Source organism: Pseudomonas sp. R3-41, assembly GCF_054161485.1.
In genome coordinates, this window is the sequence record NZ_CP096421.1 from 1,378,286 (window position 1) to 1,493,628 (window position 115,343).

At 61.4% G+C, this 115,343-nt stretch carries 95 protein-coding genes and 2 pseudogenes (2 of these 97 running past the window's edge); 51 read left to right on the plus strand and 46 right to left on the minus strand.

What is annotated here, in order from left to right; all coding sequences use genetic code 11:
- The 4 genes from M1D99_RS06225 to M1D99_RS06240 all read right to left on the minus strand — a co-directional run.
- Positions 1 to 156 carry the 5' end (the start) of an NAD(P)/FAD-dependent oxidoreductase gene (locus M1D99_RS06225; protein WP_458131521.1) on the minus strand. 972 nt of this gene lie to the left of the window's left edge, so 156 of the gene's 1,128 nt are visible here — the first part of the coding sequence; its start codon is at positions 154 to 156; its stop codon lies off the left edge, out of view.
- 146 nt (positions 157 to 302) lie between these two features.
- On the minus strand, positions 303 to 1,253 hold the full coding sequence (locus M1D99_RS06230; protein ID WP_458131522.1) for an ornithine cyclodeaminase family protein: 951 nt from the start codon (positions 1,251 to 1,253) through the stop codon (positions 303 to 305).
- Positions 1,254 to 1,377: 124 nt separating this feature from the next.
- Positions 1,378 to 2,841, minus strand: a complete 1,464-nt coding sequence (rhlB, locus tag M1D99_RS06235) for an ATP-dependent RNA helicase RhlB (RefSeq protein WP_186705156.1) — start codon at positions 2,839 to 2,841, stop codon at positions 1,378 to 1,380.
- Between the two features lie 98 nt (positions 2,842 to 2,939).
- The gene (locus M1D99_RS06240) at positions 2,940 to 3,596 is read right to left on the minus strand and encodes an alpha/beta hydrolase (RefSeq protein ID WP_186705157.1); all 657 of its coding nucleotides are present in this window, start codon (positions 3,594 to 3,596) and stop codon (positions 2,940 to 2,942) included.
- Between the two features lie 473 nt (positions 3,597 to 4,069).
- On the opposite strand from M1D99_RS06240, the gene M1D99_RS06245 reads away from it, so the two are divergent.
- From M1D99_RS06245 to M1D99_RS06260, 4 genes are all read left to right on the plus strand, one after another.
- Entirely contained in the window at positions 4,070 to 5,101 is a 1,032-nt protein-coding gene (locus M1D99_RS06245; protein ID WP_186705158.1) for an amino acid ABC transporter substrate-binding protein, read from the plus strand.
- A gap of 65 nt (positions 5,102 to 5,166) precedes the next feature.
- Positions 5,167 to 6,348, plus strand: coding sequence for an amino acid ABC transporter permease (locus M1D99_RS06250; protein ID WP_434574443.1), 1,182 nt, complete (start codon positions 5,167 to 5,169; stop codon positions 6,346 to 6,348).
- 10 nt (positions 6,349 to 6,358) lie between these two features.
- Entirely contained in the window at positions 6,359 to 7,456 is a 1,098-nt protein-coding gene (locus tag M1D99_RS06255; protein ID WP_434574444.1) for an amino acid ABC transporter permease, read from the plus strand.
- A gap of 10 nt (positions 7,457 to 7,466) precedes the next feature.
- Positions 7,467 to 8,231, plus strand: coding sequence for an amino acid ABC transporter ATP-binding protein (locus M1D99_RS06260; RefSeq protein WP_003178331.1), 765 nt, complete (start codon positions 7,467 to 7,469; stop codon positions 8,229 to 8,231).
- Between the two features lie 224 nt (positions 8,232 to 8,455).
- On the opposite strand, the gene M1D99_RS06265 is transcribed toward M1D99_RS06260, so the two are convergent.
- Both M1D99_RS06265 and M1D99_RS06270 read right to left on the minus strand, forming a co-directional pair.
- Positions 8,456 to 8,938, minus strand: coding sequence for a type II toxin-antitoxin system MqsA family antitoxin (locus tag M1D99_RS06265; RefSeq protein WP_186705161.1), 483 nt, complete (start codon positions 8,936 to 8,938; stop codon positions 8,456 to 8,458).
- A complete protein-coding gene (locus tag M1D99_RS06270; protein ID WP_458131523.1) occupies positions 8,935 to 9,246 on the minus strand; it encodes a type II toxin-antitoxin system MqsR family toxin in 312 nt (103 codons plus the stop codon). Before M1D99_RS06270 ends, M1D99_RS06265 begins: the two co-directional genes overlap by 4 nt.
- A 165-nt stretch (positions 9,247 to 9,411) precedes the next feature.
- On the opposite strand from M1D99_RS06270, the gene M1D99_RS06275 reads away from it, so the two are divergent.
- The 5 genes and pseudogenes from M1D99_RS06275 (at position 9,412) to M1D99_RS06295 (ending at position 13,325) form a co-directional block, all read left to right on the plus strand.
- Positions 9,412 to 10,071 carry a FadR/GntR family transcriptional regulator gene (locus M1D99_RS06275; protein ID WP_434574445.1) on the plus strand — a complete coding sequence of 220 codons (660 nt, stop codon included), beginning with the start codon at positions 9,412 to 9,414 and terminating at the stop codon, positions 10,069 to 10,071.
- Positions 10,061 to 11,378: pseudogene (locus tag M1D99_RS06280) on the plus strand (CynX/NimT family MFS transporter). Before M1D99_RS06275 ends, M1D99_RS06280 begins: the two are co-directional and overlap by 11 nt.
- Positions 11,379 to 11,475: 97 nt before the next feature.
- Entirely contained in the window at positions 11,476 to 11,946 is a 471-nt protein-coding gene (locus tag M1D99_RS06285) for a nuclear transport factor 2 family protein (protein ID WP_458131524.1), read from the plus strand.
- Between the two features lie 40 nt (positions 11,947 to 11,986).
- Positions 11,987 to 12,310 (plus strand): GIY-YIG nuclease family protein, encoded by a 324-nt coding sequence (locus tag M1D99_RS06290; RefSeq protein WP_186705165.1) that lies wholly within the window; start codon positions 11,987 to 11,989, stop codon positions 12,308 to 12,310.
- Between the two features lie 79 nt (positions 12,311 to 12,389).
- A complete protein-coding gene (locus tag M1D99_RS06295) occupies positions 12,390 to 13,325 on the plus strand; it encodes a glutathione S-transferase family protein (RefSeq protein ID WP_458131525.1) in 936 nt (311 codons plus the stop codon).
- Positions 13,326 to 13,509: 184 nt separating this feature from the next.
- On the opposite strand, the gene yejK is transcribed toward M1D99_RS06295, so the two are convergent.
- Positions 13,510 to 14,514, minus strand: coding sequence for a nucleoid-associated protein YejK (gene yejK, locus M1D99_RS06300; protein ID WP_030139623.1), 1,005 nt, complete (start codon positions 14,512 to 14,514; stop codon positions 13,510 to 13,512).
- 396 nt (positions 14,515 to 14,910) lie between these two features.
- Between yejK and M1D99_RS06305 the strand changes: the two genes are divergently transcribed.
- On the plus strand, positions 14,911 to 15,192 hold the full coding sequence (locus M1D99_RS06305) for an HU family DNA-binding protein (RefSeq protein ID WP_058544106.1): 282 nt from the start codon (positions 14,911 to 14,913) through the stop codon (positions 15,190 to 15,192).
- Positions 15,193 to 15,320: 128 nt separating this feature from the next.
- On the opposite strand, the gene rlmF is transcribed toward M1D99_RS06305, so the two are convergent.
- The 5 genes from rlmF to M1D99_RS06330 all read right to left on the minus strand — a co-directional run bounded on the left by rlmF (position 15,321) and on the right by M1D99_RS06330 (position 22,049).
- Complete coding sequence (rlmF, locus tag M1D99_RS06310) at positions 15,321 to 16,340, minus strand: 23S rRNA (adenine(1618)-N(6))-methyltransferase RlmF (RefSeq protein WP_458131526.1); 1,020 nt, start codon at positions 16,338 to 16,340, stop codon at positions 15,321 to 15,323.
- 254 nt (positions 16,341 to 16,594) lie between these two features.
- Complete coding sequence (locus M1D99_RS06315; RefSeq protein WP_434574448.1) at positions 16,595 to 19,441, minus strand: valine--tRNA ligase; 2,847 nt, start codon at positions 19,439 to 19,441, stop codon at positions 16,595 to 16,597.
- Between the two features lie 242 nt (positions 19,442 to 19,683).
- Positions 19,684 to 20,061 (minus strand): DNA polymerase III subunit chi, encoded by a 378-nt coding sequence (locus M1D99_RS06320; RefSeq protein ID WP_186705169.1) that lies wholly within the window; start codon positions 20,059 to 20,061, stop codon positions 19,684 to 19,686.
- An 8-nt stretch (positions 20,062 to 20,069) separates the two neighbouring features.
- Entirely contained in the window at positions 20,070 to 20,498 is a 429-nt protein-coding gene (locus M1D99_RS06325; protein WP_186705170.1) for a DNA polymerase III subunit chi, read from the minus strand.
- 60 nt (positions 20,499 to 20,558) lie between these two features.
- A complete protein-coding gene (locus tag M1D99_RS06330) occupies positions 20,559 to 22,049 on the minus strand; it encodes a leucyl aminopeptidase (protein WP_458131527.1) in 1,491 nt (496 codons plus the stop codon).
- Positions 22,050 to 22,357: 308 nt separating this feature from the next.
- On the opposite strand from M1D99_RS06330, the gene lptF reads away from it, so the two are divergent.
- The 8 genes from lptF to pdxJ all read left to right on the plus strand — a co-directional run bounded on the left by lptF (position 22,358) and on the right by pdxJ (position 30,845).
- Entirely contained in the window at positions 22,358 to 23,479 is a 1,122-nt protein-coding gene (lptF, locus tag M1D99_RS06335) for an LPS export ABC transporter permease LptF (protein ID WP_186705172.1), read from the plus strand.
- Positions 23,472 to 24,533 carry an LPS export ABC transporter permease LptG gene (lptG, locus tag M1D99_RS06340; protein ID WP_186705173.1) on the plus strand — a complete coding sequence of 354 codons (1,062 nt, stop codon included), beginning with the start codon at positions 23,472 to 23,474 and terminating at the stop codon, positions 24,531 to 24,533. Before lptF ends, lptG begins: the two co-directional genes overlap by 8 nt.
- A 236-nt stretch (positions 24,534 to 24,769) precedes the next feature.
- Positions 24,770 to 26,569 (plus strand): translation elongation factor 4, encoded by a 1,800-nt coding sequence (lepA, locus tag M1D99_RS06345; RefSeq protein ID WP_135847028.1) that lies wholly within the window; start codon positions 24,770 to 24,772, stop codon positions 26,567 to 26,569.
- Positions 26,570 to 26,574: 5 nt separating this feature from the next.
- Entirely contained in the window at positions 26,575 to 27,429 is an 855-nt protein-coding gene (lepB, locus tag M1D99_RS06350; RefSeq protein WP_186705174.1) for a signal peptidase I, read from the plus strand.
- 185 nt (positions 27,430 to 27,614) lie between these two features.
- Positions 27,615 to 28,304, plus strand: a complete 690-nt coding sequence (rnc, locus tag M1D99_RS06355; protein WP_186705175.1) for a ribonuclease III — start codon at positions 27,615 to 27,617, stop codon at positions 28,302 to 28,304.
- Positions 28,297 to 29,199, plus strand: a complete 903-nt coding sequence (gene era / locus M1D99_RS06360; RefSeq protein WP_003205264.1) for a GTPase Era — start codon at positions 28,297 to 28,299, stop codon at positions 29,197 to 29,199. The genes rnc and era overlap by 8 nt, the downstream gene beginning before the upstream one ends.
- 169 nt (positions 29,200 to 29,368) lie before the next feature.
- The gene (gene recO / locus M1D99_RS06365; protein ID WP_186705176.1) at positions 29,369 to 30,052 is read left to right on the plus strand and encodes a DNA repair protein RecO; all 684 of its coding nucleotides are present in this window, start codon (positions 29,369 to 29,371) and stop codon (positions 30,050 to 30,052) included.
- A gap of 49 nt (positions 30,053 to 30,101) precedes the next feature.
- The gene (pdxJ, locus tag M1D99_RS06370) at positions 30,102 to 30,845 is read left to right on the plus strand and encodes a pyridoxine 5'-phosphate synthase (RefSeq protein ID WP_434574450.1); all 744 of its coding nucleotides are present in this window, start codon (positions 30,102 to 30,104) and stop codon (positions 30,843 to 30,845) included.
- Positions 30,846 to 31,031: 186 nt separating this feature from the next.
- On the opposite strand, the gene mltF is transcribed toward pdxJ, so the two are convergent.
- Entirely contained in the window at positions 31,032 to 32,492 is a 1,461-nt protein-coding gene (gene mltF / locus M1D99_RS06375; protein WP_186705178.1) for a membrane-bound lytic murein transglycosylase MltF, read from the minus strand.
- Positions 32,493 to 32,780: 288 nt separating this feature from the next.
- On the opposite strand from mltF, the gene purL reads away from it, so the two are divergent.
- Positions 32,781 to 36,677 carry a phosphoribosylformylglycinamidine synthase gene (gene purL / locus M1D99_RS06380; RefSeq protein ID WP_186705179.1) on the plus strand — a complete coding sequence of 1,299 codons (3,897 nt, stop codon included), beginning with the start codon at positions 32,781 to 32,783 and terminating at the stop codon, positions 36,675 to 36,677.
- A gap of 4 nt (positions 36,678 to 36,681) precedes the next feature.
- Positions 36,682 to 36,993, plus strand: coding sequence for a YqfO family protein (locus tag M1D99_RS06385; RefSeq protein WP_186705180.1), 312 nt, complete (start codon positions 36,682 to 36,684; stop codon positions 36,991 to 36,993).
- Between the two features lie 349 nt (positions 36,994 to 37,342).
- On the opposite strand, the gene nagE is transcribed toward M1D99_RS06385, so the two are convergent.
- From nagE to M1D99_RS06410, 5 genes are read right to left on the minus strand one after another with little or no spacing between them, the layout of a single operon-like run.
- Positions 37,343 to 39,058, minus strand: coding sequence for an N-acetylglucosamine-specific PTS transporter subunit IIBC (gene nagE, locus M1D99_RS06390; RefSeq protein WP_458131528.1), 1,716 nt, complete (start codon positions 39,056 to 39,058; stop codon positions 37,343 to 37,345).
- Between the two features lie 33 nt (positions 39,059 to 39,091).
- Positions 39,092 to 41,605, minus strand: a complete 2,514-nt coding sequence (ptsP, locus tag M1D99_RS06395; RefSeq protein WP_458131529.1) for a phosphoenolpyruvate--protein phosphotransferase — start codon at positions 41,603 to 41,605, stop codon at positions 39,092 to 39,094.
- 51 nt (positions 41,606 to 41,656) lie between these two features.
- Entirely contained in the window at positions 41,657 to 42,679 is a 1,023-nt protein-coding gene (locus M1D99_RS06400) for an SIS domain-containing protein (protein ID WP_458131530.1), read from the minus strand.
- Positions 42,660 to 43,766 carry an N-acetylglucosamine-6-phosphate deacetylase gene (nagA, locus tag M1D99_RS06405; protein ID WP_458131531.1) on the minus strand — a complete coding sequence of 369 codons (1,107 nt, stop codon included), beginning with the start codon at positions 43,764 to 43,766 and terminating at the stop codon, positions 42,660 to 42,662. The genes M1D99_RS06400 and nagA overlap by 20 nt, the downstream gene beginning before the upstream one ends.
- Positions 43,767 to 43,783: 17 nt before the next feature.
- Positions 43,784 to 44,515 carry a GntR family transcriptional regulator gene (locus M1D99_RS06410; protein WP_181286541.1) on the minus strand — a complete coding sequence of 244 codons (732 nt, stop codon included), beginning with the start codon at positions 44,513 to 44,515 and terminating at the stop codon, positions 43,784 to 43,786.
- A 1,260-nt stretch (positions 44,516 to 45,775) separates the two neighbouring features.
- Between M1D99_RS06410 and M1D99_RS06415 the strand changes: the two genes are divergently transcribed.
- Complete coding sequence (locus M1D99_RS06415; RefSeq protein ID WP_458131532.1) at positions 45,776 to 46,228, plus strand: hypothetical protein; 453 nt, start codon at positions 45,776 to 45,778, stop codon at positions 46,226 to 46,228.
- Between the two features lie 244 nt (positions 46,229 to 46,472).
- The gene (locus M1D99_RS06420; RefSeq protein WP_458131533.1) at positions 46,473 to 46,829 is read left to right on the plus strand and encodes a DUF6124 family protein; all 357 of its coding nucleotides are present in this window, start codon (positions 46,473 to 46,475) and stop codon (positions 46,827 to 46,829) included.
- 297 nt (positions 46,830 to 47,126) lie between these two features.
- Here M1D99_RS06420 and M1D99_RS06425 read toward each other — a convergent pair whose 3' ends face one another.
- The 4 genes from M1D99_RS06425 to M1D99_RS06440 form a co-directional block, all read right to left on the minus strand.
- Entirely contained in the window at positions 47,127 to 47,606 is a 480-nt protein-coding gene (locus M1D99_RS06425) for a hypothetical protein (protein ID WP_458131534.1), read from the minus strand.
- 58 nt (positions 47,607 to 47,664) lie between these two features.
- Positions 47,665 to 48,201, minus strand: coding sequence for a hypothetical protein (locus M1D99_RS06430; protein WP_458131535.1), 537 nt, complete (start codon positions 48,199 to 48,201; stop codon positions 47,665 to 47,667).
- Positions 48,202 to 48,588: 387 nt separating this feature from the next.
- Positions 48,589 to 49,095, minus strand: coding sequence for a L,D-transpeptidase family protein (locus tag M1D99_RS06435; protein WP_039591469.1), 507 nt, complete (start codon positions 49,093 to 49,095; stop codon positions 48,589 to 48,591).
- A gap of 41 nt (positions 49,096 to 49,136) precedes the next feature.
- Positions 49,137 to 49,688, minus strand: coding sequence for an NUDIX hydrolase (locus M1D99_RS06440; protein ID WP_186705189.1), 552 nt, complete (start codon positions 49,686 to 49,688; stop codon positions 49,137 to 49,139).
- A gap of 146 nt (positions 49,689 to 49,834) precedes the next feature.
- Between M1D99_RS06440 and M1D99_RS06445 the strand changes: the two genes are divergently transcribed.
- The 3 genes from M1D99_RS06445 to M1D99_RS06455 are packed head-to-tail and all read left to right on the plus strand — an operon-like array spanning position 49,835 to position 51,181.
- Positions 49,835 to 50,434: a CoA pyrophosphatase gene (locus M1D99_RS06445; protein WP_186705190.1), complete on the plus strand. Its 600-nt coding sequence runs from the start codon at positions 49,835 to 49,837 to the stop codon at positions 50,432 to 50,434.
- A gap of 16 nt (positions 50,435 to 50,450) precedes the next feature.
- Entirely contained in the window at positions 50,451 to 50,975 is a 525-nt protein-coding gene (locus M1D99_RS06450) for a gamma carbonic anhydrase family protein (protein WP_186705191.1), read from the plus strand.
- Positions 50,972 to 51,181, plus strand: a complete 210-nt coding sequence (locus M1D99_RS06455; RefSeq protein ID WP_458131536.1) for a DUF1289 domain-containing protein — start codon at positions 50,972 to 50,974, stop codon at positions 51,179 to 51,181. Before M1D99_RS06450 ends, M1D99_RS06455 begins: the two co-directional genes overlap by 4 nt.
- 159 nt (positions 51,182 to 51,340) lie before the next feature.
- Here the strand turns inward: M1D99_RS06455 and M1D99_RS06460 are convergent, their stop codons facing one another.
- Positions 51,341 to 52,003, minus strand: a complete 663-nt coding sequence (locus tag M1D99_RS06460; RefSeq protein ID WP_458131537.1) for a Pr6Pr family membrane protein — start codon at positions 52,001 to 52,003, stop codon at positions 51,341 to 51,343.
- 12 nt (positions 52,004 to 52,015) lie between these two features.
- Positions 52,016 to 52,246 (minus strand): VF530 family protein, encoded by a 231-nt coding sequence (locus M1D99_RS06465; RefSeq protein WP_458131538.1) that lies wholly within the window; start codon positions 52,244 to 52,246, stop codon positions 52,016 to 52,018.
- Between the two features lie 496 nt (positions 52,247 to 52,742).
- Between M1D99_RS06465 and M1D99_RS06470 the strand changes: the two genes are divergently transcribed.
- Positions 52,743 to 55,157, plus strand: coding sequence for a glucose/quinate/shikimate family membrane-bound PQQ-dependent dehydrogenase (locus tag M1D99_RS06470; RefSeq protein ID WP_434574459.1), 2,415 nt, complete (start codon positions 52,743 to 52,745; stop codon positions 55,155 to 55,157).
- Positions 55,158 to 55,465: 308 nt separating this feature from the next.
- Here the strand turns inward: M1D99_RS06470 and purT are convergent, their stop codons facing one another.
- The 4 genes from purT to M1D99_RS06490 all read right to left on the minus strand — a co-directional run bounded on the left by purT (position 55,466) and on the right by M1D99_RS06490 (position 58,824).
- Positions 55,466 to 56,647, minus strand: a complete 1,182-nt coding sequence (gene purT / locus M1D99_RS06475) for a formate-dependent phosphoribosylglycinamide formyltransferase (protein WP_207966776.1) — start codon at positions 56,645 to 56,647, stop codon at positions 55,466 to 55,468.
- A gap of 90 nt (positions 56,648 to 56,737) precedes the next feature.
- Positions 56,738 to 57,205, minus strand: a complete 468-nt coding sequence (locus M1D99_RS06480; RefSeq protein ID WP_458131539.1) for a preQ0 transporter — start codon at positions 57,203 to 57,205, stop codon at positions 56,738 to 56,740.
- Between the two features lie 246 nt (positions 57,206 to 57,451).
- Positions 57,452 to 58,249 carry a siderophore-interacting protein gene (locus M1D99_RS06485; RefSeq protein ID WP_458131540.1) on the minus strand — a complete coding sequence of 266 codons (798 nt, stop codon included), beginning with the start codon at positions 58,247 to 58,249 and terminating at the stop codon, positions 57,452 to 57,454.
- Entirely contained in the window at positions 58,246 to 58,824 is a 579-nt protein-coding gene (locus tag M1D99_RS06490; protein ID WP_434574462.1) for a PadR family transcriptional regulator, read from the minus strand. The genes M1D99_RS06485 and M1D99_RS06490 overlap by 4 nt, the downstream gene beginning before the upstream one ends.
- 427 nt (positions 58,825 to 59,251) lie before the next feature.
- Here M1D99_RS06490 and M1D99_RS06495 point away from each other — a divergent pair, with 427 nt between their 5' ends.
- From M1D99_RS06495 to M1D99_RS06530, 8 genes are all read left to right on the plus strand, one after another.
- Positions 59,252 to 59,737, plus strand: a complete 486-nt coding sequence (locus tag M1D99_RS06495) for a CS1 type fimbrial major subunit (protein WP_434574463.1) — start codon at positions 59,252 to 59,254, stop codon at positions 59,735 to 59,737.
- A 127-nt stretch (positions 59,738 to 59,864) separates the two neighbouring features.
- Positions 59,865 to 62,399, plus strand: coding sequence for a TcfC E-set like domain-containing protein (locus M1D99_RS06500; protein WP_434574464.1), 2,535 nt, complete (start codon positions 59,865 to 59,867; stop codon positions 62,397 to 62,399).
- Positions 62,400 to 62,563: 164 nt separating this feature from the next.
- Complete coding sequence (locus tag M1D99_RS06505) at positions 62,564 to 63,805, plus strand: hypothetical protein (RefSeq protein ID WP_458131541.1); 1,242 nt, start codon at positions 62,564 to 62,566, stop codon at positions 63,803 to 63,805.
- Positions 63,806 to 63,846: 41 nt separating this feature from the next.
- A complete protein-coding gene (locus M1D99_RS06510) occupies positions 63,847 to 65,091 on the plus strand; it encodes a hypothetical protein (RefSeq protein ID WP_434574466.1) in 1,245 nt (414 codons plus the stop codon).
- A 60-nt stretch (positions 65,092 to 65,151) separates the two neighbouring features.
- Positions 65,152 to 65,895 (plus strand): molecular chaperone, encoded by a 744-nt coding sequence (locus M1D99_RS06515; protein ID WP_458131542.1) that lies wholly within the window; start codon positions 65,152 to 65,154, stop codon positions 65,893 to 65,895.
- Positions 65,896 to 65,938: 43 nt separating this feature from the next.
- A complete protein-coding gene (locus M1D99_RS06520; RefSeq protein WP_434574468.1) occupies positions 65,939 to 66,421 on the plus strand; it encodes a CS1 type fimbrial major subunit in 483 nt (160 codons plus the stop codon).
- Positions 66,422 to 66,511: 90 nt separating this feature from the next.
- A complete protein-coding gene (locus M1D99_RS06525) occupies positions 66,512 to 67,006 on the plus strand; it encodes a CS1 type fimbrial major subunit (protein WP_458131543.1) in 495 nt (164 codons plus the stop codon).
- Positions 67,007 to 67,079: 73 nt separating this feature from the next.
- Positions 67,080 to 67,574 carry a CS1 type fimbrial major subunit gene (locus M1D99_RS06530; RefSeq protein WP_434574470.1) on the plus strand — a complete coding sequence of 165 codons (495 nt, stop codon included), beginning with the start codon at positions 67,080 to 67,082 and terminating at the stop codon, positions 67,572 to 67,574.
- Between the two features lie 19 nt (positions 67,575 to 67,593).
- Here the strand turns inward: M1D99_RS06530 and M1D99_RS06535 are convergent, their stop codons facing one another.
- Positions 67,594 to 70,701 carry a transglycosylase domain-containing protein gene (locus tag M1D99_RS06535; RefSeq protein ID WP_458131544.1) on the minus strand — a complete coding sequence of 1,036 codons (3,108 nt, stop codon included), beginning with the start codon at positions 70,699 to 70,701 and terminating at the stop codon, positions 67,594 to 67,596.
- Between the two features lie 568 nt (positions 70,702 to 71,269).
- Here M1D99_RS06535 and M1D99_RS06540 point away from each other — a divergent pair.
- From M1D99_RS06540 to M1D99_RS06555, 4 genes are all read left to right on the plus strand, one after another.
- Positions 71,270 to 71,731, plus strand: a complete 462-nt coding sequence (locus M1D99_RS06540; RefSeq protein WP_458131545.1) for an REP-associated tyrosine transposase — start codon at positions 71,270 to 71,272, stop codon at positions 71,729 to 71,731.
- A gap of 468 nt (positions 71,732 to 72,199) precedes the next feature.
- Positions 72,200 to 73,621, plus strand: a complete 1,422-nt coding sequence (locus M1D99_RS06545) for an amino acid permease (protein WP_434574473.1) — start codon at positions 72,200 to 72,202, stop codon at positions 73,619 to 73,621.
- 176 nt (positions 73,622 to 73,797) lie between these two features.
- A complete protein-coding gene (locus M1D99_RS06550; RefSeq protein ID WP_434574474.1) occupies positions 73,798 to 74,172 on the plus strand; it encodes a GtrA family protein in 375 nt (124 codons plus the stop codon).
- Complete coding sequence (locus tag M1D99_RS06555; RefSeq protein ID WP_434574475.1) at positions 74,169 to 75,725, plus strand: glycosyltransferase family 39 protein; 1,557 nt, start codon at positions 74,169 to 74,171, stop codon at positions 75,723 to 75,725. The genes M1D99_RS06550 and M1D99_RS06555 overlap by 4 nt, the downstream gene beginning before the upstream one ends.
- A 153-nt stretch (positions 75,726 to 75,878) precedes the next feature.
- On the opposite strand, the gene M1D99_RS06560 is transcribed toward M1D99_RS06555, so the two are convergent.
- The 7 genes and pseudogenes from M1D99_RS06560 to M1D99_RS06590 form a co-directional block, all read right to left on the minus strand.
- Positions 75,879 to 78,191 (minus strand): glycoside hydrolase family 3 N-terminal domain-containing protein, encoded by a 2,313-nt coding sequence (locus M1D99_RS06560; RefSeq protein WP_434574476.1) that lies wholly within the window; start codon positions 78,189 to 78,191, stop codon positions 75,879 to 75,881.
- 453 nt (positions 78,192 to 78,644) lie between these two features.
- Positions 78,645 to 80,264, minus strand: a complete 1,620-nt coding sequence (locus M1D99_RS06565; protein ID WP_434574477.1) for an FMN-binding glutamate synthase family protein — start codon at positions 80,262 to 80,264, stop codon at positions 78,645 to 78,647.
- A gap of 395 nt (positions 80,265 to 80,659) precedes the next feature.
- Positions 80,660 to 82,065, minus strand: a pseudogene (locus M1D99_RS06570) (ATP-binding protein).
- Entirely contained in the window at positions 82,062 to 83,864 is a 1,803-nt protein-coding gene (locus M1D99_RS06575) for a DAHL domain-containing protein (RefSeq protein WP_458131546.1), read from the minus strand. The pseudogene M1D99_RS06570 and the gene M1D99_RS06575 overlap by 4 nt, the downstream one beginning before the upstream one ends.
- Positions 83,861 to 84,820: a cytochrome-c peroxidase gene (locus M1D99_RS06580; protein WP_458131547.1), complete on the minus strand. Its 960-nt coding sequence runs from the start codon at positions 84,818 to 84,820 to the stop codon at positions 83,861 to 83,863. The genes M1D99_RS06575 and M1D99_RS06580 overlap by 4 nt, the downstream gene beginning before the upstream one ends.
- Positions 84,821 to 84,862: 42 nt before the next feature.
- Positions 84,863 to 86,737 (minus strand): putative bifunctional diguanylate cyclase/phosphodiesterase, encoded by a 1,875-nt coding sequence (locus tag M1D99_RS06585; RefSeq protein WP_434574480.1) that lies wholly within the window; start codon positions 86,735 to 86,737, stop codon positions 84,863 to 84,865.
- Positions 86,734 to 89,025 (minus strand): GGDEF/EAL domain-containing response regulator, encoded by a 2,292-nt coding sequence (locus tag M1D99_RS06590; RefSeq protein ID WP_458131548.1) that lies wholly within the window; start codon positions 89,023 to 89,025, stop codon positions 86,734 to 86,736. Before M1D99_RS06590 ends, M1D99_RS06585 begins: the two co-directional genes overlap by 4 nt.
- A gap of 228 nt (positions 89,026 to 89,253) precedes the next feature.
- Between M1D99_RS06590 and M1D99_RS06595 the strand changes: the two genes are divergently transcribed.
- The 4 genes from M1D99_RS06595 (at position 89,254) to M1D99_RS06610 (ending at position 92,411) form a co-directional block, all read left to right on the plus strand.
- On the plus strand, positions 89,254 to 90,621 hold the full coding sequence (locus tag M1D99_RS06595; protein ID WP_186729443.1) for an HD domain-containing phosphohydrolase: 1,368 nt from the start codon (positions 89,254 to 89,256) through the stop codon (positions 90,619 to 90,621).
- 216 nt (positions 90,622 to 90,837) lie between these two features.
- The gene (locus tag M1D99_RS06600) at positions 90,838 to 91,254 is read left to right on the plus strand and encodes an NUDIX hydrolase (protein ID WP_458131549.1); all 417 of its coding nucleotides are present in this window, start codon (positions 90,838 to 90,840) and stop codon (positions 91,252 to 91,254) included.
- 24 nt (positions 91,255 to 91,278) lie between these two features.
- Positions 91,279 to 91,917: a LysE family translocator gene (locus M1D99_RS06605; protein ID WP_186709917.1), complete on the plus strand. Its 639-nt coding sequence runs from the start codon at positions 91,279 to 91,281 to the stop codon at positions 91,915 to 91,917.
- On the plus strand, positions 91,914 to 92,411 hold the full coding sequence (locus M1D99_RS06610) for an N-acetyltransferase family protein (RefSeq protein WP_458131550.1): 498 nt from the start codon (positions 91,914 to 91,916) through the stop codon (positions 92,409 to 92,411). Before M1D99_RS06605 ends, M1D99_RS06610 begins: the two co-directional genes overlap by 4 nt.
- A 128-nt stretch (positions 92,412 to 92,539) precedes the next feature.
- On the opposite strand, the gene metR is transcribed toward M1D99_RS06610, so the two are convergent.
- On the minus strand, positions 92,540 to 93,457 hold the full coding sequence (gene metR, locus M1D99_RS06615) for a transcriptional regulator MetR (protein ID WP_053124730.1): 918 nt from the start codon (positions 93,455 to 93,457) through the stop codon (positions 92,540 to 92,542).
- 109 nt (positions 93,458 to 93,566) lie between these two features.
- On the opposite strand from metR, the gene metE reads away from it, so the two are divergent.
- A complete protein-coding gene (gene metE / locus M1D99_RS06620) occupies positions 93,567 to 95,879 on the plus strand; it encodes a 5-methyltetrahydropteroyltriglutamate--homocysteine S-methyltransferase (RefSeq protein WP_434574485.1) in 2,313 nt (770 codons plus the stop codon).
- Between the two features lie 307 nt (positions 95,880 to 96,186).
- Positions 96,187 to 97,206: an alpha/beta fold hydrolase gene (locus M1D99_RS06625; RefSeq protein ID WP_434574486.1), complete on the plus strand. Its 1,020-nt coding sequence runs from the start codon at positions 96,187 to 96,189 to the stop codon at positions 97,204 to 97,206.
- A gap of 193 nt (positions 97,207 to 97,399) precedes the next feature.
- Here M1D99_RS06625 and M1D99_RS06630 read toward each other — a convergent pair whose 3' ends face one another.
- Entirely contained in the window at positions 97,400 to 98,281 is an 882-nt protein-coding gene (locus M1D99_RS06630) for a LysR substrate-binding domain-containing protein (RefSeq protein WP_458131551.1), read from the minus strand.
- Positions 98,282 to 98,439: 158 nt separating this feature from the next.
- Between M1D99_RS06630 and M1D99_RS06635 the strand changes: the two genes are divergently transcribed.
- A complete protein-coding gene (locus M1D99_RS06635) occupies positions 98,440 to 100,071 on the plus strand; it encodes a 5-guanidino-2-oxopentanoate decarboxylase (RefSeq protein ID WP_434576370.1) in 1,632 nt (543 codons plus the stop codon).
- A gap of 141 nt (positions 100,072 to 100,212) precedes the next feature.
- Here the strand turns inward: M1D99_RS06635 and M1D99_RS06640 are convergent, their stop codons facing one another.
- Positions 100,213 to 101,142 carry an AraC family transcriptional regulator gene (locus M1D99_RS06640; RefSeq protein ID WP_186706400.1) on the minus strand — a complete coding sequence of 310 codons (930 nt, stop codon included), beginning with the start codon at positions 101,140 to 101,142 and terminating at the stop codon, positions 100,213 to 100,215.
- Positions 101,143 to 101,254: 112 nt separating this feature from the next.
- On the opposite strand from M1D99_RS06640, the gene M1D99_RS06645 reads away from it, so the two are divergent.
- From M1D99_RS06645 to M1D99_RS06655, 3 genes are read left to right on the plus strand one after another with little or no spacing between them, the layout of a single operon-like run.
- Positions 101,255 to 101,416: a hypothetical protein gene (locus tag M1D99_RS06645; RefSeq protein ID WP_458131552.1), complete on the plus strand. Its 162-nt coding sequence runs from the start codon at positions 101,255 to 101,257 to the stop codon at positions 101,414 to 101,416.
- 53 nt (positions 101,417 to 101,469) lie between these two features.
- Positions 101,470 to 101,823 carry a putative quinol monooxygenase gene (locus M1D99_RS06650; RefSeq protein WP_458131553.1) on the plus strand — a complete coding sequence of 118 codons (354 nt, stop codon included), beginning with the start codon at positions 101,470 to 101,472 and terminating at the stop codon, positions 101,821 to 101,823.
- Positions 101,824 to 101,866: 43 nt separating this feature from the next.
- Positions 101,867 to 102,100, plus strand: a complete 234-nt coding sequence (locus tag M1D99_RS06655; protein ID WP_186706398.1) for a hypothetical protein — start codon at positions 101,867 to 101,869, stop codon at positions 102,098 to 102,100.
- A 163-nt stretch (positions 102,101 to 102,263) separates the two neighbouring features.
- Here the strand turns inward: M1D99_RS06655 and M1D99_RS06660 are convergent, their stop codons facing one another.
- From M1D99_RS06660 to M1D99_RS06685, 6 genes are all read right to left on the minus strand, one after another.
- On the minus strand, positions 102,264 to 102,884 hold the full coding sequence (locus M1D99_RS06660; protein ID WP_458131554.1) for a flavin reductase family protein: 621 nt from the start codon (positions 102,882 to 102,884) through the stop codon (positions 102,264 to 102,266).
- A 299-nt stretch (positions 102,885 to 103,183) separates the two neighbouring features.
- Complete coding sequence (locus M1D99_RS06665) at positions 103,184 to 103,612, minus strand: heme utilization protein (RefSeq protein WP_458131555.1); 429 nt, start codon at positions 103,610 to 103,612, stop codon at positions 103,184 to 103,186.
- A gap of 299 nt (positions 103,613 to 103,911) precedes the next feature.
- Entirely contained in the window at positions 103,912 to 105,231 is a 1,320-nt protein-coding gene (locus tag M1D99_RS06670) for an MFS transporter (protein ID WP_458131556.1), read from the minus strand.
- Positions 105,232 to 105,656: 425 nt separating this feature from the next.
- Positions 105,657 to 106,982 carry a sigma-54-dependent transcriptional regulator gene (locus M1D99_RS06675; RefSeq protein WP_458131557.1) on the minus strand — a complete coding sequence of 442 codons (1,326 nt, stop codon included), beginning with the start codon at positions 106,980 to 106,982 and terminating at the stop codon, positions 105,657 to 105,659.
- Positions 106,975 to 108,741: a sensor histidine kinase gene (locus tag M1D99_RS06680; protein WP_458131558.1), complete on the minus strand. Its 1,767-nt coding sequence runs from the start codon at positions 108,739 to 108,741 to the stop codon at positions 106,975 to 106,977. Before M1D99_RS06680 ends, M1D99_RS06675 begins: the two co-directional genes overlap by 8 nt.
- Before the next feature lie 430 nt (positions 108,742 to 109,171).
- Complete coding sequence (locus M1D99_RS06685; RefSeq protein WP_003178511.1) at positions 109,172 to 110,695, minus strand: fumarate hydratase; 1,524 nt, start codon at positions 110,693 to 110,695, stop codon at positions 109,172 to 109,174.
- Positions 110,696 to 111,159: 464 nt separating this feature from the next.
- Here M1D99_RS06685 and M1D99_RS06690 point away from each other — a divergent pair, with 464 nt between their 5' ends.
- From M1D99_RS06690 to M1D99_RS06700, 3 genes are read left to right on the plus strand one after another with little or no spacing between them, the layout of a single operon-like run.
- Complete coding sequence (locus M1D99_RS06690) at positions 111,160 to 112,266, plus strand: GGDEF domain-containing protein (RefSeq protein WP_186706392.1); 1,107 nt, start codon at positions 111,160 to 111,162, stop codon at positions 112,264 to 112,266.
- Entirely contained in the window at positions 112,259 to 113,194 is a 936-nt protein-coding gene (locus M1D99_RS06695) for an iron-sulfur-binding ferredoxin reductase (RefSeq protein WP_434574491.1), read from the plus strand. Before M1D99_RS06690 ends, M1D99_RS06695 begins: the two co-directional genes overlap by 8 nt.
- A 28-nt stretch (positions 113,195 to 113,222) precedes the next feature.
- Entirely contained in the window at positions 113,223 to 113,972 is a 750-nt protein-coding gene (locus tag M1D99_RS06700; RefSeq protein ID WP_458131559.1) for an enoyl-CoA hydratase-related protein, read from the plus strand.
- Positions 113,973 to 114,301: 329 nt separating this feature from the next.
- Here the strand turns inward: M1D99_RS06700 and pyk are convergent, their stop codons facing one another.
- Positions 114,302 to 115,343: the 3' portion of a pyruvate kinase gene (gene pyk, locus M1D99_RS06705; protein WP_053124684.1), read on the minus strand. The gene runs 410 nt beyond the window's last position; 1,042 of the gene's 1,452 nt are visible here — the last part of the coding sequence; its start codon lies beyond the right edge, outside the window — the gene reads right to left on this strand; the stop codon is at positions 114,302 to 114,304.

Genomic DNA, 115,343 nt, shown 5'->3' on the forward strand with positions numbered 1-115,343 from the left:
GGCCGCGGTGTACAGCGCCGCCGAGCGTCCGGTGGAATGGTAGGCCGGGTGCGATTCGCGTTCGAGTACAACGACCCGGCCGTGGGGTGCCAGCCAGTAACCGGTGGAAGCACCGGCAATGCCGCCGCCGATGATGATGAAGTCTGCTGAGGTCATGAAGCTCTCCTGTCGAGCACATTGCCGGGAGTTCGCGGAACCTGTGGGAGCGGGCTTGCTCGCGAAAGCGGCGTGTCTGCCACATCAATGTTGAATGTGCTGCCGCCTTCGCGAGCAAGCCCGCTCCCACAGGGAATCGAGTTGTGTCAGTGGTGGTGCAACCGATACAGCGCATGCGCCAACGCAACATCCTCCAGCCCCAGGCCGATGGAGCGGAAGAATACGTGGCGGTGGTAGTCAGGACGCTCCACGTGTTCGCTGAGCAATTCAGGTAAGTCACCGATGATGCTCGACGCTTGCCAGCCGTGCTGTTCGCTGGCGATCAACATTTCACCGGCCGAACCCGGGGTGGTCTGACGATAGTCGCAGAATACGTCCATGTCATTGAGGCGCTGGGGCGGTATTTCGTGGGCGCGTGGGGCGTTGGTGCTGATCGATGTAATCAACGCCGGCTTGCCCAGAGCCTGGGGGTCGAACACCGCTTTGGCGGACGAGGTGCAGAGCATCACCACATCGGCATCGTGCAGCGCCGCTTCGAGGGTGTCGGCGATTTGCAGGCGCGGGTCCAGGCCGGTGAGCGAGGCAAGTTCCTGCGCCGACTTGGTTTTCAGGCCGGGCGAAAACAGGCTGATGCCTTGCCAGTCCCGCAGGTCCTTGACGTAATGCACATGCGCCCGCGCCACCGCGCCGCTGCCAATGACCACCAAGCGCCGGGCGGTATGCGGGGCGAGGGCATCGACGGCGACGGCGGTGGTCGCGGCGGTGCGGGCGGTGGTCAGTTCGGCGGCATCGCACAGCAGCAGCGGTTGGCCGGTCTGCATCGACATCAGCAAGGTCCAGGCGGTCACCAACGGGCCTTGCTCGCGCACGATGTAGGGCGAGGTCTTGATCCCGTAGACCTGTTCTTCAGCCAGCACGCCCAGGTAATTGATGAAGTCCCCGGCACCCTGGGGAAACACCACCAATTGCTGGGGTGGCTGCACCGCTTGCCCTGCTGCGAGATCACGAAACAGCTTGCGCAAGATGTGTGGCACATCGACCTGTCCGAGCAATTCTCGGGCTGTCGCTTGGGTCATGACATAAGGCGTGCTGGACATAGGGACTCCGGGATGGGCTTTTAAACTAATTTGTCCATTATGGACTTTTAGTTTATTCGAGCAATATCCAGGGGCAAAAAAAAGCGCAGCCTGTCGTGGCTGCGCTTTTTGTTTTGTGGGGCCGTTAAGGGCGCTTGCGCTCAACCGGCCGCAACAAATGCGTCGGTGGCATCTCACAACTGATCTTGCGCCCCAGCAACGCCTCGATCGACGGCAATTGGTAAGAATCATCTTCACCGGCGAAGCTGATCGAAACCCCAGCGGCCCCGGCACGACCGGTGCGGCCGATACGGTGCACGTAATCGTCCGGTACTTCCGGCAGGGTGAAATTGATCACATGACTGATACCGTCGATGTGGATACCACGACCGGCCACGTCGGTGGCAACCAGTACGCGGATCTTGCCTTCGCGGAAGCCTTCGAGGGTCTTGATGCGCTTGTGCTGGGGCACGTCGCCGGAGAGTTGGGCGGCGTTTACGCCATCACGCACCAGGCGTTCTTCGATACGCCGCACTTCGTCCTTGCGGTTGGCGAATACCATCACCCGTTCCCAACCGTTGTCGTTGACCAGGTTGTAGAGCAGCTTGTATTTGTCGGCACCGGCGACGGCGTAGATATGTTGCTCGACGTTTTCGCTGGCGACGTTCTCGGCTTCGATCTCGACGATGGCCGGGTCGGTGGTCCACTGCTTGGCCAGGTTCATCACGTCTTCGGTGAAGGTGGCGGAGAACAGCAGGGTCTGGCGTTCGCTTTTCGGTGGGGTCTGGCGAATGATCTGGCGCACTTGTGGGATGAAACCCATGTCGAGCATGCGGTCGGCCTCGTCCAGCACCATCACTTCGACCATGTCCAGGTGCACGTCGCCGCGCTGGTTGAAGTCCAGCAGGCGGCCCGGGGTGGCCACCAGGATGTCGCAGTGGCGGGCTTCGAGGTGCTTGAGTTGCTTGTCGAAATCCATGCCGCCGACGAACGTCATCACGTTCAGGCCGGTGTACTTGGTCAGGTCGGCGGCGTCCTTGGCGATCTGCACCACCAGCTCGCGGGTCGGCGCGATGATCAGTGCCCGCGGTTCGCCCATGTAGCGTTCCTTGGGCGGCGGGGTCTGGAGCAATTGGGTGATGATGGAGATCAGGAACGCGGCGGTCTTGCCGGTGCCGGTCTGGGCGCGACCGATGGCGTCTTTGCCGGCGAGGGTGTAACCGAGCACTTGCGCCTGGATCGGCGTGCAATAGGGGAAACCCAGGTCCTGGATGGCATGCATCAATTCAGGGGCGAGCTTGAAGTCGTGGAAGCGGGTCTTGCCTTCCTGGGGTTCTACGGCGAAGTCCTCGAGTTTCCAGGCGACGACCGGTGGTTTCGGTGCGCGTTCGCGGCGCGGCCTGGGGGCTTCGTTGCGAGGTTTCTCGGGCTCGGGGGCCGTGACAGGCTGGACGACGGGTTCTTTTGTTGCCTGTGCAACAGGTGCCGCCCGGCGCGGTTGTTGCGCATCGGTATGGCTCGGGCCGTGGGTCGGCGCTGTGGGGCCAGGCGCGAGTTGCTCGGCCTCGCTTTTACCGAACATCTTCTTGAGTGCTTTGAGCACGGTCATCTCATCGATTGGTTAAGGAATGTACGCCGGCCAGTGTAATGCAAGAAACGGGCGCGGCGTAGTGGGATCGTCAAAGGACCGGCGTGGCGATTGGCCGCTTAGCGCAACCGCTCGGCCAGCCAGGTGCCGATGTCGCGAATCTCCTCGGGTAACACTTCGTGGCCCATTGGGTATTCCTGCCATGTCACGGTGACACCATGCTGCTTTAAATACTCTTTAGCAGTCCGCCCCATGGGGTTGAGTACCACTTCGTCGTATTGACCATGCAGCGCCAGGACCGGAATGCGCTGCTGGCTGGCCGATAATTGCAGTTCTTCGCTGAAGGTCGGTGCATAAGTAGACAGTGCGACCACGCCGCCCAGCGGGCCCTGCCATTTCACGAAAGCGGTGTGATAGACCACCGCGCCACCTTGGGAAAAACCGGCGAGGAAAATCCGCGAGGCGTCTATTCCGCTGGCTCGCTGGGTTTCGATCAGGTCAATGACCCGTTGCGCCGAGGCTTCGAGTTGCTGTTCGTCGATGGCCCGGGCCGGGCTCAAGGCACGAATGTCGTACCAACTGGGCATGGCATAGCCGCCGTTGATCGTTACTGGTTGGGTCGGGGCCTGGGGTAGAACGAAACGTGTGGTGAGCAGGCTTTGCTGCAACATTTCGGCGACCGGCAGGAAATCAAAACGATCGGCGCCCAGGCCGTGGAGCCAGATAACGCACGCGTCAACAGTGCCGCTGGGCTCGAGAATCAAGGGGTCGGTCATGGTTGTGCTCCAAATCTGTGCGGGTGCGCTCAATCAGTGCGTGATTACAGTGCGCTTCCGGTGTCTCAGTTAATTAGATGTCGCAAAGTTGAAAGTTTTTGTCTTGACGTGTTTTACATGGCCTAAGCGCAGCGGTCTGGTACGGGCTTTGCTATGGGGTAGCTGAGTGATGATTCTTACGCTGCGCGGTAACACTATCAGTTAGACGCGCCGCATGGGATATCAGAAATCCGGTGATGAATGTTCGCCAATAGCCGCTACGGGGCTTCGCGAACGTGAAGGGCTACAGCCCGTTCGGCCGATTGGTGAGAGATGGGCATGACCACTGTTTACGGACATCCTCATTAGTAGACCCATAGCGAAAGTCCAGACGTCGGTTGACCCTAAAAAAAGCCAACAAGGGTCGGCAATGCCCCAAAAGGGTGCGACAGGGCTCGAGCTCCGACACAACAAGAGCAAAACTGGAGGTTTGAATGAAGTTACTGAAATCCACCCTGGCAGTCGTGACTGCAGCAGCAGTCCTCGGCGTCAGCGGGTTCGCTCAGGCGGGTGCAACCCTGGATGCCGTGCAGAAGAAAGGTTTTGTGCAATGTGGTGTAAGTGACGGCTTGCCGGGTTTCTCGGTACCTGATTCCACCGGCAAGATCGTTGGTATCGACGCTGACTTCTGCCGTGCCGTGGCCGCTGCGGTGTTTGGCGACGCGACCAAGGTCAAGTTCAGCCAGTTGAACGCCAAGGAGCGCTTCACCGCGCTGCAATCCGGCGAAATCGACATGCTGTCGCGCAACTCCACCATGACCAGCTCCCGTGATGCGGGCATGGGCCTGAAGTTTCCTGGCTTCATTACCTACTATGACGGCATCGGTTTCCTGGCCAACAGCAAACTGGGCGTCAAGAGCGCCAAGGAACTGGACGGTGCGACCATCTGCATCCAGGCCGGTACCACCACCGAGCTGAACGTGTCCGACTACTTCCGCGCCAACGGCCTGAAGTACACCCCGATCACTTTCGACACCTCCGATGAAAGCGCCAAGTCGCTGGAATCCGGCCGTTGCGACGTGCTGACCTCCGACAAGTCCCAACTGTTCGCCCAGCGCAGCAAGCTGGCGTCGCCGAAGGACTACGTGGTCCTGCCGGAAACCATCTCCAAGGAGCCACTGGGCCCGGTCGTGCGTAATGGCGACGACGAGTGGCTGGCCGTTGTGCGTTGGACTGGCTACGCCATGCTCAATGCTGAAGAAGCCGGCATCACTTCGAAAAACGTCGAAGCTGAAGCCAAGTCCACCAAGAACCCGGACGTCGCTCGTATGCTGGGCGCTGACGGTGAATACGGCAAAGACCTGAAGCTGCCGAAGGACTGGGTCGTGCAGATCGTCAAGCAAGTCGGCAACTACGGTGAAATGTTCGAGCGCAACCTCGGCAAGGACACCCCGCTGCAGATCGATCGCGGTCTGAACGCTCTGTGGAACGCAGGCGGCATCCAATACGCACCACCAGTGCGCTGATGGTTCTATCACCCGGTGGGCCAACCACCGGGTGATGTTCTGTTCCATTCTTTGCGGGGCACTTCATGCAAAATTCAATCGGCGCACCTAAGCAGAGGCTCAGCCTCAGCGATCCACGAGTGCGTGCGTGGGTATTTCAGATCGTCACCATCGTGGCGGTTATTTCGCTGGGCTGGTTTCTGTTCGATAACACGCAGACCAACCTGGAACACCGGGGCATCACGTCCGGTTTCGGCTTTCTGGAACGCAGTGCCGGGTTCGGCATCGCCCAACACCTGATCGACTACACCGAAGCGGACAGCTATGCCCGCGTCTTTGTCATCGGTTTGCTCAACACCCTCCTGGTGACCTTCATTGGCGTGATTCTGGCGACCATCCTGGGGTTCATCATCGGCGTCGCACGCTTGTCGAAGAACTGGATCATCTCCAAGCTGGCGACCGTCTATGTGGAGGTTTTCCGTAACATTCCACCGCTGTTGCAAATCCTGTTCTGGTACTTCGCCGTATTCCTGACGATGCCGGGACCACGGGCTGCCCACAATTTCGGTGACACCTTCTTCGTCAGCAGCCGCGGCCTCAACATGCCAGCGGCGCTGATGGCGGATGGGTTCTGGCCGTTCGTGGCCAGTGTCGTGCTGGCGATCGTCGCTATCGTGCTGATGACCCGCTGGGCCAACAAGCGTTTCGAAGCGACCGGCGAGCCGTTCCATAAATTCTGGGTGGGCCTGGCGCTGTTCCTGGTGATCCCGGCACTGTGCGCCGTGATCTTCGGTGCGCCTGTGCATTGGGAAATGCCGGAACTCAAGGGCTTCAACTTCGTCGGTGGCTGGGTACTGATCCCTGAACTGCTGGCCTTGACCCTGGCCTTGACCGTGTACACCGCGGCGTTCATCGCCGAGATCGTGCGCTCGGGCATCAAGTCCGTGAGCCATGGCCAGACCGAGGCGGCCCACTCACTGGGCCTGCGCAACGGTCCGACCCTGCGCAAGGTGATCATCCCGCAAGCCTTGCGCGTGATCATCCCGCCGTTGACCAGCCAATACCTGAACCTGGCGAAAAACTCTTCCCTGGCTGCCGGTATCGGTTACCCGGAAATGGTTTCGCTGTTTGCTGGCACGGTGTTGAACCAGACCGGTCAGGCCATCGAGGTGATCGCGATCACCATGAGTGTGTACCTGGCGATCAGTATCAGCATTTCCTTGCTGATGAACTGGTACAACAAGCGCATTGCGCTGATCGAGCGGTGAGGAAAAGCGCATGACATCCCATACTTTCAAACCTGATATGCCGCCACCGAGCAAAGTGTTCGGGCCGGTGGCATGGATGCGCGCGAACATGTTCTCCAGCTGGCTCAACACGCTGCTGACATTGTTCGCGTTCTACCTGATCTACCTGATAGTTCCACCGATCCTCGGTTGGGCTATCCTCGATGCCAACTGGGTGGGCACCACCCAGGCCGACTGCACCAAGGAGGGCGCCTGCTGGGTGTTCATCCAACAGCGTTTCGGCCAGTTCATGTACGGCTATTACCCGACGGGCCTGCGCTGGCGCGTAGACCTGACCGTGTGGGCGGCAGTGCTGGGTGTGGCGCCGCTGTTCATCTCGCGCTTCCCGCGCAAGGCGATCTACGGCCTCGGCTTCCTGGTGCTGTACCCGATCATTGCCTGGTGCCTGCTGCACGGTGGCGTTTTCGGTCTGGATACCGTGGCGACCAGCCAGTGGGGCGGCCTGATGCTGACGTTGGTGATCGCCACCGTCGGTATCGTCGGTGCTCTGCCGCTGGGCATCGTCCTGGCCCTGGGCCGTCGCTCGAACATGCCGGCGATCCGCGTGGTCTGCGTGACCTTCATCGAGTTCTGGCGCGGTGTGCCGTTGATCACGGTGCTGTTCATGTCGTCGGTGATGCTGCCGCTGTTCCTGCCCGAAGGCATGAACTTCGACAAGCTGCTGCGGGCATTGATCGGGGTGATCCTGTTCCAGTCGGCCTATGTGGCCGAAGTGGTGCGCGGCGGCCTGCAAGCCATTCCGAAGGGGCAGTACGAAGCGGCCGCGGCGATGGGCCTGGGTTACTGGCGCAGCATGGGCCTGGTGATCCTTCCACAGGCACTGAAGATGGTGATCCCGGGGATCGTCAACACCTTCATTGCACTGTTCAAGGACACGAGCCTGGTGATCATCATCGGCCTGTTCGACCTGCTCAACAGCGTGAAACAAGCTGCCGCCGACCCGAAATGGCTGGGCATGGCCACTGAAGGCTATGTGTTTGCCGCCCTGGTGTTCTGGATTTTCTGTTTTGGTATGTCCCGCTATTCCATGCATTTGGAACGCAAGCTGGACACTGGCCACAAGCGTTAGGAGTTGACTCATGAGTGAAGCGATCAAACAGCCTGTGAGCCCTGAAGGCATTATTCAGATGCAGGGCGTGAACAAGTGGTACGGCCAGTTCCACGTGTTGAAAGACATCAACCTGAACGTCAAGCAGGGCGAGCGTATCGTGCTGTGCGGCCCGTCGGGTTCCGGCAAGTCCACGACTATCCGCTGCCTCAACCGCCTGGAAGAGCACCAGCAGGGTCGCATCGTGGTCGATGGCGTGGAACTGACCAACGACCTCAAGCAGATCGAAGCGATCCGCCGTGAAGTCGGCATGGTGTTCCAGCATTTCAACCTGTTCCCGCACCTGACCATCCTGCAGAACTGCACCCTGGCGCCGATGTGGGTGCGCAAGATGCCCAAGCGCAAGGCCGAGGAAATCGCCATGCATTACCTGGAGCGCGTACGCATTCCAGAGCAGGCGCACAAGTATCCGGGCCAGCTCTCGGGCGGTCAGCAACAGCGTGTGGCCATTGCCCGTGCCCTGTGCATGAAGCCGAAAATCATGCTGTTCGACGAACCGACCTCGGCACTCGACCCAGAGATGGTGAAAGAGGTGCTGGACACCATGATCGGCTTGGCCGAAGACGGCATGACCATGCTCTGCGTGACCCACGAGATGGGCTTCGCCCGCACCGTGGCCAACCGCGTGATCTTCATGGACAAGGGTGAAATCGTCGAACAGGCTGCGCCGAACGACTTCTTCGACAACCCGCAGAACGATCGCACCAAGCTGTTCCTGAGCCAGATCCTGCATTGATCGGCGTTAGGCAGTGAAATAAACCCGGACTTGTCCGCAATGCTGTTCACGTAAGAAAAACGGTGAACCCGTGGCGAGGGAGCTTGCTCCCGCTTGAGTGCGAAGCGCTCACAAAGAGGGGGCCGCTACGCAGCCCAGCGGGAGCAAGCTCCCTCGCCACGGATTTTTCTACCGCCCGATGTGAATAGCGTTGGACTTGTCCGTTTTTTTTCTGTTTTGGCTGCTCAGTGAGTCGTGAGGGTTTCGTGCTCTTTATGCGCCGTAGTCTTGAATCCTCTCAAGTCCGCACCTTCAGCCAGGGTTCGTGCATCTACGAGCAAATGCGGGTAGCGATCAAGCAGGCGCATCAGTAGCATCAACGCTTTTGGTGGCAATACCTCGCCGCGCTCATAGCGGGAAAACGCGTTGTGCCCGCCACCTGACAACAGCGCTACCGCTTCTTTTTGAGAGAGATTCAGTTTGCGCCGGACACGTTTGATCTCTTCGCCAATCATTCGCCTGGCCGCATTGACCAGCTCATCACCGGCGTGGTCATAGCGATCCGAGCAGCTTGAATCGAGCTCGACTTCGCCGCACATCTGACATTCCCAGCCAGACAAGTCATCGACCCGGCGTTCCAGTCCCTTGACGCTGATGGTTTCGCCGCGACCTTCGAAATGCAACATGCCCTCCGGGGCACCACAGCTGAAGCATTGCTGGTGTTTCATGAGTTTTTCTCCTTGAAGGAAATTACCGGTGGGCCTCCGCTGGGGCGGTACGTCACTTTCAGGTAAATCTGCAGACCGTGTGAATTGGCGTGGTAGACGTCATGCCAGACTCGATGATCGTCATAGGTGGTCATCGATTTATAGAACTGTTTGCGCTCAAGCCCATGGATGACCTGCAGCATATCCGAGACGTTTAAACCGAGTGTCCGAGCAGTGTTCTTCGCAGTGCTGGTGAAAGCTTTCCCTTTAAGTCGCCTGACATCCGCCTGTATCGCCACCAAGGCGTAATGGGGTGTGTTCTTTTCCATGGAACGGTGCGTCCTGTTCGTAAAATTACCCTCAAAGGGTAATTTTGACTAATCGAAAATCTCGTTTCATTTGCCTCCGATTGACCCTAGGCAGTTGCCGTCCTACACGAAGCTGACTAACATGTCAGAAAATTCATCCCATGATTGGATGAAAGGGCGGACTCTATGTCAGATATTTCTCCATTAACGAAACGCTCCCTGGTCGATCAGGCCCTGGAGCAATTGCGTCGACGAATCAGCGAGGGCGTGTGGGCTGTCGGCCAGCGCTTGCCCACCGAGCCAGAGTTGGTGGCGGAGCTGGGTATCAGCCGCAACACGGTGCGCGAAGCCATGCGCGTGCTGGCGTTTTCCGGTTTGATCGAGATCCGCCAGGGCGATGGCAGCTACGTGCGGGCGATGGTCGATCCGCTGGATACCCTCAAGGTGTTGTCGCGCTGTTCGCTGGAACAGGCCCGGGAAACCCGGCACATCCTGGAAGTAGAGGCCATTGGCCTGGCGGCGCTGCGGCGTACTGATGAGGATTTGCTTGCCTTGCGCCAGGCGCTGAAAACCAGCGGCGAGCATTACCACGGCGACCTGGAGCACTACATTAAGTGCGACCTGGTGTTCCATCGCCTGCTGGTGGACGCCGCGCATAACCCGGCCCTCAGCGAGCTGTATCGCTATTTCTCCAACGTGATCGGCGCGCAATTGCGCCAGAGCCTCAACATCATTCCCCGTCATCAACATGTGTTCGATTTGCATATCGAGATTCTCGAAGCCGTCGAACGCCAGGATCCGGAGCGGGCCAAGGCCCTTTGCCGGCAGTTGATCAATGAACCCTGAACCAGAGCTTTCCATGTCCCGCGATCCGCTTGACCGCACCCCTTTGACGCCGAAAAAAACGCGCCGCCGAACTCGAAGAACTGTTGATCGACGCCGAAGCCGACGATGAGCAGGCCCAGCAGAGCCACCCGTTGGTACGACGTCCCTGGTTGTTGCTGCTTGGGTTGATTCTGGTGGCGCTGAACTTGCGTCCGGCGCTGTCGAGCATGGCGCCGTTGCTCAGCGAGGTTTCCAAGAGCCTTGGCCTGTCGGCTGCGCAAGCAGGTTTGCTGACGACCCTGCCCGTGCTTTGCCTGGGATTGTTCGCACCGCTGGCGCCTGTGCTGGCGCGACGCTTTGGTGCGGAGCGCGTCGTGCTGGGCATTTTGCTGACCCTGGCCTGCGGCATCGTCTTGCGCAGTTCGTTCGGCCAGTTCGGCTTGTTCGCCGGCAGCATCCTGGCGGGCGCCAGCATCGGCGTCATCGGGGTGCTGCTGCCCGGCATCGTCAAGCGCGACTTCGCCAAGCAGGCCGGCACCATGACCGGTGTCTACACCATGGCGCTGTGCCTGGGCGCGGCGATGGCGGCCGGGGCGACGGTGCCGTTGAGCGAGCACCTTGGCCACGACTGGGCCTTGGGCCTGGGGTTCTGGGCGGTCCCAGCGCTGCTGGCTGCGGTGTTCTGGTTGCCGCAAGTGGGCGAAAAACACGGTGCCCATCAGGCGGCGTACCGGGTTCGCGGTTTGCTGCGCGATCCCCTGGCCTGGCAAGTGACCTTGTACATGGGGCTGCAGTCCTCCCTGGCCTACATCGTCTTTGGTTGGCTGCCCTCGATCCTGATTGGGCGTGGCCTGACCCCGACCCAGGCCGGGCTCGTGCTGTCCGGTTCGGTCATCGTGCAGCTGATCAGTTCGCTGGCGGCGCCTTGGCTGGCCACGCGCGGCAAGGACCAGCGCCTGGCCATCGTGGTCGTCATGGTCATGACCCTGGGCGGGTTGTTCGGTTGCCTTTACGCACCCATCGATGGCTTATGGGGCTGGGCGATCCTGCTGGGCCTGGGGCAGGGCGCGACGTTCAGCTTGGCGCTCACGCTGATCGTGTTGCGTTCGCGGGACGCCCATGTGGCCGCCAACCTGTCCGGCATGGCCCAAGGCTTTGGTTATACGCTGGCGTCGCTGGGGCCCTTCGCGGTGGGCGTGGTCCACGACTTGACCGGCGGCTGGAATGCACTGGGCTGGATCTTCGGCCTGATTGGCCTGGGGGCGATCATTGCGGGCATCGGCGCGGGCCGGGCATTGTATGTCGGCGTCAGCAGCGAAAGGGTCTGACCTTCGTTGATATCATTTTCATGGCGAATGACGATGGTCTTCCCCACGGCGGCAGATTATCGTGCTGGCCTACTGAAACGTTTTTCGGAGCCTGTCCATGAGTGATGCCCACAACGCCTTGATCACCCGTTTTTACCAGGCCTTCCAGCGCCTGGACGCCGACGCCATGAGCGCCTGCTACACCGATGATGTGGTGTTCAGCGATCCAGCGTTCGGCGAACTGCGCGGGCGTGATGCCGGTGACATGTGGCGCATGTTGACGACCCGGGCCAAGGACTTCTCCCTGACCTTCGATAACGTGCGCAGCGACGAACGTACCGGCGGTGCGCACTGGGTGGCGACGTACCTGTTCAGCCAGACCGGCAACATCGTGATCAACGACATCCAGGCGCGCTTCGTGTTTCGCGATGGCAAGATCTGCGAACACCATGACAGCTTCGATCTGTGGCGCTGGTCCCGCCAGGCGCTGGGCACCAAGGGCCTGTTGCTGGGCTGGACGCCGCTGGTGCGCAACGCCATCAGGGCCCAAGCGCTCAAGGGGCTGCGGGCGTTCCAGGCCAGTCGCTGATAAGATCGCGGTTTGTCCTGGCTCACCTGTTGAACATTTTGTGACGACCGTCGACTTATCCTCCGATCTGCCTGCACAAGGCGCCGCCGAACCGGACAAACCCTGGTTCGTCTACCTGGTGCGGGCCGCCAACGGCTCGCTGTACTGCGGCATCAGTGATGACCCGGTGCGGCGCTTCGCCAAGCATCAAAGCGGCAAGGGCGCGCGCTTCTTCCTGTCCAGCCCGGCAGTGGCCCTGGTGTACACGGAGGCCTGCCGCGACAAGGGCGAGGCCTTGCGTCAGGAGCGGCTGATCAAAAAGCTCAGGAAAAGCGCCAAGGAATGCCTGGTGGCCAGTGCGCTGCCCCTTCATCAGCCTGGCTGATAGGCCTTTATCAGGCCGGTAGGCTGGCCCGGTCAGGCGCGCTAAGCTGCAAGACTTCATTCCTGCAGTGGCGAATCTCATGTCAGAGTTGATTCTTCATCATTACCCGACGTCTCCTTTCGCGGAAAAAGCCCGGCTGTTGCTGGGTTTCAAGGGCTTGTCCTGGCGTTCGGTGAGCATCCCGCCAATGATGCCCAAGCCTGACCTGACGGCGCTGACGGGTGGCTATCGCAAGACGCCGGTGTTGCAGGTCGGCGCGGATATCTATTGCGATACGTCGCTGATTGCTCGTCGACTGGAGCAGGAGAAAGCCTCGCCGGCGCTGTTCCCTGAAGGCCGTGAGATGATCGCGGCGTCCTTCGCGGCATGGGCCGATTCGGTGGTGTTCCAGCATGCCGTGAGTCTGGTGTTCCAGCCGGAGTCGGTGGCGGTGCGGTTCGCCAAGCTATCGCCTGAAGCCATCAAGGCATTCATCAGCGACCGCGCCGGGTTGTTCAGTGGTGGCACGACCACGCGCTTGTCCGCCGACCAGGCCAAGCACCAGTGGCCGACGATCATGGCGCGCCTCGAACAACAATTGCAGCGCGAAGAGGGCGATTTCCTGCTGGGCGATCCGTCGATTGCCGACTTCGCCATGGCTCATCCGCTGTGGTTCCTCAAGGGCACGCCCGTCACTTCGTCGTTGGTGGACGCATACCCGGCGGTATCGACGTGGCTCGCGCGGGTGCTGGGTTTCGGCCATGGCGCGTCGAGCCAGATGAGTTCCGAAGAAGCCTTGGAGGTTGCCCGCAATGCGACGCCGGCCGCGCTGCCGGATGAGTCGTTTGAAGAGCCGAACGGGTTCGCGGTTGGGCAGCAGGTGACCATCGCCGCGACGGACTATGGTGTCGATCCGGTGGCCGGGGAGTTGGTGTTTGCGGGCAGTGAGGCGTTGATCGTACGCCGGGAAGATGAGCGTGGCGGGGTGGTGCATGTGCACTTTCCGCGGTTTGGGTTTCGCGTCGAGGCTCGATGAACAACGAATGATCTTGTGGGAGCGAGCTTGGTGGGAGCAAGGCTTGCTCGCGATGAAGGCGCCGCGGTCTCTTGAGTACCGCAGCGTCTGGATCGCGAGCAAGCTTTGCTCCCACAAAGCTCGCGATGAGGCTCTCAAATCTATATCGCGACAGCACCCTATCGAACTCGCACTCTGCCGAGCATCAGTTGCGGCGCTTGAGCTGATCAGTCAATGAAGTCGGCAACCCCTTGATGATCAACGTCCCAGCCTCTTCGTCATATTCGATCTTGGAACCCAGCAGGTGCGCTTCGAAGCTGATGGACAAGCCTTCGGCGCGGCCGGTGAAGCGGCGGAACTGGTTGAGGGTGCGTTTGTCGGCGGGGATTTCCGGCGATAGGCCGTAGTCCTTGTTGCGGATGTGATCGTAGAAGGCTTTCGGGCGCTCTTCGTCGATCAGCTCGGAGAGCTCTTCCAGGCCCATCGGCTCGCCGAGCTTAGCCTGGCTGCTGGCGTAGTCCACCAGGGTCTTGGTTTTCTCCCGAGCATCGTCTTCCGGCAGGTCTTCGCTTTCGACGAAGTCACTGAAGGCCTTGAGTAGGGTACGGGTCTCGCCGGGGCCGTCGACGCCTTCCTGGCAGCCGATGAAGTCACGGAAGTACTCCGAAACCTTCTTGCCGTTCTTGCCCTTGATGAACGAGATGTACTGTTTGGACTGCTTGTTGTTCTGCCATTCCGACACGTTGATCCGCGCCGCCAGGTGCAACTGGCCCAGGTCCAAGTGACGGGACGGGGTTACGTCCAGCTCATCGGTCACCGCCACGCCTTCGCTGTGGTGCAGCAGGGCGATGGCCAGGTAATCCGTCATGCCCTGCTGGTAATGCGCGAACAACACGTGGCCACCCACCGACAGGTTGGACTCTTCCATCAGCTTTTGCAGGTGTTCCACCGCCACGCGACTGAACGCGGTGAAATCCTTGCCGCCGTCCAGGTATTCCTTCAACCAGCCGCTGAACGGATGCGCCCCGGACTCGGCGTGGAAAAAGCCCCAGGCCTTGCCTTGCTTGGCGTTATAACTTTCGTTGAGGTCGGCGAGCATGTTCTCGATGGCCGTGGACTCTGCCAGTTCGGAGTCGCGGGCATGGAGCACAGCAGGGGTGCCGTCGGGTTTTTTGTCGATCAGGTGGACGATGCAATGACGGATCGGCATGGATTTCTCGGCTGATGAAAGAGAGGAGGGCACGCTCCCCGAAAAAGGGCCCAGTGTACCGCAATCACTGGTTTTGGAACCCGGCAAAGGCCCTTTCAGAGCCGTCCGACAGCCTATATGCAATTTTTTAACGTTTTAGCGCAAGAAAGCTGACCAAATGGGTAGCTAGAGGCGGATATTTCATAGGCATTGTGCTAGTTTTGCCCGGTCTTACGCGATGTCACTGCGTTAAGCGTGCATTCAGCATCTGTCAGGTCGAACCAAACCCGGTTTTCGGCATCTATTACCCCGATCCGTCGTGGTGATTGCCGAGGGTGCCTGATCCACAGAGATCGGGCTCGATGGCTGACACTGCACTCTGCAATCCATATGAATTTGATAGGGAAGGAACACTACATGGCTCTTACTAAAGACCAACTGATCGCTGATTTGGCTGAATCTGTAGACGCACCAAAAGCTACCGTGCGTGCTCTGCTGGACCAACTGGGCCAAGTCGTTGCCGATCAGCTGGAAAATGGCGGCGAAATCACTCTGCCAGGCGTTGGCAAGCTGAAAGTCACCGAGCGTCCTGCCCGTACCGGCCGTAACCCTTCGACTGGCGCTGCCATCGAAATCGCTGCCAAGAAAGTGATCAAGCTGGTTGTGGCCAAAGGCCTGACCGACGCGGTCAACAAGTAAGACCGCTGTAAAAAAAAACCGTGCCTCGGAGCGATCCGGGCACGGTTTTTTGTGTCTGTGTTTTTTGTGTCGGCGGCGGACACCGTCATCATGGTAGGCGCTCGCTCCCCCCTTGGATCAGCGTCGTATTAGCGAACCCAGCGCTCACGCCGCCAGATCTGCTGCTCGGACTTGGTCTGGAAAGTCCACGCCACAAAGCGACTCTGCTTCTGCCCCTGCGACATCTCCACCACCTGGCTCTCCAGTGCGCCAGCCTTCTTCAACGCGGTTTCGATCGCCGGCAGGTTCGAGGCTTTCGACACTAACGTACTGAACCACAAAACCTTGTGTTGGAAGTTCGCACTTTCGGCGATCAACTGCGTCACAAAGCGCGCTTCACCGCCTTCACACCATAACTCCGCCGATTGCCCGCCGAAGTTCAGCACCGGCAGCTTGCGCTTCGGATCAGCCTTGCCCAGGGCCCGCCACTTGCGCTCGCTGCCCTTGGTCGCTTCTTCCATCGAGGCGTGGAACGGCGGGTTGCACATGGTCAGGTCGAAACGCTCGCCCGGTTCCAGCAAGCCGATGAGGATGTGCTTGCGGTTTTGCTGCTGGCGCAACTGGATGACCTTGTTCAGATCGTTGGACTGAACGATGGCCCGGGCGGCCGCCTCGGCTGTCGGGTCGATCTCCGAGCCGAGGAAGTGCCAGCGGTATTCGCTGTTGCCGATCAGCGGATAAACGCAATTGGCGCCCATGCCGATGTCCAGCACATTGACGATTGCGCCACGCGGCACCTTGCCGTCGTTCATGCTCGCCAGCAGGTCAGCGAGAAAGTGCACATAATCGGCGCGGCCAGGAACCGGAGGGCAGAGGTAATCCGCCGGGATGTCCCAATGCTGGATGCCATAGAACGCCTTGAGCAGCGCCCGGTTGAACACCCGCACCGCGTCGGGGCTGGCGAAGTCGATGCTTTCCTTGCCGTACGGATTGGTGATCACAAACTTGGCCAGTTCGGGTGTGCTCTTGATCAGCGCCGGGAAATCATAGCGGCCCTGGTGGCGGTTGCGCGGATGCAGGCTGGCCTTCTCGCGCGGCTCGACGGCTTTGCTTGGGGACGCGGCGTCAGGCTTCTTGCGTGCGGGTTTGGGAGTGCGGGGGGCGTTCATGGGCGTGGCCGATTCGGGTATGGCTGAAAATGGCGGGTATTGTCCCACATCCCGCGCGCTCTTGATGGTAATGCGGACTAAATGTGGGAGCGGGCTTGCTCGCGAAGGCGTCGGTACATTCCAAACAGAGACAAGCTGACCTACCGCTTTCGCGAGCAAGCCCGCTCCCACAAGGGTTTTTCATTGTCTGGTAGAAAGGGGCGGGCATAAAAAAGGAGGTCCAGCTGGACCTCCTTTTTCATTGCGAACCACCGTTACAGGCTGGAGATCCGCGCATGCTGCTCAGCCAGCTTGCCCAGGGCCTGTTCGGCCTCGGCCAGCTTGGCCCGTTCCTTCTCGATGACCTCGGCCGGCGCCTTGTCGACGAAGCCGGCGTTGGACAGCTTGCCGCCGACCCGCTGCACTTCGCCTTTGAGGCGCAGGATTTCCTTGTCCAGGCGCGCCAGTTCGGCCGCCTTGTCGATCAGCCCGGCCATCGGCACCAGCACTTCCATTTCGCCGACCAATGCGGTGGCCGACAGAGGCGCTTCTTCACCCGCAGCCAGCACGGTCACCGATTCAAGCTTCGCCAGCTTCTTGAGCAACGCTTCGTTTTCGTTCAGGCGGCGCAGGTCTTCGGCGCTGGCGTTTTTCAGGAACAGGGTCAGCGGCTTGCCCGGGCCGATGTTCATTTCGGCGCGGATGTTACGCAGGCCGAGCATGAAGGTCTTGAGCCACTCGATGTCGTCCTCGGCCGCTGGATCGATGCGGGTCTCGTTGGCCACCGGCCACGGTTGCAGCATGATCGTCTTGCCTTGGATGCCCGCCAGCGGTGCGATGCGCTGCCAGATTTCCTCAGTGATGAATGGCATGAACGGATGCGCCAGGCGCAGGGCCACTTCCAGTACGCGCACCAGGGTGCGGCGGGTGCCGCGCTGGCGTTCGACCGGTGCGTTTTCGTCCCACAGCACAGGCTTGGACAGTTCCAGGTACCAGTCGCAATACTGGTTCCAGATGAACTCGTACAGGGCTTGCGCGGCCAGGTCGAAACGGAACTGGTCCAGTTGGCGGGTCACTTCGGCTTCGGTGCGTTGCAACTGGGAAATGATCCAGCGATCGGCCAGGCTCAGCTCATAGGCTTCGCCGTTCTGGCCGCAGTCTTCGCCCTTGTCCAGCACGTAGCGCGCAGCGTTCCAGATTTTGTTGCAGAAGTTGCGATAGCCTTCGACGCGGCCCATGTCGAACTTGATGTCGCGACCGGTGGACGCCAGCGAACAGAAGGTGAAGCGCAGGGCGTCGGTGCCGTAGCTGGCGATGCCTTCGGCGAATTCTTCGCGGGTGGCTTTCTCGATCTTCTTCGCCAGTTTTGGCTGCATCAGGCCGGAGGTGCGTTTCTGCACCAGGGTTTCCAGGTCGATACCGTCGATGATGTCCAGCGGGTCCAGGACGTTGCCCTTGGACTTGGACATTTTCTGGCCCTGGCCGTCGCGCACCAGGCCGTGGACGTAGACGGTCTTGAACGGTACTTGCGGGGTACCGTCTTCGTTTTTCATCAAGTGCATGGTCATCATGATCATCCGGGCGACCCAGAAGAAAATGATGTCGAAGCCGGTGACCAGCACGTCGGTGGAATGGAATTTCTTCAGGAACTCGGTCTGCTGCGGCCAGCCCAGTGTGGAGAAGGTCCACAGGCCCGAGCTGAACCAGGTGTCGAGGACGTCGTTGTCCTGCGCCAGGGCAACGTCCGGACCGAGGTTGTGCTTGGCGCGGACTTCGGCTTCATCGCGGCCGACATAGACCTTGCCCGACTCGTCGTACCAGGCCGGGATGCGGTGGCCCCACCACAGCTGACGGCTGATGCACCAATCCTGGATGTCGCGCATCCACGAGAAGTACATGTTCTCGTATTGCTTGGGCACGAACTGGATGCGGCCGTCTTCTACGGCGGCAATCGCAGGCTCGGCCAACGGCTTGGTGGACACGTACCACTGGTCGGTCAGCCATGGCTCGATGATGGTGCCGGAGCGGTCGCCTTTCGGGACTTTCAGGGCGTGATCGTCGACGCTGACCAGCAGGCCGGCGGCTTCGAATGCCGCGACGATCTGCTTGCGCGCCTCGAAGCGGTCCAGGCCGGCGTATTCGGCCGGGATCTGGCCGTCCACGTTTTCGTTCAGGGTGCCGTCGAGGTTGAAGGCCTGGGCGGCCGGCAACACATGGGCGTTCTTGTCGAAGATGTTCAGCAGCGGCAGGTTGTGGCGCTTGCCGACTTCGTAGTCATTGAAATCGTGGGCCGGGGTGATTTTCACGCAGCCGGTGCCGAATTCGGGGTCGCAGTAATCATCGCCGATGATCGGGATCCGACGGCCAACCAATGGCAACTCGACAAACTTGCCGATCAGGGCCTGGTAGCGCTCGTCGTTCGGGTTCACCGCCACGGCGGAGTCGCCCAGCATGGTTTCCGGACGCGTGGTGGCGACGATCAGGTAATCCTTGCCGTCGGCGGTCTTGGCGCCGTCGGCCAGCGGGTATTTCAGGTTCCACAGGAAACCTTTCTCGTCGTGGTTCTCCACTTCGAGGTCGGAAATGGCCGTGTGCAACTTGGTGTCCCAGTTGACCAGGCGCTTGCCGCGATAGATCAGCCCGTCCTCGTGCAGGCGCACGAAGGCTTCCTTCACCGCTTCCGAGAGGCCGTCATCCATGGTGAAGCGCTCGCGGCTCCAGTCCACGGATGAACCGAGGCGGCGGATCTGGCGGCTGATGTTGCCACCGGATTCGTCTTTCCATTCCCAGACTTTCTCGAGGAATTTCTCGCGACCCAGATCATGGCGATTCTGGCCCTGGGCTTCAAGGCGGCGCTCCACCAGCATCTGCGTGGCGATACCGGCGTGGTCGGTGCCCGGCTGCCACAAGGTGTTGCGACCTTGCATGCGGCGGAAACGGATCAGGGCGTCCATGATCGCATTGTTGAAGCCATGGCCCATGTGCAGGCTGCCGGTGACGTTCGGCGGCGGGATCATGATGGTGTAGGAATCGCCCGCGCCTTGCGGAGCGAAATAATTCTCGGACTCCCAGGTGTTGTACCAGGAAGTTTCAATGGCGTGCGGCTGGTAGGTCTTATCCATGCGCGGCGGGACCCTATTGGCATTTATTCAGGAAAAGCCGGGAAGTATAGCGGGGCGTGGGGCGCAGGGCGAGTCGGGGTGGCTGTGATCGCTTCATTCAAGCCGAGAAACATTGTGGCGAGGGAGCTTGCTCCCGCTGGGGCGCGAAGCGGCCCCAAACTGGCAGGCTTTTCACGACTGCTTCGCAGTCGAGCGGGAGCAAGCTCCCTCGCCACAAAAGCAACCACAGCCGGGTTGCCGGATTATTCGTACTGACTCAACAACCGCTCCATTCGCGCATCCAGCCGGCGCTTGATCTCGGTTTCGATGTGCGGGGCGAAGTCGTCGATGACGTCTTGCATGATCAACTGCGCGGCGGCACGCAATTCGCGGTCCAGGTGCAGCAGGGCGTCGGGGCCCTTGGCTTCGGCCTTGGCGGCAGGCTCGGGTTCGGGCTGGCCGTTGATCGGATCGAACAACAGGGGAATCTGTTCGTCATGCACCGGCTCATGAGCGGGCTCGTGTACGACCGTGTCGGTCAGCAGCGGTGGTTGCAGGTTGTCGTCGCCGAGCAGTTGGCGGATCGACTCAAGGTCATCCAGCAGGTGCGCGGGCTTTTGTGGCGATTTTGGAGTGTCCATCGTAGGGCTCAGAGTCGCTGTAAACGGTGGTCTTGCAGAGGATAGCCCTGTTCGCGGTAGAAACGGAAACTCTCCCGCGCGGCTTGTCGAATGGCCGGGTCTTCCACCACCACTTCCGCCACACGGGCGAAGCGCTGGGCAAAGGCCGGTACTTTCAGGTCGAGGTTGACCAACAGGTCCTGGTGCTGACCGCAGTCATTCCCCAGTCCCAGTACGATCAGGCCCTCGGGTTCGCTTTCGGCCGGGCCGTGGGGCACGAAGCTCTCACCCTTGAATGCCCACAGCCGTGCGTCCAGGTCCTCGCGCTGGGTGGCATCGCTGCAATGCAGGTAAATGCGGTGTCCCATGCGCCAAGCCTTTTCGGTGAGCTTGCAGGCGAAATCCAGCCGCGCCGACGGATCGGCGCTGGGCAGGATATAAAAATCGACTTTGGTCATTGCGGTTCCTGAGCCGTCGATGACGCCACCCGAGGGCGACGCCAACGACGGTCATTGGTGTCAGGCCTTGGCGCGGTCCAACAGGTACTGGGTCAGCAGGGGCACCGGACGACCGGTGGCGCCCTTGTCCTTGCCGCCGCTGGTCCAGGCCGTGCCGGCGATGTCCAGATGAGCCCAGTTCAGGTCCTTGGTGAAGCGCGACAGGAAGCAGGCCGCGGTAATGGTCCCGGCTTTCGGGCCGCCGATGTTGGCGATGTCGGCGAACGGGCTGTCCAGTTGTTCCTGGTACTCGTCGAACAGTGGCAACTGCCAGGCGCGGTCGTCGGCTTGCTGGCCGGCGCTGAGCAGTTGGCCGATCAGCTCGTCGTTATTACCCAGCAGGCCCGAGGTGTGGGCGCCGAGGGCGACGACGCAGGCGCCGGTCAGGGTCGCGATGTCGATCACCGCTTGCGGCTTGAAGCGTTCGGAGTAGGTGAGGGCGTCACACAGCACCAGGCGGCCTTCGGCGTCGGTGTTGAGGATTTCCACGGTCTGGCCGCTCATGGTGGTGACGATGTCGCCCGGACGCGAAGCCGTGCCGCTGGGCATGTTCTCGGCGCAGGCCAGGATGCACACCAGGTTGATCGGCAGTTGCAGTTCGAGCACGGCGCGCAGGGTGCCGAACACGCTTGCGGCGCCGCCCATGTCGTACTTCATTTCATCCATGCCGGCGCCCGGCTTGAGGCTGATGCCGCCGGTGTCGAAGGTGATGCCCTTGCCGACCAGTGCGTACGGCTTCTCGGACTTCTTGCCGCCGTTGTATTGCATGACGATCAGGCGTGGTGGCTGGGCGCTGCCCTGGCCCACGGCATAGAACGAACCCATGCCCAGGTCCTTGATCTTCTTCTCGTCGAAGACTTCGACTTTCAGGCCCTTGAACGCTTTGCCCAGTGCCTTGGCCTGTTCGCCCATGAAGGTCGGGTGGCAGATGTTCGGCGGCAGGTTGCCCAGGTCACGGGTGAACGCCATGCCATTGGCAATCGCGGTGGCGTGGGTCACGGCGCGCTGGACTTCAGCCTGGGCGGCCTTGATGGTCAGCAGGGTGATTTTCTTCAGGGCGCGAGGTTCGGCTTTCTGGCTCTTGAACTGGTCGAATTGATATTCGCCGTCCACCAGGGTTTCGGCCAGCAGGCGGTTCTTGCCATAGCTGTCGCGACCCTTGACCACCAACTCGTCCAGCGCCAGGACGGCATCACCGCCGCCGAGGCCTTTAAGGGTGGCCAACACGCCGGCGATGATTTTACGGAACGGACGGTCGCCCAGTTCGGCGTCCTTGCCCGCGCCCACCAGCAGCACGCGCTCGGCCTTGAGGTTGGGCAGGCTGTGCAGCAGCAGGCTCTGGCCGACCTTGCCGGCCAGGTCGCCGCGCTTGAGCACGGCGCTGATGGCCCCGCCGCTCAGGCTGTCGAGCTGGGTGGCGACGACGCCGAGCTGGCGGTTTTCGCCGACGGCAACTACCAACGTGGCGGTTTTCAACGTTTCTGGGCTGACGCTTTTTACAACCAGTTCCATGTCCGGATCCCTGAATGAATGGTCAAGAGGCCAGGCGCCGAAACAATGGCGCGCTGAACAGCTGTCTTCTCTATAGAAGCGCCGGTACTTGCCGGCGACAAAGGCCGCAGTTTGAACCCCGGTGCCCGAGCCTGACAACCCTCGGCGCCCCTAACTTTTCGGCTTTGAGCAGCGGGTTAAAGCGTGCGAAGTGACAGGCGCCTTCAATCACAGGATAATGCGGCTCTTTTTTCGGCGGCTCGCAATATGAGTCGGCTCGATACGTTTCTTGTTCGGCCGCCTAGCCTGACAATCGTGGAGTGTCTGGTTTGATCGTCTTTCGTTATCTGTCCCGCGAAGTCCTGCTGACCCTGAGCGCCGTCAGCGCCGTGCTGCTGGTCATCATCATGAGCGGGCGCTTCATCAAATACCTCGCCCAGGCAGCCTCCGGTGCCCTGGATCCGGGTTCACTGTTCCTGATCATGGGGTTCCGCCTGCCCGGCTTCCTGCAATTGATCCTGCCGCTGGGGTTGTTCCTCGGCATTTTGCTGGCCTACGGGCGCTTGTACCTGGACAGCGAAATGACCGTGCTGTCGGCCACCGGCATGAGCCAGCAACGCCTGTTTCGCATGACGCTGTTCCCGGCCACCTTGGTGGCGCTGGTGGTGGCGTGGCTGAGCCTGAGCCTGTCGCCCCAGGGCGCCAACCAATTCCAGCTGCTGATCAACCAGCAGGACGCCATGACCGAATTCGACACCCTGGTACCAGGGCGCTTCCAGGCCCTGCGCGACGGCACCCGGGTGACCTACACCGAACAGCTCTCGGATGACCGGGTCGACCTGGGCGGCGTCTTCATCACGCAAAAGAATGTGTCTGCGGACACCAAGAAGGACCGTGGCATTTCCGTGCTGGTGGCCGAGAAGGGCCGGCAGGAAATCAACCCCGACGGCAACCGCTACCTGATCCTGGAAAATGGCTATCGCTACGACGGCAAGCCAGGGCAGGCCGATTACCGGGCCATCAAGTACGACACCTATGGCGTGCTGCTGCCCAAGCCCGAGGTCAGCGACGAAGTCACCGACCGCGACGCGATGCCGACCGCCAGCCTGCTGGGCAACGAAGACATTCGCGCCCGCACCGAGCTGCAATGGCGCCTGTCGCTGCCGCTGCTGGTATTCATCGTGACCCTCATGGCGGTCCCGCTGTCGCGGGTCAACCCGCGCCAGGGCCGTTTCCTCAAGTTACTGCCGGCGATTCTCCTGTATATGGCTTACCTGACCATCCTGATTTCCGCCCGCGGCGCATTGGAGAAGGGCAAGATCCCGCCGGCGCTGGGCTTGTGGTGGGTGCACGGCATCTTCCTGGCCATCGGCCTGGGGCTGCTCTATTGGGAGCCGCTGCGCCTGAAGCTGGCCAGCCGTCGCAGTGCGATGGAGGTGGCCCGTGGTTAAACTCGACCGCTACATCGGCAGCAGCGTGTTCATGGCGATCCTCGCAGTGCTGGGGATCATCCTTGGCCTGGCGACCTTGTTTGCCTTCATCGATGAAATGAGCGACGTCAGCGATACCTACACCCTGATGGACGTGGCGAGCTATGTGCTGCTGACCGCGCCACGCCGTCTGTACGACATGCTGCCGATGGCCGCGCTGATCGGCTGCCTGATCGGCCTGGGCAGCCTGGCCAGTAACAGCGAACTGACCATCATGCGCGCCGCCGGCGTGTCCATTGGTCGGATTGTCTGGGCGGTGATGAAGCCCATGCTGGTGTTGATGCTGGTGGGCCTGCTGATCGGCGAGTACATCGCCCCGGCCACCGAAAACACCGCCCAGGCCAACCGCTCCCTGGCCCAGGGCGGCGGTGATGCGCAAAGCGCCAAGCACGGCCTGTGGCACCGCCAGGGCGACGAGTTCATCCACATCAACTCCGTCCAACCCAACGGCATTCTGTACGGCGTGACCCGTTATCGCTTTGACGAGCAGCGGCACATGCTGTCGTCGAGCTTCGCCAAGCGTGCGCATTTCGTCAAGGACCACTGGCAACTGAGGGATGTGACCACCACGCTGTTCCATGACAAACGCACCGAGGTGGTCGCCGCCCGGAAGGAGCGTTGGAATGTGTCGATCAGTCCGGAGTTGCTCAGTACCGTGGTAATGGCGCCGGAGTCCTTGTCGATTACCGGTTTGTGGGGGTACATCCACTACCTGGCGGACCAGGGCCTGAATAACGGCCGCTATTGGCTGGCTTTTTGGGTCAAGGTGTTGCAACCGCTGGTCACTGCCGCCCTGGTGTTGATGGCGATTTCCTTCATTTTCGGCCCGTTGCGTTCGGTGACCCTGGGGCAACGGGTGTTTACCGGCGTGCTGGTGGGCTTCACCTTCCGTATCGCCCAGGATCTGCTGGGGCCGTCGAGCCTGGTGTTCGGTTTCTCGCCGCTGTTTGCGGTGCTGGTGCCGGCCGGTATCTGCGCGCTGGCCGGGCTCTGGCTGTTGCGTCGGGCGGGTTGATCCATTTTCTTGTGGCGGGGGGAGCTTCTGTGGCGAGGGAGCTTGCTCCCGCTGGACTGCGCAGCAGGCCCCTGCAGCCTGCCTGACACATCGCCGTGGCGCATAATCGAGGGGCCGCTTCGCAGCCCAGCGGGAGCAAGCTCCCTCGCCACACGTGACGCTTGCGCGGTGTATCAGGTACAATTCCCGGCTATTTTTCGGCGGGCCATGCCTGCAGCCTTTTTGAGTGTTGATCCGTGAGTGATTTGAGTCATATCCGCAATTTCTCCATCATCGCCCACATTGACCATGGCAAGTCGACGCTGGCTGATCGCTTCATCCAGATGTGCGGCGGCCTGGCCGAGCGTGAAATGGAAGCCCAGGTCCTGGACTCCATGGACCTCGAGCGTGAGCGCGGGATCACCATCAAGGCCCATAGCGTTACCCTCTACTACAAGGCTCGCGACGGCGTCACCTATCAGCTGAACTTCATCGATACCCCCGGCCACGTCGACTTCACCTATGAAGTCAGCCGGTCGCTGGCGGCCTGTGAAGGCGCATTGCTGGTGGTCGACGCTGGCCAGGGCGTTGAAGCCCAGTCGGTTGCCAACTGCTACACGGCCATCGAGCAGGGCCTGGAAGTCATGCCGGTGCTGAACAAGATCGACCTGCCCCAGGCCGATCCGGACCGCGTGAAGGAAGAAATCGAGAAAATCATCGGCATCGACGCCACTGACGCGGTCACCTGCAGCGCCAAGACCGGCCTGGGCGTCGACGAAGTGCTCGAGCGCCTGGTCGCCACTATTCCTGCACCGACCGGCAATATCGAAGATCCGCTGCAAGCGTTGATCATCGATTCCTGGTTCGACAACTACCTGGGCGTGGTCTCCCTGGTTCGCGTGCGCCATGGCCGCGTGAAGAAGGGCGACAAGATCCTGGTCAAGTCCACCGGCAAGATCCACCTGGTGGACAGCGTTGGTGTCTTCAACCCGAAACACACCGCCACCGTCGACCTGAAGGCCGGTGAAGTGGGCTTCATCATCGCCGGCATCAAGGACATCCACGGGGCGCCGGTCGGCGACACCCTGACCTTGAGCTCTACCCCCGACGTCGATGTGCTGCCAGGCTTCAAACGCATCCAGCCGCAGGTCTACGCCGGCCTGTTTCCGGTCAGCTCCGACGATTTCGAGGATTTCCGCGAAGCACTGCAAAAGCTGACCCTGAACGACTCGTCGCTGCAGTACACCCCGGAAAGCTCCGACGCCCTGGGCTTCGGTTTCCGTTGCGGGTTCCTTGGCATGCTGCACATGGAAATCATCCAGGAGCGCCTGGAGCGCGAGTACGACCTGGACCTGATCACCACGGCGCCGACGGTAATCTTCGAACTGCTGCTCAAGAACGGCGAAACCATCTACGTCGACAACCCGTCCAAGTTGCCGGACCTGTCGGCCATCGAGGACATGCGCGAGCCGATCGTGCGGGCCAACATCCTTGTGCCTCAGGAGCACCTGGGTAACGTCATTACCCTGTGCATCGAGAAGCGCGGCGTGCAGCACGACATGCTGTTCCTCGGCACGCAGGTCCAGGTGACCTATGACCTGCCGATGAACGAAGTGGTGCTGGACTTCTTCGACCGTCTCAAATCCACCAGTCGCGGCTATGCTTCGCTGGACTATCATTTCGATCGTTACCAATCGGCTAATCTGGTAAAGCTGGATGTGCTGATCAACGGTGAGAAAGTCGATGCCCTGGCATTGATCGTGCATCGCGACAACGCGCACTACAAAGGTCGTGCATTGACCGAGAAGATGAAGGAACTGATTCCGCGGCAGATGTTCGATGTGGCAATCCAGGCCGCCATTGGCGGGCAGATTGTGGCGCGTACAACCGTCAAGGCGCTCAGAAAGAACGTATTGGCCAAATGCTACGGCGGCGACGTCAGCCGTAAGCGCAAGCTGTTGGAAAAGCAGAAGGCCGGTAAAAAACGCATGAAGCAGGTCGGTAACGTGGAAATTCCACAGGAAGCCTTCCTCGCGGTGCTCAGGTTGGATAGTTAGGTCCTATGTCGCTAAATTTCCCGCTGTTGCTGGTTATCGCCGTGTTTGTCTGCGGTCTGTTGGCGTTGCTTGATCTGTTGTTCCTGGCGCCTCGGCGCCGGGCGGCCATCGCCTCGTATCAGGGCAGCGTCAGCCAGCCTGATGGTGTGGTGATCGAAAAACTCAACAAGGAACCGCTGCTGGTCGAATACGGCAAGTCGTTCTTCCCGGTGCTGTTCATCGTGTTGGTGCTGCGTTCGTTCCTGGTGGAGCCGTTCCAGATCCCGTCCGGCTCGATGAAGCCGACCCTGGATGTGGGCGATTTCATCCTGGTGAACAAGTTTTCCTACGGGATCCGCCTGCCGGTGATCGACAAGAAAGTCATCGAGGTGGGTGACCCGCAACGGGGCGATGTCATGGTGTTCCGCTTCCCTAGCGACCCGAACGTCAATTACATCAAGCGCGTGGTCGGCCTGCCGGGCGACACGATCCGCTACACCGCTGACAAGCGTTTGTTCGTCAATGGCGAATCGGTGGCCGAACAGTTGCTCGGCTCCGAGCCGGGGACGCTGGGCAGTGCCGAACTCTACCGGGAAAAACTCGGTGAGGCCGAACACCTGATCCGCAAGGAAATGAGCCGCTACCGCGCCGCGCCGGACCGTTCCTGGACCGTGCCGGCGGGGCACTATTTCATGATGGGCGACAACCGTGACAACTCCAACGACAGCCGTTACTGGGATGACCCGAACATTCCCAAGAACCTGCTGGGCATGGTCCCCGACCGGAACATCGTCGGCAAGGCCTTCGCGGTCTGGATGAGCTGGCCGGAACCCAAACTCAGTCACCTGCCGAATTTCTCGCGGGTTGGCCTGATCAAGTAATCACCCACGGCGCTGTTGAACACAGCGCCGAATGCTTTTCTGGAGCCTGTACAAGGGTTGCCCGGAGGCATGAAGCCAACGATAGTCAGGACGTCATTTTTGAACACAGCGTTAATTGTCCCAAGCCAACGGTGCCTTGCCGCCGTGGCGGTGGAATCCAGCCACGAACTCAGCGTGGGTAAACCGTGAGCGTTTCTCTAAGCCGTCTCGAGCGTCAGCTCGGCTACACCTTCAAGGACCCGGACCTGATGCTCCTGGCCCTCACTCACCGCAGTTTTGCCGGGCGCAACAACGAACGCCTGGAATTCCTCGGTGACGCCATCCTTAACTTCGTCGCTGGCGAGGCGTTGTTCGAGCGCTTCCCGCTGGCCCGCGAAGGCCAGTTGTCGCGTTTGCGCGCGCGACTGGTAAAAGGTGAGACGCTGGCCGTATTGGCCCGTGGTTTCGACTTGGGCGATTACCTGCGCCTGGGCTCCGGTGAGTTGAAAAGCGGCGGTTTCCGGCGCGAGTCGATCCTGGCCGATGCCCTGGAAGCGTTGATTGGTGCGATCTACCTGGATTCAGGCATGGAAATGGCGCGCGAGCGCGTGCTGGCCTGGCTGACCTCCGAAATCGACAGCCTGACGCTGGTGGACACCAACAAGGACCCGAAGACCCGCTTGCAGGAATTCCTGCAATCGCGCAGTTGCGAACTGCCGCGCTACGAAGTGGTGGATATCCAGGGTGAGCCGCATTGCCGAACCTTCTTCGTCGAATGCGAAGTTGTCCTATTGAATGAAAAAAGCCGGGGTCAGGGTGTGAGTCGTCGTATTGCCGAACAGGTAGCGGCCGCCGCAGCACTGATTGCCCTGGGCGTGGAGAATGGCAATGACTGATACAACCGTCACCCGCTGCGGCTATGTCGCCATTGTCGGTCGGCCGAACGTGGGCAAGTCCACGCTGCTGAACCACATCCTGGGCCAGAAATTGGCGATCACCTCGCGCAAGCCGCAGACCACCCGCCACAACATGCTGGGCATCAAGACCGAAGGCGCCGTGCAGGCGATCTACGTCGACACCCCGGGCATGCACAAGGGCGGTGAAAAGGCCCTGAACCGCTACATGAACAAGACTGCCTCGGCGGCGTTGAAGGACGTCGACGTGGTGATCTTCGTGGTCGACCGCACCAAGTGGACCGAAGAAGACCAAATGGTCCTCGAACGCGTCCAGTACGTGACCGGCCCCTTGATCGTGGCGCTGAACAAGACCGACCGTATCGAAGACAAGGCTGAGCTGATGCCGCACCTGACCTGGTTGCAGGAGCAGTTGCCGAACGCCCAGATCATCCCGATCTCTGCCCAGCACGGCCATAACCTCGATGCGTTGGAGCGGGTGATTGCCGAACACCTGCCGGAAAACGATCATTTCTTCCCTGAAGACCAGATCACCGACCGCAGCAGCCGTTTCCTCGCCGCCGAGCTGGTGCGCGAGAAAATCATGCGCCAGATGGGCGCCGAGCTGCCGTACCAGATCACCGTCGAGATCGAAGAGTTCAAGCAACAGGGGAAGACCCTGCATATTCATGCGTTGATCCTCGTCGAACGTGACGGCCAGAAGAAAATCATCATTGGCGACAAGGGCGAGCGCATCAAGCGCATCGGCACCGAGGCGCGCAAGGACATGGAGCTGCTGTTCGACTCCAAGATCATGCTCAACCTGTGGGTCAAGGTGAAGGGTGGCTGGTCCGACGACGAGCGGGCGTTGCGTTCGTTGGGTTACGGCGACCTGTAAAACGTCCAGCGGTACACCACCGACCTTGTGGGAGCGGGCTTGCTCGCGAAGGCGGTGTGTCAGTTGACATCATCGTCGACTGACACGCCGCCTTCGCGAGCAAGCCCGCTCCCACATTGGTTTCGGGTTGTTTAGAAAATTTGCCCGCTCAGTGAGAACTGCGACTTCAATGTCCCAACCCACCGCCCAGCCCGCCTACGTCCTCCACAGCCGTGCCTACCGCGAAAGTAGCGCCCTGGTGGACTTCCTCACGCCCCAAGGACGGCTGCGGGCGGTGTTGCGCGGAGCGCGGGGCAAGGCCGGGACGCTGGCGCGGCCGTTCGTGCCGCTGGAAGTCGAGTTCCGCGGCAGGGGCGAGCTGAAGAACGTAGGGCGCATGGAAAGCAACGGTGTCGCGGCCTGGCTCAACGGCGAGGCGTTGTTCAGCGGTTTGTACCTCAATGAACTGCTGATCCGCCTCCTGCCCGCCGAAGATCCCCACCCGGCGGTCTTCGACCACTACACCGCCACGCTGCTGGCCCTGGCCGAAGGCCGGCCACTGGAACCGCTGCTGCGCTCGTTCGAGTGGCGGCTGCTGGATGACCTGGGTTATGGCTTTGCGCTGAATACCGACCTGCACGGCGAACCCATCGCGGCTGATGGCCTGTACCGCTTGCAAGTGGACGCCGGCCTGGAGCGGGTCTACCTTCTGCAACCAGGGCTGTTCAACGGTGCCGAACTGCTGGCCATGGCCGAGGCCGACTGGCGTGCGCCGGGTGCCTTGTCGGCGGCCAAGCGCCTGATGCGCCAGGCCCTGGCCGTGCATCTGGGTGGTCGGCCCTTGGTCAGTCGCGAGCTGTTTCGCAAGCCCTGATCAACCCGTATGCTGTGAGCCGACTATTTGTCCTTTCAGGAGCCTTTTCGTGAGCACCAGCAATCGCATTCTTCTCGGCGTGAACATCGACCATGTCGCCACCCTGCGCCAGGCCCGTGGTACGCGCTACCCGGATCCGGTCAAGGCCGCACTGGACGCGGAAGAAGCGGGGGCCGACGGCATCACCGTGCACCTGCGTGAAGACCGTCGCCACATCCAGGAGCGCGACGTGCTGCTGCTCAAGGACGTGCTGCAAACCCGCATGAACTTTGAAATGGGCGTGACCGAGGAAATGATGGCGTTCGCCGAGCGCATCCGCCCGGCGCACATCTGCCTGGTGCCGGAGACGCGCCAGGAACTGACCACCGAAGGCGGCCTCGATGTAGCGGGCCAGGAGTCGCGGATCAGCCTGGCGGTGGAACGCCTGTCGAAAATCGGTGCCGAGGTCTCGCTGTTCATCGATGCCGACGAACGGCAAATCGAGGCAGCCAAACGTGTCGGCGCCCCCGCCATCGAACTGCACACCGGCCGGTACGCCGACGCCGAGACCCCCACGGACGTGGCCGATGAGCTGCAACGGGTCGCCGATGGCGTCGCCTTTGGCCTGGCCCAAGGCTTGATCGTCAACGCCGGCCATGGCCTGCACTACCACAACGTCGACGCCGTCGCGGCCATCAAGGGCATCAACGAACTGAACATCGGCCATGCACTGGTGGCCCATGCCTTGTTCGTCGGGTTCAAGTCGGCTGTGTCGGAAATGAAAGCCTTGATCCTGGCTGCCGCCAAGTCCTGATCCACCACAAAACTTCTGAACACCCCAATCAAAACTGTGGGAGCGGGCTTGCTCGCGAAGGCGTCAGGTCAGTCACCATTGAAGTGGCTGACACACCGCTTTCGCGAGCAAGCCCGCTCCCACAGGGGATCTGGGTAGGTACAAGACTTGTGGGTATCCAAGCAAAGCTGTGGGAGTGTACAGCTGTCAGAGCTGCGGGGATTCCTGGCTCGGCTTGCTCTTGTCCACACCCGGCACATGCAGATTGCCCTCGGCCACTTGGTCGCCTTCAAGCTGCGGCTGTGTCACCCAGGTCAGGATGTCGTAGTAGCGACGGATGTTCGCCACGAAATGCACCGGTTCGCCGCCCCGGGCGTAGCCGTAGCGGGTCTTGCTGTACCACTGTTTCTGGGACAGGCGCGGCAGGATTTTCTTCACGTCCAGCCATTTGTTCGGGTTCAGCCCTTCCTTGGCCGCCAGTTTGCGGGCGTCGTCCAGGTGGCCGCTGCCCACGTTATAGGCGGCAAGGGCGAACCAGGTACGGTCCGGCTCCTCGATGCTCTCGTCCAGCTGTTCCTTCATGTAGGCCAGGTACTTGGCGCCGCCCATGATGCTTTGTTTCGGATCCAGTCGGTTGGACACGCCCATGGCCTGGGCAGTGTTCTGGGTCAGCATCATCAGGCCGCGCACGCCGGTCTTGGACGTGACCGTTGGTTGCCAGAGCGATTCCTGGTAGCCAATGGCAGCCAGCAGGCGCCAATCGACTTTCTCTTTCTTGGCGTAAGCCTTGAAGTGTTGCTCGTATTTGGGCAACCGTTGCTGCAAATGCTGGGCGAAGGTTGTTGCGCCCATGTAGCCGAGGACGTCGACGTGCCCGTAGTAGCGGTCCTTGAGCCGCTGCAGCGTGCCGTTTTTCTGCACCTTGTCCAGATAGGCATTGATTTCGTTAAGCAGGCTATTGTCTTCGCCGGGGCCCACCGCCCAGCTTTGGCTGCGGACGTCGCCAAGGTCGAAGGCGACGCGCACGTTGGGGAAGTACACCTGGTTCATCGCCACTTCGTTGGAGTCCACCAGCGTCAGGTCGATCTGGCCCTCGTCCACCATGCGGAGCAGGTCGACCACCTCAACCGCGTCGGACTCTTCGTATTCGATGCCCGGGTATTGCTGCTTCAACTGCGCCAGTTGTTCGGCATGGCTGCTGCCCTTGAGCACCATGATTTTCTTGCCCGCCAGGGCGGCCGCGTCGGTGGGGCGTGATTGGCCGTTGCGGTAGATGATTTGGGGGGTGACTTCCAGGTAGGAGCGGGAAAACCGCACCTGCTTCTTGCGCTGTTCGCTGCTGACCAGGCCCGCGGCGGCCAGGACCGGCCCGTTGGGCTTGCCCACCTGGCCGAACAGGTCGTCGAGGTTGTCGGCGGTCTCGATTTTAAGCTCGACTCCCAAATCCTCGGCGAAACGCTTCACCAGCTCGTATTCGAAGCCGGTCTCACCACTGCGATCCTGGAAGTAGGTGGCGGGGCTGTTTCGGGTAACCACCCGCAGCACGCCATCCTCCTTTACGCGCTCCAGTGTGTTGGGTTTCTCAACACAACCACTGAGCACCAGGAAGAGTCCGGTTGCGATCAGCCATTTGGCATATCGCGGACGCAAAGCCGTTGGGGAAAACATCTGCGCAGTATACGCAAACGGCCCCTACCGCCATATCTCGACAGCAAAAGGCCAGTCTGCTAGCCGTTGCAAAACATGTCCGCAACACCGGCCGGCCGGGCTGTGGCGGGCTTTGCGCCGCTGAAAAATATCTGTGCGCGAACCTTGGCACGGGTGTCCAATACCGCCGTGCACGCAAAGACCGACATTCGGCCAGCACCGCGCGTGCCGTTTCGGGTGCCGTTGCCGGCGGTTTAGGCTAGAATGCACGGCCTCAAAGCACACCCCCTTCCCGAGGCTGTCCCGAAGATGTTGATCCTGCGCGGCGCTCCTGCCCTTTCTGCCTTTCGCCACAGCAAACTCCTTGAGCAACTGAGCCAGAAGGTTCCGGCTGTCAGTGGCTTGTATGCTGAATTCGCTCACTTCGCCGAAGTCACCGGCGGTTTGACCGGCGACGAACAGCAGGTGCTCGCGCGCCTTCTGAAGTACGGCCCCAGTGTTCCTGTCCAGGAGCCGGCCGGTCGCCTGTTCCTGGTGTTGCCGCGTTTCGGCACCATTTCGCCGTGGTCGAGCAAGGCCAGCGACATCGCCCGCAACTGCGGCCTGGCGAAAATCCAGCGCCTGGAGCGCGGCATTGCCTTTTATGTCGCCGGTGAGTTCAGCGAGGCCGAGGCCCAGTTGATCGCCGAAGGCCTGCATGACCGCATGACCCAGGTCGTGCTCGGCAACCTGGAGCAGGCCGCCGGTCTGTTCAGTCACGCCGAACCCAAGCCCCTGACCGCCATCGACGTACTGGGCGGTGGCCGTGCCGCGCTGGAAAAAGCCAACGCCGAGCTGGGCCTGGCCCTGGCCGAAGACGAGATCGATTACCTGGTCAACGCCTTCCAGGGCTTGAAGCGCAACCCCCACGACATCGAACTGATGATGTTCGCCCAGGCCAACTCCGAGCACTGCCGCCACAAGATCTTCAACGCCAGTTGGGACATTGACGGCCAGGACCAGGAAAAAAGCCTGTTCGGCATGATCAAGAACACCTACCAGATGCACAACGAAGGTGTGCTGTCGGCCTACAAGGACAACGCGGCGGTGATCGTCGGCAGCGTTGCCGGTCGCTTCTACCCGAACCCCGAGACCCGCCAGTACGGTGCGGTCCAGGAGCCGGTGCACATCCTGATGAAGGTCGAGACTCACAACCACCCGACCGCCATTGCCCCGTTCCCGGGCGCGTCCACCGGTTCCGGTGGCGAGATCCGCGACGAAGGCGCCACAGGTCGCGGTGCCAAGCCCAAGGCCGGCCTGACCGGCTTCACCGTGTCGAACCTGCAGATCCCGGGCTTCGAGCAGCCATGGGAAAAGCCGTACGGCAAGCCTGAGCGCATCGTCAACGCCCTCGACATCATGATCGAAGGTCCCCTGGGCGGCGCGGCGTTCAACAACGAATTCGGCCGTCCGGCCCTGACCGGTTACTTCCGGACCTTCGAACAGTCCATCACCACTCCCCGTGGTGAAGAAGTCCGTGGTTACCACAAGCCGATCATGCTCGCTGGCGGCATGGGCAACATCCGCGCCGAACACGTGCAGAAAGGCGAGATCCTGGTCGGCTCCAAGCTGATCGTCCTCGGCGGCCCGGCCATGTTGATCGGCCTGGGTGGCGGCGCGGCTTCCTCCATGGCCACCGGCACCAGCTCGGCCGACCTGGACTTCGCTTCGGTCCAACGGGAAAACCCGGAAATGGAACGCCGTTGCCAGGAAGTCATCGACCGTTGCTGGCAGTTGGGTGAGCACAACCCCATCAGCTTCATCCACGACGTCGGCGCGGGCGGCCTGTCCAACGCCTTCCCGGAACTGGTCAACGACGGTGGTCGCGGTGGCCGCTTCGAACTGCGCAACATTCCAAACGACGAGCCGGGCATGGCCCCGCACGAAATCTGGAGCAACGAATCCCAGGAGCGTTACGTCCTGGCGGTCGGCCCGGCCGACTTCGAACGCTTCCAGGCCATTTGCGAGCGCGAGCGTTGCCCATTCGCGGTGGTGGGTGAAGCCACCGCTGAGCCACAACTGACCGTCACCGACAGCCACTTCGGCAACAGCCCGGTGGACATGCCGTTGGAAGTGCTGCTGGGCAAGGCCCCGCGCATGCACCGTTCGGCGGTCCGCGAAGCGGAGCTGGGCGACGATTTCGATCCGTCCACCCTCGACATCGCGGATTCCATCGAGCGCGTGCTGCATCACCCGGCCGTGGCGAGCAAGAGCTTCCTGATCACCATCGGCGACCGTACCATCACCGGCCTTGTGGCCCGCGACCAGATGGTCGGCCCATGGCAGGTGCCGGTGGCTGACGTGGCCGTGACCGCCACCAGCTTCGACGTCTACACCGGCGAAGCCATGGCGATGGGCGAGCGCACGCCGCTGGCGCTGCTGGACGCCCCGGCCTCGGGCCGCATGGCGATCGGCGAGACCCTGACCAACATCGCGGCGTCGCGCATCGGCAAGATGTCCGACATCAAGCTGTCGGCCAACTGGATGTCCGCCGCCGGCCACCCGGGTGAAGACGCCCGCCTGTACGACACCGTCAAGGCGGTCGGCATGGAGCTGTGCCCTGAGCTGGGCATCACCATTCCAGTGGGCAAGGACTCCATGTCCATGGCCACGCGCTGGAACGATGAAGGCGTGGACAAGAGCGTAACCTCGCCGCTGTCGCTGATCGTGACCGGTTTTGCGCCTGTCACCGATATCCGCCAGACCCTGACCCCGCAACTGCGCATGGACAAGGGCACCACCGACCTGATCCTGATCGACCTGGGCCGTGGCCAGAACCGCATGGGCGCCTCGATCCTGGCCCAGGTGCATGGCAAGCTCGGCTCGCAAGCACCGGACGTCGATGATGCCGAAGACCTGAAGGCGTTCTTCGCCGTGATCCAGGGCCTCAACGCCGATGGTCACCTGTTGGCCTACCACGACCGCTCCGACGGTGGTTTGCTGACCACCGTGGTGGAAATGGCCTTCGCCGGTCACTGCGGCCTGAGCCTGACCCTGGACAGCGTTGCCGAATCCAAGGCCGAGATCCCAGCCATCCTGTTCAACGAAGAACTGGGTGCCGTGATCCAGGTTCGCCAGGACGCCACGCCAGACATCCTTGCCCAGTTCAGCGCGGCCGGCCTGGCCGATTGCGTCTCGGTGATCGGCCAGCCGATCAACAACGCGCACATCAACATTACCTTCAACGGCGACACCGTCTTTGAAGGCCAGCGTCGCCTGTTGCAGCGCCAGTGGGCGCAAACCAGCTACCAGATCCAGCGCCTGCGGGACAACGCCGAGTGCGCCGAGCAGGAATTCGACGCGCTGCTGGAAGAAGACAACCCGGGCCTGAGCGCCAAGCTCAGCTACGACGTCAACGACAACGTGGCCGCGCCTTACATCAAGAAAGGCATTCGCCCACAAGTGGCGGTCCTGCGCGAGCAGGGCGTCAACGGTCAGGTGGAGATGGCGGCAGCGTTCGACCGCGCCGGTTTCAACGCGATCGACGTGCACATGAGCGACATCCTGGCCGGTCGTGTCGACCTGAACGACTTCAAGGGCATGGTCGCTTGTGGCGGTTTCTCCTACGGCGACGTACTGGGCGCCGGTGAAGGCTGGGCCAAGTCGGCGCTGTTCAACAGCCGCGCCCGCGATGCGTTCCAAGGTTTCTTCGAACGCACCGACAGCTTCACCCTCGGCGTGTGCAACGGTTGCCAGATGATGTCCAACCTGCACGAGCTGATTCCGGGCAGCGAGTTCTGGCCGCACTTTGTGCGTAACCGTTCCGAGCAGTTTGAAGCCCGCGTGGCGATGGTCCAGGTCCAGGAATCGAACTCGATCTTCCTGCAGGGCATGGCCGGTTCGCGCATGCCGATCGCCATCGCCCACGGCGAAGGCCACGCGGAATTCGAAAGCGAAGAAGCCTTGCTCGAAGCCGACCTGTCCGGTTGTGTGTCGCTGCGTTTTGTCGACAACCATGGCAAGGTCACCGAAACCTACCCGGCCAACCCGAACGGCTCGCCGCGCGGGATCACCGGCCTGACCAGCCGCGACGGCCGCGTCACGATCATGATGCCGCACCCGGAGCGGGTGTTCCGCGCGGTGCAGAACTCGTGGCGTTCGGACGACTGGAACGAAGACGCGCCATGGATGCGCATGTTCCGCAACGCGCGCGTCTGGGTGAACTAAGACGGTGTACAAGCTCTGCTTCTTCGTCCCGGACAGCCATGTGGACGAGGTCAAAAACGCCGTATTCGCTGCCGGTGGCGGGCGAATCGGCGACTATGACCACTGCGCCTGGCAAGTACTGGGCCTGGGCCAGTTTCGCCCTTTGGACGGCAGCCAGCCGTTCATTGGCGAGGCGGGGCAGGTCGAGCAGGTCGAGGAATGGAAGGTGGAGCTGGTGGTGGCCGATGCGTTGATTCGCCCCGTGGTGGAGGCGCTGAAGCAGAGCCATCCCTACGAGACACCGGCGTATGAGGTATGGCGGTTGGAGGATTTCTGATTTTCCCTCCGCCCAAATAAAAAAAACCGCTGATCTAATCAGCGGTTTTTTTTTGCGTGCGATTCTGTGTACACGAACCCTTGTGGCGAGGGAGCTTGCTCCCGCTGGGCTGCGTAGCGGCCCTAAGCTTTTTGGCGGTTGCTGCGCAACCGAGCGGGAGCAAGCTCCCTCGCCACGGGATTGTTGTGTGTCAGATATAGGTGTTGGGTGTGTGCAGGCCCCTTCGTCGATCGCCGCCCGGAGCAAGCCCGCTCCCACAGTGGATTTGTATTGTCCACAGAACTTGTGAACGACATCAGACCTGCGGGAGCGGGCTTGCTCGCGAAGGGGCCAGGCAGTCGGCGAAGGCCTAGGCTTTGACATCCGCCTTACGACTCAGCACCACCGCCTCCAACGCCCGCCACAACCCCGGCGCTTTCTCCCCTAGCAACAAGTGCCAAACCCCGCCTTCCAGCGAACTGATCCCCTGGCAACCCAGCGCCTTGAGCTGGCTTTCCGACAACCCCTTGCCATCAGCCAACCGCACCCGCAAACGGCTCGTCGCCACGTAATCGAGCTGCAACACATTCCCGCCACCGCCCAGGGCATCGAGCCATTGTTGTGCTTCGGCCTCCGAGACAATGGTCGTCAGGGCCGGCTCGATCACGGCGTTCGCGGGCGCACTGACTGGCCTATCGGAAGAAGGCAATGCCAAGCGGATCTCATCGGCGATGCTGTCGGCCATCGGCCCCACCACCACCTGCAAGCTGCCGCCATTGCCGGGGCGAACCACAGCCATGGCGCCGAGGGCCTTGAGTTGGGCGTCGGACGCCTTGTTGCGATCCACCAGGTCCAGCCGCAGGCGCGTGGTACAAGCGCCGAGTGTGATCAGGTTGTCAGCGCCACCCAAGGCCTGGATGTAGGCGGCGGCCCGCTGGTTTTCGGCGATGACCGGTTTGTCGCCCGCCGGCACGTCTTCACGCCCCGGCGTCTTCAGGTCGAAGCGGCGGATGCAGAAGTCGAACACCAGGTAATAGATCGCCGCATAGGCCAGGCCCACCGGAAAGACCAGCCAGCCGTTGGTGGATTTGCCCCAGCCCAGGACCATGTCGATAAATCCGCCGGAGAAGGTAAAACCCAAGTGGATGTCCAGCAGATTGGTCACCGCCATCGACAGGCCGGTGAGCAGCGCGTGGACCAGGTACAACAGCGGCGCAAGGAACATGAAGGCGAATTCGATGGGCTCGGTGACGCCGGTCAGGAACGAGGTCAGCGCCATCGACAACAAAATCCCGCCCATGACCTTGCGCCGCTGGGGCAGGGCGTTGCGGTACATCGCCAGGCAGGCGGCGGGCAGGCCGAAGAGCATCACCGGGAACATGCCGGTCATGAACTGGCCGCCCTTGGGGTCGCCGGCGAAATAGCGGGTCAGGTCACCGGTGACCACCGCTCCGGTAGTCGGGTCGGTGAAGCTGCCGAAGATGAACCAGGCCATGTTGTTGAGGATGTGGTGCAGGCCGGTGACGATCAGCAACCGATTGAATACACCGAAGACGAACGCACCAAAGCTGCCGCTGGCCATCAACAGCTCGCCGAAGCTGTTGATGCCGTGCTGGATCGGTGGCCAGATCAAACCGAACACCACGCCAAGGCCCACCGCGCTGAAGCCGGTGACAATCGGCACGAAGCGTCGCCCGCCAAAGAATGCCAGGTATTCCGGCAGCTTGATGTCCTTGAAGCGGTTGTACAGCGCGCCGGCCAACAGGCCGCTGATGATCCCGGCGAGCATGCCCATGTTGATGGTCGCGTCGAGCACCTTCAGCGTCGCGATCATCACCAGGTAACCAATGGCCCCGGCCAGCCCGGCCGTGCCGTTATTGTCCCGGGCGAAACCCACGGCGATGCCGATGGCAAAGATCAGCGCGAGGTTGGCGAAAATCGCCTGGCCGGCATCGTGAATGATCGCGATGTTCAACAGGTCCGTGTCACCCAGGCGCAGCAGCAGGCCGGCGATCGGCAGGATCGCGATGGGCAGCATCAGCGCCCGGCCGAGGCGCTGAAGCCCTTCGATGAAATGCTGGTACATGGCGTCTCTCCTTTTATTGTTGTCCGACGTGGCTCAGCCCAGGGGCCAGTGTTGGTGACAGGCCTGGCGCACGGCGGCGGCGCTGGCCAGGTTCAGCAAATCGGTACTGACGCCGAGGCACTGGGCGGCATCGAGGTGACGCACGCGGTCCTTGATTTCGCCGACCTGGGGCGGGCTGACCGACAGCTCCCGTACCCCAAGGCCGATCAGCACCGGCGTCGCCAGGGGATCGGAGGCCAGGGCCCCGCACACCCCGACCCAACGCCCATGCTTGGCGGCGCCAGCGCAGGTCTGGGCGATCAACCGCAACAGTGCCGGGTGCAGGGCATCGACCCGGGCGGCGAGACCGGCGTGGTCGCGGTCCATGGCGAGGGTGTACTGGGACAGGTCGTTGGTGCCGATGGAGAGGAAGTCCGCGTGCTCGGCCAACTGTTCGGCCAGCAAGGCGGCGGCCGGCACTTCGATCATCACCCCCAGCTGCGGGCGTTCGCTCACGCCGAGCTCGGCACCCAGGGTGTCGAGGAGCTGGCGGATGTGCAGCAGTTCGTCGACCTCGGTGACCATCGGCAACAAAATCCGGCAGCGGTGCAGAGGGCGCGTTTGCAGCAGGGCGCGTAATTGCTGGTCCAGCAGTTCCGGCCGCGCCTGGGCCAGGCGAATGCCCCGCAGGCCGAGCACCGGGTTGGCTTCGGCCGGCAGCGGCAGGTAGTCCAATTGTTTGTCGCCGCCGACGTCGATGGTGCGGATGATCACCGGCCTGTCGCCCATGGCATCGAGCACGGCTTGATAGGCCTGGCGCTGTTCTTCTTCATCGGGGGCGGTATGGCGGTCGACGAAGAGAAATTCGGTGCGCAGCAAGCCAACGCCCTCTGCACCGTTGGCGAAGGCCTGGCTGGCTTCGGCGCTGGAGGCGACGTTGGCGGCGACTTCAACCTGCACCCCATCGACGGTTCGTGCCGGCGTGTGGGCGAGGGTCTGTTGCTCGGCGCGCAGGGCTGCGCGTCGCTTCTGTGCTTGCTGCACCTGCGCCAGGCGCTCGGCGGTTGGCGTGAGTTCGAGGCGGCCACCGTCCGCGTCCAGCACCACCGATTGCCCCGGCGCCTGTGCAAGCAGTGCCTCGCCCAGCGCCACCAGGCAGGGCAGGCCTTTGCCACGGGCCAGGATCGCCACGTGGGACGTCGCGCCGCCCTCGGCCATGCACACACCGGCCACGCCTTGGGCACTGAGTTGTAGCAGGTCCGACGGGGTCAGCTCCTGGGCGATGACAATGGCGCCCGCCGGCACGTCGAATTGCCAGGCTTCACCCAGCAGCGCCCGCAGGACTCGCTGGCGCAGGTCATGTAAATCATTGGCGCGCTCGGCCAGCAACGCGCTTTGCAATTGCCGCAGCACTTGGCACTGCACGTCGATGGATCGGCTCCAGGCGTGGGCCGCCGCGCTCCCTTGGTCGATGGACAGGTAGGCGGCGTCCAGCAGGACCGGATCTTCCAGCAACGCCAGGTGGGCGCTGAAGATCGCTTGCTCATCGACGTGATGCCGGGCCTTGGCGTTCTCCAGGGTCAACTCGATGTCGCGACTGACGTGCGCCAAGGCATCGCGCAGCCGTTGCCGTTGTTCTGCAACGACGTGACTGCCCACATCCTCGGGCAACTGGATACCTTCGAGTCTAACCAACGGTCCGCTGACCAGCCCGGGCGCGGCACAGACGCCATGGAGCGCACCATCTTCGGCGGTGCGGCTCGGCGCCTTGGCCGGTGGTGCCGCGACATGGGCCTCTTCGGCCAAGGCTGTGGATAACGTTTTCAGCAGCGCTTGCAACGCCGTTTCGGCATCACTGCCGCGGCAACTGACGTGCACTTCGGCCTGTTCGGTGATCGCCAGCCCCATCATGCCCATCACACTGTCGCAGGGCGCCGAGCGGCCACCGAAGTGCAGGTGTGAGCGACTCTTGAACCCTTGTGCGGCCTGGCGAACCAAGGCGGCCGGCCGCGCGTGCAGGCCGCCTCGATGGGCGATACGGATCTGGCCGAACACTTCGATGCCGACGTCCGGCTCATCGTCGCGTGTTTCGCTCGGTTTCTTGCTGACGATGTGCAGCAACGGCTCGCCGACCTTGACGCCCTTGAGGGTAATGGGCCGTGCCTGGAAGTGTTCGCCATTGGTGAGGATCAGCAGGCTGACCAGGCTTTTGCAGCGCCGGGCCACGCTGTCCACGTCATAACGCAGCAGTGCCTGGCCGTTGCTGACCCGCGCGCCTTCCTTGACCAGCATGGAAAAGCCGTTGCCCTGCAACTCGACGGTGTCCAACCCCAGGTGCAGCAGCAGTTCGGCGCCGTTGTCGGCCCGCAGGGTCACAGCGTGGCCGGTGCGCGCGACGTGGATCACCTCGCCGTCACAGGGGGCGTAGAGGGTGTCGTTCAGCGGATCGATGGCGATCCCGTCGCCCATGGCGCCGCTGGCGAACACCGCGTCCGGGACGTTGGCGAGGGTGAGCACCGGCCCGCTGAGTGGGGCGCTGAGGATCAGCTCTTTATTGTTGTTGGGCATGGGCTCGCTCTCTGTGAAGTCTTATTGGCCTTGCGTTAAAGGGCCATCGGTTCAGTGGGTCCGGGTGACCTTGCTCAAGTACCGTGGCTGGTCCGGGTCCAGGCCTCGGGCCACGGCCAGGTTGGCGGCCATCCGGTAAAAGCTCTGGATCGCCAGGATCGGGTCCAGGGCTGGGTGTTCGGCACGGGTCAGCGTCAGGTCACGCTCGGCGATGTCATCGGGCGCGGCCAGTAGCACCCGGGCGCCGCGCTGGCGCATGTCGGCGGCCAGGCTCAACACACCGGCCTGCTCGACACCGCGGGGGGCGAATACCAGCAGCGGATAATGCTCATCGATCAGCGCCATCGGCCCGTGGCGAACCTCGGCGCTGCTGAAGGCTTCGGCCTGGATCGCCGAGGTCTCCTTGAACTTGAGCGCCGCTTCCTGGGCGATGGCGAACCCGGCGCCACGGCCGATGACCATCAAGCGCTGGCATTCACGCAGCGCCTCAACGGCAACGCTCCAATCCTGGCGCGCGGCCTCGCGCAGGCCTTCGGGCAGCGCGGCACCGGCTTCGAGCAACTCGGCGTCGTCTTTCCAATGGGCCACCAGGCGCGCGCTGGCGCTGAGGGTGGCGATGAAGCTTTTGGTGGCGGCGACACTGCTTTCGATGCCAGCGCACAGGGGCACGCTGAATTCACAGGCCGCTTCCAGCGGAGAGTCCTCTGCGTTCACCATCGCCACGCTCAAGGCGCCGCGCTTGCGCAACAGGCGCAGGCTGTTCACCAAGTCCGGGCTCTGCCCCGATTGAGAAAACGCGAACGCCACCTGGCCACTGACCTTCAACGGCGCCTGCTGCATGGTCACCACCGACATCGGCAACGAGGCCACCGGTAAACCGAGTTGTTGCATGGTCAGGTAGGCAAAATAGCTGGCGGCGTGGTCGGAGCTGCCACGGGCCACGGTCATCGCCACCTGCGGCGGTTGGCGGCGCAGGCGTCCGGCAATTTCCTGCAGGGCGGGGTCCAATCGCTGCAATTGGCGCTCGACAGCGTCGGACGAGGCCAAGGCCTCTTCAAGCATCTTGGAAGTCAATGGCTTCTCCTTCGACCATCACGTCGATCAGGTTCAGGGCACGGTCAAGGCGCACGCAGTCGGCCCAGGCGCCGGATTGCAGGCGCCCGCGCTCGGGCAGGCCGAGGTAGTCGGCGGGGAATTGCGACAGGCGTCGGGAGGCTTCGTCGATCGGCAGGCCGATCTTCACCAGGTTGCGCAGGGCCTGGTCCATCGTCAGGGTGCTGCCGGCCAGCGTGCCGTCGGCCAGCCGCACGCCACCCAGGCATTTGGTCACGGTGTGGCTGCCCAACTTGTATTCGCCGTCGGGCATGCCGGCGGCGGCGGTGGAATCGGTGACGCAATACAGGCACGGGATCGAACGCAACGCCACGCGCATGGCGCCGGGGTGTACGTGGAGCAAATCCGGGATCAGCTCGGCATATTGCGCATGGGCCAGCGCCGCGCCGACGATGCCGGGCTCGCGGTGATGCAGCGGGCTCATGGCGTTGTACAAATGGGTAAAACTGCTGGCCCCGGCCGCCAGCGCCGCGACGCCTTCTTCGTAGCTGCCGAGGGTATGGCCGATCTGCATGCGCACGCCCCGGGCGCTGAGGGCGCGAATCAAGGCATCGTGGCCGGCGATTTCCGGCGCGATGGTGATCACCCGGATCGGCGCCAGGGCCAGGTACGTCTCCACTTCAGCCATCAACGCGGTATGGGCGAAATTCGGTTGGGCGCCGAGTTTGCCGGGGTTGATGTAAGGCCCTTCCAAGTGCACACCCAGGACTCGTGCGCTACCCCTGGTCCGCTGTTCGCAGAATTCACCGAGGGCCTTGAGTACGCTGGCGATCTCTTCGCTCGGCGCTGTCATGGTGGTGGCGAGCAGCGCTGTGGTGCCGAAGCGCACATGGGTGCGGGCAATGGTGTCGAACGCCGGCGCGCCTTCCATGATGTCCTTGCCGCCACCGCCGTGCACATGCAGGTCGATGAATCCCGGCAGCAGGTAGGGCAGGTCGTTGCTCGTCGGGTCGCAGGGCTGGCCTTCGATGGACACGACCTTGCCCTGTTCATGGACCAGGCGGCCGCGTATCCAGCCGTTGGCGGTGAGGATGTTGTTTTCGGACATGGGGATTCTCTGATCGTCTAGCGCCGCAACTCGGCGACGAAGTCGTAGTAGTCGTTGCGGCAATAGGTGTCGGTGACTTCGATGGGCGTGTTGTCTTCCAGGTAGCCGACCCGCGTCATCAGCAGCATCGCGGTGCCGGGGGCGATGCCCACCAGGGCGGCGAATTCGTCCGAGGCGTTGATCGCCTGGATGTGTTGCAGGGCGCGCACCACGGGTTTGCCGATGCCGTCGAGGAATTCATAAAGCGAATCGCCCACTGCCTGCGGCTTGGGAATAATCGAGGCGGGCAGGGTGCTCATCTCAATGGCCATGACCGTATCGTCGGCCTTGCGCAGCCGTTTGAGCCGGGCGACTTTGTCAGTGGGCGACAGGCCCAGGCGGATCAGTTCTTCGTGGGTCGGCGGGGTGATTTCTCGCTCCAGCCACTGGGACCCGGGTACGAAGCCTTTGAGCCGGAGCATCTCGCTGAAGCCGCTGAGGCGTGACAGCGGTTGTTCCAGGCGCGGGGTGATGAACGTGCCCGAGCCTTGGTTGCGGCGGATCAGGCCTTGTTCGAACAGCACCTCCAACGCCTTGCGGGCGGTGACTCGGGAAATGCCCAGTTGCTCGCTCAAGCTGCGCTCGGAGGGCATTGCTTGCTCGGCTTTCCATTGGCCGGCGTGGATCGCGGCTTCGAGGTTGCGGGCCAGTTGCAGGTAGAGCGGGGTGGGTTGGGTGTCGTCGGGGCGTAGGGTCTGGATGTTGTTCATTTGTTTGTCCGATGCGGTTTTTTGGGCGTTGTCGCTCGGTGATTGGGGTGGAAGCTAATACCACTTGAATACCATGTCAACGCTGCTTTTCTGGGGTTGGCCAGTGTTTTCTGGGTATTTATTCGGGTGTAGTTTAAGTGGTATTAGGGTGGTTTTTGTGGGGCGTGGAATTACAGCGTTGGGATGGGGTTTTTGAAGGTCAGTGGTATGCACAGAGGGCGGGTTGCGGAGTTTGATATTTATTTTTATGGCGACCGGTGGTAGTTCGTTTTGTGTGTATATCCGTTGCTGCGGTCACGGCGGCTTAGGGGGCCGCCCTTACTGCGGGTCACTTTTGAAGAGCCCGGAAGCGAAGGCATCGTGGTTAACGGGCGCCCCGAGATCAAAGCCCGTCCCGAGGCGGCCTGGTAGCCGACCTGGTTCTGAGTGATCGCATTTCCCCTGTGGGAGCGAGCTTGCTCGCGAAGGCGGAGGGTCAGTTTGCGGTGACGTTGGATATCCACAAAGGTTTTGGGAACGGCACGGTCCTGTGGCGAGGGAGCTTGCTCCCGCTGGGGCGCGCAGCGGCCCCAAAAAAGCGATGAGCGCTACGCACTCAAGCGGGAGCAAGCTCCCTCGCCACAAAAGCTTTCCCAGCCATCACGGCACAGATTGATCCACGGTAAACACTGTGGGAGCGAGCCTGCTCGCGATAGCGGTGGCTCTGTCAATGAAGATGTTGGATGTGCCGGCCTCATCGCGAGCAAGCTCGCTCCCACAGGGGACTGGGTGCACATGAATTTTGGGTCTGCTGAAGATCCAGTGTGGGAGCGAGCTCGCGATAGCGGTACTTCAATTACCCAGATTTGGATTGGCTACCGTCATCGCGAGCAAGCTTTGCTCCCACAGGATAAACGCAGTCCGATCAAGAACCAGGTCGGCTATCAGGCCGCCTCGGGCATGCCGAGCCTAAGCGAGGCACCGAGTGGTGGGGCAAAAGCGTTTTGCTTACTTTTGACTGGGCCGGCTTCCGGGCTTTTCAAAAGTGAGCCGCCGTCAGGGCGGAACCCTAAGTCGCCCTTACCGCAGCAATGGATATGTACCCAACCCCATCCAAAAAACCTATCTGAAATTTGTGCGAAACATCCCTGACTAGATGGAGGGGCTGTCAGACGCCCCGAAGTTTCCGACATGTTTTTAAGGTTGTGCCTCGGAAGCGAGAGCTTCAGCCTTTGGATACTGCTGTCGATGTGACAGTTTTCAAATCATCAAGGAGTACAAATGAAGAAGATAGTGAGCAGCCAAGACCTCTTGCTTGCTCTCGAGACCTTGGTCAAAAAACCATTGAATAAGGCAGATGATGTGGCGCTTGTGAGCGCAGCCAAGGCTGTCTGGTATTCCAATTTGGACTTGATCAGCGCAGCCCAAGCTTTTTTAAGCCAACACACTGATGAGGTCGAGTTGCGTCGTGCAGGGTATTTGCTCGAACGACTCACCCGATTTTCCTGCGTCACGGACAGTCGTGCATTGGAAGTCTTCAAAGCCCTTGAGCTGTTTTTACGCTCGACACCCAAGCAAGCAGTAACCTCGCAAACAGCTGTTGCGCTTCGCAAGCGCCGTGATGAACTCGCTCTCTCTTGGGGGCTGAATGAAGGGCTTGGCTTGAAGGTGCAAACCCTCTTGCCCTTTCAGACTCGGCATTATGAGGCTGAGCAGCGCGCAGCTTTTGTGTGAACCCAAATGTCATCCTCGAAAACCGGTCTAGGCCGGTTTTTTGTTGTGTGAATGATCACCCTTTGGTCTGTCAGACGCCCCGAAATTTCCGACATGTTTTTAAGGTTGTCCCTCGGAAGCGAGGGCTCTAGCCTTTGGGTGTCGCTGCCAATTCAGCGACCGGGTTTGACCGTCCGAAAAAAAATCAAGGGGCAACAGGCCCGGACGTTTTGTCCTGGGCTCCATTAAATTAAAGGAGCTTCAATTGAAAAATAATTCTGACACGCCAAAACCCGCCTCCACCTTCCCCTACGGCGACTACGCCCCCGAAAAGCTGAAAGAAGCTGCCGACCGCGCGATGGACCATTACCTCAAGCCCGACGACAGCGAACCAGACCCCAAACCCTCGGTGCAGTTGTTCACCGTATCGGACAACGTTGATACCGAAACCCTGCTTGCCAACCTCAGCGAAACCCTGGCCTCGGCCAATGCGGTGCTTAGCGACCTCATGTTTGATTTGGACGGTTCGCGTCGACATGTGGCGTTGGGGGTAGCGCAGATGATCGAGCTGGGGACGTTGCTGGCGAACAAGGCCCTGGACCGGGTTGAGCTTCGGACTTGATGCCGTAGTTGCCGGCCTCATCGTCGGATCGCCGCCCGGAGCAAGCTCCCGCAGTGGTTTCGTGTCGTTGATAAATAGGCCAATCGACACCAAACCCTGTGGCGAGGGAGCTTGCTCCCGCTGGGACGGTCCGACGCCTCGGGCGAAGCAGCCTAGAACCCGACAACCCGGAGTGTCAGGCAGATTGAGTCGCCTGCTTTGGGGTTGCTGCGCAACCCAGCGGGAGCAAGCTCCCTCGCCACAGTGATTCACACAAGCCTTGAGTAACAGCATGCGCGGCTGGCATGGATTGGAAAACTACTGATGACGGTTTTCGAGGCGGCAAACCTCTTTTTCTATGCCAATGCACTCGACCGGTTCGCTCACGCCTTTCTCAAAACGACGTGCATTCATCAACAGGCCTCCCTTGATACCGCCGATGAACGCGAAAGCGCCTTCGCGTGCGCCGGTGTTACGCCCTGATAGATCCACGGCCACGCTGTTAGGCCTGACTTCATATACCCAGCCGCCGTTTTGCGCTTGGGCGATGGCCCAGATCTTGGCATCGGTATAGTCGCGAAACGCCACAACGGCCGAGTTGGTAAAAGCGCGCGACTCTGGATCACTCGCCAATCTCAAGTTTGGTACCTGCGAGTTCCAGGCCCGTAACCCTTGGGCAAGTGCATCCTCCCCCTGTACAGAGTGGATTAGTGGAGAGCCGACTGCCCAGAGCGATTGCTTACTCGTTACCCATGCCAGACCTTCCGGGGGCGTGATTCGGTTCCAATCGATGCTCATCGCCGCGACCTCCAATGGGCTTTCATGGCCCGTCGGTTCGCGGTAGTTCGGGTTGGGCTCACAATCGGCAAGGTTGTCTTTCTTGCATGCTTGCCTGACGAACTCGCGCTTGACTCCCCCCGGAAAGCTGATCTCCTGCTCGCTGACAGCATCCCCCAGATGCATCCTGGTCAATACCATGAGGGGCTTTGATCTCATAGACCCATTCCTTGGCGAAGCGCTGGGCGAGATCCTGATCGCGGGTTGTGCTGCTGTAGACCGATTTCGCTGCCCCAGCACCGTGGCTCCACCAGTCATACATCCATTCGGGTACTGGAAAGCCTACGGCTTTGGGTAAGATCCCGTTCTGGAAGGCGTCGAGTCCCTGACCCGTGGTGTCCCCTCGATAAAGCGTGTCCATATCGGTGCGCCAATGCAAAGATGGCTTGGTATCGCGGATCGACACGTCTGTATCCGCCGTGACCTGAAGCCAGGCGGTATACCATGGCTCCTCTTTTCCATCGGCTCCCCACGCGTCGGCGCCCGGTTGCCACATACCTGCAAACACCACCGCCGCGACAGCTGTGGCCTGTATGAAACTGTTATTGATTGTCATGATTCGATGCCTTATCAGGAACGGTGAAGCCCTATCGAATCACATACGTCATGACTTCCTATGCTTCGACGTGACACGTCTCACTTTTGGATTCTGCGGGGGCCGAGCGAGCCGAGCCATCGCATCAGTTCTGAGGGTAGATCAAGGCGGGGGGAGGGGTTGGCGTTGCGGTGCGTGGACTTGTAACAAAAAGGCTGGTCGACACAGTTCCCTGTGGCTAGGGAGCTTGCTCCCGCTGGGCTGCGAAGCGGCCCCAAAGCAGGCAACTCAATTTGCCTGAGGCACCGAATTGCCTGGTCTTAGGGGTGCTGCGCAACCCAGCGGGAGCAAGCTCCCTCGCCACAGGAACCCTTATCCACAGGAGCCCCTCGCCGCAAAAATAGGGCGCTACGGACGAATTTCGATCATCGTCCCATCCGGCACCAGGTTCCACACCTCGCGCATGTCCACGTTGCGCATGGCGATGCAGCCGTCGGTCCAGTCCAGCGTATGGAACAACTGCTCAGGATTGTCTTCAGAATCCGGTGTGCCGTGGATCATGATCATGCCCCCCGGCTCCACGCCTTCACGGCGGGCGCGGGCGGCGTCGCTGATGTTGGGGTAGGAGATGTGCATCGACAGGTAGAACTTGTCGCTGACCTTGCGCCAGTCGATCCAGTAAAAACCTTCGGGGGTGCGCTTGTCGCCTTCGATCAGCTTGGGGCCTTTCTTGGCGCCCTTGCCCAGGGAAATGCGATAGGTCTTGAGCGGCTTGCCGTCGTTGATCAGTTGCAATTGATGGGCGGATTTCAGCACCAGGACTTTTTCAATGACCTTGCCGTTATAGGTTCCCACGGCGGCGGCCTGGGACACCGCGGTGAATGACAAGCAGAACAGGACAAGCAACCAGCGCATTGAAACGATATCCCTAGAGGTGTCGCGGCTATATTGGATTTTCAAGTATTGGCAGGCTGGGCCAACGGCGGTATCGACTCGGATCGCACCGGGTAATCTTCGGCTCGCCGATCAGCGTAGAAGTATTCTAGGGTACGGCCCACTGTGCGGAAAGCCAGCTCGTCCCAGGGAATGTCGGCTTCTTCAAACAGCTTCACTTCCAGGCTTTCGGGCCCGGCAGCGAAGTCCAGGTCCATCAACTCGGCGCGGAAGAATACATGCACCTGGCTGATGTGCGGTACGTCGATCAGCGTATAGATGCTCAGGTTACGCACCCGGGCGCAGGCTTCCTCGGCGGTTTCGCGCACCGCGGCCTGCTCGACAGTTTCGCCGTTCTCCATGAAGCCCGCCGGCAGTGTCCAATAACCGCGCCGTGGCTCGATGGCGCGTCGGCACAACAGGACCTTGCTGCCCCAAGTCGGTACACATCCGGCAACGATATTGGGGTTCTGATAATGGATGGTATGGCAAGTGTCACAGACAAAGCGCAGTCGCGAGTCGCCCTCGGGTATGCGCTGGGTCACCGGGTTACCGCACTGGCTGCAGAATTTCATGCTTGGATTCCTGGAGGCTGCGCCTATCTTGGCGTGTACGGGGCGGTATCGGCAAGTTGTCGTTTCGCGACATGACGCGGTCCGGGGCTTGGGCCGCTTGCGTGATTGGTGCATGATGCTAGGCAGCGAATAAATCGAGAAGTCTCATGCTGGACGAGCTACTGCATCGAGTAACCAACCACACGCCGCGCGATCTGGAGACCGATCGGCGTTTCCCTGAAGCGGCGGTGCTGGTGCCGATCACTCGCAGTGATGAACCGGAGCTGGTACTGACCCTGCGCGCCAGCGGTCTGTCGACCCACGGCGGCGAAGTGGCGTTCCCCGGCGGACGCCGAGACCCGGAAGACCCCGACCTGATTTTCACCGCCCTGCGCGAAGCGGAAGAGGAAATCGGCCTGCCCCCCGGCCTGGTGGAGGTGATCGGTCCCCTCAGTCCACTGATTTCGTTGCACGGAATCAAGGTCACGCCTTACGTCGGCGTGATCCCGGATTACGTCGAATACCAAGCCAACGACGCCGAGATCGCCGCAGTGTTCAGCGTGCCGCTGGAGTTTTTCCGCAAGGACCCGCGCGAGCATACCCACCGCATCGACTACCAGGGCCGTAGCTGGTACGTGCCCAGCTATCGTTTCGAGGGTTACAAGATCTGGGGGCTGACAGCGATCATGATCGTCGAGTTGGTCAACCTGCTGTACGACGCCGAAATCGACCTGCACACCCCGCCGAAGACTTTCATCAACACCTGATGCCCCGAGGATTCCCATGAAATACCGCCTGGGCGATGCCCGTGTCGAAACCCACCCACAGAGCTGGGTCGCGCCCAACGCCACGCTGGTGGGCAAGGTCCGCCTCGAAGAGGGCGCCAGTGTCTGGTTCAACGCCGTGCTGCGCGGTGACAACGAACTGATCCTGATCGGCAAGGACAGCAACGTGCAGGACGGCACCGTGATGCACACTGACATGGGCTATCCACTGACCATCGGCACCGGCGTGACCATTGGCCACAACGCCATGCTCCATGGCTGTACGGTAGGCGACTACAGCCTTATCGGCATCAACGCGGTGATCCTCAACGGCGCGAAGATCGGCAAGCACTGCATCATCGGCGCCAACGCGCTGATCGGCGAGAACAAGGAGATTCCCGACGGCTCGCTGGTGATGGGCTCGCCGGGCAAGGTGGTGCGTGAATTGACCGAGGCCCAGAAGAACATGCTCGTGGCCAGCGCGGCGCACTATGTGCACAACGCCCAGCGCTACGCCCGCGATCTGGTCGAGCAGGAACCATGAGCGCCGCTGAACGCCCGGTGCCGTCGCCCTGCGTGAATATCTGCGCGCTGGACGATGACGACATCTGCACCGGCTGCCAGCGCACCGTGGCCGAGATTACCCGTTGGAGCCGGATGGACAACGAGGAGCGACGCGCGGTTTTGGCGTTGTGTCATGAACGGGCCAAGGCCAGTGGGTTGGTGTGGATGATGCCGGCACGACGCTGATTGTGAATACGCTCCACTGTGGCGAGGGAGCTTGCTCCCGCTGGGCTGCGAAGCAGCCCCAAAATCAGGCGCCCGGGTGTATCAGGAAAATACGGTGGCTGTTTAAGAGGGGCTGCTGCGCAGCCCAGCGGGAGCAAGCTCCCTCGCCACAAGGGCATCTCACAAGGCTTTAATCGATCGTCGTCCAACCCACCGATCCATCCCCACCACCCCCAGCGCAATCCCGACAAACCCCACCAATATCCCCCCGGCATTAACGAACACCTGTGGATAACCCAGGCTCGCCACGTCGATGAAAGGGTAGGGGTAGGCCGCCAGCAAATCCCCGCGCAGCAGGGCATAGGCGAAATAGACCAAGGGGTAGATCATCCACAACCCGATGTGGCCCAGGCGCAAGCTGCCTTTGGGCACGCACCGCCACCAATAGGCGATGTACAGCAACGGCACCACGTCATGCAGTAATTCATCGGCCACGAACTGCCAGCCCTCGGGCTGCCAGAGATGGCGCAGCAGCAGGTTGTAGGCCAGGCTGACCAGGGCGATGCTCACGGCGATGCCGCTGCGTACACTGGGCCTGAGGAACCAGCGTCGGGCCGGGGAGGGGCGCGGGGTAAGCTCCCAGGTCAGCACCACCGCCACCAACAGGTTGGTCAGCACCGTAAAGAAGCTGAAGAAACTCACCAACCCGCCCAGCAGGCTCGCGCCCAGTTCCCAGCGGCCCAGCAGAATCAGATACAGCTGGTTGCTTAACCCCGCCCAGGCCAGCAGCGCCGCCACCGACACGAAGCGCTGTCGCAGGGTGAGGTGAGGACCTCTGACCATCCCCACGGCTATTCAGACCGGCCGTTTGGTGCGCATCAACTTGATGTACAGGCGTTCGACTTTCTCTCGCGCCCAAGGCGTCTTGCGCAGGAAGGTCAGGCTCGACTTGATGCTCGGGTCGCTCTTGAAGCAGCGGATATCGATACGCTCAGCCAGGCCGGACCATTCGTAATGCTGCACGAGGGCGTTGAGGATCTGCTCCAGCGTCACGCCGTGCAGCGGGTTGTTGTGGGGTTCGGTCATTGGAGGCCTTCGCGGGAAAAAGGGTAAAGCCGCGCACCTTAGCCGAGGTGCCCTTGTGGTGGAAGCATAGCCTTCGTCGTGGCCTCCTGGGCCAGGCGCACTGTTACTGAATCCGAAATGATTCATGTCAATAAAAGCGCTTTCTCTATTTGTAACTGGACATTATCCTTGCGCCGCCTGCTGAAACGCTTCTTCTGGTGTGCCAGAGCCTCTGCGTACAGCTCACTCCTATCGAATTATCAAAAATGCCCGTTGTTCTGACTTTATAAAGACAGCGCTATCTCAGACTGATTCCTGTGGGAGCGGGCTTGCTCGCGAAGGCCATTTTACATTCAACGCCGAGCTGACTGATCCGCCGCTTTCGCGAGCAAGCCCGCTCCCACAAGGGATCGCGGCGGCCAATTTGCCTTTTTCAACTGAACCATGGCCCCTCAAGATCGTCATCTAAAGTGACTACTTGCGCGGGACTCCTCAAAACGACACGGAGAATCACACTATGAGCACTGAGGGTGCTTTGAGTCGAAGCCGTCTGCTACCGAGCTTGCTCGGCATTCTGCTTCTATTGATGGGCCTGGCCCTGCTGGCCGGGGGAATCAAGCTGAGCACGCTCGGCGGCTCGCTGTATTACCTGCTGGCTGGTATCGGCCTGGCGCTGACCGGCGTGTTGCTGATCATGGCCCGTCGCGCGGCCCTGGGCCTGTACGCGCTGGTGCTGTTCGCCAGCACCGTGTGGGCACTCTGGGAAGTGGGCCTGGATTGGTGGCAGCTGGTGCCGCGCCTGGCGATGCTGTTTGCCTTGGGCATCGTCATGTTGCTGCCGTGGTTCCGTCGCCCGCTGTTGGCCGCCGATGCCTCGGCCATGGGCACCCGCGCATTGGGTGCCGCCGTGGTCATCGCCGGTATCGCCGCGCTCGCCAGCCAGTTCACTAACCCGGGTGAGATCAAGGGCCAACTGGACCGCGACAGCGTGCCGGGCATGGCCAACACCGCACCGGCCATGCCGGACGGCGACTGGAACTCCTACGGGCGCAGTGCCCATGGCGACCGCTATTCGCCGCTGGCGCAGATCACCCCTGAGAACGTCGGAAAGTTGAAGGAAGCCTGGTCCTATCGCACCGGCGACCTGCCAGGGCCGAACGACCCGGGTGAAACCACCGCCGAAAACACCCCGCTAAAGGTCAACGGCATGCTCTACGTGTGCACGCCTCACAGCCAGGTGATTGCCCTGGAGCCTGAGACCGGCAAGGAAATCTGGCGTTTCGATCCGAAGCTTTCCACGCAAAAAGCGGAAAACTTCAAGGGTTGGGCCCACATGACCTGCCGAGGCGTGACCTACCACGATGACGCCGTGTACGCCTCCGCCGAGCAGAGCCCGACCGGCACCGCCAGCACTACGCCGGCCAGCACCGTGTGCCCACGGCGGATCTTCCTGCCGACCGCCGACACCCGCCTGATCGCCCTCAATGCCGACACCGGCAAGATGTGCGAAGACTTCGGCGACAAGGGCCAGGTCGACCTGACCGCCAATATCGGTGGCTTCACCGCGGGTGGTTACTACTCCACGTCGCCACCGGCGGTCACCCAAAACCTGGTGGTGATCGGCGGTCACGTCACCGATAACGTTTCCACCGACGAGCCAAGCGGTGTCATCCGTGCCTACGACGTGCACACCGGCAAGCTGGTGTGGAACTGGGACAGCGGCAACCCCGACGACACGACGCCGATTGCCGAAGGCAAGACCTACACCCGCAACTCGCCGAATATGTGGTCCATGTTCAGCGTCGATGAAAAACTCGGCATGCTCTACCTGCCGATGGGCAACCAGACCCCCGACCAGTTCGGCGGATTCCGCACACCGGAATCGGAGAAATACGCCGCCGGCCTGACCGCCCTGGACATCGCCACCGGCAAGGTGCGCTGGTACTTCCAGTTCACCCACCACGACCTGTGGGACATGGACGTCGGCGGTCAACCGACCCTGATGGAACTGAAGACCGCCGATGGCGTGAAACCGGCCGTCCTGGCGTCGACCAAGCAGGGCAGCATTTACGTGCTGGACCGCAGCAACGGCCAGCCGATCGTGCCGATCAAGGAGATCCCGGTGCCGCAAGGCGCGGTGGAAGGCGACTTCACCTCGCCGACCCAGCCGATGTCCGACCTGAACTTCGTACCGCCGGTCCTTCAGGAACGCGACATGTGGGGCGTGACCCCGTTCGACCAGATGCTGTGCCGGATCGACTTCAAATCCTTGCGTTACGACGGCATGTTCACGCCGCCGTCGTTGCAAGGCTCGATCGTCTATCCGGGTAACTTCGGCGTGTTCGACTGGGGCGGCATTTCGGTCGACCCGGTGCGCCAGATCGCTTTCGTCAACCCGAGCTACATGGCGTTCAAGTCGAAACTGGTGCCGGCGGCCGAAGTGGCCGGTGGCCCGGGTCGCAAGAGCGAAACCGAAGGCGTGCAGCCGAACAAGGGCGCGCCCTATGGCGTGATCCTCGAAGCGCTGCTCTCGCCCATGGGCCTGCCGTGCCAGGCGCCTGCGTGGGGTTATGTCGCGGCCGTGGACCTGACCAACAACAAGACCCTGTGGAAGCACAAGAACGGCACCGTGCGCGACAGCTCGCCGGTTCCGATCCCGCTGAGCATGGGCGTCCCGAGCCTGGGTGGCACGTTCACCACCGCCAGCGGCCTGGCGTTCCTCAGCGGCACGCTGGACCAGTACCTGCGTGCCTACGACGTGAAGAACGGCAAGCAGCTGTGGGAAGGCCGCCTTCCCGCCGGCGCCCAGACCACGCCGATGACCTACACCGGCAAGGACGGCAAGCAATACGTGCTGGTCGTTGCCGGTGGTCATGGTTCCCTGGGCACCAAGCAGGGTGATTATGTGATTGCCTACAAGCTGCCGGATTAAGCTCAACCGGCGACCATGAAAAAGGCGACACCCTTGCGGGTGTCGCCTTTTTTTAGCAGCGCGGAGTCTCTGCGAACGCAGGCCTCCGAGCTTCCGAGCTTCCGAGCTTCCGAACTTTTGAGCTTCTGAACTTTTTAGCTTTTTAGCTTTTTAGCTTTTGTGGCGAGGGAGCTTGCTCCCGCTGGGCTGCGAAGCGGCCCCCTGCTTTGCCAGCCATCACACTGCAGGGGATGCTGACGCATCCAGCGGGAGCAAGCTCCCTCGCCACAGGGGATCGTGCTCAGCCTTGGGGTTGTGCTCAGCCTGTTTTACAGCTCGATCTTGACCGCCTGGGAAGCCCGGGTCGCCTTGGCGCGGGCGGCTTCGATGGATTCATCGCGGGCCAGGGCCACGCCCAGGCGGCGCTGGCCGTTGACTTCCGGCTTGCCGAACAAGCGCAGGGCGGTGTCCGGTTCGCTCAGGGCCACGCCCAGATTGGCGAAGGCGGTCTGGGTCGATTGACCTTCCACCAGGATCACCGCCGAGGCCGACGGGCCGAACTGGCGGATCAGCGGAATCGGCAAGCCGAGAATGGCACGGGCATGCAAGGCGAACTGCGACAGGTCTTGGGAAATCAGCGTCACCAGGCCGGTGTCGTGCGGGCGTGGCGAGACTTCGCTGAACCACACTTGGTCACCCTTGATGAACAGCTCGACGCCAAACAGGCCGCGACCACCCAGGGCTTCGGTCACCGCCTTGGCGACGCGCTCGGATTCGGCCAGGGCCACCGGGCTCATGGCCTGGGGCTGCCAGGATTCCTGATAGTCGCCTTTTTCCTGACGGTGGCCGACCGGTGCGCAAAACGTGGTACCGCCGACGTGACGCACGGTGAGCAAGGTGATTTCGTAGTCGAAGTCGATAAAACCTTCGATGATCACCCGGCCCTTGCCGGCACGGCCGCCTTCCTGGGCATAGTCCCAGGCTTTCTGCACGTCATCAGCGCTGCGCAGCAGGCTCTGGCCCTTGCCCGACGAACTCATCACCGGCTTGACCACGCACGGGAAACCCAGGGTCTCGACGGCCTTGCGGTAGTCCTCCACGGTGTCGGCGAAAAAATACGGCGAGGTGGGCAGGCCCAGCTCTTCGGCGGCCAGGCGACGGATGCCTTCACGGTTCATGGTCAGTTGCGCGGCGCGAGCCGTAGGAATCACCGTGAAGCCTTCCGCTTCCAGCTCCACCAAGGTGGCGGTGGCGATGGCTTCGATTTCCGGCACGATGAAATGCGGCTTCTCGGCCTCGATCACCGCACGCAGGGCTGCGCCGTCGAGCATGTTGATCACATGGCTGCGGTGGGCCACTTGCATGGCCGGCGCGTTGGCGTAGCGATCCACGGCAATCACTTCGACGCCCAGGCGCTGCAGTTCGATCACCACTTCCTTACCCAGCTCACCGCTGCCACACAACAAAACGCGGGTCGCGGTGGGCGACAATGGGGTTCCGATACGGGTCATCTGAAGGTCCTCAAACAGGAGCGGATCATCGGGGGCGCGCGCCGGGCGAGCTTCCCATGGGAGAAAGCGCGGCATTTTACATGAACCGCGTCAGCCGGTGACGGCCTGTTTGCGCAGACGCCAGGCCATGATCAGCCAGACGGCGGTGACCCCGGCGAATTTCGAGAGCAGGGCGGTGATCACCACGGCGGGCGTCAGGGCGTCGATCAGGCCGAAGAAAATAAATGTATCCAGGGGAATACTCAGGGCCGAGCTGATCCACAACCGGTCATGGAGCGGGCGCTTGGTGATCGTGAACACCAGCCAGTCGATGCACTCGGACACCGCGAACGCCGTGGCGCTGGCCAGGGCGATGGTCGGATCCGAGGTGACATAGGACAACACCAGCGCCGCCAGCATCGCCGCAAGGGCGCCGTGACCGAAACGGGTCTGCACCATGTCTCGCAGGATAAACACCAGGCCGCCCCAGGCCGACCAGATGATGTCCAGGTGCGGCGCGGCGGAAAACGCGAAGTTGATCAGCACGACGCTGCTGATGTAGGCGAGCAGGAAAAGCATGGGGCGGGGTACCTGGTGGGGATGGAATGTCGGTGAAACCCTCAAGGGCAAACAGCCCCCTGTGGCGAGGGAGCTTGCTCCCGCTGGGCTGCGAAGCAGACCCAAAACCTGACAACTCGGTGGATCAGATAGATCGAGGTGACTGTTTTTTGGGGGGCTGCTGCGCAGCCCAGCGGGAGCAAGCTCCCTCGCCACAAAGGCTGTGCTCAGTCAGTGAGTGAAGGGTACTTCAGCACCGCCACTCCCTCAATCTTCCTCACTGTCATCCAGCTTCCAATACCCCACCGCCTTCACAAAATCCTGATCCAACCCTTTCTCTTCCAGCAACACCTTGCGAATCTGCCGCGACACCTTGCTCTCGGTCGCGATCCAGGCGTACAACTTGCCGCCAGGCATGTCCAACTGTTGCACGGTGCGCAGCAGGTTGTCCGGGCGGCCCTCGCGCAGCACCCAGATCACGTGCACCTGCGCCGGGCTCTGGAGGATTTGCTGCTCGGCGCCGTTTTCCACCTCCACCACCACCAGGGCACGCCGGTTGGGCGCCAGCCCTTCGAGGCGGCGGGCGATGGCGGGCAGGGCAGTTTCGTCGCCGACCAGCAGGTAGCTGTCGAAGATGTCCGGCACGATCATCGAGCCCCGGGGCCCGGCGATGTTGAGGTATTGCCCGGGCGCCGCCTGGGCCGCCCAGGTCGAGGCCGGGCCGTCGCCGTGGAGCACGAAGTCGATGTCCAGCTCCAAGGTGTCCAGGTCATAGCGGCGCGGGGTGTAGTCGCGCATCGGGGGCATCGGGCCCTGGGCCTTGTCGATGCTGGGGCTAGGGCTGGGATTGAAGTTATCCAGGGCGGCCTGTTCCTCGGCGTTCTGCGGGAACAGCAGTTTCACATGGTCGTCTGTGCCCAGGCTGGCGAACCCGGCCAGTTCCGGCCCGCCGACGGTGATGCGGCGCATGCGCGGGGTCAGGTCCTCGACCCGCAGCACTTGCAGGCGACGGCGTTTGATCTCGTGGCTGACACGGTGGATGGTGTTTGGATCGACTTCGGTCATTGGCTTGACTCCGAGACTGATGGACGGTCGGGGCCGTCGACGATGGCTTTGGCGGTGGCGTCGAGCAGGTCGCGCACCCGCCGGATTTCTTCCGGGCTCCAGTGGCCATGATGCTTTTGCAAGGCATGGCGCAGGTTATACACCGCTTCATGGATTTCCGGGGGGCGTTCATGGCCGCGCAATGCGCGCTTGCTGGTTTCGATGCGCGTACGCACCTCATCCAGCGCTTCGGCCTGTTCCTCAAGGGATAGACGTCCGGCATCGGTCACGCTGTAGCATTTTTTTCCATCTTCGACGCCGCAACTGATCATGGCGTTCATTTCCAGGAAGGTCAGGGTCGGGTAGATGACGCCTGGGCTGGGGCTGTAGGCGCCCTCGAACATGTGCTCGATCCGGCGGATCAGGTCGTAGCCGTGGCACGGCTGCTCGGCAATCAACGCCAGCAACAGCACTTTTAAATCACCGGCGGCGAAGACCCGGGGCGCCCGGCTGCCACGCGAACCGGTCGGGCGTCGTTCGAAACCGTCGTGTTCGTGTTTGGAGGAAGAATCGGAATGAGAATAAAGGGGGTTCATATGCTGTCTCCGTTCTGCATATAGATAGCACTCAGATATATCTTGAGTAAAAGATATATCTTTTGACTTAATCATTTTTCGTAAACTAAGATATATCTTGTTTTTGCGGCGGGTTACTTGCGTTCAGGGAATGACCTTACAGGAATGCTCAATGTATGCGGGGGGCGGCGGCATACATTTGTAATGATAAAAATGGCGCAGGCTTAAAATGTGGGCTGTTTCTGACAGCTAAACTTATGCTTTAACAAAAACTGCATATTTTTCGCTCTTTCGTATGCCGTAGGTACTACAAGCCTATAGGAAATTGCCTGCTTTTTTTTAATTAAAGAGCGCCGATCATGCTCGGCGTTGGAGGGCCAGCCAAGTTGCGCTTGGTTTGCAAGCTCCAGCCATTTCTCTTTATTGCTTAAAAACAGGTGTTAACAACATGCTCAAACAACTCGTATCCGGTACTGCCCTGGTCGCCGCTACCCTGGGTTCCTCGCTGGCATTCGCTGCCGATGATGCACGCTCTTCCATCCACATCACCGCGAACATCCCGACCCAGCAGTTCCATGTGCTGCCGCGCAACCCAGACTTCGGTAAAGATGAAACCATGAACTACAACACGGTCAGCGGCACCCTGACCTCGTTGCGTCAGACCTTCGATGTGAAGAACACTGACGGTTCGGTAAACGCTTATATCGAAGGCGGTCCGGCTTCGCTGTTCAACGGCAGCGACGCCATTGCCCTGACCACCACGTTCAATGGCGTCACCCTGACCGCCTTGTCCCAGGAAGTAGTGGACGACGCTACCTCAACTCCAGGTACCCAGGCTGAAATGGTCATCATCCCGGCCAAGCCGCTGGACACCCAGAACGGCCTCTATACCGCTGATATGACCGTCATCTTCGACGCCGTGCCGCGTCCTTGATGGCCGTCGATGCCCGTTGAGTTTCACCTCGCCCCACGGGCATCGCCGCAGGCCGGCCGGTTCTCCCCAGCCGGTCGGCCCGCACCTGAAACGCCCCGATAGCGCACAGATTAATGAGAGTCCGTTGATGTTTCCGATGACACCCATCGCGGGTGCGCTCGCGCTGTTGTTGTGCGCGAATGCACTGGCCGCGCCGACTGCCCCCGGTACTACCCCCAGAAGCCTGTTGGCCCAGGCCAAGGGCCTGCCGGCGGAGTTCGAAGCGCATTTCTTCGATGTCCCTCTTGCGGTTCGTGTTGAACTCAACCAGCAGTATCTCGGTGAAGCCATGGTGGTCTTGACGCGGGATGATCGAATCACCCTGCTGGAGTTCACGGACACTCAGGAAAGCACCATCAAAGCGATCGAGCGTGAGCAATGGGAGCAACTTCTCAAACAGGGGCTGGCACTGGGTGCCTGCGAAGCCAACTGTTCGTCAGGGCTGCTGGCTGTGCATTACAGTCTCGAAAATTCCTTGGTGACGATCCTGACCAGGGACGTGGAACGCGTCACCGAAACCAAGCGTTACTACGATCAGCCGGAAGGCGGCAGCCTCGGACTGATCCTGAACAACCAACTCAATATCAATGGTGGCCAGGAACAGGACACCGGTGGCCGTTATGGCCTCAACGCCAGTTCCAGCCTGGGCAACTGGAGCCAGTCGCTGGACCTCCAGCTCTCGCGCCTGGGTGGGCCGGATGACAAGATCTACCATGCTGTCCACGAGCTCTATACCCAACGGGAGCTGGAAGGCACTTTCTTTCGCCTGGGTTATTTCACGCCAAGCTCCGATGGCTTGAATCGGCAGATCCGTTCGTTCGGTGCCAACCCGGACACGGCGTTGGGGGTGATGTATGGCAGCTCCGACAGCCTGGTGATCGATAATCCCAAGCCCAGCGTCTACCCCATCTATGTCACCGCCAGCCGTCAGGCTTCGGTGGAAATCTATCGCAACGGCTTGTTGATCAATACCCAAGCCGTCAGCGCCGGCTTGCAAAGCCTGGATACCCGGAGCTTGCCCGGCGGCATTTATGAAGTGGAAGTCAGGCTGATCGAGGACGGGCAAACCACCGCCACCAGCCAGGAGTTGGTCTATAAACCCAACAATTGGAACAGTACCGAAGACCGCTGGCGCTACAACCTGTTCGCCGGGCGGGAGACCCGACTCTGGAGCAACTGGGAAGACCAGCCCTCGGGTTTCAACACCGCCGGGCTTGGCGTCAACTACCTGTTGCACCCCCGGGTCATCCTGGGCGCCTCCACGCGCCAGGTGCAGGACAAATTGCAAGTCGGCACCTCGGTGGACTGGACGCTGGGCAGCAATACCAGCCTCTATGCCAACGTCTATCAGACGGAGCAGTACGGCAACGGCATGGACCTGCAAGGCCTGTACAGCTACGGCAATGGTAGCGTCGTCGCCAGCCATAACCGCAGTTGGCTTGACACCCGCAACACCTACGAGACCTTGCCGGACGGCACGCGCATTCGCCAGCGCAATGTATATGTAGGACATACCAGCAATTCGTCGCTGTCGGTCAACCATCGCTTGAGCAACAAGACCTCCGTCAACGGGCGGCTGGCCTATAGCGAAGGCAACGTACAGGGCACGGGCCTGGACCTTGGCTGGACGCAGCGCACAACGTTTCGTGGCAGCGATGCCAACTGGCGACTATCGGTGTTCGACCGTCCCGGTACGTCGAGCACGGGCGACAAACGCAATCGCGGCCTGGACCTGAGCCTCAGCGTGGCCTTGGGCGGGCCGGGTGAATACTGGTCGGGCAGCATCGGCACGCGCACCTCGCGCGATGGCGAGCGCGACAACAATGCCTCGCTGTCGTATCGCCGCAGCCTGGAGGACCATGTGCTGCAAAGCGTCTCCGGCACGGTGCTGGCCGACACGTATGGTGTGGGCCTGTCCGGCCTCGCCAGCTTCGAGACCGATTCACTGTTCGGCGATGGCTTCGTCCAGCGCTCTTCCTATAACGACAACCTCACCGGCGGTTTGAACCTGAGCAGCACAGTGGCCGTGGGCGGCCAGAAAGCCACGTTCACCGGCGTACCCCAAGGGCGCGGCGCGGGGATGATCGTCGATGTGGAAACCGATCTGGACGCCGTCGCCCTGCGCGCCGACGATTTGACCGGCGGCAGCACCCTGTTGCATCCCGGTCGCAACTTCGTGCCGATCACTGCCTACAAGAACAGCATGGTGACCTTCGATTTCGAGGGCCTTCACCCGCCGGCGGCGAACATCGAGCCGTCGCGCACCCGCTATCACCTGAACAAGGGCGGCGTGGACTATCGCAGGATCCAGGTCCTGCGGACGGTGACGGTGCTCGGGCGCTTGCTCGATGCCCAGGGACAGCCGCTCAAGGGCCATCACGTGATCAACCACGCCAGCCGCGGCATCAGCGAGGTGGACGGGTTCTTCTCGATGGAAATGAATGCCGGCTCGCCGACGCTGGAAGTGCGCTATGGCAATGAATTGTTCTGCCGGTTCCGGCTTGACCCCGACAACGCCGATCGCGAAGGCGATGTGTTGATGATCGGTGACTTGCGCTGCACGCCGGACACGTTGGCCGATACGGCGGTTGCCGAGGCTGACACTGCGAAACAGCGCTCATGAACCGCCAAGGCTGTGGGAGCACAACCCTATTGGCTAATGCTGGTCGCTCAAGATCAACGATGAACCCGTGGCGAGGGAGCAAGCTCCCTCGTCACGGGTTCACCGATTCTCGGAAAGAACAGTGTTGCACGCAGTTATTTGTCTTGATGTATGAGGTTGTATAAATGAAACCCTTATCGGTTGCAGTGCGCAGCGTGGTCTCTGTGTTGTTGTTTGCGTGTGTGCCTACGGCCAATGCCTTGAGTCGGGATATCACGGCGGTGTTCAGGCCCGACCCCTCGAAACCCAACGAGAATACTTTTCTCAACACCACGCCGGTAAGCGGTCACTGCGCGTCCAATCCCTGCTACAGCATGTTCAGCATTCGATTGCCCCTCACTGCCGATGGGAACAGCGCTATCCAGGCGAATCATCAAGATCCTCGGCAAGGCGCTATGTTCAGTGTGCCTACCAATTGGCGTCCGGTACAAGTTACCCATACGGGTACGGGCGAATCAGAAACTGTTGAAGTGCGGTGGTCCGGCTTTGGCTCGAAACACCGGTTCACCCCCAATGTGATCCAATTGGTAGGCGGGGGCGTGAGCGCACTGGAAGCTCACGACATGTTATGGGGCGGTCGTTGGGGAGCGCATCCACCCCCTCCATGTCGATACGTCAGTGGGGGAGGTTTTGACGATCGGGTCTATACCTTTTTCTTGCGGACGCCAACAGAAGGCGCGTGCGCCAAGACCGCCCGTTATTTGCTTCCTGCCGGAACCATGAATTATGAGTATTTGGACTTCGCCTATGAATTGCGCACACCCAATCCTTTAAAAATGTCCTCCGGCCAATACACAGGGTCGCTGACTTATAGCATAGGGCCTCGGCAGGATATTGATCTGAGCGATGTCATGGTTCCGAGTGATTCGGCGCTCACGCTCAATTTCAAACTCGACGTCGAGCACATCCTCAAAATAGATGTTCCCCCCGGGGGCAACCGGGTCGAACTGGTGCCTCAGGAAGGCTGGCAATCCTGGCTGAACAGCGGTCGTAAGCCAACGCGGCTGTTTCGTGACCAACGCTTCCATATCTCCGCCTCTTCGCGCTTCAAGATGATGCTCGAATGCGAGCAAGTCAGCGGCAATACCTGCGCGGTATCCGAGGCCGGCAGCGGCCATGCGGTGCCGGTCGACATCAGCGTGACCCTGCCCAACGGCTTGACCGACGGCGCCGGGCAACCCGTCAATCGGCGTCGGCTGTTGCGTGACGGCAGCGGCACCGAACTGTTTCAACCGGGCCAGTATGTCGATCGCGGGCCGGGAACCCTGCACTTCGAAATTGGTCGCGACAGCGTCGAACAAATGCTCGACAGCGGTGCGAAGGCGTATTCCGGCAGCGTCACGGTTGTCTGGGACTCGGAAGTTTAAAAAACTTGGTCTATTCAACGGATTTGAATGAGGTCGTACCAATGAAAGGATCACCAGTAATAGCAGGCTGTGTGGTTTCAACGTATTTGTTTTTCGGCGTTCCTGTTGCCAACGCATTGAGCCAGAACATCACCGCATTGTTCAGGCCCGACCCGTCCAAGCCTCAGCAGAATGCTTTTACCAATACCACGCCCAATAGTGGTTATTGCCAAGAGCATCCATCGCAGTGCGCGGGTACGACATTCAGCATCCGGTTGCCAATGAGTTTTGAATCGAACGCACCTATCCAGGCAAACCATGGTGACCCTCGCCAAGGTGCGATGTTCGAAGTGCCCGCTAATTGGCGTATCACCCAAGTGACGCATGCCGGTACAGGTGAAACGGCCTTCGTTGAAGTACGTTGGGCCGGTTTGGGATCGCGTCATGAGTTTGATCGCAAGGTGGTCGATCTGGTCGGCGGAGGCGTGAGTACGATTCAAGCGCACCGAATGTTATGGAGTGGTCTTGATTGGGTATATGCCCCCGCGCCCTGCCGGTACAGCGGTGTTGGCTGGTATAACGAAAGGTCCTATCAGTTCTTCTGGAAAACGCCGACAGAGGGTACGTGTGCAAAAAGGGCCAACTACCTGGTCCCGTCGATGAAGTACAACTATCTGGATTTTGCCTATGAACTGCGCACGCCTAACCCTCTGAGGATGTCGTCCGGCCAATACACAGGCTCGATTACCTACAGTGTCGGGCCGGGACGGGACATCGACATGGGTGATGTCATGGTGGCCAGTGATTCGGTGATCACCCTTAATTTCAAACTCGACGTCGAGCACACGCTCAAGGTCGACGTGCCTCCAGGTGGCAACCGTGTAGAGCTGGTGCCGCAGGAAGGCTGGCAATCCTGGCTGAACAGCGGGCGTAAGCCGACGCGGCTGTTTCGTGACCAGCGCTTCCATATTTCGACCTCTTCACGATTCAAGATGCTGCTTGAGTGCCAACACGTAAGCGGTAACACCTGTGCGGTATCGGAGACCGGCTCCGGCCATGCCGTGCCGGTGGCGGTCAGCGTCAGCCTGCCCGACGGTTTGACCGACGCGGCCGATCAGCCAGTCAACCGGCGTCGGTTGTTACGTGACGGCAGCGGCACCGAATTATTCCAGCCGGGGTTCTATATCGACCGACGACCTGGGGCTTTGCATTTCGAAATTGACACAAGCGGTGTCGAGGCGATGTTGGACAGTGGGGCCAGCATTTACACCGGCAACGTCACGGTCATCTGGGACTCGGAAGTTTGAATGGCTTGACGGCCACACTCTATTAGTAATTGCGCTTGATGCACGAGGTTAGACAAGTAAATGAAACAGCTATTGGCATGGATTGGATTCGGTCTTTTTTGCAGCGTGGCCCAGGCCGGGCCGCAGATCGGCGTTGGGGTGGTCTACGACTACCTGGACGGTGACAAAAGCACCTACATGAAACGGGTTTTCAACGGCGGCACGTCCACAGCCTTCGTCAAGGTCAACATCCTGGAAATCGTCTACAACGAGGACGGCACTTATCAGGAAGTGCCGCTGCAGAACCAGGCCAGCGCAACCGCCAAGGATGGCCTGATGGCCAGCCCGGCCCGGCTGATCGTGCCGGCCAACGGCATGCAGGGCACGCGGTTGTTGTTTATGGGCAACCGCGACAAGGAGCGTTACTTCCGGGTGCGTTTCGTGCCGGTGGTGCCCGAAGCCGAGGATGAGTTTGCCGTCAGCGCCGAGGAACGCGAAGCCTACAAGAAGGAACGCGTGGAGGCGGGGGTCAAGGTCCTGGCGGGTTACGGCACGGTGTTTTTCGTGCGGCCCAAAAATACCCGTTTCGAGACGGTGATCGATGACAACGCCAGCCGCTACCTGATGCGCAACAACGGCAACAGCGTGGTGGTGATCGATGAATTCAAGGATTGCGCCGCGCAGAAAGAAAACGATTGCCGTCCGGCCACCAAGCACCACGTCATGGCCGGTCGGTCCTTTTCCTTCGACAAGGAGGCGGGCCGTGAGTATCGCTTCACATTGATCGAGGGTGGCCAGAGCAAAACCGTCGAAATCAAGGGTTGACGGCTACCGTCGCCGAATCGTCATTGCGCTACAGGTAATCGATATGTCCAAGACACTGCTATGCCTCCTTGCGTCGATCGGGCTGACATTGCCCTGGTTCCCGGCTTGGGCGGCGGTCGAGCGGGAAACGTTCGAACTCTACGTGACCATCCCGACGGCAGAGTTTCACGTGTTGCCACTCGATCCGGAGCTGGTACAGCGCGAACAGCGCTTGCCGTTCAACACCATCAAAAACGACCTCATGCCCTTGCGCGCGACCTATGAGGTCAAGAACACCAATGGCGCCATCGGCGCCCGGCTGGGCGAAGAAGCCTATCTGTCCAATGGTCGCGAGCGTATCGACTTGAGGGTCAAGTTCAATAACGTTGAACTGAGCCTGGATTCATCCCAGGTCGTGTCGGCCAGCGAGGCCAGGCCGGGGCGCCAGGTGCCGTTGGAAATTGCCGCGATCAAGCCCGGTGACGCCTATGTGCCCGGTGACTATTACGGCACGGTGCACATGGTATTCGATGCTTTGGCGCCGTAGGGCGATCAGCGCAAGCGCACGGAAGGGTGAGGCTCATAGCGTGCAAGCTCCCTCGCCAAAGATGTTATTAACCATAAAAAGGTGTCAAAGATGTTTGAAAAAATTATGTTCGTTACTGCTCTGGGGGTTGCTGCCCTGAGTTCCTCGTGGGTGTTCGCTGCCGATGATGCACGCTCGAACATTCACATCACGGCGAATATTCCGAACAAACAGTTTCATGTGCAACCACGGGACCCGGAGTTCGGTAAAGACGAAGTGATGCACCTTGACCCTATCACGGGCTTTTTAAGACCTTTGCGCCAAACCTTTGATGTAAAGAATACCGATGGCTCCGTGCATGCTTATCTTCAGGACGGCCCGGCTTGGCTGAGCAATGGGAATGCCCGAATTGACCTGTCGGTGTCGTTCAATTACGTAATCCTGAGTAGCGAGCCTAAGGAGGTCGTGGATGATGCGTCGTCCACGCCAGGCACCCAGGCCGAGATGGTTATCTCTGCATCCAAGAATCCAGATGGAGAATCACCAGGCTTGTATACCGGTAACTTCACCGTCATTTTCGATGCAGTCCCTCGTGTAACCCTCTGATCCATGCCCCTGTGCACGTTAGCTGGTTTGCTAGCCGCAGCTTGCTCTATTAACTATAAGAAAGGCGTAAAACATGCTTAATAAAATGATGTTCGTGGCTGCTCTGAGTGTCGCTGCCTTGAGTTCCTCGTGGGTATTCGCTGCCGATGATGCGCGCTCATCCATCCATATCACCGCGAACATTCCTAATAAACAATTTCATGTGCAGCCACGCGATCCGAACTTTGGTAAAGATGAGCGCATGTATTACAACCCTGTATCCTTCGAATTGAGTTCCATACGCCATACCTTTGATGTGAAGAATACCGACGGCTCGGTTCATGCTTACCTAGAGGGGCGCCCTGATCTGTCTAATGGTAGCGTGATCAGACCTCTGCGCGTTTGGTTCAATAACGTACAGTTGGGCTATGCGCCTAAAGAGGTAGTAGATGACGCCACATCCACGCCAGGGACCCAGGCGGAGATGCTCATCATCCCGGTTAATTGGGGCATCCCTCACTGGTCCGCGGGCCTGTACACCGCGAACTTCACGGTCATCTTCGATGCGGTGCCTCGCGTAAACCTGTAATACAAAGGCGGTCTACAAGTCACTGGTTTGCCACTAACGGCTTGCACTGGGTATGACTTCCCGGCTGCAAGTACGGCGAGAGAAATGGCGCCATGCCCTTGAGCACCTGCACCGGCAGCGCTGAGGTGAACTTGAAGTTCTGCGCCGACGCACCTGGAACGAAAGCGGTCAACGTGCCGAAATGGCTGTCGCCGATGTAGAACACGAAGGTGGCGGTGCGGTTGATCGATTTGGAGCTGATCACCCGTCCGCCGGAACCCACCGCTTCGATGCGGTTGTCACCGGTGCCGGTCTTGCCACCCATGGCCAGCGGCGTACCGTCGGCCAATTTGAAACTGCCGGCCACGCGTTTCGCGGTGCCGGCATCCACCACCTGGGACAGCGCACCGCGCAAGGCCCGGGCCACTTCCACCGGCATCACGCGCTTGCCATTGTCCGGGTCGTTGACCAGTCGTGTTTCGTAGGGCGTATTGACGGCAAAGTCGAGGCTATCGACCCGCAAGGCCGGCTGCCGGACGCCGTCATTGAGGATGGTGCCCACCAGTTCCGCCAGGGCGGCGGGGCGGTCGCCGGAGCTGCCGATGGCGGTGGCCAGCGACGGCACCAGGTGATCGAATGGATAGCCGACTTGCTGCCAGCGCTGGTGGATATCCAGGAAGGCTTCGATCTCCAGCATGGTGCGGATGCGGCTGTCGCGGGCGCTCTTGTGTCGGCTCTTGAACAGCCAGCTATAAACTTCCTGGCGCTCGAACTGGCTGGCCTTGACGATCTGGCTGAACTTGGCGTCGGGGTTGTTCAGCAGGTAGCCCATCAGCCATAGGTCCAATGGGTGGACCTTGGCGATGAAGCCCTGGTCTGGCAGGTCGTAGGCGCCGGGGCCATAGCTTTGATAGAGACGTTCGAGGCGTTCTTCGGTGAGTTTTTCAGCGCTCTTGGCCGATTTCAAATGCGCGCGGACGAAACGGTTGAAGCTCTCCTGGCTGTCGTTGGGAAAGAAATAACGGTGCACGGCGGCCAGGCGAATGGCGGTCGGGCGCATGCCGTCGAGGAAAGTTTCCAGGCGCTGGGCGGTGTCCTTCTTCTGGTATTTCTTCCAGAACCTGAGCAGGAACGAGGTGCCTTCGCGGTCGGCGAATTGGGCTAGGTATTCCTGGCGACGTGGATCCTTGTCGTCCTTGAGCAATTCAGAGCTGTTATTGGGCCCGGCGTAGGTGGCGTAGCGCACCAGGTCGCGCATCAGGCGAATGAACGGCAGGTTGATGGATTCGCGCAGGGAGTCGCGCAGCGTGGGCAGGCGGCCGTCGTCTTCCTTGCGGAAGTTATGGAAGGTGTGAAGCCCGCCGCCGGTAAAGAACGCCTCGCCGGGGCTGGCTGAATAAGTGCGGTCCAGCGCCGCTTCGAGCATCGTCGGCAGGTTGCGGTCGGTGTTTTCGATCAGATAGTCCACCGCCCAGCGGGACAGGCGGTCCTGCTCGGCGATCTCGGTTTTCTTCAACGCCGCCGGAGTCTGTTGGGCATAACGCTCATGCAGTTCGGCGATGATCTGCAAATAGGTGGTCAGCACCCGAAGCTTGGCGGTGGAACCCAGTTCCAGCTTGCTGCCTTCGTTGATGTCGAAGGGCTGGTCGGTGCTGTCGGTCTGCACCCGCACGCGCGAGCCATCGGGGGTCAGTTCCAGCAGGGTGAAGCTGTAGCGCACCTGGGTGGTGCTGGTGGGGGTCAGCAGGCGTTCTCCCATCAGGCCGATCTCGGCGGCGAAGGCCGGGTCGGCCAAGCGCTTGAGGTACTCGGTGGCCTGGGCCTGCAAATCGCTTTGCAAGGTGCTGGTGGCGGAGAGGTCGAGGCGATCGAGGTCGTACAGCGGGCGGTTGAGCAACGTGGCGAGGCGACTGCGGGCGGCGCTGATGCCTTTGTTGGTTTCGATGGGCTGGACGGTCGGGTCCTGGACCCAGTCGCGATAGGTGACCTTGCTCGCCAGGGCCGCCTCGGCCAGCGCCGCGTCGATCACACCGTTCTGTGCCAGCAGGCGGATGTGGCTGTCGGTCAGGCGCGCCAGTTCATCATGCCCCTTGGACAAGTAATGGGACGGGCGGCGTTGAGCGATCATCAATGACAGCATTTCCCGCAGGGCCAGGCCTTTTTCCGCCAGGCTCTTGGGGTCGGTGGCGGTGCTGGACAAGCGTTCATTGGCGCGCTTGAAATCGGCGCCATACCAGACCCGCAAGCCTTCGGCCATGCCGTGGACTTCACCGTGCCCCGGCACGGCGGAGAGTGGCACGCTGTTGAGGTAGTCGCGGATGATCCGTTGCCGCGCCTCGAGGGTCTGCGGGCCGGCCTGGTAAGCACGCACGCTGGCGGAAATCATCTGGCGGATCTTCTCCGCGCCGGACACAGTCAGGCCTTCAGGCGAGTGACGGTACTTCTCCAGTTGTGTCGCCAAGGTGCTGCCCCCGGCGGACTGCCCCGGCAGGCTCAACAGCTTGGCGACTTGCGACCAGGCCGCCATGCCGAAGCGCGGCCAGTCCACGGCCGGGTTGGCCAAGGGTTGCTTGGGGTCGAGCAGAAAACGGTTCTCGATGAACAACAGGCTCTGCACCACCACGGGCGGGATCGCTTCGAAGTTCGCATACAGTTGCTGCGGGTACTTGAACTGATAGACCGGCGCGGCGCGGCAGTCGGTGATGGTCAGCCCGGCCTGGATCTTTTCCGAATAGGGTACGAACAGGCCTTTTTCGACGTAGTCCATCAACGCCGGCGAAAACCGCGCCTGGGCCTGGATCACGTAGTCACGCTTGAGCAGGCGCGGCAGGAACTCCCCGAGCGCGCTGTAGCCCAAGCGCCGGTCGAATGGGCCCGCGCCCGGATAGACGATGGCATCGCTGGGCCCCGGCTGCACCGAATAGCTCAGGGACTCGGCGTACTTGCTGAGCTCCCGGGCCTGAAACCGCGACGTGCGCATTTCCTTGGCCACCGCCAGGCCGACCACCACGACGATAATCAGCAACAACAACCAGAATGCCCGCCAGCCATGCCGTGCGCGGCGTTTTTTTTGAGGTAAAGGCGCTTCTTCCATACGTTCAGTCGGGACCACAGGTTCATTCGAATCGGTTTGCCACAAAGCGCCCATAGTCGACTGATCCATTAAGCAGATTGATCGGACTTGCTTGAAGCTTAGACGGTGGTTGGCGTGGGGGAGGGGAAATTGTGGACAGCCGACATGCGAACTCTTGTCGGAGGTCATTGGCTGATGAGCCTTTGTGGCGAGGGAGCTTGCTCCCGCTCGGCTGCGCAGCAGACGCGACGGTGGCATGGCTGAAGCGCTTGCGGGATTGAAAAAGCGGGGCGGCTGCGCCACCCAGCGGGAGCAAGCTCCCTCGCCACGGTAGGTGTGTTTTCAGGATAGGTGGTTGCCAGCCTTGCGCGAGGAATGCGCAGGTGCTTGTGGTCGTCATGGTCTGATGAGCCTTTGTGGCGAGGGAGCTTGCTCCCGCTCGGCTGCGCAGCAGACGCGACGGTGGCATGGCTGAAGCGCTTTCGGGATTGAAAAAGCGGGGCGGCTGCGCCACCCAGCGGGAGCAAGCTCCCTCGCCACAGGTACTACGCCGTTTTCGGAAAAGTCACTCAACTATCATCGCGTCGGAGCGTCGCGGGTGAGGCTACCGTAAGTAGACACCCCAACCACAGGAAGCCAAGGAATGCATCCTTCACGCCCAAACTCTCATCGCTTACGTCGCGGACGCTCTTCGGAACCGGGGCGAGGTTATCTCATCACTACGGTCGTTCACCGACGCACACCCATTTTCAAGGACTGGCGACTGGGCCGCTTATTGATTGCAGAAATGCGCCTGGCTCATGAGCGAGGTCAGGTCAATTCGCTGGCCTGGGTTGTGATGCCGGACCATCTGCATTGGCTGGTGCAGCTAGAGCAAGCTCAGCTCACCCAAGTGATGCAGACAGTCAAATCCCGCAGCACCCTCACAATCAACCGAGCAATGAACAGAAAGGGGGCCTTCTGGCAAAGCGGCTTCCATGACCGCGCGATCCGCGACAGCGAGGACCTGCGACCTTCTGCCCGCTACATCATTGCCAATCCGCTTCGTGCAGGATTAGTAGATCGGATTGGCGACTACCCACTGTGGGACACGGTGTGGCTGTAGTCGCTTTTTGTGGCGAGGGAGCTTGCTCCCGCTGGGGGGCGAAGCCGCCCTCGCTTTGCGGCTTTTGAATGCAGGCGGCGGCTGCGCAGCCGAGCGGGAGCAAGCTCCCTCGCCACGGGGGCGGTGGTATCCTGAAAGCCTCGCGCTAGAGCCTTCGCCGCCTGCAAAGACATGACGCTGCACGCTCCCTGTGCAATACTCGGCGTCGTTTCTAAACGACCATTAGCTTAGGCAATCCCTCTTCAAAAAAGCCCCATGGGCTTGGGCATTCCCTGAATTAACCTGCTTTTATGGTGAAACTTTCTGTTCCCGGCTTTTTATACTGCACGGCCCGCTGATCTTGAGGAGTTTTCCTACAGGACGGTCTGCCCACAAGGCAGGCCCGGTTTCGGCAATGCTCGCAGGCCCACCCGCCCGCAGCCTTGGACACTCGGTGGCTAATCCAATAACAAGACGAGGTTTATCCCTATGCCTGTCGGCAATCATCTGCCCCATGGCGAGACCGCCCAGGGTGGTCCGCTCAAACGTGAACTCGGCGAGCGGCATATCCGCCTGATGGCGCTCGGCGCCTGCATCGGTGTCGGGCTGTTCCTCGGCTCGGCCAAGGCCATCGAAATGGCCGGGCCGGCGATCATGCTGTCCTACATCATCGGTGGCCTGGCGATCCTGGTGATCATGCGCGCCCTCGGTGAAATGGCCGTGCACAACCCGGTGGCCGGTTCGTTCAGCCGCTACGCCCAGGATTACCTCGGCCCACTGGCAGGCTTCCTGACCGGTTGGAACTACTGGTTCCTGTGGCTGGTGACCTGCGTGGCGGAAATCACCGCCGTGGCGGTGTACATGGGCATCTGGTTCCCCGACGTGCCCCGCTGGATCTGGGCCCTGGCCGCGCTGGTCAGCATGGGCTCGATCAACCTGATCGCGGTCAAGGCCTTCGGCGAGTTCGAATTCTGGTTCGCCCTGATCAAGATCGTCACCATCATCGCCATGGTCATCGGCGGCATTGGCATCATCGCCTTCGGCTTCGGTAACGACGGCGTGGCCCTCGGCATTTCCAACCTCTGGGCCCACGGCGGTTTCATGCCCAACGGCGTGTCCGGCGTGTTGATGTCCCTGCAAATGGTGATGTTCGCCTACCTGGGCGTGGAGATGATCGGCCTGACTGCCGGTGAAGCGAAGAACCCACAGAAAACCATCCCCAACGCCATCGGCTCGGTGTTCTGGCGGATCCTGTTGTTTTACGTCGGCGCGTTGTTCGTGATCCTGTCGATCTACCCATGGAACGAAATCGGCACCCAGGGCAGCCCGTTCGTGATGACCTTCGAGCGCCTGGGCATCAAGACCGCCGCCGGCATCATCAACTTCGTGGTGATCACCGCCGCGCTGTCCTCCTGCAACGGCGGGATCTTCAGCACCGGACGGATGCTCTACAGCCTTGCGCAGAACGGCCAGGCCCCGGCCGGTTTCGCCAAGACCTCGGCCAACGGCGTACCGCGCCGCGCGTTGCTGTTGTCCATCGCCGCGTTGCTGCTGGGCGTGCTGCTCAATTACCTGGTGCCGGAGAAAGTCTTCGTCTGGGTGACGTCCATCGCCACGTTTGGCGCGATCTGGACCTGGGTGATGATCCTGCTGGCCCAGCTCAAGTTCCGCAAAAGCCTGAGCGCTTCAGAGCGTGCGGCGCTCAAGTACCGCATGTGGCTGTACCCGGTCAGCTCGTACCTGGCGCTGGCATTCCTGGTGCTAGTGGTGGGGCTGATGGCGTACTTCCCGGATACGCGCGTGGCGTTGTATGTCGGCCCGGCGTTCCTGGTGTTGCTGACGGTGTTGTTTTACACGTTCAAGTTGCAGCCGACCGGTGATGTAGCGGGCTCGGTGCGTTCGGCTTCGTAGGTTTACTGTGACGCATGAGAAAGCCCCGGTCGGATGATCGGGGCTTTTTTTTGAAACTTGTCGCGTAACACACAGGAGATTTAACAATCGGGCACCTGTTAGTTCTTACAGTAGACCGCGTACCGAGAGGGTCCTAGATTGGTTTTGGTGCAAGCCCGACCCGGGCGAGGGCGTGTATGAACGCGATATGGAAGAGATTTTTCAGCTACTCACTGGTTGGCATAGCCAATACGTTGATTCATTGGCAGATTTTTTTCGTGCTACGCGTGGGGGCCGGCCTCGATCAGTCGACGAGTAATTTCGCTGCCTTTTGTGTGGCGGCTACATTCTCCTTTTATGTCAATGCGCTCTATACCTTCGAGGCCAAACCCTCGGTGTTGGGCACTGTTCTTTTCCTCGGTTTCATGGGCGCGCTCAGTTACATAGTGGGTTCTCTGGGGGATCGATGGCACCTCCACGGCTTGCTGACCGTGGCAGGTTTCTCGCTGCTGAGCCTGCTATTGGGTTTCCTCTTCTACCGGTTCGTGGCGTTTCGCGAGCGTGTCGCATGATGTCTACTCGCACCTACTTGGACAAACGATCAGGCCGTTTTTTCGATCTCTCAGCTTTAGCAGCCATAGTAGTCCTTGCGCTAACCGTGCGATTTCACGGAATCACGCTGCCTGCCATCTGGTATGACGAAGCCTTTAGCATTCTGCTTGCCAGGCACGAGCCATCGCAGATCTGGTCTATTACGGCGCGAGATATTCACCCACCTTTTTACTACCTCCTGCTGCACTACTGGATGATTTTGTTTGGCGACGGGGCCTTGGCCGTAAGGTCTCTCAGTGTGGTAGCAGATGTGGGCACGGTTTTGCTGAGCATAAAGTTGATGAGCCTGGTTGCCACGCGAAGAGCAACATGGATAGCTGCGTTGCTATTGGCGTTGCTGCCGATCTCGGTCCGTTACAGCCAGGAAGCGCGCATGTACACCCTGCTTGGATTCTGGCTGATGGGCGCAACCGTGGCGTTGGTGTGCTGGGTTAAAGAACCAGAAAAAAAGCGTTTCCCAGCCATTTATGTGCTGTTGATGACGGCCGCTTTTTATACGCATTATCTCGCCGCGTTGGGGGTGCTGGTTCATGGGGGCTATTGGCTGAGCCGCTTGAGAGCGGGTCCAAACGTCCCCTCCCTGCACCTCTTGATCTTGGTCAACGGTGCAATCCTTGTCCTGTTTCTGCCCTGGCTACCTCATTTTATCGATCATCTCTCAGGCCGGCCGGGGCTTAGTTGGATACCGGCTATCACTTGGCAGGCAGTTGTGGATGTTGTTTGGCAGTTCACCGTGATGACAATCTGGGAGGGACAATCGTCGCTTACCCGCGTTTTGCCTTGGGTGGTGGTGATCGCCTGTGCAGCGCTGCTGGTCCGCAAAGACGCCGGTCTGCATCGCTTCAGTGTGCTATTGACCGGTTACTTTTTAATTCCCGTCCTCGCGCTGGCCTTCATGTCGTTGATTGCCCCGCTATTCGTTCCGCGCTACTTGGTCTTCGCTGCGGTCGGATTGCCGCTTCTGCTCTCAGCCGCGCTGGATGCAGTGGGGTTGCGACCTACGACTTTGTGCTTGGCCATCACGATTATGGCTGCAGCAGAAGTACAGGGACTGCTGACGGTGTATCGGCAAGCGGACGGCCTGAATGGAACTGAATTAAGAGCGGATTTCCGACTTGACGAGTTGGCAGCTGAGGTCAGGCAAGCGGCTCGGCCAGGCGATCAGATCGTATTGGACAGTGCTATCTGGTACTTGCCATTCACTTATTACAATCACACGGGCATACAGCCGAAGTTCTATATCTCATCATTCAAAGCCAATGATCTGGACGCCTTGGAACGGGGTGGAAACGCCCTCATTTCCGAAGGAAGCCAGTGGATATATTTCAATCAGATGAAGTTGTTAACACGGGGTGGAAACAGGGTTTGGTGGGTCGGGAAAGTGGTTGATGCCGGCCCGTTCCTGGAGAAGTATTGGGAAGAGACCCTTACCTTTGTCGATGGGCAGATGAAGGTCTCACTGTTTACTCTCAAAGCGGCCCCCGTCCCGGTCGAGACGGGTTCAGGCGGTTAGTGCCACGCAGCCGAGACTTCCATCGGCTCTAAACTTTCCCCCGCTCATCTGCCACATCCGCGAATAAAACGCCCCATTGACCTCTCCGTAGATAACAGCATTGACCCACGCCACAAGAGCCTGTGCAACTCAGCAAACGCAGTGATAGCTCATTTAGCGCGCCGATGAATCACGCAAGGTGCGTGGGATGGCTGAGCCGGGGCCGATCAGTTGTGCACTGGTGATCACTTCAAACTTCGCCTGATTATCAGTGGCAGAACTGCCGCCGATGAACACCGTAAAGACGCCTGACTCCACGAATCGCAAGAGGTCATGGTTGAGCAACGCCCAGTCGTCTTGATCGAGCAAAAAACTGACGGTTGTACTTTCCCCTGGATCAAGTCTGACTTTGGAAAAACCGCGCAGCATGCGCACCGGACGCGTGATGCTCGCGACGTTTTGCCTCAGATACAACTGCACGGTTTCTTCTCCTGCGCGTTGACCGCTGTTATGGACATCTACTTGGACGGTCAATGTTTCATCGAAGGCCAAGCGCCGTGCACTGAGTCTCGGGGTTCCATAGGTGAATGTGGTGTAGCTCAGGCCATGACCAAACGGGTAGAGAGCCGTCCACTTGGAGTCGATGTAGCTTGAGGCGTACGCATTGATGTTGCTCGGCGGTCGCCCCGTGTTCTTGCGGGCCAGATAGATAGGAACTTGCCCCACTGTGCGCGGAAAAGTAATAGGTAGCTTTCCGCTGGGGTTCACATCACCGAAAAGTACATCCGCCACTGCGTGGCCCATTTCGGTACCCAGAAACCAAGCCTCGAGTATTGCCGGGATATGTTCGTCCACGGTGGGAATGGCCAGCGGACGTCCATTCATTAGGACGACTACCACTGGCTTGCCTGTTTTGATCAGTTGCGCGACCAGCGCATCTTGCGCCCCTGGCAGGCCAAGGGAAGTGCGGCTTCGTGCTTCGCCGCTCATGTCTGCCGTTTCCCCCAGCGCGGCGACGATCAGATCGGCATCCAAAACGGCACGCTGGACCTCTTCGATACCGGACGCGTCGGTACTGTCGGGAGAGGCCGCGGGGAGGTAGACAACCTCTGTCGCGGGCGATACGGCGCGCTTTATGCCCTCCAGCACGGTGATTGATTCGTTGGCGTGACCATTGTCGGACCAAGAGCCCAACGTGGATACAGCATCATTTGCCAGGGCACCCACCACGACAAGTTTGCGCAGGTTCTTTGAAAGCGGCAGCAATGCATTGTCGTTTTTCAGCAGGACGATGGATTTTTGCGCCGCCTCTCGTGCTAGCGCACGTGTAGAGGGGGAGAGTAGTTGCGCCTTCTCGCGAGCCGGGTCGCTGTAGCGATATGGATCGTCGAACAGGCCCAGGCGTTGTTTCGCCTGGAGCACCCGACGCACGGCCTGATCGAGGGCGTCTTGTGGAAGTTGACCGCTACGCACCAGTGCCGGTAGTTCGGCGGCGTAGTCACCGCTGACCATGTCGATGTCGACGGTGGCGTTGAGGGCAAGTCGAGCGGCTTCTTGGGGGGTGGAGGCGACGCCGTGCTGTATCAGATCCCTGATGCCTGCCCAATCCCCGATGACGATTCCCTGAAAGCCCCATTCACCGCGCAGTTTATGCTTGAGCAGTTTTTGGTTCGCGTGCATCGGCATGCTGTCTACTTCATTGAACCCGGGCATTATCGTGTCGGCGCCCGCTTCGACAGCGGCACGAAACGGTGTGAGATAGACCTCTTCCAACGTGCGCTCGGACAGGTCGGAAATGTTGTAGTCACGGCCGCCTTCGGCCGCGCCATAAGCGACGAAATGCTTCGCCGTGGACAGGATTGTCGTGGTGTCGGGAGGGCCTTTGCCGTGAAAGCCTCGCACACGGGAAGCAGCGAGCGCGGCCCCCAGGAACGGGTCTTCGCCAGCGCCTTCGACCACTCGGCCCCAACGCGGGTCCCGGGCGATATCGACCATCGGGGCGAAGGTCCAGTGCAGGCCGCTGGCCGTCGCTTCGACCGCGGCGGCCCTGGCGGTTCGTTGTGACAGGTCTGGGTCCCAGGCCGAGGCCTCGGCCAGCGGTACGGGAAAAATCGTTCGGAAACCGTGGATCACATCGAGCGAGAACAACTGCGGTATATGCAGGCGCGAGCCTTGGACCGCTTCGTGCTGCAATGTTCGAGTGGTTTCGGCGCCATAGGCCCCTACTAGCGAACCGGCCTCGGAGATCTTTATTTTTTTCCGGTCAGTGGCGTCCACGACTGGGCCGGTGGGTATGGTTTGTACGCTTAGTTGGGTCAGTTGACCGGCTTTTTCTTCCAAGGTCATCTGCCCGATCAACCGCTCGATGAACGTAGCGTCTTCTTGTGGCTTTTGGGACCGTTCATCGGCGTAGGCCAGTGAGTGAAGCCATGCGTCGATGATCAACATACCAAGCAAGGTTGCCGAGGCCAGGTGGGTCCAGTCCATGGGATCAGACCTTCGGTACGCTGGGCAACGGTTGTCCAGCCGCCGCACGGCAAACCTCACCGAACCCAATGCCACAAAAAGCGAAGCAAAACCAACCAGATCACGTCGCGCCAACATATGCACCTTCCATGACGAGCGAACCATCGGGATGGATGGTCAATCGTGAGGAAGGTGACGTCTACTGTCAGAACTTACAGGTGGGTTGTGGATTCGGCGTAAAAAGTCGGGTAATGCAGTGCACTTGAGAGGCGTAAGGACCTTGTGGCGAGAGAGCTTGCTCCCGCTCGGCTCTGTAGGAGCTGTCGAGTGCAACGAGGCTGCGATCTTCCCCAGACTATGGAGTCCTGAGCGAAAGATCAAAAGATCGCAGCCTTCGGCAACTCCTACGCGCAACCCAGCGGGAGCAAGCTCCCTCGCCACAAGAGCTGGTGCGCACCAGCCAATATGCGGTGCTTAAGCCGCTGCGCTTTCCCGCGGCTCAAAACTGTCCGCCCGCGCCATCTGCCACATCCGCGAATAAAACGCCCCATTCACCTCACCCGTGAGCAATTCCCCCGGTTTCAAAAACACATGCAACTGCGAGAACAATTTTACCTCGGTCGCCGACATCCGCCGCACCAAATGCTTGGGCTGCAGTTGCGAAGGATGCTCAAGCCCGGCGGCGGCGAGCATTTCCGCCAGGGCCTTGAGGGTGTTGCGGTGGAAGTTGTAGACCCGCTGGGCCTTGTCCGGGACGACCAGGGCGCGTTGGCGCAGGGTGTCCTGGGTGGCGACGCCGGTGGGGCATTTGTTGGTGTGGCAGCTTTGCGACTGGATGCAGCCGATGGCGAACATGAAGCCGCGCGCGGCGTTGGCCCAGTCGGCGCCGATGGCCAGGACGCTGGCGATGTCGAAGGCGCTGACGATCTTGCCACTGGCGCCGAGCTTGATCTTGTCCCGCAGGTTCAGGCCCACCAGGGTGTTGTGCACGAACAACAGGCCTTCGCGCAGCGGCACGCCGATGTGGTCTGTGAACTCCACTGGCGCGGCGCCGGTGCCGCCTTCCTTGCCGTCCACCACGATGAAGTCGGGCAGGATCCCGGTTTCCAGCATGGCCTTGGCGATGCCCATGAACTCCCATGGATGGCCGAGGCAGAATTTGAAGCCCACCGGTTTGCCGCCGGACAATTCACGCAGTTTCTGGACGAACTGCATCAGTTCGATCGGCGTGGAAAACGCACTGTGGCATGACGGCGAAATACAATCCTCGCCCATGAGGATGCCGCGGGTCTCGGCGATTTCCCGAGTGACTTTGTGCTTGGGCAGGATCCCGCCATGGCCGGGCTTGGCGCCCTGGCTCATCTTGATTTCGATCATCCGCACCTGCGGGTTCTGCGCTTGGGCGGCGAAGCGCTCCGGGTCGAAGCGTCCGTCGCTGGTGCGGCAACCGAAATAGCCGCTGCCCAGTTCCCAGGTCAGGTCGCCACCGTGTTCGCGGTGGTAGGGGCTGATGCTGCCTTCGCCGGTGTCGTGGGCGAAGTTGCCCAGCTTGGCCCCCTGGTTCAACGCCCGGATGGCATTGGCGCTCAGGGAGCCGAAGCTCATGGCCGAGATGTTGAACACCGAGGCAGAGTAGGGCTGGGTGCATTGCGGGCCGCCGACTGTCACGCGAAAACCGCTGGGGTCGCTCAACGGCGCCGGGCGCATGGAGTGGCCGATGAATTCGAAACCGGTCTGGTAGACGTCGATCAAGGTACCGAAGGGTTTGTCGGCGCTTTCGTTCTTGGCCCGGGAGTACACCAGCGAGCGCTGGGCGCGGGAGAAGGGCAGGGCATCGCTGTCGGATTCGAGCAGGTACTGGCGGATCTCTGGGCGGATGCCTTCGACCAGGTAGCGGATATTGCCCAGGATCGGGTAGTTGCGCCGAACGGCGTGACGGCTTTGCAGCAGGTCGAACAACCCCAGCAGGCTCAACAGCCCGGTCACCAGCGCAATGGGCCAGAGCCAGTCGTGTTGCAGGAAGGGCAGGCTGGCGAGGGTGAAGATGACGCAGCCAGCAAAGAAGGCGTAACGGCTCAGCAGCGACAGGCTCATGCGGGTTCCTTGGGGTTGAGCGACTGGCGAGACATTAGCTTGGAATGCGGTCCGTGGCGAGGGAGCAAACTCCCACAATTGGTTGTGTGGTGAAACGCGGGCCATTGTGGCGAGGGAGCTTGCTCCCGCTGGGCTGCGAAGCGGCCCCCTTGGGGTCATTGCGAGCATTCAGACAGACCGCGTGAGCCGGTTTTACGACGGCTGCGCCGCCGAGCGGGAGCAAGCTCCCTCGCCACAGGGGTTTGTTTGGTGCTGGAGTAATCAGTTTATGAGCGCCAGAAAAACTTATGGGAGCGAGCTTGCTCGCGATGGCGGCCGCACACTCAACTCCTGCATTGACTGTCGCACCGCTATCGCGAGCAAGCTCGCTCCCACAATTTGAACTGCCGGGGGGCTCAGCCTGCCTGCTTCATCTGCCGCACCGGCAATTCCACGCGAAAGGTGGTGCCGACGCCGACTTCGCTGCGGACGGTGATTTCGCCGTGGTGTTTTTTCACGATGCCGTAGGACAACGACAGCCCCAGCCCGGTGCCTTGGCCAATCGGTTTGGTGGTGAAGAACGGGTCGAAGATTTTCTGCAGGGTCTCGGGGGAATGCCCGAGCCGTTGTCCGCCACTTCGATCCACACGGTTTCGTCACCGACCCCGTTGCGCAGGGTGATGGTGCCGCGTTCTGGGCCGATGGCCTGGGCGGCGTTGACGATCAGGTTCATGATCACTTGGTTGATCTGCGACGGCAGGCATTCCACCTCCGGCAACGGCGTGTACTGCTTGACCACGTCGGCCTTGTACTTGATCTCGTTGGCAACGATGTTCAAGGTCGAATCCATGCCTTGCTGCAAATTGGCCATCTGCCATTCCTGGCTGGAGTCGACGCGGGAAAAGTCCTTCAAGTCCTTGACGATCTGCCCGACCCGGCCGATGCCATCCTTGGATTCCTTGATCAGCAGGGGAATGTCCTCCACCAGGAAGTCGAGCTCCACCTGTTCGCGCAGCTTTCTCAAGTTCACCACCAGCTCCGGCGAGGCGATGGCCTCCTCGGCGCTGCTGTAGGCGCTGAGCATTTCCTGGAGCTTGCCGAAGTAGCCGTCCAGCGCCCCCAGGTTCGAAGAAATGAAGCCGATCGGGTTGTTGATTTCGTGGGCCACGCCGGCCGCCAACTGGCCCAGGGAGGCGAGTTTTTCCGATTGCACCAACTGGGTTTCCAGCATCTTGCGTTCGTCGATCTCCATTTGCAGCAGTTCGCTGGCCTGTTTGAACGCCTGGGTACGTTGCTCCACCAGGTCTTCCAGCTTGTTCATTTTCAACTGCGCACGGGAGGTCATTTCCCATTTGGTGGTCAGGGTGTTGGCCATCTGCTGGACTTCGATGTTGTCGAACGGCTTCTTCAGGATCAGCAAGCGGTCATGGCCGTTCAGGCGGTCGAGCAGTTCATCCCAGGAGTAATCCGAATAAGCGGTGCACACCACCACTTGCAGCTGCGGGTCGCGCTTCCAGAGTTCTTCGATGGTCTTGGCGCCATCCCAGCCTTCGGGCATGCGCATGTCGACAAAGGCCAGGGCATAGGGTCGTTCCTTGGCCGCTGCCGCCAGCAATTTGTTCAGGCCTTCCTGCCCGCCATAAGCCGAGTCGAGTTCGAACACGGTGGCGGCAGGTTTCGGCGCTTCGCCGAACAGGGCGCTTTCCATGTCCTGCAAGTCCGTGTTGCCCTCATCTTCCGGGGTGAGGATCTTGCGGAAATCTTCATGAATGGCGGGTGTGTCGTCGATCAACAGGATGCGACGGTTACTCATACTGTTCATGGCTCACCTTCTGCAAGTTTCAGGGGCACCTGCAATTGGAACGTCGCCCCTTTTCCTGGCCCCTCACTGTGGGCGGTGAGGTGGCCGTTCATTTCAATGGCCGCCAATGCGCAGCTGTGCAGGCCGAAGCCGTGGCCTTCCTTACGCGTGGTAAAGCCATGGGCGAAGATGCGCGTCATGTTCTCCTCCGGAATGCCTTCGCCTTCGTCCTTGACGCTGATTTGCAGGGTCTCGCCATTTACGACGTCCGCCTTGAGCGTCATGTTCCGCGCATGGTTGGACACCCCGGCCATGGCGTATTTGGCGTTGCTGATCAGGTTGATCAGGATCAACAGCAAGCGGTGCTTGTCGCCCATGATCCGCGGCACATCACCGTATTCCTTGATCACCGTAACATGGTGGCGGGTCAGGGCGCCGGAGTTCATGCGCAGGGCGTCTTCGAGCAGCTCGCTGACCACCAGCGGTTCGAGCAGGCTGTTGGCCCCCGCATAGGATTGCTGTGTGGCGACGATGTCCTTGATGTGGTCCACGCTCTTGCTCAACTGCGCCAGCTCATCGGTCAGGCTCTGCTGCTCCGACGCGATGGCCTCCACCAGTTGGTTGAGGTAGCCGGGCAGCAGCTTGCCCTTGGCGTCTTCGGTGAGGAAGTGCCCGAGGTCGTCGGTGTGTTCATTGATCAATTGCATCGCCTTGCCCAGCCCCAGGGCCTTGCTGCTGCGCAGTTTGCGGCTGACCAGGTCGGCAGAGATGTTCACGCTATTGAGGACGTTACCGACGTTGTGCAGCACGTTGGTGGCGATTTCCGCCATGCCGGCCTGGCGGGCGGTGTCCATCAGCTCGCTCTGGGTGTCCTTGAGTTGGCGGGTACGCTCTTCGACCCGTTGTTCCAGCTCGTCGTTGGCGGTTTGCAGGGCGTTGTTGACCCGCTTGATCTCGGCAAAGCTGCGGATCAGCCGGATCCCCAGCCAGATCAGAATCAGCACCAGCAGCGTGGCGAACACCAGCAGGTAAACGTGGTTGCGCTCGTATTTGGCCGCGGCTTTTGCCTGGTCTTTCTCGAGTAGGTTGGTAATAGTGTCCAGGCGGCCGGCCAAGGGGACCATTTCGATGCCTGTTAATAATTCATTGACCTTTGGCTGTTCCCGCAGGATCACCCCGATGTGTCTGCGCAGGACTTCGACGGAGTTGAGCAGTCCCTCAGGCAGGCGCTCCTTGTTGACCTCCAGCTGGTTCAACCCCAGCAGGACCTCGGCCGCGATATCAGGGGAGCTGAGCTGGGCGAACTCCATGCTGCTGAGCAACAGGTCGTAGGTGTCGATGGCAACGTTCTGCAACTCCAGCCGATACGTGTCGGGCAGCCGGGCGAACTGGCCCTGGATATCGTCCTCGCCAGTGGGCAGGAAGGCCAGGGAGTTGCGCAACACCGCGTTATGGGACTTGAACTGTTCCACCAAGCGGGTCTTTTCCTTGACCAGCTTGAGGTATTCGTCGCGCTGGGCCTCCCAGAGTGACGGCCCATGCCGGCCCGGCTCCGCCTCGATGGCGTCCAGGCGTTGCCACAGGCGTGTCATTTCGTGCAGGGGCGAGACCAGCGGGTCGTAGTTGTGGGTCAGAGCGATCCGCGACTTGAGGATTTCGTTGTCCCAGATGGCGTCCTGTTGCTTGAGCAGGCGGATCAGGTCCCGGGATTCAATGTACGAGGCGGCCTGTTGGGCGCCCGAGTTGACGTACATGAATAACAGGATGCCCGCCAGCAAGACGCCAATGAAGGCCAGGCCGAGGCGACGGAGGACTGTCATAGGGGCTTGCCCTCCCATTCACCGGTCAGGGTCTTGAGGAATTCGACGATCAGCTCGGTATCGTTCTTGAGGGGCTCACGACCCAGTTGGTACTTGAACATGACCTCTACCGCGCGTTCCAGGGTTGGCGCCGACCCATCGTGGAAATAGGGCGCGGTAACGGCCACGTTACGCAGGCTCGGTACTTTGAAAACCTGGTGATCATTTTCATCACCGGTGATGTTGAAGCGTCCTTCGTCGGCCCGGGTGGGGTTGCCGCGGTCAACGAAGTAGTCACCCATGATGCCGAATTTCTGGAACATGTTGCCCCCGATGTTCACGCCCTGGTGACAAGCGATGCAGCCGTATTCCTTGAACCGCTGGTAACCGAATTTTTCCCGGGGCGTGAGGGCATCGGTATTGCCCAGCAGGTACTGGTCGAAGCGCGAATTGGGTGTCTGCAAGGTCCGTTCGTAGTCGGCCAGGGCGCCCTGGATATTGGGCTTGGTCACCCCGTCGGGGTAGGCGTCGTTGAAATCCTTGGCATAACCCGGGTCATCGGCGATGCGCTTGACGACAGACTCCCAGGTGCTACCCATTTCCGCCGGGCTGGTCACGACGATGTGGACCTGTTCTTCCAGCGTATCGACGCGGCCATCCCAGAATTGGTGGAAGTTGAGGCCAGCATTGAACACGGTCGGCGTATTGACCTCCACTGGCTTGCCGTCGAAGCCCAGGGAAAACTGTTTGTCGTCGGCGCCGCCCTTGTCCAGGCGATGGCAACTGGCGCAGGACAGCGTGTTGTTGACCGACAGCCGCGGGTCATTGAACAGCCGCAGCCCCAGCTGGACGCGCTTGGGGTCCAGGGTCGGAATCGATGGCAGGGGCTTGAGGGGTTCGTCCAGTGGGGCGGCGTGCGCGGTCACGCTCATTCCCACGAGCAGGCCGAGCGCCAGAGTCAGTCCATGTAACGCCATGGGATGCTTTCCTTGAAACGTTGGTTGAGGACACTCCGGTGTTCACGAAAACGGGTTCTGGCGTTTTTCCCATTCGGTCATCCAGTCGGCAAAGGCCTGTGGTTCGACGGCTTTGCTGAAGTAATAACCTTGGACTTCCTCGCATTGGTGCTGCTTGAGAAATTCAAGCTGCTCAAGGGTTTCCACCCCTTCGGCGATGATGTGCAGATTCAGGCTCTTGCCCAGGCTGATGATGGTGCTCACCAGCTTGGCATCGTTGCTGTCGATGCTCAGGTCACCGACGAACGACTGGTCGATCTTCAGCACATCCACCGGAAATTTCTGCAAGTAGCTCAGGCTCGAATAGCCGGTGCCGAAGTCATCGATGGCCAGGCGTATCCCCAGCTGCTTGATGGCCTTGAGGATGGCGACCGTGGTATCGACGTTCTGCATCAGTACGCTTTCGGTGATCTCCAGTTCTAACTGTGTCGGTTCCAGGCCGGTTTCCTTGAGGGTGCGGGCGATGCCTTCGACGAAGCCGCGCTGGCGAAAGTCGATGGCCGAGACGTTCACCGACAGGCACAACGGCCGCATGCCCTCGGCTTGCCAGCGACAGGCCTGCTGGCAGGCTTCCTGGAGCACCCATTGGCTCAGCGGGACGATCAGGCCGCTGTCCTCGGCCACCGGAATGAAATGCGAGGGATAGACCAGGCCATGATCCGGTCTGTTCCAGCGTACCAGCGCCTCGACGCCGACCACCTTGCCGCTCTTGAGGTCGAGCTTGGGCTGGTAATGCAGCACGAATTCCTTGCGTTGCAGGCCCAGGCGCAGGCCCGATTCGATGGTCTGCTGCTGCCGGGCCCGGCGGTTCATGTCTTCAGTGAAGAAACGGTAGTCGTTGGGGCCGGTCTCCTTGACGTTGCGCATCGCCGTCTCGGCTTTCTTGATCAGCGCCACGGCGTCGAAACCGTCGGTCGGGTAGACGCTGATGCCCAGGCTCGCGGTGACGCTCAGGTCATGGCCATCGATGGGCTGCGGGGTGTGGATGGCCGCCAGCAGTTTGTCGGCCACGCCTTTGATCTGCTGCGGATCGACAATGTCCCCCAGCACCACGACGAATTCATCGGAGCCGTAGCGAAACACCGAGTCGGACTCGCGCACCACGGTTGCCAACGTCCGCGCCACGCGCTTGAGCATCTCATCGCCCACCGGATGGCCCAGCGCGTTATTGATGCGCTTGAAGCGGTCCAGGCCGAGGAACATCACCGCCAGTTGCCGGTCGTGCCGACGGCACTGGGCCATGGCTTGGGTCAGGCGGTCGCCGAGCAACATGCTGTTGGGCAACTCGGTGAGCACGTCGTATTGCAGCAGGTGAGACACCTTGAGCAATTCCTGGACGCGCTCTTCGATCGTGCGTTCCAGGCTGCGCATTTTCCTCGCCGCATCCTGGGCCAGTTGCCATTTCCAGGTCATGGCGCTGGCCATCTGGCGGATTTCCAGGGTGTCGAAGGGTTTCTTGAGGATCAGCAACTGATCGTCGAACTCGATCCGTTCGGACATGGTTTCCCAGGAGTAATCCGAGAAGGCCGTGCACAGGGCGATTTGCAGCCGTGGGTCGGCCTTCCACAGCGCCTCGATGGTTTGCAGGCCGTCCCAGCCCGGCGGCATGCGCATGTCGGCGAACACCAGCGCATAGGGCTGGCCTTCGGCCTGCGCGCGCTTGACCAGTTCCAGCGCCTCCTCGCCCTGGTAGGCCGAGTCGATCTGGAACTGCAGCCGGCTGACCTGCGGGGTGCCGAACAGCAGGCTCTCGGTGTCGTCCAGCGAGTCATCGAGGCCGACGCTGGGGCTGAGGATCTTGCGAAAGTCCTGGTGGATCGCCGGCGTATCGTCCACCACCAGGATTCGCCGGTTGGCAGGTACCGACATGGGGTTCATGGATTGCTCTCCGATAGCTGGCTCGCTGGTCGGGTCCAGTGGTCTGTCGCGGGAATGATGGTGCCGGCCTTGAGCAGTTCGGCGGCCTGGCCGCTGTCGACCACGGTGCTGAAGTAATGCCCCTGGGCCTGCATCGCCCCGCCGCTGGACATCAGCGTGGTGCGTTGCTCCTGGGTCTCGACGCCCTCGGCAATGATCCCGATGCCCACGTCCCGGGCAAAGTTGATGATCGCCCGCAAGGTCGTGGCGTTTTCGGGATTATCACTGGCACTGTCCAGGAACCGCTGGGCGAGCTTGAGGTGATTGACCCGGTAGGTCTTGAGGTAGTCGAACGAGGAGTATTCGGTGCCGAAGTCATCGATGGCGATCTGCACACCCAATTCGCAGAGGCGCGGCAGTACGTCGTTGTGGGTCCACTTGGTCTGGGCCAGGGTGGCTTCGGTGACGTCGAAGCGCAGGTCCCAGGGCGCCAGTTCCCAGCGCGCGGTGGTGCGCAGCACGTCGTAGATCAGTTCCGGGCCGGTCTTGAGCTGGGTCAGGGACAGGTCGATGGCGATCACCGGGGGCGCCATGCCCTGGTCGCGCCATTGGCGCATTTGCTGGCAGGCCTGGTCCAGCACCCAATGCCCCAGGCCAATGATGATCCCGGTCTTCTCGGCGGCGGGCATGAAGGCCGCCGGTTCCAGCCAGCCCCGTTCGGGGTGGTTCCAGCGCACTTGTACGCCCATGCCGAGGATCTTGCCGGTGCCGAGGTCGACTTCCGGCAGGTAGTGCAAGTGCAGTTCGTGGTTTTCGATGGCTTGGCGCAGGTCGTTGGCGAGGGCGACCCGGTCGGTGACTTCCTGGTTGATTTCCTCGTTGTGGAAGTGGTACTGGTTGCGGCCCTTTTCCTTGGAGCGGTACAGGGCCATGTCGGATTGCGCCATCAGGCTGTCGGCACTCAGGCTCTGTGGGGTGTACAGGGCGATGCCGATGCTCACCGAGATCCGCACGTCGTTGCCGTCCAGGGAGTACGGCGCCACGAGGGCGTCGCGGATCTTGCCCGCCAGCGCGGCGCAGTGGGTCGCTTCATGGACGTCCAGTTGCAGCAGGGCGAATTCGTCGCCGCCCAGGCGCGCCACCACGTCGTTTTCCCGGGTACAGGCCTTGATGCGCACGGCGACTTCCTGCAACAGCAGGTCGCCGATGGGATGGCCCAGGGTATCGTTGATACGTTTGAAGTGGTCCAGGTCCAGGTAGAACATGGCAAACGGCGCCGCCCCGCGACGCGCGGCGGCAAAGGCCTGGTGCAAGCGCTCGATCATGGTGGCGCGGTTGGCCAGCCCGGTCAGGCCGTCGGTGCGGGCGAGCAGGGCGATCTTTTCTTCGGCCAGCTTGCGTTCGGTGATGTCGAGGATGATGCCTTCCACTTCCAGCAGCAGGCCCTGGTCGTTGCGCACCGGGATGTAGCGGTTCTCCACCCAGCGGAACGTGTCGTCGCCGGTGCGCATGCGAAACTCGATGGACGCCCCCACGGTGTCACGGTCGAGGACGCGCACCATGGCCTCCTGGACTTTGGCCTGGTCATCGGCATGGATCAGGGTTTCTGCCCAGTCCGGCGAGTTGATCAGTTGCGCCGCGGAATGACCGAACTTGGTGATGTTATGGGAGATGTACATCAACGCGAACGGCGGTTCGCCCCGCAAGCGATAGAGGATGGTCGGGCTGTTCTGCACGATGATATTGGCGTCGGCCAACTCTCGGGTGCGTTCCTCGACCGCTCGTTCGAGCATGTCCATTTTCAGCGCTGCGTCTTCGGTCATCTGCCATTTGACGGTCAAGGCGCTGGCCATCTGGCGGATCTCGATGGCGTCGAAGGGTTTTTTCAGGATGAGCAGGCGGTCGCCCAGTTCCAGGCGCTCGGAAATATCTTCCCAGGAATAATCCGAGTACGCGGTGCACAACGCCACTTGCAGCTTGGGGTCGGCGCGCCATAGCCGTTCGATGGTTTCCAGGCCGTCCCAGCCCGGTGGCATGCGCATGTCGATGAACGCCATGGCGTAGGGTTGCCCTTGGGCCAGCGCCGCTTCGACCTTGTTCAAGGCCTCCATGCCCTGGAACGCCGAGTCGAGCACGAAACTCGTGCCGGCGACCGCCACCGGCGCTCCGAACAGGGCTTCTTCGGCGCTGCTCAAGTTATCTTCGGCGCTCATCTGCGGGCTGAGGATCTTGCGAAAATCCTCATGGATGGTCGGGGTGTCGTCGACGATCAGGATCCGCCGATTGGTTTTATCCAAAGGCAGGCTCATGGCCGTGCACCGTTTTGATGCGGACTATAGAACCTTGGGAACATCTGCTATCCCTTTCGCTGGCATGAGTATTCGGCCTATACATGGCCCTTCATGGGGTACAGCATAGTCGTCTGATCGGGATGCGCTCGGCCACTGATGGCAAATGTGTCTAAATCTTCGCAATCTACTAGCCTGTTTTTTGGGGCTAAGGTAGAACGGTTGTCGTGAATCAGGAGGGGGTTGCAAATGGAAGGTCAATCGCCGGATGTTCCGGTAAAGAAGCCGACGGTGCTGCTGGTCGATGACGAAGAGTCGATTCTCAACAGCCTGCGTCGGCTATTGCGCAGCCAGCCGTACGAAATCCTGCTGGCAGACAGTGGCGCCAAGGCGCTGGAAATTCTCAAGGAGCGCCCGGTCGACCTGGTGATGACCGACGCGCGCATGCCGAACATGGATGGCGCCACGCTGCTGGCCGAAATCCGCAAGTTGTATCCATCGACCTTGCGCATCCTGCTCACCGGTTATGCCGATGTGGACATGATGACCAAGGCCATCAACGAGGGGCAGCTTTATCGCTACCTCAGCAAGCCGTGGAACGATGAGGAGTTGGTGCAGGCCTTGCGCCAGGCCCTGGCCCACCAGCACTCCGAAAGCGAGCGCCAGCGCCTCGAAGCGCTGAACCGCGAGCAGAACCAGCAACTCAAGACCCTGAACGCCACCCTGGAAAAACGTGTGGCGTCGCGCACCTCCGAGCTGCAGCAGACCGCCGACATGCTTGACCTGGCTTATGACGAGCTCAAGCGCAGCTATGTGACCAGCACCGAGGTGTTTTCGCTGATCGCCAACCTGCGCCTGCCCAAGGCCAAGCAGACCAACCGGCAGATCATCGAGCTGATCCGCGTCTATAGCCGGCTCAATTTTCTCGATGAGTCCACCGACCGCGACCTGACCATGGCGGCGGCGCTCTACAACATCGGCAAGCTGAGCTGGACCGACAACATGATGGTCACGCCCGCCGACATGCTGCACCACACCGAACTGGAGCTGTACCGCGCCTATCCGAAGCAGAGCGAATCGCTGCTGATGACCCTGGACCCGATGAAGGACGCGGCGCGGATCATCCGCCATCACCAGGAGCGCTGGGACGGCAGCGGTTTTCCCGAGCACCTTCGGGGCGAGGCCATTCCGTTCGGTTCGCGGCTGTTGAAGCTGGCGGTGGATTTCATCGAGCTGCAGCGTGGGTTGATCCTGGAGCGGCAGATGAACAGCGACGAAGCGCTGGTCTACATCCGCAAATACGCCGGCAAGCTGTACGACCCGGACATGATCGAGGATTTCATCAAGGCCTGTGCCGAATACCTGGAAGACGTGACCTTGTCGGATCCGACGGTGCAAGTCTCCGCCACTCGCGAGTTGACTGCAGGGATGATCCTGGCGCGCAACCTCAATGCTGACAACGGCATGTTGCTGCTCAACGCCGGCAAGGTCCTGAGCGGCCCGTTGATCGAAAAACTCATTGCCTTCGAAGCGATGGAAGGCGCGCGGTACAGCGTATTCGTCAAGATCCCCGAAGAGGCGGCCGACCCTTCGGCACCGAAGCCGATCTTGGGGTGAGCGGGCTCTGAGTCACAACGCAAAACCCCTGTGGGAGCGGGCTTGCTCGCGAAGGCGGAGTATCAGTCACAAATTTATTGACTGACGCTCCGCCTTCGCGAGCAAGCCCGCTCCCACAGGGGATGTGGGTTGGTTTTGAAATCGGGCCGGGCTTTGCTCCCACCGCCACGCGCTGTAATCTGCCCGCCATTTCCCCAGTCTAGGTTTCTATCACCCATGACCACCCCCCTCATCCGCATCGCCGCCGCCCTGCTGCTCGGGCCGGACGGTCGAACCCTGCTGGTGCGCAAGCGCGGCACCCGGGCCTTCATGCAGCCGGGCGGCAAGATCGAGGCCCATGAACAACCGGTGCAGGCGCTGGCCCGTGAGCTGGAAGAGGAACTGGGGTTGCAGATCGACCCGGCACAGGCCCATTACCTGGGCGTGTTCAGCGCACCGGCGGCCAACGAGCCGGGGTTCACCGTGCAGGCCGAGGTGTTTTTGCTGAGCATCGACGCTGCGGTTTCGCCAGCGGCCGAAATCGAAGAGGTGTGCTGGATCGATCCGGCCGGCGACAGCGATCTGGTGCTGGCACCGTTGACAGGCGAGGTGATCCTGCCGTTTTATCGAGCTACACTGCTCGCCCCCTGCTGATTCACATTTCAAGGACCGATGCCCATGATTCCATTGCCAGATCTGCTGATTTTCGCCGCCGCCGCGTTGCTGATGGTGCTGACGCCCGGCCCGAACATGATCTACCTGATCTCCCGTTCGATCTGCCAGGGCCGCAAGGCTGGCGTTACGTCCTTGTTGGGCGTGGTGGCGGGTTTCTTCGTGCACATGTTCGCTGCCGCGGCGGGGCTGACGGCGGTGTTCCTGGCGGTGCCCATGGCCTATGAAGTATTGAAATGGGCCGGTGCGCTGTACCTGTTGTGGCTGGCCTGGCAGGCCGTGAAGCCGGGTGCGCGCTCGCCCTTCGAGGCCCAGCAACTGCCGGCGGATTCGACGCGCAAGCTGATCACCATGGGCTTTCTCACCAGCGCGCTGAATCCCAAGATCGCGGTGTTCTATCTGTCGGTGTTCCCGCAGTTCATCAGCCCGGAACACGGTTCGCTGTTCACCCAGAGCCTCATCCTCGGGCTGACCCAAATCAGCGTCAGTTTCAGCGTCAACCTGCTGATCGCCCTGTTCGCCGCCGGCATCGCCTCGTGGTTCGTCCATAACCCGAGCTGGCTGGCGGTGCAGCGCTATGTCATGGGATTTGTCCTCGGTGCCCTGGCCCTGCGCCTGATGCTCGAGCAGCGGCGTTCGGCGTGAGCATCCGACGCCTGCGGGCTGGCGATGCCGATGCCTATCGCGAGCTGATGCTCCAGGCGTATGCCTTGCACCCCCAGGCCTTCACCTCCAGCGTCAGCGAGCGGGCGATGTTGCCCATCAACTGGTGGGAGTCACGCCTGGGCAGTCGGCTCGATGTACTGTTGGGGGCGTTTGTCGAACAAGAACTGGTCGGCATCGTCGGCCTGGCCCTGGAGCCCCGGGAAAAAGCCCGACACAAGGCGCTGCTGTTCGGCATGTACGTCGCCGACGAACATCGCCATCGCGGGCTCGGCCACGAACTGGTGCAGGCCGCCCTCGACGAAGCCCGGCGCCACACCTTCCTGCGCCTGGTGCAACTGACCGTCACCGCTGGCAACGAGCCGGCGCTCAAGCTCTACCAGCGCTGCGGTTTCGTCTTGTACGGCCTCGAGCCGATGGCGATCCGGGTGGACGACGAATACCTCGATAAAATCCATATGTGGCTAGAACTTTGATCGAACCACTGATTTGAGTGATGGAGCTTTTGTGGCGAGGGAGCTTGCTCCCGCTGGACTGCGCAGCAGACCCGTTTTGTGGCCGCTTCGCGCCCAAGCGGGAGCAAGCTCCCTCGCCACAAAAGCAGTCAGCGCACGGCACTGACACCGTCGAGGGTGGAAAACGACGTGTCCTTGGCCGTCAGTAAGAAATCGCGCATGTATGGCGCGTCGAGCATGTCGGTGCGCACCGCTGCGTACAGCGTGGCGAACAAGCCTTTCTCCCCCAGCCGCTTGGCTTTCACATAGCCCCGTGAGCTGTATTCATGCAGCGCCCAGTGCGGCATGCCACAGACGCCACGGCCGCTGGCCACCAGTTGCATCATCATCACCGTCAGCTCGGACGTGCGCACCTGGGCCGGTTCGATGTCGGCCGGCTCCAGGAAGCGGGTGAAGATGTCCAACCGATCTCGCTCCACGGGATAGGTGATCAGGGTCTCGCTGACCAAGTCCTCGGGCACGATGTAGGGCTTGCCCGCCAACCGATGTTGGTTGGCGACGGCAAGCATCGCTTCATAGGTGAACAGCGGCACGTAGGTAATGCCGGCCAGTTCCAGCGGGTCGGAGGTCACCACCAGGTCAAGGTCGCCTCGGGCCAGGGCCGGCAACGGCGCGAAAGCGAAGCCCGAGGCCAGGTCCAGCTCGACTTCCGGCCAGGCATCGCGGAACTGGTCGATGGTCGGCATCAGCCACTGGAAGCAGCTGTGGCACTCGATAGCCATGTGCAGGCGCCCGGCGGTGCCGCCCGCCAGCCGCGCGATGTCCCGTTCAGCACTGCGCAGCAGTGGCAGGGCGGCATCGGCCAGTTGCAACAGGCGCAGGCCGGCGCTGGTGAAGCGTACTGGCTTGGTCTTGCGCACGAACAACTGCATGCCCAGGCGCTCTTCCAATTCCTTGAACTGATGGGAGAGGGCGGACTGGGTCAGGTGCAGGCGTTCGGCGGCTTCGACCAGGCTGTCGGCTTCGCGCAGGGCGTGCAGGGTCTTGAGGTGACGGAGTTCAAGCACCGGAGTAGCTCCATGAGTAAAACTTGTGATCAACACGAAAAGGTTGAGTTTGTCTCATGCAGGTCGGGTTGTCGACAATGGCGCCATCTTTTACAGGAGGACGCACACCATGGCCCTGGCCCACACCCTCGGTTTCCCCCGCATCGGCGCCGACCGCGAATTGAAAAAAGCCCTCGAGGCCTACTGGAAGGGCGACCTGGCCCCGGTAGCGTTGCAGGCCGTAGGCCGTGAACTGCGGGCCCGGCACTGGCAACTGCAAAAGGACGCCGGCATCGACCTGCTGCCCGTCGGCGACTTCGCCTGGTACGACCAAGTGCTTAGCCACACGTTGACCCTGGGCGCCGTCCCGCAGCGTTTCCACAGCACCTTGAATGCCCAGGGACGACCGACCCTCGACACCTTGTTCGCCATGGCCCGTGGCGCCACGGCCAGTTGCTGCGGTGCCGACCACGGCCAGGCGCAATACGCCCAGGAGCTGACCAAGTGGTTCGACACCAACTACCACTACCTGGTCCCGGAGTTTTCCGCCGACCAGGCCTTCGCCCTGAGCTGGGAACAGTTGTTTGACGAAGTGGACGAGGCCCATGCCTTGGGCCACCGGGTCAAACCGGTGATCATCGGCCCGTTGACCTACTTGTGGCTGGGCAAGGCCAAGGGCGAGGCGTTTGACAAACTCGACCTGCTGGAGCGCCTGCTGCCGGTCTATGGTGAAATCCTCAACCGCCTCAAGGCCCAGGGCGTGGAATGGGTGCAGATCGACGAACCGATCCTCACCCTCGACCTGCCTCAGGCCTGGAAGAGCGCCTTCGAGCGCGCTTATCACATCCTCCAATACTCGCCGTTGAAAAAACTCGTGGCCACCTATTTCAGTGGCCTGCAAGACAACCTCGGCCTGGCGGTGAGCCTGCCGGTGGACGGCTTGCACATCGACGCGGTACGTGACCCGGAACAACTGGGCCAGGTGCTGGACCGCCTGCCGACGTACAAGATTCTCTCGGTGGGCCTGGTCAACGGTCGCAACGTCTGGCGCTGCGAACTGGAACAGGCGCTGGCGCACTTGCAGCCGGCCCAGGAGCGCTTTGGCGACAACCTCTGGGTCAGCACCTCGTGCTCGCTGCTGCACAGCCCGGTGGATCTGGAGCGTGAAGATCGGCTCGATCCGGAACTCAAAAGCTGGCTCGCCTTTGCCGTGCAGAAGTGCGGTGAAGTCGCGGTGCTGCGCGATGCGCTGAACGATCCCCTGGCCCCCGCCGTGCGACAGGCCTTGAGCGACAGCCGCGCGGTGCAGGCCCGCCGCGCCGGCTCGGCGCGTATTCACAAAGCCGAGGTCCAGGCGCGCCTCGCAGCGATCAGTCCACAGGACAGCCAGCGGCGCTCGCCGTTTGCCCAGCGCATCGAACGCCAGCGCGCACGCCTGGCGCTGCCGACCTTTCCCACCACCACTATCGGCTCCTTCCCGCAGACCCCGGCCATCCGCCTGGCGCGCCAGGCCTACAAACAAGGCAAATTGTCGGCCAACGACTATCAGGACGCCATGCACACCGAGATCCGCCATGCCGTGCAGATCCAGGAGCGCCTGGGCCTGGACGTGCTGGTGCACGGTGAAGCCGAACGCAACGACATGGTGGAGTACTTCGCCGAGCAACTGGACGGCTATGCCTTCACCCGTTTCGGCTGGGTGCAGAGTTATGGCTCGCGGTGTGTGAAGCCGGCGATCATCTACGGCGATATCAGCCGCCCGAAAGCCATGACCGTCGACTGGATCCGTTACGCGCAAAGCCTGACCGACAAGGTCATGAAAGGCATGCTCACCGGGCCCGTGACCATGCTGATGTGGTCGTTCCCCCGCGAAGACGTGTCGCGCCAGGTCCAGGCCCGGCAACTGGCCCTGGCCCTGCGGGACGAAGTGTTGGACTTGGAAAAAGCCGGGATCAAGATTGTGCAGATCGACGAAGCGGCGTTCCGCGAGGGGTTGCCGTTGCGTCGCGGGGAATGGCAGGCCTACCTGGATTGGGCCGTGGAGGCTTTCCGCTTGTGCGCCTCGGGCGTGGCGGATGACACCCAGATCCATACCCACATGTGCTACAGCGAGTTCAATGATGTGATCAAGGCCATCGCCGACATGGACGCCGATGTGATCACCATCGAAACCTCCCGTTCGGACATGGAATTGCTGGAAGCTTTCGAGGCGTTCGACTACCCGAACGACATCGGCCCGGGCGTCTACGACATCCACTCGCCACGGGTGCCGGACACCGCCGAGATGGTTGCGCTGATGAGCAAGGCGGTGAAACGGATCGCTGCCGAGCGGCTGTGGATCAACCCCGACTGCGGGCTGAAGACTCGGGGCTGGCCAGAAACGGAAGCGGCGCTGGTGAACATGGTGGCGGCGGCGCGGCAGTTGCGTAGCCAGTTGGCCTGAGATCCGGATGTAGTAGGCGAGCGCCAATTTCTGGCAAGGGCGCTTTTTTTTGTGGCGAGGGAGCTTGCTCCCGCTGGACCGCGAAGCGGTCCCAAAAGGCCTCAACCTCAACATAAGATCAAGGCATGAAATGTTGGGGCTGCTACGCAGCCCAGCGGGAGCAAGCTCCCTCGCCACAGAATCACCACATGGCTTCAGATAACCACTCGGCAATCTTCATCAAACTGTCACGCAACTGTGGCAGCGCGCTTGAACAAACTTCATCAGACTCGCGCTCTACTGGGGTTCTGCGTTTTGGTGTTTCTTCATGCGTGTATTCATTTTCCTGGCCGTGCTGTTGTTCGGCCTGCCGTCGATGGCGGCGTCTCGTTGTGATGTCAATGTTGCAACTCAACATGTCGACCTGGATCAGGTCAGCCTGGCTTACCAAAGCATTGGCCGTGCCTCGGATCCTGCCTTGCTGTTGGTGATGGGCCTGGGCGGGCAACTGATCCATTGGCCGGACGAAGTGGTGGTCGCCCTGTGTGAGCAGGGTTTCCGGGTGATTCGCTACGACAACCGCGATGTTGGCCTGTCCACCTGGCGTCAGGCGCCCGGCAGCGCCAACCTGACTTTTGAAGCCCTGCGCTACAAACTCGGCTTGCCCGTGGCCGCGCCGTATACCCTGACGGACATGGCCGACGACGGGCTGGGGCTGATGGATGCCTTGCAGGTGCAGCGCTTCCATGTGCTGGGCGCGAGCATGGGCGGGATGATCGCCCAGCACATGGCCGCCATGGCGCCTGAGCGGGTTGAAAGCCTGACCCTGATCATGACCAGTTCCAGTGCCGCCGGCTTGCCCGCGCCCAGCGAAAGACTGGTGCAGCTGTTGTCCCGGCGTGGTGCGCCGAATCGCGAAATGGCCCTTGAACAGCAAGCCGATCTGCTGGCCGCGTTGGGCAGCCCGGTGGTGATGGACGATCGCCAGGCCTTGCTGCATCAGGCCGCCGTGGCTTATGACCGGGCCTTCAATCCTGAAGGCGTGAAGCGCCAGATCATGGCGATCATGGCCGAGCCGAGCCGGGTGGCCCTGCTCAATCAACTGCGGGTGCCGACCCTGGTCGTCCACGGCACCGCCGACCCTTTGCTGCCGGTGATGCACGGCGTGCATCTGGCGGCGCACATCCAAGGCAGCCAACTGAAACTGATCCCGGGCCTGGCCCATCGCTTCCAGGACGCGTTCAAGGCGCCCTTGCTGGGGGCAGTGTTGCCGTACCTGCAGCAGCACCGTGAAGACACTTCGCACTGGGCGCAGATCGAGCCGGCGCAGGCGCCGAATCTGCTTTGATGGAACACTTTTTCTAAGGTCCTGCCCGGCTTTTGTGGCGAGGGAGCTTGCTCCCGCTGGGCCGGTCCGACGCTTCGGGCGCAGCAGCCCCAACATTTCATGCCTTGATCTATTTTGAGGTTGAAACATTTTGGGACCGCTTCGCGCTCCAGCGGGAGCAAGCTCCCTCGCCACAAAAGCACCTTGCGAGCATTCAACGTGTTTGAGCCTGCTCCACCAACCACCCCATCAATGCCTGCAATGGCCCCGAGGCCTGGGGCTTGCGCGGGTGCACCAGGTGATAGCCCAGGCCGGTCTTGACCTTCAGCTCGAACGGCATCACCAGTCGGCCGGCGCTCAGGTCGTCGCCGATCAGCGACCAGTCGCCAATCGCCACGCCGGTGCCCTGGGAAGCCATGGACATTGCCAGGTCCAGGGTTTCGAAGTGCTGGCCCTTGCTGACATTGCTTAAATGCACATCGGCCGCCGTCAGCCAGGCGTTCCAGTCGCGCTGGTCAAGGGCCGGGTGCAACAGCAGGTGGTGTCGCAGGTCGGCGGGATCATGCAACGGCACCAGGCCTTCCAGGACCGGGCGCGAGCACACGGGCGTCAGTTGCTCATCGAACAGGTGCAGGCACGCCAGCGAGGTGTCCGGCGGCGGGCCATAGACCACCGCGGCGTCGAAGGCTTCACGCTGGAAATCCACGCCGTGCCTGACGGTGGTGGTCAGCTCCACCGGTACGTCCGGTCGTTCCTTTTGCCACTGCAACAAACGCGGCAGTAGCCAGCGCATCACACAGGTCGGGGCCTTGAGCCGCAGGACCTGGCGCTTCTCGCCGATCTGCTCGACCGCTTCGTCGATCAGGCTGAACACCTGCTGCACCCGTGGCAGCCAGGCCTGGCCCTCGGCGGTCAGGCTCAGGCCGCGCGCCTGGCGCCGGAACAGCGCATAACCCAAATGATCTTCCAGCCCGGCGATCTGCCGGCTCACCGCGCCCTGGGTGATGTGCAGCTGTTCGGCGGCCCGGGTGAAGTTGCAACATTGGGCCGTGATCAGAAACGTGTGCAGCGCTGGCAACGGGGGGAGTCGTTTCATTTCGATCCAGCCATGACGTGAGGACATGGCTAGTATGACTTTTTATCCATTGTTGGCGCCATGCCCGGACCGTTCCAATAACCCCATTCCCAAGACAGGAAAGGGGCCGCCGCCTGCGCTGCGCGGCCCTTTATCCGACCAGAAGAAAGGCAATGGCAATGGCGACGTGCGGCGAAGTATTGGTCAAGTTACTTGAAGGTTATGGCGTGGAGCAGGTGTTCGGCATTCCCGGCGTGCATACCGTCGAGTTGTACCGCGGGCTGGCCCGTTCGAGCATCCGCCATGTGACGCCGCGGCATGAGCAGGGCGCAGGCTTCATGGCCGACGGTTACGCCCGCGTCAGTGGTAAGCCCGGCGTGTGTTTCATCATCACCGGCCCGGGCATGACCAATATCACCACCGCCATGGGCCAGGCCTATGCCGATTCGATCCCGATGCTGGTGATCTCCAGCGTGCAGTCGCGCAGCCAGTTGGGCGGCGGCCGCGGCAAGCTGCATGAACTGCCGAACCAGTCTGCGTTGGTAGGCGGTGTCGCGGCGTTTTCCCACACGCTGATGTCCGCCGCCGAGTTGCCCGGCGTGCTGGCCCGGGCGTTCGCGGTGTTCCAGGCCGGGCGCCCACGGCCGGTGCACATTGAAATCCCGCTGGATGTGCTGGTCGAAGACGCCGATGCCTGGCTGGCCAGCGTGCCAGTGAATATCAGCCGCGCCGGTGCCGCACCCCATGCGGTCAAACAAGTGGCTGGCCTGCTGGCGACGGCTCGACGGCCTTTGATCCTGGCCGGTGGCGGGGCCATCGACGCCGCGGCCGAATTGACCGAGTTGGCCGAACGCCTCGGCGCACCCGTGGCGTTGACCATCAATGCCAAGGGCCTGCTGCCGGCGCGCCATCCGTTGTTGATCGGCTCCACCCAGAGCCTGGTGGCGACCCGTGCCTTGGTGGCCGAAGCGGACGTGGTGCTGGCCATCGGCACCGAATTGGCCGAGACCGACTACGACATTACCTTCGCCGGCGGCTTCGAAATTCCCGGTGCGCTGTTGCGTATCGACATCGACCCGGACCAGACCGTGCGCAACTACCCGCCGCACCTGGCCTTGGTGGCCGACGCCCGCATCGCGGCCCGGGCCGTGCTCGACGAATTGGGCCGGCAACCCTTGGCTGAACGCCACGCCGATTGGGGACCGGCGCGTGCCGCCCGGTTGCGCGCCGAGCTTCAAGGCAGTTGGGACGCCGCGACCCGGGCCCAGACGGTATTTCTCGACACAGTCTTGCAGACGCTACCGGAGGCGGTGTTCGTCGGCGATTCCACGCAACCGGTGTACACCGGCAACCTGACCTTCAACCTGGAACAGCCGCGCCGCTGGTTCAACTCCTCCACCGGCTACGGCACCCTCGGCTACGCATTGCCGGCGGCCATCGGTGCCTGGCTCGGCGGCAAGGACCTGGGCCACGGCCGCCCGGCGGTGGTGTGCCTGATCGGCGACGGTGGGTTGCAGTTCACCCTGCCGGAACTGGCCAGTGCCGTGGAAGCGCGCACGCCCGTGATCGTGTTGCTGTGGAATAACCAGGGTTACGAGGAGATCAAGAAATACATGGTCAACCGCGCCATTGAGCCGGTGGGGGTGGACATCTACACCCCGAATTTCATCGGTGTTGCCAAGGCGTTGGGCTGTTTTGCCGAGGCCAACGATGATGTGCCGTCGCTGAGGGCCGCGTTGCTGGCGGCGCGTGAGCGGCAGGGGCCGACGTTGATTGAGATCGATCAGGCGCGCTGGAAACCGACGAGTTGAGTCGCAACGACTGGCCTCTTCGCGAGCAAGCCCGCTCCCACAGGGGATCTGTGGTGATGACAGATGTTGTGTTCACCGCAAATCAAATGTGGGAGCGGGCTTGCTCGCGAAGGGGCCGGCAAGGGCTGCACAAACCTCAGATCAAACAGTCATCCGCAACCGCGCCAGATCCCTTAGCGGCGGCGCGCCGAACAACCGGCTGTACTCGCGGCTGAACTGCGAAGGACTTTCGTAACCCACCCGATACCCCGCCGCCGAAGCTTCCAGCCCTTCGGCCAGCATCAGTCGGCGGGCTTCCTGCAAGCGCAGTTGCTTCTGGTATTGCAGCGGGCTCATGGCGGTCATGGCCTTGAAGCGGTGATGCAGGGTCGAGACGCTGAGGTTCACTTCCCGGGCTAGGTCATCGATGCGCAACGGCTGTTCGAAATGACCGTTGAGCCATTTGATCGCCTGGCTGATGCGGTGGCTCTGACTGTTGGCGATAGCGATTTCATACAACCGATAGCCCTGCGGGCTGCGCAACAGGCGATAGAGGATTTCCCGGCGCACCAGGGGCGCGAGCATGGCGATGTCTTTCGGCGTGTCGAGCAGCCGTGCCAGGCGCAGGACGGCGTCGAGCATCGGCGTGTCCAGCCGTTCGACATACAGCCCACGCCCGGCGGGGCGGGTCGGCACGCCCAAGGGGCCGGCGTCGGCGATCAACGCGGTGATTTCCGTCGGGTCGATGTCCAGGCGCAAGGCCAGGACCGGCAGTCCGGCGGAAACGTCGGTGATGCATCCGCTGAGTGGCATCGAGACCGAGACCACCAGGTAATGCAGCGGGTCGTACTGGAACGACTCATCCGCCAGGCACACCTGTTTGCTGCCCTGGGCCATGATGCACAGCGCCGGTTGCGCCAGCACCGGGGCGAATCGATGAGGCTGGCTGTGCCGCGACAGGTTCAGCGAGCCGATGGCCGTGGCGTAGCTGCCGTCTTCGCTGGTGTTGCGGTCAATGATCGACGCCAGTTCGGCGCGCTGTTGTTCCAGGTACGTGTCCAGCGGGACGTGGGCGTGATCGAGTGGCGACATGCCGGAATCCTCAGGCAATAGGGAGCAATGGACAAAGCTTATGTTTGTGCAAGGCGCAGCGGTAGCCACATCCTGTTGAAAGCTTGCCTGATCCTGCACGGCGCAATGGGCCATGACGGTGCAACGCTGCCGAAACTTGCTTGAAACCTTTTGTTTCAACTTCCCGGGTTGCCAGCGGATCGTTGGCGGATTTTGTGCGGCCGATGCGCAGGATCGTGCAATGGGTCGGCAGGAATCGACTAACGAAGCTGGCGGCGTGGCGCTTAACCTTTGATCCTGTCGCAGCCTGTCCCCGGCTGCACAACGGATTACCTGGGAGGGTTGAACATGACTACACACATCCCCGTCAGCCACATGGCTTTTGTCCGGGCCCGCGGCGGTTGCTCCAAGCAATTGGGTGCGCGCCTGAGCACGCTGATCGCACCTTCGCGCCAGGCGCCCGGTTGCCTGCACTTTGCCTTGCAGCAATCGCAATGCGACGCTGATTTGTGGCTGGTGTCCGGGCTCTGGGTCAATCAGCCGTCCATGGACGCTTACTTCAATTCGCCGGCCATGGCGATTTTCGCCGAGCTGGTGCAAGACCTGGTGGTGAGCAGCCTGGATTTCCATACCTTCAGGGAAGTCTCCGCCGCCCAGGCGACCGAAGGGGGCCGGGCACAGGTACACAAACTGGCGGGTTGAAGGTTTAATGGCGGTCATTTTCCACCGCCAGGATGCACAAGACATGGCACGTAAAGCCTTTGAAACCTTTGAAGCTGTTTCTGCTGTTGTTCCCAAGGAGGGCGGTGGTTACCACGCCGCCATAGCCACCAAGGCCATCGGCGGCTCAGGTGCGCCGCGCTTCAACAAGGTGCTTGAAGAGCAGACCTTCGAGACCGCCGTCAAAGCCGATGAAGCGGCAGCCCTGCAGCTGACCCACCTCAAGGGTGTCGATGACGAGGGCGGGTTGGTCTGGTAAATCAGCATTGATGGGAATGCTTTTGTGGCGAGGGAGCTTGCTCCCGCTGGGCTGCGCAGCGGCCCCTTTTTTGGTGGGCGCTGCGCACCCAAGCGGGAGCAAGCTCCCTCGCCACACACACCTTCATTTCAAGTGAGCGGTGTTGTTTGCAGGATTTTATCGCTTACTTCGGGCGATGCATCTTGAACAACGCCTCAGGCCCCAATTGGAAATAATCCGCCGGCCCGCCACCGCGCAAGATCGGCTCGGCGGCGGCGGTGTCGTACACCCCATCCTTCAACAGCCACTGGGCGATATGCACGGCGACGACTTCGCCGAGGATCAGCCAGCTCGGCACCCGCTCCTTGTCCGCCCGCTGCAATTGAATGATCTGCGAGACCTTGCATTCGAAGGACACCGGGCTTTCGGCGACGCGCGGTACCTGGATCACCCGTGACGGGGCCGCCGTCAGACCCGCCAGTTCGAACTCATTGATCTCGGGCGCGACCATCGCGCAGCTCTGGTTCATCTGCTCGGCCAGCGGGCGAGTGGCCAGGTTCCAGGCGAATTCACCGGTCTGTTCGATGTTGTTCAGGCTGTCTTTGCGCCCGACGCTGGAGAAGCCAATGATCGGCGGCACGTAGTTGAAGGCGTTGAAAAAACTGTAGGGCGCCAGGTTCAGGCGGCCTTCGCCATCCTGGGATGAAATCCAGCCAATGGGCCGTGGGCCGACGATGGCGTTGAACGGATCGTGGGGCAGGCCGTGGCCGTTGGCGGGTTCGTAGAAGTGGATGTCATCGGGCATCGGGCCGGGTCCTGAATGGGTTGAAAACGAAGGGATAGTGCAAGGGTTGGTGAGTTATTTCCAGCCGAGCAAGCAAAACCTGAGCGCCCGATACCTTTGTGGGAGCGAGCCTGCTCGCGATAGCTGTCTATGACGCGCAACCGTTGCCGCGTCGGATGATGTCATCGCGAGCAGGCTCGCTCCCACATTTGTTCTTCAGTGTTTTTCACTTTGTGCTCGGCTTGAGGCTGCCCGTTTTCCTGTGATCCAAAAACAACTAAGCCCGGCCGAGGCCGGGCTGTGAGGGTGTGGTGATCGGATTAGCTGATGGCAGCAGCGTTGGTGCGGTCGAAGCCATCTTCAGCGATTGCGCCATTGGTGCGGTCGAAACCGTCGGCAGCGATTGCGCCGTTGGTGCGGTCGAAACCGTCGGCGGCGATTGCGCCGTTGGTGCGGTCGAAACCGTCGGCAGCGATTGCGCCGTTGGTGCGGTCGAAACCGTCGGCGGCGATTGCGCCGTTGGTGCGGTCGAAACCGTCGGCAGCGATTGCACCGTTGGTGCGGTCGAAACCGTCGGCGGCGATTGCGCCGTTGGTGCGGTCGAAGCCATCGGCGGCGAGGGTAGAAGCGCCGGTGCGGTCGTAACCATCAGCGGCGATGGCCGAGCTGGTGCGGTCGAAACCGTCGGCAGCAAAAGTGTTGGCGGCCAGTACGGACAGGGTCAGGGCGATGATCAGTTTGGTTTTCATGGTCGTGCTCCAGAATGTTTGGCGTTAGGCGCCTTGGGTGTGGACTTCATATTACGCTAGTTAATTTGATTAAAAAGCGCAAATAAATGCTTAAATCTATCAATTAAATAGATCTATATTGGGTTGCCACAGAACGGTCAATGAGGCCCATTGCCGGCGTATCGAATGGCGTTCTGTTGAGGGTGAGGATGGAGGTCAGGCATTAACCAGAGATTAATGTCGGATAAATCTTTGGACAGGCAGAACGAAAAAAGGGGCGAACCTGTAGGTTCGCCCCTTTTGTGCGTACGACTTGGAGATCAGTCGGTCACGATCCGTGAATGCTTGCGTGTATCTTTCATGGTGATGTACACCAGCAGCGACACGGCAATGCAGGCCGTCACGTACCAGTAGTAGCCGGTCTCCATACCGATGCTCTTGAACCACAGCGCGATGTATTCAGCGGTGCCGCCGAAAATCGACACGGTCAGCGCGTAGGGCAGGCCGACGCCCAGGGCGCGGATTTCGGTGGGGAACAACTCGGCCTTCACCACGGCGTTGATCGAGGTGTAGCCGCTGACGATGATCAGCGCGGCCATGATCAGGAAGAACGCGCCCCACCAGGTCTCGATGGTGTGCAGGGTGGTGAGGATCGGCACGGTGAACAGGGTGCCGAGGATGCCGAAGGCGATCAGGATCGGCCGACGACCGATCTTGTCCGACAGCCCGCCGATCAGCGGTTGCAGGCACATGAACAGGAACAGCGTTGCGGCGGAAATGGTGGTGGAGTCGGAGATGCTCATGCCGACGGTGTTCACCAGGTATTTCTGCATATAGGTGGTGTAGGTGTAGAAGGCCAGGGTGCCGCCCATGGTCAGGCCGACCACAGTCATCAGCTCTTTTGGATGGCGCATCAAGGTGCGCATGGCGCTTTCCTTGGCTTTTTCCTTCTTGGTGAACGACTCGGTTTCTTCCATGCCGCGACGCAGGTACAGCGCCACCACCGCACACAGCGCGCCGATGGCGAACGGGATGCGCCAGCCCCAGGCGTACAGCTGCTCGGTGGTCAACATTTGTTGCAGCACGATCAGCACGCCGAGGGCGATGAGCTGGCCGGAAATCAGCGTTACGTACTGGAAGCTAGAGAAGAAACCGCGACGTTCCTTGGTCGCCATTTCGCTCAGGTAGGTCGCCGAGGTGCCGTATTCGCCACCCACCGACAGGCCTTGGAGCAGGCGGGCAAACACCAGCAGGATCGGTGCGCCGACACCGATGGTTTCGTAGCCGGGGCTCAGGGCGATGATCAGCGAGCCAAAGCACATCAAGTACACCGAGGCCATCAACGCGCGTTTGCGACCAGCGCGGTCAGCGTACAAGCCCATCAGCCAGCCACCGATCGGGCGCATCAGGAAGCCGACGGCGAAGATCGCGGCGGTGTTGAGCAATTGGGCGGTGGTGTCGCCCTTGGGGAAGAAGGCTTTGGCGAAGTACAAGGAGAAAGCGGCGTAGACGTACCAGTCGTACCACTCGACCATGTTGCCGACCGAGCCACTGAAGATCGACTTGATCCGGCTGGCGGTGGTTCTTTCACGGGCGGGCACGGCAGCCGACCCGATGGGCAGGGTGTTTGAGTTATCCATTGAAGGATCCTTCGTTTAATTGTTTTTGTGGAGCGCGTGGGAACGCAGCCTGACAGGGCTATAGCAGGAGCTGTGCCAGCTGGGAGAAGGCCGGTTTAGAGGGGGTTGTGGCGTTGCGTAAGCGGAAATCCGCTTATTGTGGCGGCGGGTGTGGGCGGGAATCCGCTTATGCAGGGGGAATGTGTGTTGTCAGTACCGGCCTCATCGCGAGCAGGCTCGCTCCCACATTTCTGTCCGGTGTACATATGATCCTTGTGGGAGCGAGCCTGCTCGCGAAAGCGGTGTGTCAGTCCACTCGATATCGACTGACCCGACGCCTTCGCGAGCAAGCCCGCTCCCACATTTTGCCCGGTGTACACAGGCCCCTGTGGGAGCCGAGCTTGCTCGCGATGAGGGCGGTTCAGACACAGCGAATTCAGCGGGCCCTACAAAAACATCTCCCGACTCAACCCATGCCGCTGCATCTTTTCATTGAAGGTGCGGCGCGGCAGTTGCAGTTCCTCAAGCACGGCTTTCACATCACCTTTGTGCCGCGTCAGGGCGGCGCGCAGGCACTGGGCTTCGAAGGCTTCCTGTTGGGCCGCCAGGGACTGGCCCGGCTCTGCTTCTAGAACGGGCAGTTGATCGAGCCCCAACACCTGGCGTTCGGCGACGTTGGCCAATTCCCGCACATTGCCCGGCCAGTCGTGGCTGAGCAGATGGCTCAACTGCGGCCCGCTCAAGGGCGCGGCGGGACGGCCCAGGCGTTCGGCGGCGTGGTGGGTGAAATGTTCGAACAGCAAGGGGATGTCCTCGCGCCGTTCGCGCAGCGGTGGCAGGCGCAGTTCAGCGATGTTCAGGCGATAGGCCAAGTCTTCGCGAAAACGCCCGGCCCGGGCTTCGTCCAGCAGGTCGGGTTTGGTGGCGGCAATGATGCGCAGGTCCACGTTGATGCTCTGGTTGGAGCCCAGGCGTTCGAGCTTTTTTTCTTGAAGAACTCGTAACAGCTTGGCCTGCTGGGCCAGGGGCATGCTTTCGATTTCATCGAGAAACAGCGTGCCGCCATCGGCGTATTCGAGCTTGCCGATGCGCTTGCCCTGGGCCCCGGTGAAGGCGCCGCTTTCATGGCCGAACAGTTCGGCTTCGAACAGCGGTTCGGGAATCGCCGCGCAGTTCAAGGCCACGAAAGGTTTGCTCGCCCGCGGGCCGAAGTCGTGCAGGCAACGGGCGACCAACTCCTTGCCACTGCCGGTTTCACCACGGATCAACACGTTGACCGGCAATGTCGCCAGGTCCAGCACTTGGCGGCGCAGGTTTTGCAACGCACGGGAGACGCCAAGCAAGGTGGCGTCGAGCCTGCTCCTGGCATCGGCCTGCTCGTGCAACCGACGGTTCTCCAGCACCAGAAAACGTTTGTCCAGGGCCCTGCGCAAACTGCCAAGCAGGGCTTCCGGGCTGAAGGGCTTTTCCAGGAAGTCGTAGGCACCGTCGCGCATGGCCTCTACCGCCATGGGCACGTCGCCGTGACCGGTCAAGAGAATCACCGGCAGGTCTGGATCCCGGCGGCGCACTTCGGCCAGCAGATCCAGGCCACTGAGGCCGGGCATGCGCACGTCGCTGAGGATCACCCCGGGGAAATGCTCCGGCAACCGGGCCAGGCATTCGTCGGCGCGGCTGAACAGTTGCACCTGGAACCCCGACAGGCTCAACCATTGCTCGACGGCACTGCGAATGCTGCCTTCGTCATCCACGACCATGACTGAATCAAGCATGCCGTTGCGCCTCCTGATCGATGGGCAAGGTCACGCAGAATACCGCGCCGTTCCCGTGGTTGTCCGCCGTCAGCCGCCCACCAGATTCATGAATGATTGCGAACGAAACCGCCAGCCCCAGGCCCAGGCCGTCGCCCACGGCCTTGGTGGTGAAGAACGGATCGAACACCTGGGCCAGGTGCTCCTCGGCGATGCCGGTGCCGCTGTCGCTGACGGTCAGGCGCCACAATTGCTCATCGGCCTCCAGGCGCACTTCCAAACGTTTGAGCGGTTGGCCGGCCATGGCGTCGAGGGCGTTGCGCAGCAGGTTGATCAACACCTGTTCGAGGCGGATCGCATCGCCGCGCACCCACGCCGGGCGGGTCAGGTGCAGCACGGTGCTGATCTGTTCATCGCGCAGGCGTGTTTCCAGCAGTTGCAGGGCTTGGTCCACCACTTCCGCCAGGTCCAGGCGTTCGCGCAGGCCGCTGGGGCTTTTGCGCGCGAACGTCTTCAAGTGGCCGGTGAGGGCGGCCATGCGGGTCAGCATGTCATCCACCGGCTTGAGGGCCTTGTAGGCGTCATCGACCCGACCGTGATCCAACAGCAGGCGCAGGGTTGCCAATTGCATGCGCTGGGCGGTCAACGGTTGGTTGATTTCATGGGCCAGGGCCGCCGACATCTGCCCCAACGCCGCCAGCTTGGCCGATTGCACCAGCCCGTCCTGGGCCGTGCGCAGATCCCGAGTGCGCTCCTCCACCAGCCGTTCCAGCTCTTCGCGGCTGCGCTGGCGCAACCTTGCCAGGCGCCAGCGTTGGTTGAGAAACAGCAACAGGAACACCAGCGCCAACCATAAGCCAGCGGCGGCGAGCCCGGCGTTGCGCAAGTCTTCGAAGGTGATTTGCGGGCGGCGCAGCAAGTGCAGGGTCCAGCCCTCGGCGGTCAACGGCAAGGATTCCCACAGGTAATCCTCCGAGCCATCGGGGGCTTCGACCCGGGCCAGATGGCTGTTGTCATCGAAGCGGCGCAGCGGTTCATGGGCCAGGGCTTGCAACGGTTGTTTGTCGTATTGGCGGGTGGCCTTGAGTTCGGCGCGGTCGTTGTCGGTCAGCGGTTGCAAGTGACGATAACGCCAGCCTGGGCGATTGGCGATGAAGATGATGCCCCGGGCATCGCTGACCAGCAGGGTATCGCTGCCCTGGCGCCATTCGCGCTCCAGCTCCGGAAACTCCAGCTTTACCACCATCGCGCCAAGGAACGCGCCGTCGTCGCCGGTCACGGCGCTGGAGAGGAAATAACCCGGTATGCCGCTGGTCACGCCCACCGCGTAGAACCGCCCGGTGCCCTGGGTGCGGGTCTGGATGAAATAGGGGCGGAAACCATAGTTGTGCCCGACATAACTGCTGGGCAGGCGCCAGTTACTGGCCGCGACGGCCAAGCCACTGTGGTCGAGCAGTTCCAATGTGGATGACTGGGCGGCGCCATTGATCTGTTCGAGCTTGCGGTTCAGCGCATCCTGTTGAGTCGCACTGAGCGGCCCCTTGAGGGCCGAGCGCAATTCCGGGTCCAGCGCCAGCACGGCGGGCAGGGCGCGGTAGCGTTCGATCAGGGTGTGCAACGAATTGGCATACAGCGCCAACTGCTGGCTGGCACGGCTGGCGTCTTCTTCCAAGGCCTCGCGCTCGGCGTGGCGCACGGCGAGGGTGGCGGCAACCGCCGCGCCGGCGAGGATCAGCAAGGTGTACAACGACAGGCGCAAGGTACGGGGGGTCGGCAGCATGCTGGCGTGAACCAGTGGAAAGTCGGGTGGGCACGATAGCATGGCGGTTGCTTCGAGCGATCAGGTAGTTAGCCTCCAACAGGGATTGGTGGTGGATTGGGGTGTTGTGTCACCTGAGATCCAGTGTGGGAGCGAGCCTGCTCGCGAAGACGCCAGCACATCCAACTTGATGTCGACTGACCCACCGCTTTCGCGAGCAGGCTCGCTCCCACAATGACCGCAGTGATCCCCAAACTTATGAACACCCAAGATCACCTGTGGGAGCGGGCTTGCTCGCGAAGAGGCCGGCCCATCCAACATCACCGCAAACTGACACACCGCTTTCGCGAGCAAGCCCGCTTCCACAGGGGGCGGCTGTGGCATCACTGCATAAAAAAAGGCCGGTGGGGTTGTTGCCCCGCCGGCCTTTTTCACTGCGCCAAAATGCCTGTTACTGCACTTCGACCGCCAGGCTGTCGCTGATCTTTTTCTGCCAGATGGCAGGACCCGTGATATGCACCGACTCGCCCTTGCTGTCCACGGCGACCGTCACTGGCATGTCCTTGACCTCGAACTCGTAGATCGCTTCCATGCCCAGTTCGGCGAACGCCAGGACCTTGGATTTCTTGATCGCCTGGGCCACCAGGTAAGCGGCACCGCCGACGGCCATCAGGTAGACGGCTTTGTTGTCCTTGATCGCTTCGATGGCGGTCGGGCCGCGCTCGGATTTGCCGATCATGCCCAACAGGCCGGTCTGCTCGAGGATCTGGCGGGTGAACTTGTCCATCCGTGTGGCGGTGGTCGGACCGGCTGGGCCGACCACTTCGTCGCCGACCGGATCGACCGGGCCGACGTAGTAGATGAAGCGGCCCTTGAGGTCCACCGGCAAGGTTTCACCCTTGTTCAGCATCTCGACCATGCGCTTGTGCGCGGCGTCGCGACCGGTGAGCATCTTGCCGTTGAGCAGCACGGTTTCGCCCGGCTTCCAGCTCTGCACGTCTTCCGGGGTCAAGGTGTCGAGGTTGACGCGACGGGCCGACGGGCCGGCTTCCCAGACGATTTCCGGGTAGGCGTCCAGCGGTGGCGCTTCCAGCGAAGCCGGGCCGGTGCCGTCCAGCACGAAGTGGGCGTGACGGGTGGCGGCGCAGTTGGGGATCATGCACACCGGCAGGGAGGCGGCGTGGGTCGGGTAATCCATGATCTTCACGTCGAGCACCGTCGTCAGGCCACCCAGGCCCTGGGCGCCGATGCCCAGTTGGTTGACCTTCTCGAACAGCTCCAGGCGCATCTCTTCAATACGGTTCTGCGGGCCGCGGGCCTTGAGCTCATGGATGTCGATGGATTCCATCAAGACTTCCTTGGCCATCACCGCGGCTTTCTCGGCAGTGCCGCCGATGCCGATACCGAGCATGCCCGGTGGGCACCAGCCGGCCCCCATGGTCGGAACGGTCTTGAGCACCCAGTCGACGATGGAGTCGGACGGGTTGAGCATGGCCATCTTCGACTTGTTCTCGGAACCGCCGCCCTTGGCCGCTACGTCCACTTCCACGGTGTTGCCCGGGACGATGGAGTAGTGGATGACCGCCGGGGTGTTGTCCTTGGTGTTTTTGCGTGCGCCTGCCGGGTCGGCGAGGATGGAGGCACGCAGGACATTTTCCGGCAGGTTGTAGGCGCGACGCACGCCCTCGTTGATCATGTCGTCCAGGCCCATGGTCGCGCCATCCCAACGCACATCCATGCCCACGCGCACGAACACAGTCACGATGCCGGTGTCCTGGCAGATCGGCCGATGGCCGGTGGCGCACATGCGCGAGTTGATCAGGATCTGCGCCATGGAGTCACGGGCCGCCGGCGATTCTTCGCGCAGGTAGGCTTCGTGCATCGCCTGGATGAAATCCACGGGGTGGTAGTAGGAAATGAACTGCAGGGCGTCGGCGACGCTCTGTATCAGGTCATCTTGCTTGATCACGGTCATGAGTCGCGCTCCTCTCTAAAGACGGGAACATTCAATAAGGTGCCGGCCGCTTGGGTGCATCGGTCGACGGGCGGCACCTCTATAAGGCACGCCGGGCATGCTGGCGCGACGCTAAAAAGGCGCGGCAGTATATCGCAGGCCAGCATCCTGTGGGAGCGAGCTTGCTCGCGATCGCGACGGACTGATGAGGATGGCGGTGAAAGCCTGTGGCGAGGGAGCTTGCTCCCGCTGGGCTGCGCAGCGGCCCCAGGATTTTGCGGTCGCTGCGCAACCGAGCGGGAGCAAGCTCCCTCGCCACAGGGATATCAGGGGCGCGAGCCACTGCGTCAATTGGGCCATTGCTTTGACGCCATTTTTCTGCTCCAGAATTGAATGGTCATTTGTCCTACACGCCACTAAAGTGGCGTCTGGCCTGTAGCGTAGGACGCCTCCTGTCAGTTTCCTTTCCCATGGTGAGTCAACGATTGACCCATAACGCCATTCAACGTCTTTTGCTGAAACGCTTCGCTTTGGCGGCCGCGACGTACGCGCTGGCACTGGTTTTGTTGTGGCTGGCATTTTTCAGTGGGCATTACCTGGACTCGTTGCGCGGTGTCATCATCGGCAGCGTGTTGGTCGTGCTGTGCCAGGCCGGGCTGTTCACATTGTTTATCACCGACCGCAACCTGCGCTTTGCCGACCCCAGCCTCACCGAAGTCCAGGTGTTGATCGGCCTGGGTTGGCAGACCTGGATGATGGCGCACCTGGACCAGGCCCGGGGCGTGTTCCTGGTGTTCTATGTGCTGATTCTGTTGTTCGGGCTGTTCCACCTGTCACGCCGGGCGTTTGTGCGCTGCGCGTCGCTGGTGTTCATCAGTTTCACCGCAATTACCCTCTGGGACGGTTACTTCTTCAGGCTTCCCGATCCCACCCTGGCCGGGTTGCAGGTGGCCGTGCTGTTTCTCGTGCTGGTGTGGCTGGTGTTTTACGCCCGCTACGTCCAGACCTCACGCCAGCGCATGCGCCAGCGGCGGTTTGCCTTGCAGGCGCACCAGGACACCTTGCGCGGCATGATGCGCCAGCTCGAAGACCTGGTGGCCACCGATGAGCTGACCGGGCTGTTCAATCGCCGGCATTTCCTGCGCCTGGCCTCCCGCGAACTCAACACCCTCCGGCCCGGCGTCGCCCATGGCCTGGCCCTGATCGACCTTGACCATTTCAAGCGCATCAACGACCTGCACGGCCACGCCGCCGGCGATCAAGTGTTGCAGGCGTTCGCCGCTGTCGCCACGGCGTGCCTGCGTGAAGGCGATGTATTGGCCCGTTACGGCGGCGAGGAATTCGTCATGCTGCTGCCCGCTTGCGACCCCCAGCGCCTGACGGCCTGTTGCGAGCGGCTGCGGCTGGCATTCACCGAAGTCGAACTGATCGGCCTGCAGGTCGGCGCCCTCAGCCTGTCGGCGGGCATGACGATGCTGGACATGGGCGATGACCTGGATAACGCGTTGCAGCGGGCCGACCAGGCCCTGTACCGTGCCAAGCGAGACGGCCGCAATCGGTGCGCCGCCGCTTGGGAGAACGTCGATGCCTGAACTGACAGTCGCCGGTCGGCACTGGACGGTGGCGGCGGGCAGTAACCTGCTGGACGCCTTGAACGGTGCCGGCGTGCCGGTCCCCTACAGTTGCCGCGCCGGGAGCTGCCACGCCTGCCTGGTGCAGTGCGTGGGTGGCGACGTGCGCGACAGCCGTCCCGATGCCCTGAGCCCGACGCAGCGCGACCAGGGCTGGCGGTTGGCCTGCCAATGCCAGGTGGTGGAGGATGTGCAGATCCATACCTTCGATCCGCAACGTGACGGCCAGGCCGCCCAGGTGATGGCAGTGGATTGGCTGGGCGGCGAGGTGTTGCGCTTGCGCGTCACGCCCGAGCGGCCGCTGCGGTATCGGGCTGGGCAGCATCTGGTGCTGTGGGCCTGCGAGGTGGCCCGGCCATATTCCCTGGCAAGCCTGCCCGAAGAAGACCGTTTCCTGGAGTTCCACCTCGATTGCCGTGAGCCCGGCCAGTTCATCGAGGCGGCCCGGCAGATGAACGCCGGCGACCCGATCCGGCTGGGCGAGCTGCGCGGTGGCGCCTTGCACTACGATCCCGACTGGCATGCCAGGCCGCTGTGGCTGCTCGCCGCCGGGACGGGCTTGGCGCCGCTGTTCGGCTTGCTGCGCGAGGCGTTGCGCCAGCATCACCAAGGCGCGATTCGCCTTATTCACGTGGCCCATGATGCGGCCGGGCATTACCTGGCCAAACCCCTGGAGGCGCTGGCGGCCAAGCATCAAAACCTCTCGGTGGAGCTGCTGACCGCGGCCGAGGCGCCGTCCGCCTTGGCGCAACTGCGGCTTGTTTCCCGGCAAACCCAAGCCTTACTCTGCGGCCATCCCGACCGGGTCGAGGCCTTTGCCAAGCGTTTGTACCTGGCCGGCTTGCCGCGCAATCAACTGCTGGCCGACGTCTTCCTGCCCCGTGGTTGAGCGCTGATTCCCAGACGCGAGACCGACCATGACCGAAACCCTGTTGCTCGACCGTGAACGCGGCCTGCTGACCGTGCGCTTGAACCGCCCGGACAAGAAAAACGCCCTCACCCGGGCGATGTACAGTCAATTGGCCCACGCCCTGACGATGGCCGACACCGACCCGCAGATTCGCGCGGTGCTGCTCACCGGCTCCAGCGATTGCTTCACCGCCGGTAACGACATCGTCGACTTCCTCGAACAGCCGCCGAACGACCTCGATAACCCGGTATTCCAGTTCATGCTCAGCCTGCTCGATTGCCGCAAACCGGTGATCGCCGCCGTGGTTGGGCCGGCGGTGGGCATCGGCACGACGTTGCTGCTGCATTGCGACCTGGTCTACGTCAGCCGGGATGCGCGGCTGCGCATGCCGTTCGTCAACCTGGGTTTGTGTCCGGAGTTCGGCTCCAGCCTGATCCTGCCGCGGCTGCTGGGCCAGGCCAGGGCTGCGCAATTGTTGCTGTTGGGCGAGGGCTTCGGTGGAGAACAGGCGGTCGCATGGGGCATCGCTACCGAGGCGCTGGACAATGGCGAAGCGGTATTGGCCAAGGCCAGGGAAGTGGCATTGCGCTTCGAATCGCTGCCGCCGGAAGCGGTGTGTATCAGCAAGCAACTGATGAAAGCGCCGGACCGGGAGCAACTGCGCAAGGTAATTGAAGAAGAGGGCACGCTGTTCACCCAGCGCTTGCGCTCGCCCGAGGCGGTGGCGGCGTTGTCGGGGTTTATCAACAGGCGTTGAGTTTTTTGGTGCCTGGTCCGGCCCTATCGCGAGCAAGCTTTGCTCCCACAGTAGATCTGTGGTGTTCAGGAATAATGTGTTCAACACAAAATCCCTGTGGGAGCGGGCTTGCTCGCGAAAGCGGTGGGTCAGCTTGCATCCATCTTGAATGAGCTGACGCCTTCGCGAGCAAGCCCGCTCCCACAGGTGAGATGTGTACGCAGTCCAAAATGTGGGAGCAAAGCTTGCTCGCGATGGCGGCAGATCAGGCAGCACAGGCTTCAGCAGGCAAAAACCAAAAAGCCCCACCATTCACATGGCAGGGCTTTTGTTTTTCAGCGCTCGGTCACTCAGACCATCGGGTCGCCAACATGCAGGATTTTCATCCCGTTGGTGCCGCCGATGGTGTGGTAGCTGTCGCCCTTGGTCAGGATGACCCAGTCGCCGGTCTGCACCACGCCGCGCTTGACCAGTTCATCCACCGCCGCCTGGCTGACTTCGCCCGGTTGCAGGGCCGCTGGGTCGAATGGCACGGTGTAGACGCCACGGAACATCGACGCGCGGGCCTGGGTTTCGCGGTGTGGGGAGAACGCGTAGATCGGCACCGAGGAGCGGATGCGCGACATGATCAGCGGCGTGTAACCACTTTCGGTCAACGCGATGATCGCCTTCACGCCCGGGAAGTGGTTGGCGGTGTACATCGTCGCCAGGGCGATGCTTTCGTCGCAGCGCTCGAAGGTCTTGCCGATGCGGTGGCTGGAGGTCTTGCTGGTCGGGTGCTTTTCAGCGCCGATGCAAATACGCGCCATGGCCTGCACCGCTTCGAGCGGGTAGAGGCCGGCGGCGCTTTCGGCCGAGAGCATCACGGCGTCGGTGTAGTCGAGCACGGCGTTGGCTACGTCGGACACTTCGGCGCGGGTCGGCATCGGGTTCTGGATCATCGACTCCATCATCTGGGTCGCAACGATCACTGCTTTGTTGTGGCGGCGTGCATGCAGAATGATCTTCTTCTGGATGCCCACCAGCTCGGCATCGCCGATTTCCACGCCCAGGTCGCCGCGGGCCACCATCACGGCGTCGGACGCCTTGATCAGGCCGTCGAGGGTTTCGTCGTCGGCCACGGCTTCGGCGCGTTCGATCTTGGCCACCAGCCAGGCGGTGCCGCCGGCTTCGTCGCGCAGTTGACGGGCGTATTCCATGTCCGCCGCGTCACGGGGAAAGGAAACGGCCAGGTAGTCGACTTCCATTTCCGCCGCCAGCTTGATGTCGGCCTTGTCTTTTTCGGTCAGGGCTGGGGCGGTCAGGCCACCGCCGCGACGGTTGATGCCTTTGTGGTCCGACAGCGGGCCGCCGATGGTCACGACGCAGTTCAGTTCGGTGGCGGTAGCGGTC

Bases quoted from the DNA above. Each gene is read 5' to 3' on its own strand.
- M1D99_RS06320 (WP_186705169.1), bottom strand. From the start codon at position 20,061: ATGGACACTCCAAAATCGCCACAAAAGCCCGCGCACCTGCTGGATGAC.
- M1D99_RS06560 (WP_434574476.1), bottom strand. From the start codon at position 78,191: ATGGACTGGACCCACCTGGCCTCGGCAACCTTGCTTGGTATGTTGATC.
- M1D99_RS06585 (WP_434574480.1), bottom strand. From the start codon at position 86,737: ATGAACCCCATGTCGGTACCTGCCAACCGGCGAATCCTGGTGGTGGAC.
- M1D99_RS06580 (WP_458131547.1), bottom strand. From the start codon at position 84,820: ATGGCGTTACATGGACTGACTCTGGCGCTCGGCCTGCTCGTGGGAATG.
- M1D99_RS06455 (WP_458131536.1), top strand. From the start codon at position 50,972: ATGAGCGCCGCTGAACGCCCGGTGCCGTCGCCCTGCGTGAATATCTGC.
- M1D99_RS06565 (WP_434574477.1), bottom strand. From the start codon at position 80,264: ATGAGCCTGTCGCTGCTGAGCCGTTACGCCTTCTTTGCTGGCTGCGTC.
- M1D99_RS06245 (WP_186705158.1), top strand. From the start codon at position 4,070: ATGAAGTTACTGAAATCCACCCTGGCAGTCGTGACTGCAGCAGCAGTC.
- M1D99_RS06490 (WP_434574462.1), bottom strand. From the start codon at position 58,824: ATGAACCCCCTTTATTCTCATTCCGATTCTTCCTCCAAACACGAACAC.
- M1D99_RS06445 (WP_186705190.1), top strand. From the start codon at position 49,835: ATGCTGGACGAGCTACTGCATCGAGTAACCAACCACACGCCGCGCGAT.
- mltF (WP_186705178.1), bottom strand. From the start codon at position 32,492: ATGTTTTCCCCAACGGCTTTGCGTCCGCGATATGCCAAATGGCTGATC.
- recO (WP_186705176.1), top strand. From the start codon at position 29,369: ATGTCCCAACCCACCGCCCAGCCCGCCTACGTCCTCCACAGCCGTGCC.
- purL (WP_186705179.1), top strand. From the start codon at position 32,781: ATGTTGATCCTGCGCGGCGCTCCTGCCCTTTCTGCCTTTCGCCACAGC.
- nagE (WP_458131528.1), bottom strand. From the start codon at position 39,058: ATGTACCAGCATTTCATCGAAGGGCTTCAGCGCCTCGGCCGGGCGCTG.
- metE (WP_434574485.1), top strand. From the start codon at position 93,567: ATGGCCCTGGCCCACACCCTCGGTTTCCCCCGCATCGGCGCCGACCGC.
- M1D99_RS06250 (WP_434574443.1), top strand. From the start codon at position 5,167: ATGCAAAATTCAATCGGCGCACCTAAGCAGAGGCTCAGCCTCAGCGAT.
- M1D99_RS06595 (WP_186729443.1), top strand. From the start codon at position 89,254: ATGGAAGGTCAATCGCCGGATGTTCCGGTAAAGAAGCCGACGGTGCTG.
- M1D99_RS06255 (WP_434574444.1), top strand. From the start codon at position 6,359: ATGACATCCCATACTTTCAAACCTGATATGCCGCCACCGAGCAAAGTG.
- M1D99_RS06425 (WP_458131534.1), bottom strand. From the start codon at position 47,606: ATGAGCATCGATTGGAACCGAATCACGCCCCCGGAAGGTCTGGCATGG.
- M1D99_RS06305 (WP_058544106.1), top strand. From the start codon at position 14,911: ATGGCTCTTACTAAAGACCAACTGATCGCTGATTTGGCTGAATCTGTA.
- rhlB (WP_186705156.1), bottom strand. From the start codon at position 2,841: ATGACCGTGCTCAAAGCACTCAAGAAGATGTTCGGTAAAAGCGAGGCC.
- M1D99_RS06485 (WP_458131540.1), bottom strand. From the start codon at position 58,249: ATGACCGAAGTCGATCCAAACACCATCCACCGTGTCAGCCACGAGATC.
- M1D99_RS06625 (WP_434574486.1), top strand. From the start codon at position 96,187: ATGCGTGTATTCATTTTCCTGGCCGTGCTGTTGTTCGGCCTGCCGTCG.
- M1D99_RS06530 (WP_434574470.1), top strand. From the start codon at position 67,080: ATGCTTAATAAAATGATGTTCGTGGCTGCTCTGAGTGTCGCTGCCTTG.
- M1D99_RS06285 (WP_458131524.1), top strand. From the start codon at position 11,476: ATGAGTGATGCCCACAACGCCTTGATCACCCGTTTTTACCAGGCCTTC.
- M1D99_RS06295 (WP_458131525.1), top strand. From the start codon at position 12,390: ATGTCAGAGTTGATTCTTCATCATTACCCGACGTCTCCTTTCGCGGAA.
- M1D99_RS06505 (WP_458131541.1), top strand. From the start codon at position 62,564: ATGAAACCCTTATCGGTTGCAGTGCGCAGCGTGGTCTCTGTGTTGTTG.
- M1D99_RS06550 (WP_434574474.1), top strand. From the start codon at position 73,798: ATGAACGCGATATGGAAGAGATTTTTCAGCTACTCACTGGTTGGCATA.
- M1D99_RS06450 (WP_186705191.1), top strand. From the start codon at position 50,451: ATGAAATACCGCCTGGGCGATGCCCGTGTCGAAACCCACCCACAGAGC.
- M1D99_RS06480 (WP_458131539.1), bottom strand. From the start codon at position 57,205: ATGCTTTTCCTGCTCGCCTACATCAGCAGCGTCGTGCTGATCAACTTC.
- M1D99_RS06315 (WP_434574448.1), bottom strand. From the start codon at position 19,441: ATGGATAAGACCTACCAGCCGCACGCCATTGAAACTTCCTGGTACAAC.
- M1D99_RS06495 (WP_434574463.1), top strand. From the start codon at position 59,252: ATGCTCAAACAACTCGTATCCGGTACTGCCCTGGTCGCCGCTACCCTG.
- M1D99_RS06260 (WP_003178331.1), top strand. From the start codon at position 7,467: ATGAGTGAAGCGATCAAACAGCCTGTGAGCCCTGAAGGCATTATTCAG.
- M1D99_RS06630 (WP_458131551.1), bottom strand. From the start codon at position 98,281: ATGAAACGACTCCCCCCGTTGCCAGCGCTGCACACGTTTCTGATCACG.
- M1D99_RS06600 (WP_458131549.1), top strand. From the start codon at position 90,838: ATGACCACCCCCCTCATCCGCATCGCCGCCGCCCTGCTGCTCGGGCCG.
- M1D99_RS06270 (WP_458131523.1), bottom strand. From the start codon at position 9,246: ATGGAAAAGAACACACCCCATTACGCCTTGGTGGCGATACAGGCGGAT.
- M1D99_RS06265 (WP_186705161.1), bottom strand. From the start codon at position 8,938: ATGAAACACCAGCAATGCTTCAGCTGTGGTGCCCCGGAGGGCATGTTG.
- M1D99_RS06640 (WP_186706400.1), bottom strand. From the start codon at position 101,142: ATGTCGCCACTCGATCACGCCCACGTCCCGCTGGACACGTACCTGGAA.
- M1D99_RS06415 (WP_458131532.1), top strand. From the start codon at position 45,776: ATGAAGAAGATAGTGAGCAGCCAAGACCTCTTGCTTGCTCTCGAGACC.
- purT (WP_207966776.1), bottom strand. From the start codon at position 56,647: ATGACCCGTATCGGAACCCCATTGTCGCCCACCGCGACCCGCGTTTTG.
- M1D99_RS06440 (WP_186705189.1), bottom strand. From the start codon at position 49,688: ATGAAATTCTGCAGCCAGTGCGGTAACCCGGTGACCCAGCGCATACCC.
- M1D99_RS06240 (WP_186705157.1), bottom strand. From the start codon at position 3,596: ATGACCGACCCCTTGATTCTCGAGCCCAGCGGCACTGTTGACGCGTGC.
- nagA (WP_458131531.1), bottom strand. From the start codon at position 43,766: ATGTCCGAAAACAACATCCTCACCGCCAACGGCTGGATACGCGGCCGC.
- M1D99_RS06275 (WP_434574445.1), top strand. From the start codon at position 9,412: ATGTCAGATATTTCTCCATTAACGAAACGCTCCCTGGTCGATCAGGCC.
- M1D99_RS06545 (WP_434574473.1), top strand. From the start codon at position 72,200: ATGCCTGTCGGCAATCATCTGCCCCATGGCGAGACCGCCCAGGGTGGT.
- M1D99_RS06510 (WP_434574466.1), top strand. From the start codon at position 63,847: ATGAAAGGATCACCAGTAATAGCAGGCTGTGTGGTTTCAACGTATTTG.
- M1D99_RS06605 (WP_186709917.1), top strand. From the start codon at position 91,279: ATGATTCCATTGCCAGATCTGCTGATTTTCGCCGCCGCCGCGTTGCTG.
- M1D99_RS06515 (WP_458131542.1), top strand. From the start codon at position 65,152: ATGAAACAGCTATTGGCATGGATTGGATTCGGTCTTTTTTGCAGCGTG.
- M1D99_RS06535 (WP_458131544.1), bottom strand. From the start codon at position 70,701: ATGGGCGCTTTGTGGCAAACCGATTCGAATGAACCTGTGGTCCCGACT.
- M1D99_RS06465 (WP_458131538.1), bottom strand. From the start codon at position 52,246: ATGACCGAACCCCACAACAACCCGCTGCACGGCGTGACGCTGGAGCAG.
- M1D99_RS06660 (WP_458131554.1), bottom strand. From the start codon at position 102,884: ATGCCCGATGACATCCACTTCTACGAACCCGCCAACGGCCACGGCCTG.
- M1D99_RS06410 (WP_181286541.1), bottom strand. From the start codon at position 44,515: ATGAACAACATCCAGACCCTACGCCCCGACGACACCCAACCCACCCCG.
- M1D99_RS06460 (WP_458131537.1), bottom strand. From the start codon at position 52,003: ATGGTCAGAGGTCCTCACCTCACCCTGCGACAGCGCTTCGTGTCGGTG.
- M1D99_RS06670 (WP_458131556.1), bottom strand. From the start codon at position 105,231: ATGGATAACTCAAACACCCTGCCCATCGGGTCGGCTGCCGTGCCCGCC.
- M1D99_RS06330 (WP_458131527.1), bottom strand. From the start codon at position 22,049: ATGGAACTGGTTGTAAAAAGCGTCAGCCCAGAAACGTTGAAAACCGCC.
- M1D99_RS06675 (WP_458131557.1), bottom strand. From the start codon at position 106,982: ATGCTTGATTCAGTCATGGTCGTGGATGACGAAGGCAGCATTCGCAGT.
- M1D99_RS06430 (WP_458131535.1), bottom strand. From the start codon at position 48,201: ATGACAATCAATAACAGTTTCATACAGGCCACAGCTGTCGCGGCGGTG.
- M1D99_RS06575 (WP_458131546.1), bottom strand. From the start codon at position 83,864: ATGACAGTCCTCCGTCGCCTCGGCCTGGCCTTCATTGGCGTCTTGCTG.
- M1D99_RS06325 (WP_186705170.1), bottom strand. From the start codon at position 20,498: ATGACCAAAGTCGATTTTTATATCCTGCCCAGCGCCGATCCGTCGGCG.
- M1D99_RS06680 (WP_458131558.1), bottom strand. From the start codon at position 108,741: ATGCTGCCGACCCCCCGTACCTTGCGCCTGTCGTTGTACACCTTGCTG.
- M1D99_RS06435 (WP_039591469.1), bottom strand. From the start codon at position 49,095: ATGCGCTGGTTGCTTGTCCTGTTCTGCTTGTCATTCACCGCGGTGTCC.
- M1D99_RS06590 (WP_458131548.1), bottom strand. From the start codon at position 89,025: ATGAGCCTGCCTTTGGATAAAACCAATCGGCGGATCCTGATCGTCGAC.
- M1D99_RS06700 (WP_458131559.1), top strand. From the start codon at position 113,223: ATGACCGAAACCCTGTTGCTCGACCGTGAACGCGGCCTGCTGACCGTG.
- M1D99_RS06230 (WP_458131522.1), bottom strand. From the start codon at position 1,253: ATGTCCAGCACGCCTTATGTCATGACCCAAGCGACAGCCCGAGAATTG.
- yejK (WP_030139623.1), bottom strand. From the start codon at position 14,514: ATGCCGATCCGTCATTGCATCGTCCACCTGATCGACAAAAAACCCGAC.
- M1D99_RS06655 (WP_186706398.1), top strand. From the start codon at position 101,867: ATGGCACGTAAAGCCTTTGAAACCTTTGAAGCTGTTTCTGCTGTTGTT.
- M1D99_RS06645 (WP_458131552.1), top strand. From the start codon at position 101,255: ATGACGGTGCAACGCTGCCGAAACTTGCTTGAAACCTTTTGTTTCAAC.
- era (WP_003205264.1), top strand. From the start codon at position 28,297: ATGACTGATACAACCGTCACCCGCTGCGGCTATGTCGCCATTGTCGGT.
- M1D99_RS06650 (WP_458131553.1), top strand. From the start codon at position 101,470: ATGACTACACACATCCCCGTCAGCCACATGGCTTTTGTCCGGGCCCGC.
- ptsP (WP_458131529.1), bottom strand. From the start codon at position 41,605: ATGCCCAACAACAATAAAGAGCTGATCCTCAGCGCCCCACTCAGCGGG.
- M1D99_RS06555 (WP_434574475.1), top strand. From the start codon at position 74,169: ATGATGTCTACTCGCACCTACTTGGACAAACGATCAGGCCGTTTTTTC.
- M1D99_RS06500 (WP_434574464.1), top strand. From the start codon at position 59,865: ATGTTTCCGATGACACCCATCGCGGGTGCGCTCGCGCTGTTGTTGTGC.
- M1D99_RS06665 (WP_458131555.1), bottom strand. From the start codon at position 103,612: ATGAAAACCAAACTGATCATCGCCCTGACCCTGTCCGTACTGGCCGCC.
- lepB (WP_186705174.1), top strand. From the start codon at position 26,575: ATGTCGCTAAATTTCCCGCTGTTGCTGGTTATCGCCGTGTTTGTCTGC.
- M1D99_RS06685 (WP_003178511.1), bottom strand. From the start codon at position 110,695: ATGACCGTGATCAAGCAAGATGACCTGATACAGAGCGTCGCCGACGCC.
- M1D99_RS06635 (WP_434576370.1), top strand. From the start codon at position 98,440: ATGGCGACGTGCGGCGAAGTATTGGTCAAGTTACTTGAAGGTTATGGC.
- M1D99_RS06520 (WP_434574468.1), top strand. From the start codon at position 65,939: ATGTCCAAGACACTGCTATGCCTCCTTGCGTCGATCGGGCTGACATTG.
- M1D99_RS06525 (WP_458131543.1), top strand. From the start codon at position 66,512: ATGTTTGAAAAAATTATGTTCGTTACTGCTCTGGGGGTTGCTGCCCTG.
- M1D99_RS06470 (WP_434574459.1), top strand. From the start codon at position 52,743: ATGAGCACTGAGGGTGCTTTGAGTCGAAGCCGTCTGCTACCGAGCTTG.
- M1D99_RS06540 (WP_458131545.1), top strand. From the start codon at position 71,270: ATGCATCCTTCACGCCCAAACTCTCATCGCTTACGTCGCGGACGCTCT.
- M1D99_RS06695 (WP_434574491.1), top strand. From the start codon at position 112,259: ATGCCTGAACTGACAGTCGCCGGTCGGCACTGGACGGTGGCGGCGGGC.
- rlmF (WP_458131526.1), bottom strand. From the start codon at position 16,340: ATGAACGCCCCCCGCACTCCCAAACCCGCACGCAAGAAGCCTGACGCC.